General features: G+C 71.0%; 100 protein-coding genes, 4 tRNA genes, 5 pseudogenes and 1 riboswitch (1 of these 110 running past the window's edge). Of the genes and pseudogenes, 71 read left to right on the top strand and 38 right to left on the bottom strand.

Annotated features, from left to right (window positions below; genetic code table 11):
* The 3 genes from ABZ876_RS22790 to ABZ876_RS22780 all read left to right on the top strand — a co-directional run.
* Positions 1 to 1,169: the 3' portion of a 2Fe-2S iron-sulfur cluster-binding protein gene (locus tag ABZ876_RS22790; RefSeq protein ID WP_361784046.1), read on the top strand. The gene continues 319 nt to the left of window position 1, outside the view; only the last 1,169 of its 1,488 coding nucleotides appear in the window; the start codon falls outside the window, past its left edge; it ends in the stop codon at positions 1,167 to 1,169.
* Entirely contained in the window at positions 1,166 to 3,472 is a 2,307-nt protein-coding gene (locus ABZ876_RS22785) for a molybdopterin cofactor-binding domain-containing protein (RefSeq protein WP_361784043.1), read from the top strand. The genes ABZ876_RS22790 and ABZ876_RS22785 overlap by 4 nt, the downstream gene beginning before the upstream one ends.
* Before the next feature lie 239 nt (positions 3,473 to 3,711).
* Positions 3,712 to 3,963: a hypothetical protein gene (locus ABZ876_RS22780; RefSeq protein ID WP_361784040.1), complete on the top strand. Its 252-nt coding sequence runs from the start codon at positions 3,712 to 3,714 to the stop codon at positions 3,961 to 3,963.
* A 32-nt stretch (positions 3,964 to 3,995) separates the two neighbouring features.
* Here the strand turns inward: ABZ876_RS22780 and ABZ876_RS22775 are convergent.
* Positions 3,996 to 4,070: transfer RNA gene (locus tag ABZ876_RS22775), tRNA-Cys, on the bottom strand.
* A 210-nt stretch (positions 4,071 to 4,280) separates the two neighbouring features.
* Between ABZ876_RS22775 and ABZ876_RS22770 the strand changes: the two genes are divergently transcribed.
* The 5 genes from ABZ876_RS22770 to dapE all read left to right on the top strand — a co-directional run bounded on the left by ABZ876_RS22770 (position 4,281) and on the right by dapE (position 11,479).
* Complete coding sequence (locus ABZ876_RS22770) at positions 4,281 to 5,720, top strand: MFS transporter (RefSeq protein WP_361784037.1); 1,440 nt, start codon at positions 4,281 to 4,283, stop codon at positions 5,718 to 5,720.
* 150 nt (positions 5,721 to 5,870) lie between these two features.
* The gene (locus tag ABZ876_RS22765; RefSeq protein ID WP_361784034.1) at positions 5,871 to 7,673 is read left to right on the top strand and encodes a DEAD/DEAH box helicase; all 1,803 of its coding nucleotides are present in this window, start codon (positions 5,871 to 5,873) and stop codon (positions 7,671 to 7,673) included.
* Positions 7,674 to 7,981: 308 nt separating this feature from the next.
* Positions 7,982 to 8,623, top strand: coding sequence for a helix-turn-helix domain-containing protein (locus tag ABZ876_RS22760; protein ID WP_361784031.1), 642 nt, complete (start codon positions 7,982 to 7,984; stop codon positions 8,621 to 8,623).
* 160 nt (positions 8,624 to 8,783) lie between these two features.
* Positions 8,784 to 10,244 carry an amino acid permease gene (locus ABZ876_RS22755; RefSeq protein ID WP_361784028.1) on the top strand — a complete coding sequence of 487 codons (1,461 nt, stop codon included), beginning with the start codon at positions 8,784 to 8,786 and terminating at the stop codon, positions 10,242 to 10,244.
* The gene (gene dapE, locus ABZ876_RS22750) at positions 10,241 to 11,479 is read left to right on the top strand and encodes a succinyl-diaminopimelate desuccinylase (protein ID WP_361784025.1); all 1,239 of its coding nucleotides are present in this window, start codon (positions 10,241 to 10,243) and stop codon (positions 11,477 to 11,479) included. The genes ABZ876_RS22755 and dapE overlap by 4 nt, the downstream gene beginning before the upstream one ends.
* Here the strand turns inward: dapE and ABZ876_RS22745 are convergent.
* Positions 11,385 to 12,956 carry a helix-turn-helix domain-containing protein gene (locus ABZ876_RS22745; RefSeq protein ID WP_361784022.1) on the bottom strand — a complete coding sequence of 524 codons (1,572 nt, stop codon included), beginning with the start codon at positions 12,954 to 12,956 and terminating at the stop codon, positions 11,385 to 11,387. The genes dapE and ABZ876_RS22745 overlap by 95 nt on opposite strands.
* A 119-nt stretch (positions 12,957 to 13,075) precedes the next feature.
* Here ABZ876_RS22745 and ABZ876_RS22740 point away from each other — a divergent pair, with 119 nt between their 5' ends.
* From ABZ876_RS22740 to ABZ876_RS22725, 4 genes are all read left to right on the top strand, one after another.
* The gene (locus ABZ876_RS22740) at positions 13,076 to 13,912 is read left to right on the top strand and encodes a chorismate synthase (RefSeq protein WP_361784019.1); all 837 of its coding nucleotides are present in this window, start codon (positions 13,076 to 13,078) and stop codon (positions 13,910 to 13,912) included.
* Positions 13,909 to 15,036, top strand: coding sequence for an o-succinylbenzoate synthase (gene menC / locus ABZ876_RS22735; protein WP_361784016.1), 1,128 nt, complete (start codon positions 13,909 to 13,911; stop codon positions 15,034 to 15,036). The genes ABZ876_RS22740 and menC overlap by 4 nt, the downstream gene beginning before the upstream one ends.
* Before the next feature lie 26 nt (positions 15,037 to 15,062).
* Positions 15,063 to 15,854, top strand: coding sequence for a S16 family serine protease (locus ABZ876_RS22730; protein WP_361784013.1), 792 nt, complete (start codon positions 15,063 to 15,065; stop codon positions 15,852 to 15,854).
* A 228-nt stretch (positions 15,855 to 16,082) separates the two neighbouring features.
* Complete coding sequence (locus tag ABZ876_RS22725) at positions 16,083 to 17,363, top strand: MFS transporter (protein ID WP_361784010.1); 1,281 nt, start codon at positions 16,083 to 16,085, stop codon at positions 17,361 to 17,363.
* Between the two features lie 134 nt (positions 17,364 to 17,497).
* Here ABZ876_RS22725 and ABZ876_RS22720 read toward each other — a convergent pair whose 3' ends face one another.
* A complete protein-coding gene (locus tag ABZ876_RS22720; protein WP_361784007.1) occupies positions 17,498 to 17,977 on the bottom strand; it encodes an Lrp/AsnC family transcriptional regulator in 480 nt (159 codons plus the stop codon).
* A 122-nt stretch (positions 17,978 to 18,099) separates the two neighbouring features.
* On the opposite strand from ABZ876_RS22720, the gene hppD reads away from it, so the two are divergent.
* The 4 genes from hppD (at position 18,100) to ABZ876_RS22700 (ending at position 23,201) form a co-directional block, all read left to right on the top strand.
* The gene (gene hppD / locus ABZ876_RS22715) at positions 18,100 to 19,245 is read left to right on the top strand and encodes a 4-hydroxyphenylpyruvate dioxygenase (RefSeq protein WP_361784004.1); all 1,146 of its coding nucleotides are present in this window, start codon (positions 18,100 to 18,102) and stop codon (positions 19,243 to 19,245) included.
* Between the two features lie 101 nt (positions 19,246 to 19,346).
* On the top strand, positions 19,347 to 20,753 hold the full coding sequence (locus tag ABZ876_RS22710; protein WP_361784001.1) for an FAD-linked oxidase C-terminal domain-containing protein: 1,407 nt from the start codon (positions 19,347 to 19,349) through the stop codon (positions 20,751 to 20,753).
* A 195-nt stretch (positions 20,754 to 20,948) separates the two neighbouring features.
* Positions 20,949 to 22,448, top strand: a complete 1,500-nt coding sequence (locus ABZ876_RS22705) for an RDD family protein (protein ID WP_361783998.1) — start codon at positions 20,949 to 20,951, stop codon at positions 22,446 to 22,448.
* A 54-nt stretch (positions 22,449 to 22,502) separates the two neighbouring features.
* Entirely contained in the window at positions 22,503 to 23,201 is a 699-nt protein-coding gene (locus ABZ876_RS22700; RefSeq protein ID WP_361783995.1) for an RDD family protein, read from the top strand.
* Positions 23,202 to 23,253: 52 nt separating this feature from the next.
* On the opposite strand, the gene ABZ876_RS22695 is transcribed toward ABZ876_RS22700, so the two are convergent.
* Entirely contained in the window at positions 23,254 to 23,541 is a 288-nt protein-coding gene (locus ABZ876_RS22695; RefSeq protein WP_361783992.1) for a hypothetical protein, read from the bottom strand.
* Between the two features lie 522 nt (positions 23,542 to 24,063).
* On the opposite strand from ABZ876_RS22695, the gene ABZ876_RS22690 reads away from it, so the two are divergent.
* Both ABZ876_RS22690 and ABZ876_RS22685 read left to right on the top strand, forming a co-directional pair.
* Positions 24,064 to 26,391, top strand: a complete 2,328-nt coding sequence (locus tag ABZ876_RS22690; protein WP_361783989.1) for an immune inhibitor A domain-containing protein — start codon at positions 24,064 to 24,066, stop codon at positions 26,389 to 26,391.
* A gap of 169 nt (positions 26,392 to 26,560) precedes the next feature.
* On the top strand, positions 26,561 to 26,893 hold the full coding sequence (locus ABZ876_RS22685) for a hypothetical protein (RefSeq protein ID WP_361783986.1): 333 nt from the start codon (positions 26,561 to 26,563) through the stop codon (positions 26,891 to 26,893).
* Between the two features lie 10 nt (positions 26,894 to 26,903).
* On the opposite strand, the gene ABZ876_RS22680 is transcribed toward ABZ876_RS22685, so the two are convergent.
* Together ABZ876_RS22680 and ABZ876_RS22675 are read right to left on the bottom strand one after the other, a co-directional pair.
* On the bottom strand, positions 26,904 to 27,488 hold the full coding sequence (locus ABZ876_RS22680; protein ID WP_361783983.1) for an isochorismatase family protein: 585 nt from the start codon (positions 27,486 to 27,488) through the stop codon (positions 26,904 to 26,906).
* Between the two features lie 167 nt (positions 27,489 to 27,655).
* Positions 27,656 to 28,984 (bottom strand): nicotinate phosphoribosyltransferase, encoded by a 1,329-nt coding sequence (locus ABZ876_RS22675; protein ID WP_361783980.1) that lies wholly within the window; start codon positions 28,982 to 28,984, stop codon positions 27,656 to 27,658.
* Positions 28,985 to 29,076: 92 nt separating this feature from the next.
* On the opposite strand from ABZ876_RS22675, the gene clpS reads away from it, so the two are divergent.
* The 9 genes from clpS to ABZ876_RS22630 all read left to right on the top strand — a co-directional run bounded on the left by clpS (position 29,077) and on the right by ABZ876_RS22630 (position 37,033).
* Positions 29,077 to 29,394: an ATP-dependent Clp protease adapter ClpS gene (gene clpS, locus ABZ876_RS22670; protein ID WP_361783977.1), complete on the top strand. Its 318-nt coding sequence runs from the start codon at positions 29,077 to 29,079 to the stop codon at positions 29,392 to 29,394.
* Between the two features lie 36 nt (positions 29,395 to 29,430).
* On the top strand, positions 29,431 to 30,036 hold the full coding sequence (locus tag ABZ876_RS22665) for a DUF2017 domain-containing protein (RefSeq protein WP_361783974.1): 606 nt from the start codon (positions 29,431 to 29,433) through the stop codon (positions 30,034 to 30,036).
* 364 nt (positions 30,037 to 30,400) lie between these two features.
* Positions 30,401 to 31,852, top strand: a complete 1,452-nt coding sequence (locus tag ABZ876_RS22660; RefSeq protein WP_361783971.1) for an amino acid permease — start codon at positions 30,401 to 30,403, stop codon at positions 31,850 to 31,852.
* Positions 31,853 to 31,926: 74 nt separating this feature from the next.
* Positions 31,927 to 32,349 carry a M67 family metallopeptidase gene (locus ABZ876_RS22655; RefSeq protein WP_361783968.1) on the top strand — a complete coding sequence of 141 codons (423 nt, stop codon included), beginning with the start codon at positions 31,927 to 31,929 and terminating at the stop codon, positions 32,347 to 32,349.
* Positions 32,350 to 32,428: 79 nt separating this feature from the next.
* Positions 32,429 to 32,524 carry a putative leader peptide gene (locus ABZ876_RS22650; RefSeq protein ID WP_361783965.1) on the top strand — a complete coding sequence of 32 codons (96 nt, stop codon included), beginning with the start codon at positions 32,429 to 32,431 and terminating at the stop codon, positions 32,522 to 32,524.
* A gap of 115 nt (positions 32,525 to 32,639) precedes the next feature.
* Positions 32,640 to 32,927, top strand: coding sequence for a MoaD/ThiS family protein (locus ABZ876_RS22645; RefSeq protein WP_361783962.1), 288 nt, complete (start codon positions 32,640 to 32,642; stop codon positions 32,925 to 32,927).
* 16 nt (positions 32,928 to 32,943) lie between these two features.
* Complete coding sequence (locus ABZ876_RS22640) at positions 32,944 to 33,894, top strand: cysteine synthase (protein WP_361783959.1); 951 nt, start codon at positions 32,944 to 32,946, stop codon at positions 33,892 to 33,894.
* 326 nt (positions 33,895 to 34,220) lie between these two features.
* Positions 34,221 to 36,293, top strand: a complete 2,073-nt coding sequence (locus ABZ876_RS22635; RefSeq protein ID WP_361783956.1) for a putative Ig domain-containing protein — start codon at positions 34,221 to 34,223, stop codon at positions 36,291 to 36,293.
* Positions 36,294 to 36,469: 176 nt separating this feature from the next.
* Complete coding sequence (locus tag ABZ876_RS22630; protein ID WP_361783953.1) at positions 36,470 to 37,033, top strand: hypothetical protein; 564 nt, start codon at positions 36,470 to 36,472, stop codon at positions 37,031 to 37,033.
* 120 nt (positions 37,034 to 37,153) lie between these two features.
* Here the strand turns inward: ABZ876_RS22630 and ABZ876_RS22625 are convergent, their stop codons facing one another.
* Positions 37,154 to 37,594, bottom strand: a complete 441-nt coding sequence (locus ABZ876_RS22625) for a type II toxin-antitoxin system PemK/MazF family toxin (RefSeq protein WP_361783950.1) — start codon at positions 37,592 to 37,594, stop codon at positions 37,154 to 37,156.
* A gap of 246 nt (positions 37,595 to 37,840) precedes the next feature.
* Between ABZ876_RS22625 and ABZ876_RS22620 the strand changes: the two genes are divergently transcribed.
* Positions 37,841 to 38,593 (top strand): MBL fold metallo-hydrolase, encoded by a 753-nt coding sequence (locus tag ABZ876_RS22620; RefSeq protein ID WP_361783947.1) that lies wholly within the window; start codon positions 37,841 to 37,843, stop codon positions 38,591 to 38,593.
* An 89-nt stretch (positions 38,594 to 38,682) separates the two neighbouring features.
* Here the strand turns inward: ABZ876_RS22620 and ABZ876_RS22615 are convergent, their stop codons facing one another.
* Entirely contained in the window at positions 38,683 to 39,936 is a 1,254-nt protein-coding gene (locus tag ABZ876_RS22615; protein WP_361783944.1) for a PTS transporter subunit EIIC, read from the bottom strand.
* A gap of 292 nt (positions 39,937 to 40,228) precedes the next feature.
* Between ABZ876_RS22615 and ABZ876_RS22610 the strand changes: the two genes are divergently transcribed.
* The 4 genes from ABZ876_RS22610 to rdgB all read left to right on the top strand — a co-directional run bounded on the left by ABZ876_RS22610 (position 40,229) and on the right by rdgB (position 42,496).
* On the top strand, positions 40,229 to 40,462 hold the full coding sequence (locus ABZ876_RS22610; RefSeq protein WP_234518547.1) for a PTS glucose/sucrose transporter subunit IIB: 234 nt from the start codon (positions 40,229 to 40,231) through the stop codon (positions 40,460 to 40,462).
* Positions 40,463 to 40,556: 94 nt separating this feature from the next.
* The gene (rph, locus tag ABZ876_RS22605; protein WP_361783940.1) at positions 40,557 to 41,288 is read left to right on the top strand and encodes a ribonuclease PH; all 732 of its coding nucleotides are present in this window, start codon (positions 40,557 to 40,559) and stop codon (positions 41,286 to 41,288) included.
* Positions 41,289 to 41,456: 168 nt separating this feature from the next.
* Positions 41,457 to 41,852: a hypothetical protein gene (locus ABZ876_RS22600; RefSeq protein ID WP_361783937.1), complete on the top strand. Its 396-nt coding sequence runs from the start codon at positions 41,457 to 41,459 to the stop codon at positions 41,850 to 41,852.
* A gap of 41 nt (positions 41,853 to 41,893) precedes the next feature.
* A complete protein-coding gene (rdgB, locus tag ABZ876_RS22595; protein ID WP_361783934.1) occupies positions 41,894 to 42,496 on the top strand; it encodes an RdgB/HAM1 family non-canonical purine NTP pyrophosphatase in 603 nt (200 codons plus the stop codon).
* Between the two features lie 71 nt (positions 42,497 to 42,567).
* Here rdgB and ABZ876_RS22590 read toward each other — a convergent pair.
* The 3 genes from ABZ876_RS22590 to bcp all read right to left on the bottom strand — a co-directional run bounded on the left by ABZ876_RS22590 (position 42,568) and on the right by bcp (position 44,323).
* Positions 42,568 to 42,652 (bottom strand) — tRNA-Leu (locus ABZ876_RS22590).
* 42 nt (positions 42,653 to 42,694) lie between these two features.
* Positions 42,695 to 43,714, bottom strand: a complete 1,020-nt coding sequence (locus tag ABZ876_RS22585) for an HNH endonuclease signature motif containing protein (protein WP_361783931.1) — start codon at positions 43,712 to 43,714, stop codon at positions 42,695 to 42,697.
* Positions 43,715 to 43,855: 141 nt separating this feature from the next.
* Positions 43,856 to 44,323 (bottom strand): thioredoxin-dependent thiol peroxidase, encoded by a 468-nt coding sequence (gene bcp / locus ABZ876_RS22580; protein ID WP_361783929.1) that lies wholly within the window; start codon positions 44,321 to 44,323, stop codon positions 43,856 to 43,858.
* A 162-nt stretch (positions 44,324 to 44,485) separates the two neighbouring features.
* On the opposite strand from bcp, the gene ABZ876_RS22575 reads away from it, so the two are divergent.
* The 3 genes from ABZ876_RS22575 to ABZ876_RS22565 all read left to right on the top strand — a co-directional run bounded on the left by ABZ876_RS22575 (position 44,486) and on the right by ABZ876_RS22565 (position 45,724).
* Positions 44,486 to 44,824, top strand: coding sequence for a DUF3618 domain-containing protein (locus tag ABZ876_RS22575; protein ID WP_361783926.1), 339 nt, complete (start codon positions 44,486 to 44,488; stop codon positions 44,822 to 44,824).
* A gap of 82 nt (positions 44,825 to 44,906) precedes the next feature.
* Entirely contained in the window at positions 44,907 to 45,209 is a 303-nt protein-coding gene (locus ABZ876_RS22570; RefSeq protein ID WP_361784267.1) for a co-chaperone GroES, read from the top strand.
* 91 nt (positions 45,210 to 45,300) lie between these two features.
* Positions 45,301 to 45,359: riboswitch (guanidine-III (ykkC-III) riboswitch) on the top strand.
* Positions 45,360 to 45,403: 44 nt separating this feature from the next.
* The gene (locus tag ABZ876_RS22565; protein ID WP_234518534.1) at positions 45,404 to 45,724 is read left to right on the top strand and encodes a multidrug efflux SMR transporter; all 321 of its coding nucleotides are present in this window, start codon (positions 45,404 to 45,406) and stop codon (positions 45,722 to 45,724) included.
* A 37-nt stretch (positions 45,725 to 45,761) separates the two neighbouring features.
* Here ABZ876_RS22565 and ABZ876_RS22560 read toward each other — a convergent pair whose 3' ends face one another.
* Positions 45,762 to 48,188, bottom strand: coding sequence for a transglycosylase domain-containing protein (locus ABZ876_RS22560; RefSeq protein ID WP_361783923.1), 2,427 nt, complete (start codon positions 48,186 to 48,188; stop codon positions 45,762 to 45,764).
* A gap of 203 nt (positions 48,189 to 48,391) precedes the next feature.
* Here ABZ876_RS22560 and ABZ876_RS22555 point away from each other — a divergent pair, with 203 nt between their 5' ends.
* The 4 genes from ABZ876_RS22555 (at position 48,392) to ABZ876_RS22540 (ending at position 52,092) form a co-directional block, all read left to right on the top strand.
* On the top strand, positions 48,392 to 49,192 hold the full coding sequence (locus ABZ876_RS22555) for an ABC-2 family transporter protein (RefSeq protein WP_361783920.1): 801 nt from the start codon (positions 48,392 to 48,394) through the stop codon (positions 49,190 to 49,192).
* A 136-nt stretch (positions 49,193 to 49,328) separates the two neighbouring features.
* On the top strand, positions 49,329 to 50,132 hold the full coding sequence (locus ABZ876_RS22550; protein ID WP_361784264.1) for an ABC transporter permease: 804 nt from the start codon (positions 49,329 to 49,331) through the stop codon (positions 50,130 to 50,132).
* 7 nt (positions 50,133 to 50,139) lie between these two features.
* Positions 50,140 to 51,141 (top strand): ATP-binding cassette domain-containing protein, encoded by a 1,002-nt coding sequence (locus ABZ876_RS22545; RefSeq protein ID WP_361783917.1) that lies wholly within the window; start codon positions 50,140 to 50,142, stop codon positions 51,139 to 51,141.
* A gap of 33 nt (positions 51,142 to 51,174) precedes the next feature.
* Complete coding sequence (locus tag ABZ876_RS22540; RefSeq protein ID WP_361783914.1) at positions 51,175 to 52,092, top strand: DUF1707 domain-containing protein; 918 nt, start codon at positions 51,175 to 51,177, stop codon at positions 52,090 to 52,092.
* 4 nt (positions 52,093 to 52,096) lie between these two features.
* On the opposite strand, the gene ABZ876_RS22535 is transcribed toward ABZ876_RS22540, so the two are convergent.
* Positions 52,097 to 53,425 carry an SGNH/GDSL hydrolase family protein gene (locus ABZ876_RS22535; RefSeq protein WP_361783911.1) on the bottom strand — a complete coding sequence of 443 codons (1,329 nt, stop codon included), beginning with the start codon at positions 53,423 to 53,425 and terminating at the stop codon, positions 52,097 to 52,099.
* A gap of 205 nt (positions 53,426 to 53,630) precedes the next feature.
* Here ABZ876_RS22535 and ABZ876_RS22530 point away from each other — a divergent pair, with 205 nt between their 5' ends.
* The 4 genes and pseudogenes from ABZ876_RS22530 to ABZ876_RS22515 all read left to right on the top strand — a co-directional run.
* Positions 53,631 to 55,055: a DUF445 domain-containing protein gene (locus ABZ876_RS22530; RefSeq protein WP_361783908.1), complete on the top strand. Its 1,425-nt coding sequence runs from the start codon at positions 53,631 to 53,633 to the stop codon at positions 55,053 to 55,055.
* A gap of 137 nt (positions 55,056 to 55,192) precedes the next feature.
* Positions 55,193 to 56,668: an MFS transporter gene (locus ABZ876_RS22525; protein WP_361783905.1), complete on the top strand. Its 1,476-nt coding sequence runs from the start codon at positions 55,193 to 55,195 to the stop codon at positions 56,666 to 56,668.
* A gap of 138 nt (positions 56,669 to 56,806) precedes the next feature.
* Positions 56,807 to 57,262, top strand: a complete 456-nt coding sequence (locus ABZ876_RS22520) for a hypothetical protein (protein ID WP_361783902.1) — start codon at positions 56,807 to 56,809, stop codon at positions 57,260 to 57,262.
* A 37-nt stretch (positions 57,263 to 57,299) separates the two neighbouring features.
* Positions 57,300 to 57,467: pseudogene (locus tag ABZ876_RS22515) on the top strand (AraC family transcriptional regulator); the annotation flags it as partial.
* 15 nt (positions 57,468 to 57,482) lie between these two features.
* On the opposite strand, the gene ABZ876_RS22510 reads toward ABZ876_RS22515, so the two are convergent.
* Positions 57,483 to 57,785, bottom strand: a complete 303-nt coding sequence (locus ABZ876_RS22510; protein WP_361783899.1) for a hypothetical protein — start codon at positions 57,783 to 57,785, stop codon at positions 57,483 to 57,485.
* Positions 57,786 to 57,930: 145 nt separating this feature from the next.
* Here ABZ876_RS22510 and ABZ876_RS22505 point away from each other — a divergent pair.
* The 3 genes and pseudogenes from ABZ876_RS22505 to ABZ876_RS22495 form a co-directional block, all read left to right on the top strand.
* Positions 57,931 to 58,281: pseudogene (locus tag ABZ876_RS22505) on the top strand (Hsp20/alpha crystallin family protein); the annotation flags it as partial.
* Positions 58,282 to 58,395: 114 nt separating this feature from the next.
* Positions 58,396 to 58,983, top strand: coding sequence for a DUF2267 domain-containing protein (locus tag ABZ876_RS22500; RefSeq protein ID WP_361783896.1), 588 nt, complete (start codon positions 58,396 to 58,398; stop codon positions 58,981 to 58,983).
* Positions 58,984 to 59,184: 201 nt separating this feature from the next.
* Positions 59,185 to 59,658: a carboxymuconolactone decarboxylase family protein gene (locus ABZ876_RS22495; protein ID WP_361783893.1), complete on the top strand. Its 474-nt coding sequence runs from the start codon at positions 59,185 to 59,187 to the stop codon at positions 59,656 to 59,658.
* Between the two features lie 80 nt (positions 59,659 to 59,738).
* Here the strand turns inward: ABZ876_RS22495 and ABZ876_RS22490 are convergent, their stop codons facing one another.
* The 5 genes from ABZ876_RS22490 to ABZ876_RS22470 form a co-directional block, all read right to left on the bottom strand.
* Positions 59,739 to 60,314 carry a type 1 glutamine amidotransferase domain-containing protein gene (locus ABZ876_RS22490; RefSeq protein WP_361783890.1) on the bottom strand — a complete coding sequence of 192 codons (576 nt, stop codon included), beginning with the start codon at positions 60,312 to 60,314 and terminating at the stop codon, positions 59,739 to 59,741.
* Positions 60,315 to 60,812: 498 nt separating this feature from the next.
* Positions 60,813 to 62,678, bottom strand: a complete 1,866-nt coding sequence (locus ABZ876_RS22485; protein ID WP_361783887.1) for a DUF1998 domain-containing protein — start codon at positions 62,676 to 62,678, stop codon at positions 60,813 to 60,815.
* The gene (locus tag ABZ876_RS22480) at positions 62,675 to 65,923 is read right to left on the bottom strand and encodes a helicase-related protein (protein ID WP_361783884.1); all 3,249 of its coding nucleotides are present in this window, start codon (positions 65,921 to 65,923) and stop codon (positions 62,675 to 62,677) included. The genes ABZ876_RS22485 and ABZ876_RS22480 overlap by 4 nt, the downstream gene beginning before the upstream one ends.
* Entirely contained in the window at positions 65,920 to 67,833 is a 1,914-nt protein-coding gene (locus ABZ876_RS22475) for a UvrD-helicase domain-containing protein (protein WP_361783881.1), read from the bottom strand. Before ABZ876_RS22475 ends, ABZ876_RS22480 begins: the two co-directional genes overlap by 4 nt.
* The gene (locus ABZ876_RS22470; RefSeq protein WP_361783878.1) at positions 67,830 to 72,590 is read right to left on the bottom strand and encodes a DEAD/DEAH box helicase family protein; all 4,761 of its coding nucleotides are present in this window, start codon (positions 72,588 to 72,590) and stop codon (positions 67,830 to 67,832) included. The genes ABZ876_RS22475 and ABZ876_RS22470 overlap by 4 nt, the downstream gene beginning before the upstream one ends.
* Before the next feature lie 597 nt (positions 72,591 to 73,187).
* On the opposite strand from ABZ876_RS22470, the gene ABZ876_RS22465 reads away from it, so the two are divergent.
* Genes ABZ876_RS22465 through ABZ876_RS22455 form a run of 3 tightly spaced genes read left to right on the top strand, consistent with a single transcriptional unit; the run spans position 73,188 to position 77,181 of the window.
* On the top strand, positions 73,188 to 75,314 hold the full coding sequence (locus tag ABZ876_RS22465; RefSeq protein WP_361784261.1) for a helix-turn-helix transcriptional regulator: 2,127 nt from the start codon (positions 73,188 to 73,190) through the stop codon (positions 75,312 to 75,314).
* Positions 75,311 to 76,303 carry a hypothetical protein gene (locus tag ABZ876_RS22460; RefSeq protein ID WP_361783875.1) on the top strand — a complete coding sequence of 331 codons (993 nt, stop codon included), beginning with the start codon at positions 75,311 to 75,313 and terminating at the stop codon, positions 76,301 to 76,303. Before ABZ876_RS22465 ends, ABZ876_RS22460 begins: the two co-directional genes overlap by 4 nt.
* Positions 76,300 to 77,181 (top strand): DUF6339 family protein, encoded by an 882-nt coding sequence (locus tag ABZ876_RS22455; RefSeq protein ID WP_361783872.1) that lies wholly within the window; start codon positions 76,300 to 76,302, stop codon positions 77,179 to 77,181. Before ABZ876_RS22460 ends, ABZ876_RS22455 begins: the two co-directional genes overlap by 4 nt.
* Before the next feature lie 15 nt (positions 77,182 to 77,196).
* On the opposite strand, the gene ABZ876_RS22450 is transcribed toward ABZ876_RS22455, so the two are convergent.
* From ABZ876_RS22450 to ABZ876_RS22435, 4 genes are all read right to left on the bottom strand, one after another.
* Complete coding sequence (locus ABZ876_RS22450; RefSeq protein ID WP_361783870.1) at positions 77,197 to 78,426, bottom strand: DNA cytosine methyltransferase; 1,230 nt, start codon at positions 78,424 to 78,426, stop codon at positions 77,197 to 77,199.
* An 87-nt stretch (positions 78,427 to 78,513) separates the two neighbouring features.
* Positions 78,514 to 79,485, bottom strand: coding sequence for a DNA cytosine methyltransferase (locus ABZ876_RS22445; RefSeq protein ID WP_361783867.1), 972 nt, complete (start codon positions 79,483 to 79,485; stop codon positions 78,514 to 78,516).
* Positions 79,482 to 79,883: a very short patch repair endonuclease gene (locus ABZ876_RS22440; protein WP_361783864.1), complete on the bottom strand. Its 402-nt coding sequence runs from the start codon at positions 79,881 to 79,883 to the stop codon at positions 79,482 to 79,484. The genes ABZ876_RS22445 and ABZ876_RS22440 overlap by 4 nt, the downstream gene beginning before the upstream one ends.
* A gap of 323 nt (positions 79,884 to 80,206) precedes the next feature.
* Positions 80,207 to 81,226 carry a hypothetical protein gene (locus ABZ876_RS22435; protein ID WP_361783861.1) on the bottom strand — a complete coding sequence of 340 codons (1,020 nt, stop codon included), beginning with the start codon at positions 81,224 to 81,226 and terminating at the stop codon, positions 80,207 to 80,209.
* Positions 81,227 to 81,515: 289 nt separating this feature from the next.
* Here ABZ876_RS22435 and ABZ876_RS22430 point away from each other — a divergent pair, with 289 nt between their 5' ends.
* On the top strand, positions 81,516 to 82,031 hold the full coding sequence (locus ABZ876_RS22430; RefSeq protein WP_361783859.1) for a hypothetical protein: 516 nt from the start codon (positions 81,516 to 81,518) through the stop codon (positions 82,029 to 82,031).
* A gap of 1 nt (position 82,032) precedes the next feature.
* Positions 82,033 to 82,584, top strand: a complete 552-nt coding sequence (locus tag ABZ876_RS22425; protein ID WP_361783856.1) for a hypothetical protein — start codon at positions 82,033 to 82,035, stop codon at positions 82,582 to 82,584.
* Between the two features lie 12 nt (positions 82,585 to 82,596).
* On the opposite strand, the gene ABZ876_RS22420 is transcribed toward ABZ876_RS22425, so the two are convergent.
* Positions 82,597 to 83,994, bottom strand: a complete 1,398-nt coding sequence (locus tag ABZ876_RS22420) for an MFS transporter (RefSeq protein ID WP_361783853.1) — start codon at positions 83,992 to 83,994, stop codon at positions 82,597 to 82,599.
* 166 nt (positions 83,995 to 84,160) lie between these two features.
* On the opposite strand from ABZ876_RS22420, the gene ABZ876_RS22415 reads away from it, so the two are divergent.
* The 4 genes from ABZ876_RS22415 (at position 84,161) to ABZ876_RS22400 (ending at position 87,248) form a co-directional block, all read left to right on the top strand.
* Positions 84,161 to 84,688 carry a helix-turn-helix domain-containing protein gene (locus ABZ876_RS22415; protein WP_361783850.1) on the top strand — a complete coding sequence of 176 codons (528 nt, stop codon included), beginning with the start codon at positions 84,161 to 84,163 and terminating at the stop codon, positions 84,686 to 84,688.
* Between the two features lie 219 nt (positions 84,689 to 84,907).
* Positions 84,908 to 85,225 (top strand): DUF6412 domain-containing protein, encoded by a 318-nt coding sequence (locus tag ABZ876_RS22410; protein WP_361783847.1) that lies wholly within the window; start codon positions 84,908 to 84,910, stop codon positions 85,223 to 85,225.
* Between the two features lie 134 nt (positions 85,226 to 85,359).
* Entirely contained in the window at positions 85,360 to 86,070 is a 711-nt protein-coding gene (gene yidC, locus ABZ876_RS22405) for a membrane protein insertase YidC (protein ID WP_361784258.1), read from the top strand.
* A 320-nt stretch (positions 86,071 to 86,390) separates the two neighbouring features.
* Entirely contained in the window at positions 86,391 to 87,248 is an 858-nt protein-coding gene (locus ABZ876_RS22400) for a fumarylacetoacetate hydrolase family protein (RefSeq protein WP_361783844.1), read from the top strand.
* 83 nt (positions 87,249 to 87,331) lie between these two features.
* Here ABZ876_RS22400 and ABZ876_RS22395 read toward each other — a convergent pair whose 3' ends face one another.
* Entirely contained in the window at positions 87,332 to 87,805 is a 474-nt protein-coding gene (locus ABZ876_RS22395) for a heme-degrading domain-containing protein (RefSeq protein ID WP_361783841.1), read from the bottom strand.
* Positions 87,802 to 88,887: a Gfo/Idh/MocA family oxidoreductase gene (locus ABZ876_RS22390; RefSeq protein WP_361783838.1), complete on the bottom strand. Its 1,086-nt coding sequence runs from the start codon at positions 88,885 to 88,887 to the stop codon at positions 87,802 to 87,804. Before ABZ876_RS22390 ends, ABZ876_RS22395 begins: the two co-directional genes overlap by 4 nt.
* A gap of 109 nt (positions 88,888 to 88,996) precedes the next feature.
* Between ABZ876_RS22390 and ABZ876_RS22385 the strand changes: the two genes are divergently transcribed.
* The 8 genes and pseudogenes from ABZ876_RS22385 to ABZ876_RS22350 all read left to right on the top strand — a co-directional run.
* Positions 88,997 to 90,277, top strand: coding sequence for an ROK family transcriptional regulator (locus ABZ876_RS22385; protein WP_361783835.1), 1,281 nt, complete (start codon positions 88,997 to 88,999; stop codon positions 90,275 to 90,277).
* Between the two features lie 406 nt (positions 90,278 to 90,683).
* Entirely contained in the window at positions 90,684 to 91,634 is a 951-nt protein-coding gene (locus ABZ876_RS22380) for a hypothetical protein (protein ID WP_361783832.1), read from the top strand.
* Positions 91,635 to 91,692: 58 nt separating this feature from the next.
* Positions 91,693 to 92,448 carry a GntR family transcriptional regulator gene (locus ABZ876_RS22375; RefSeq protein ID WP_361783829.1) on the top strand — a complete coding sequence of 252 codons (756 nt, stop codon included), beginning with the start codon at positions 91,693 to 91,695 and terminating at the stop codon, positions 92,446 to 92,448.
* Positions 92,449 to 92,593: 145 nt separating this feature from the next.
* Positions 92,594 to 92,725 (top strand): hypothetical protein, encoded by a 132-nt coding sequence (locus tag ABZ876_RS22370; RefSeq protein ID WP_361784282.1) that lies wholly within the window; start codon positions 92,594 to 92,596, stop codon positions 92,723 to 92,725.
* Between the two features lie 48 nt (positions 92,726 to 92,773).
* Entirely contained in the window at positions 92,774 to 93,553 is a 780-nt protein-coding gene (locus tag ABZ876_RS22365; RefSeq protein ID WP_361783826.1) for an HAD-IIA family hydrolase, read from the top strand.
* Between the two features lie 159 nt (positions 93,554 to 93,712).
* The gene (locus tag ABZ876_RS22360) at positions 93,713 to 94,342 is read left to right on the top strand and encodes a hypothetical protein (protein ID WP_361783823.1); all 630 of its coding nucleotides are present in this window, start codon (positions 93,713 to 93,715) and stop codon (positions 94,340 to 94,342) included.
* 3 nt (positions 94,343 to 94,345) lie between these two features.
* On the top strand, positions 94,346 to 95,011 hold the full coding sequence (locus ABZ876_RS22355) for a class F sortase (protein ID WP_361783820.1): 666 nt from the start codon (positions 94,346 to 94,348) through the stop codon (positions 95,009 to 95,011).
* Positions 95,012 to 95,086: 75 nt separating this feature from the next.
* Positions 95,087 to 95,466, top strand: a pseudogene (locus ABZ876_RS22350) (hypothetical protein); the annotation flags it as partial.
* Between the two features lie 17 nt (positions 95,467 to 95,483).
* On the opposite strand, the gene ABZ876_RS22345 reads toward ABZ876_RS22350, so the two are convergent.
* Entirely contained in the window at positions 95,484 to 95,657 is a 174-nt protein-coding gene (locus tag ABZ876_RS22345; protein ID WP_361783817.1) for a hypothetical protein, read from the bottom strand.
* A 261-nt stretch (positions 95,658 to 95,918) separates the two neighbouring features.
* Here ABZ876_RS22345 and ABZ876_RS22340 point away from each other — a divergent pair, with 261 nt between their 5' ends.
* On the top strand, positions 95,919 to 96,113 hold the full coding sequence (locus ABZ876_RS22340) for a hypothetical protein (protein WP_361784279.1): 195 nt from the start codon (positions 95,919 to 95,921) through the stop codon (positions 96,111 to 96,113).
* Here the strand turns inward: ABZ876_RS22340 and ABZ876_RS22335 are convergent.
* From ABZ876_RS22335 to ABZ876_RS22325, 3 genes and pseudogenes are all read right to left on the bottom strand, one after another.
* Positions 96,068 to 96,414, bottom strand: a pseudogene (locus tag ABZ876_RS22335) (DoxX family protein); the annotation flags it as partial. The gene ABZ876_RS22340 and the pseudogene ABZ876_RS22335 sit on opposite strands and share 46 nt — an antisense overlap.
* 48 nt (positions 96,415 to 96,462) lie before the next feature.
* Positions 96,463 to 96,603, bottom strand: a pseudogene (locus ABZ876_RS22330) (galactose oxidase-like domain-containing protein); the annotation flags it as partial.
* Between the two features lie 322 nt (positions 96,604 to 96,925).
* A tRNA-Lys gene (locus tag ABZ876_RS22325) sits at positions 96,926 to 96,999 on the bottom strand.
* A 221-nt stretch (positions 97,000 to 97,220) separates the two neighbouring features.
* Between ABZ876_RS22325 and ABZ876_RS22320 the strand changes: the two genes are divergently transcribed.
* The 4 genes from ABZ876_RS22320 to ABZ876_RS22305 all read left to right on the top strand — a co-directional run bounded on the left by ABZ876_RS22320 (position 97,221) and on the right by ABZ876_RS22305 (position 101,111).
* On the top strand, positions 97,221 to 98,405 hold the full coding sequence (locus ABZ876_RS22320) for a peptidoglycan-binding protein (RefSeq protein WP_361783814.1): 1,185 nt from the start codon (positions 97,221 to 97,223) through the stop codon (positions 98,403 to 98,405).
* Between the two features lie 122 nt (positions 98,406 to 98,527).
* Positions 98,528 to 99,673, top strand: a complete 1,146-nt coding sequence (locus tag ABZ876_RS22315) for an SPFH domain-containing protein (RefSeq protein WP_361783811.1) — start codon at positions 98,528 to 98,530, stop codon at positions 99,671 to 99,673.
* 214 nt (positions 99,674 to 99,887) lie between these two features.
* Positions 99,888 to 100,511: a lytic polysaccharide monooxygenase gene (locus tag ABZ876_RS22310; protein WP_361783808.1), complete on the top strand. Its 624-nt coding sequence runs from the start codon at positions 99,888 to 99,890 to the stop codon at positions 100,509 to 100,511.
* A 135-nt stretch (positions 100,512 to 100,646) separates the two neighbouring features.
* Complete coding sequence (locus ABZ876_RS22305) at positions 100,647 to 101,111, top strand: DUF3592 domain-containing protein (RefSeq protein ID WP_361784255.1); 465 nt, start codon at positions 100,647 to 100,649, stop codon at positions 101,109 to 101,111.
* Between the two features lie 142 nt (positions 101,112 to 101,253).
* On the opposite strand, the gene ABZ876_RS22300 is transcribed toward ABZ876_RS22305, so the two are convergent.
* From ABZ876_RS22300 to ABZ876_RS22270, 7 genes are all read right to left on the bottom strand, one after another.
* Positions 101,254 to 101,330: transfer RNA gene (locus tag ABZ876_RS22300), tRNA-Lys, on the bottom strand.
* A gap of 77 nt (positions 101,331 to 101,407) precedes the next feature.
* Positions 101,408 to 102,166, bottom strand: coding sequence for an IclR family transcriptional regulator C-terminal domain-containing protein (locus ABZ876_RS22295; RefSeq protein WP_361783805.1), 759 nt, complete (start codon positions 102,164 to 102,166; stop codon positions 101,408 to 101,410).
* Positions 102,167 to 102,358: 192 nt separating this feature from the next.
* Entirely contained in the window at positions 102,359 to 103,135 is a 777-nt protein-coding gene (gene ehuA / locus ABZ876_RS22290; protein ID WP_361784252.1) for an ectoine/hydroxyectoine ABC transporter ATP-binding protein EhuA, read from the bottom strand.
* A 10-nt stretch (positions 103,136 to 103,145) separates the two neighbouring features.
* Complete coding sequence (ehuD, locus tag ABZ876_RS22285; RefSeq protein ID WP_361783802.1) at positions 103,146 to 103,796, bottom strand: ectoine/hydroxyectoine ABC transporter permease subunit EhuD; 651 nt, start codon at positions 103,794 to 103,796, stop codon at positions 103,146 to 103,148.
* Positions 103,793 to 104,491: an ectoine/hydroxyectoine ABC transporter permease subunit EhuC gene (gene ehuC / locus ABZ876_RS22280; protein ID WP_361783799.1), complete on the bottom strand. Its 699-nt coding sequence runs from the start codon at positions 104,489 to 104,491 to the stop codon at positions 103,793 to 103,795. Before ehuC ends, ehuD begins: the two co-directional genes overlap by 4 nt.
* Positions 104,488 to 105,393 (bottom strand): ectoine/hydroxyectoine ABC transporter substrate-binding protein EhuB, encoded by a 906-nt coding sequence (gene ehuB, locus ABZ876_RS22275; protein ID WP_361783796.1) that lies wholly within the window; start codon positions 105,391 to 105,393, stop codon positions 104,488 to 104,490. The genes ehuC and ehuB overlap by 4 nt, the downstream gene beginning before the upstream one ends.
* Before the next feature lie 121 nt (positions 105,394 to 105,514).
* Positions 105,515 to 106,474, bottom strand: a complete 960-nt coding sequence (locus tag ABZ876_RS22270; RefSeq protein ID WP_361783793.1) for a D-2-hydroxyacid dehydrogenase — start codon at positions 106,472 to 106,474, stop codon at positions 105,515 to 105,517.
* 322 nt (positions 106,475 to 106,796) lie between these two features.
* Between ABZ876_RS22270 and ABZ876_RS22265 the strand changes: the two genes are divergently transcribed.
* Together ABZ876_RS22265 and ABZ876_RS22260 are read left to right on the top strand one after the other, a co-directional pair.
* Positions 106,797 to 107,558 carry a decarboxylase gene (locus ABZ876_RS22265; protein WP_361783790.1) on the top strand — a complete coding sequence of 254 codons (762 nt, stop codon included), beginning with the start codon at positions 106,797 to 106,799 and terminating at the stop codon, positions 107,556 to 107,558.
* Positions 107,559 to 107,666: 108 nt separating this feature from the next.
* Entirely contained in the window at positions 107,667 to 108,749 is a 1,083-nt protein-coding gene (locus tag ABZ876_RS22260; RefSeq protein WP_361783787.1) for an LLM class flavin-dependent oxidoreductase, read from the top strand.
* A 42-nt stretch (positions 108,750 to 108,791) separates the two neighbouring features.
* Here the strand turns inward: ABZ876_RS22260 and ABZ876_RS22255 are convergent, their stop codons facing one another.
* Positions 108,792 to 110,693 (bottom strand): EAL domain-containing protein, encoded by a 1,902-nt coding sequence (locus ABZ876_RS22255; protein WP_361783784.1) that lies wholly within the window; start codon positions 110,691 to 110,693, stop codon positions 108,792 to 108,794.
* Positions 110,694 to 111,158: 465 nt separating this feature from the next.
* Between ABZ876_RS22255 and ABZ876_RS22250 the strand changes: the two genes are divergently transcribed.
* Positions 111,159 to 112,529, top strand: a complete 1,371-nt coding sequence (locus tag ABZ876_RS22250) for a M6 family metalloprotease domain-containing protein (protein ID WP_361783782.1) — start codon at positions 111,159 to 111,161, stop codon at positions 112,527 to 112,529.
* Positions 112,530 to 112,781 lie beyond the last annotated feature (252 nt).

The raw sequence follows: 112,781 nt of genomic DNA, 5'->3' as shown, positions 1-112,781 counted from the left end.
ACCCCGGAGCCACCGGCCAGTGGGCCTTCGAGGAGGCCGCGGCCGCCCGGGAGCCCGCACCCGGGCACGACGTCACCGGTGAGTGGTCGATCCCGGTGGCGGGCGGCGATCTGCCGGACGAATCGGGCGAGTTCTCCACGTCCGCCCTGGTCGAGCAGTGGGGCGGTACCCCGCCCGCAACCCTGCCGGGTGGCGCGGCCGCGCCCTGGGCGACGGGTGCTGACGGGCAGCCCTGGTCCGACCCGGCCCAGCAGGTCCCCGACGAGCCGGCCGAGCCGGTCGGGCGGATGCCCGGCGAAGCCCCTGGGGGGCCGTCCGGCGGGCCGTACGAGGGCCGGAGGGCCGGCGGTGCCCCCGAGGCGCCCGAGGCCGCCCATGAGCCCTCAGGCGCCGTCGCCGGCCCCGCCGCCGAGGAGGTCCCCGCCGCGGATGCCGTACCGGCCGGGGATCCCGCCGCGGCCGGCCACGAACCGGCACCGGCACCGGAGGCCGACGCAGCCGACGCCGGAGAGCAGGACCACGGACCCCCGCCGTCCCCGCACGACGAGCACCCGCTCGTCTCGTACGTCCTGCGGGTGAACAGCTCCGACCGGCCCGTCACCGACGCCTGGATCGGGGAGTCGCTGCTGTACGTGCTGCGCGAGCGGCTCGGTCTCGCCGGCGCCAAGGACGGCTGCTCGCAGGGCGAGTGCGGCGCCTGCACCGTCCAGGTCGACGGGCGGCTCGTCGCCTCCTGCCTGGTGCCCGCCGTCACCGCCGCAGGCAGCGAGGTCCGTACGGTCGAGGGCCTCGCCGCCGACGGACAGCCCTCGGACGTGCAGCGGGCGCTCGCCCGGTGCGGGGCGGTGCAGTGCGGCTTCTGCATCCCCGGCATGGCGATGACCGTGCACGACCTGCTGGAGGGCAACCCCGCGCCGACCGAACTGGAGGCCCGCCAGGCTCTGTGCGGCAACCTGTGCCGCTGCTCCGGCTACCGGGGCGTCCTGGAGGCCGTCAAGGAGGTCGCCGCCGAAAGGCGGGCGCACGCCGAGGCCGAGTCGGCACCGGAGGCGGACGAGCCCCGCATCCCGCACCAGGCGGGCCCCGGCGCGGGCGGCGTGCACGCCTCCGCGTTCGACGGTACGGCCCCGCACGAGCACCCGTACGGCCAGGACGGAGGCCAGGCGTGAGCAACGAAGCCGCCACCGCGACCACCGCGGCGGCCGCACCCACCCCCGAGCCGCTGCCGCACGGCCTGGGCGCCTCCCTGCCGTCGGCCGACGCCGGCGCCAAGACCGAGGGCACCTTCCCGTACGCGGCCGACCTGTGGGCCGAGGGCCTGCTGTGGGCCGCAGTGCTGCGCTCGCCGCACCCGCACGCGCGCATCGTGTCCATCGACGTGAGCCACGCGCGCGAGATGCCCGGCGTGCGGGCCGTCGTCACCCACGAGGACGTGCCCGGCGGCGCGTTCCACGGCCGAGGCACGTCCGACCGCCCGGTGTTCGCCTCCGAGGTCGTGCGCCACCACGGGGAGCCCATCGCGGCCGTCGCGGCCGACCACCCCGACACCGCCCGTATGGCCGCCGCCGCGGTCATCGTCGAGTACGAGGTGCTCGACCCGGTGACCGACCCCGAACAGGCCTTCGAGGCGGAGCCGCTGCACCCCGACGGCAACCTGATCCGGCACATCCCGCTGCGCCACGGCGACCCGGACGCGCTCGGCGAGGTCGTCGTCGAGGGCCTCTACCGCATCGGCCGCCAGGACCCCGCTCCGATCGGTGCGGAGGCCGGGCTCGCGGTGCCCCGGCCCGACGGCGGGGTCGAGCTGTACCTCGCCTCCACCGACCCGCACGCCGACCGCGACCGGGCCGCGGAGGTCTACGGCCTGGAGCCGGAGCGGGTGAAGGTCGTCGTCACCGGGGTGCCCGGAGCCACCGCCGACCGCGAGGACCCCGGCTTTCAGCTCCCGCTGGGCCTGCTCGCGCTGACAACGGGCTGCCCGGTGAAGCTGACCGCGACACGCGAAGAGTCGTTCCTGGGCCACTCCCACCGCCACCCCACCCTGCTGCGCTACCGCCACCACGCGGACGCCGAGGGCCGGCTGGTGAAGGTCGAGGCGCAGATCCTGCTGGACGCGGGCGCCTACGCGGACACCTCCTCGGACGCGCTCGCCGCCGCCGTGTCCTTCGCCTGCGGCCCCTACGTCGTCCCGAACGCCTTCATCGAGGGCTGGGCCGTCCGCACCAACAACCCGCCCTCGGGCCATGTCCGCGGCGAGGGCGCCATGCAGGTGTGCGCGGCCTACGAGGCGCAGATGGACAAACTCGCCAGGAAACTCGGCCTCGACCCGGCGGAGCTGCGGCTGCGCAACGTCCTGGCGACGGGCGACGTCCTGCCGACGGGCCAGACCGTGACCTGCCCGGCGCCGGTGGCCGAACTGCTCGAAGCGGTACGGGACCACCCGCTGCCGCCGCTCCCCAAGGACACCCCCGAGGAGGAGTGGCTGCTGCCGGGCGGCCCCGAGGGCGCCGGAGAACCCGGTGCGGTGCGCCGCGGTGTCGGCTACAGCCTCGGCATGGTGCACATGCTCGGCGCGGAGGGCGCGGACGAGGTGTCCACGGCGACGGTGAAGGTTCACGACGGCGTGGCGACGGTGCTGTGCGCGGCCGTCGAGACCGGCCAGGGATTCGCCACGCTGGCCCGGCAGATCGTCCAGGAGACCCTCGGCATCGACGAGGTCCACGTGGCACCGGTCGACACCGACCAGCCGCCGGCCGGTGCGGGCTGCCGGGGCCGCCACACCTGGGTGTCGGGCGGAGCGGTGGAACGTGCCGCCAAGATGGTCCGCACCCAGCTGCTGCAACCCCTGGCGCACAAGTTCGGCATGTCCACCGAGCTGCTCCAGATCACCGACGGCAAGATCACCTCGTATGACGGTGTGCTGTCGACCACCGTCGCCGAGGCGCTGGACGGCAAGGAGCTGTGGGCCACGGCGCAGTGCCGCCCGCATCCGACGGAACCGCTGAACGAGACCGGCCAGGGCGACGCCTTCGTGGGGCTCGCGTTCTGCGCGGTCCGGGCCGTGGTGGACGTGGACATCGAGACCGGCTCGGTACGCGTGGTGGAAATGGCGCTCGCCCAGGACGTGGGCCGGGTGCTGAACCCGGCGCAGCTCGCCGCGCGTGTGGAGGCCGGCGTCACCCAGGGCGTGGGCATCGCGCTCACCGAGAACCTGCGCACGGCGCGCGGCCTGATCCGCCACCCCGACCTGACGGGCTACTGCCTTGCCACGGCCCTGGACGCCCCCGACATCCGGATCGTCAAGCTGGTCGAGGAGCGGGACGTGGTTGCCCCCTTCGGGGCGAAGTCCGTCAGTGCGGTGCCGGTGGTGACGTCCCCGGCGGCGATCGCCTCGGCGGTACGCGCGGCGACGGGCCGCCCGGTCAACCGCCTGCCGATCCGTCCGCAGGCGGCGGTGGTGACGAACCAGTGAACGGCGCCGGGTCCGTCACCTGACGTCCTCGAAGGCTCGCGGCGGCGACGGGCCAACGCGCCGAATCCCGCGCCCGGTTCGTGTCGCCTCCTGGCCGGATCGCCCGCGCGCCCGGGAGCAACCGGGCATATTCCCTCGGATTCCAATCCGAGATGTCTTCTTCGGGAGCTTTTGTGGTGCGAGTGCGCAGCGCCCTTCTCGCCGGTTCGGCCGCCGCTGGGCCGGCCCTTACGGTGCCGATGGGCACCGCGAACGCCGCCACCGGGTTCTTCCTGTACACCGCACGGCCCGGCAATGTCCGGACCGTGCTGTACAACCCGGTCGACGACGAGTGCTGCAACATCAGCGGACAGGGTCACGCGCTCAACGAAACCAACCGCAATGCCGAGCTGTACGCCTACTCCGACTGCCGAGGAGACGTCGGGAGGCTGCTCCCGCCCGACACCTCGGCCGCGGACGCCACCCTCACGAGCGTGAGGTTCGTCCACTGACCCGAGGCGTGTGTTCTGCCTGGTCAAGGCCTTGGAGGCCGTGGCGGGAATCGAACCCGCGTAACCCGCTTTGCAGGCGAGTCCCTCAACCACTCGGGCACACGGCCGGGATCAAGTGCGGTACCGCTTGCGTGCGTTGTGACCCGACACAGGGAGCGTAGGGTCCGGGGGCCGGCGGGCTCAAGGGACGCGTGGGCGTTGCAACGGGACTGCCATACGGCGTTCATGAACCGGGCTCGAGTCCTAGGACCAAGGGCCCACGCGATCACCGGCTTCGGACAGGAGCCAGTCCCCTTTGTGCCCCTTACTCTGGCCGCATGGCAGTCCTGGAACCCCGCGACACCGACGTCGTTCCCTCCGTCCCGCCGGACGGTCCCACCGGCGTCCTGAGCCGGCCGTACCGGGCGCTCAGTATCGGCGTCGTCTCGGTCGTCCTGGTGATCGCCTTCGAGGCGACTGCCGTCGGCACCGCGATGCCGGTCGCGGCCCGGGAGCTGGACGGGCTGTCCCTGTACGCCTTCGCGTTCTCCGGGTACTTCACCACCAGCCTGTTCGGCATGGTGCTCTCAGGCCAGTGGTCGGACCGCAGGGGCCCCCTCGCGTCGCTGACCTGCGGCATCGTCGCGTTTGCCGCCGGGTTGCTGCTGTCCGGGACGGCCGGGGCGATGTGGCTGTTCATCCTCGGCAGAGCCGTGCAGGGGCTCGGCGGCGGCCTGGTGATCGTCGCCCTGTACGTCGTCGTCAGCCGCGCCTACCCCGAACGCCTGCGGCCGGCGATCATGGCGGCGTTCGCGGCGGGCTGGGTGGTCCCGTCGGTGGTCGGCCCGCTGGCCGCGGGCGCGGTGACCGAGCACCTCGGCTGGCGCTGGGTGTTCATCGGTATCCCGGCGCTGGTGGTGTTCCCTCTGGCCCTCGCGCTGCCGCAGATACGGCGCCGGGCGGGCGGCCCCGCCGAGGAGGCCGTCGCCGCACCCTTCGACACCCGCCGCATCCGGCTCGCCCTCGGTATCTCGCTCGGCGCCGGGCTCCTTCAGTACGCCGCCCAGGACGTGCGCTGGGCCTCCCTCGCGCCCGCCGTAGCGGGTGCCGCACTGCTGGTCCCGGCGGTCCTCCGGCTGCTGCCCCGCGGCACCTACCGGGCGGCGCGCGGGCTGCCGTCCGTGGTGCTGCTGAGGGGAGTGGCGGCGGGCGCCTTCGTCTCGGCGGAGAGCTTCGTCCCGCTCATGCTCGTCACCCAGCGGGGCCTGTCGCCGACGCTGGCCGGCTTCTCCCTCGCGGCGGGCGGCGGGAGCTGGGCGCTCGGGTCGTATCTCCAGACCAGGCCGCGCCTGGAGCCGTACCGGAACCGGCTGATGACGCTCGGCATGATCGTGGTCGCGGCCGCGATCGCCACCGCGCCGAGTGTGCTGGTGCACGCGGTGCCCGTGTGGATCGTCGCCGTCGCCTGGGGGTTCGGCTGCTTCGGCATGGGCCTGGTGATCTCCTCGACCAGCGTCCTGCTCCTGAAGCTGTCGGCCCCCGGGGAGGCGGGTGCCAACTCGGCAGCCCTGCAGATCTCCGACGGCCTGGCGAACGTCGTCCTGCTCGCCGCGGGCGGTGCCGCGTTCGCCGCGCTCGGCGGCGGCACGGTCGCGCCCACGGCCGTCGGCGCGACCGCCGGAGGCTCTCACCCGGCCGCCTTCGCCGCGGTCTTCCTGCCGATGGCGGCGGTGGCGCTGGCGGGGGCGTGGGTGACCACGCGGCTGCGCGAGCGGTGACGCGCGGGGGCCCGGCCCGGTGATCTGTGAGCCGTGTCGCACCGGGGCCGGATGCGGTGGTGTTGACCCAAGTGGCGGGCGAGCTCACCGGTAGGGTGGCCCGGTTGTCATACGTAGCCGAGCCATCCCAGCCCCAGCGAACCGGAGACCGTGACTACCACCGCCGCCAGCAGTTCCTCGTACTCGCACCACCTGTCTCCGGCCTTCCCCGGCCGCGCTCCCTGGGGCACCGCCGGCAAGCTGCGTGCCTGGCAGCAGGGGGCGATGGAGAAGTACATCCAGGAGCAGCCGCGTGACTTCCTCGCCGTCGCCACGCCCGGCGCCGGCAAGACGACCTTCGCGCTGACGCTCGCGTCCTGGCTGCTGCACCACCATGTGGTGCAGCAGGTGACCGTGGTCGCGCCGACCGAGCATCTGAAGAAGCAGTGGGCGGAGGCGGCCGCGCGGGTCGGGATCAAGCTCGACCCCGAGTACAGCGCGGGACCGCTCGGCCGGGAGTACCAAGGGGTCGCGGTCACCTACGCGGGCGTCGGCGTACGGCCCATGCTGCACCGCAACCGCGTCGAGCAGCGCAAGACCCTCGTCATCCTCGACGAGATCCACCACGCCGGCGACTCCAAGTCCTGGGGCGAGGCGTGCCTGGAGGCGTTCGAGCCCGCGACCCGCCGCCTCGCCCTCACCGGTACGCCGTTCCGGTCCGACACCAACCCCATCCCCTTCGTGACGTACGAGGAGGGCAACGACGGGATCCGGCGGTCCGCCGCCGACTACACCTACGGATACGGGTCCGCGCTCGCCGACGGGGTCGTGCGGCCGGTCATCTTCCTCTCCTACAGCGGCAACATGCGCTGGCGCACCAAGGCGGGCGACGAGATCGCCGCCCGGCTCGGCGAGCCCATGACCAAGGACGCCGTCAGCCAGGCCTGGCGCACCGCCCTCGATCCGCGCGGCGACTGGATGCCGAGCGTGCTGCGCGCCGCCGACCAGCGGCTGACCGAGGTCCGCAAGGCCATCCCGGACGCCGGCGCCCTTGTCATCGCCTCCGACCAGGAGGCGGCCCGCGCCTACGCCAAGCTCATCCGTGAGATCACCGGGCACAAGGCGACCCTCGTGCTGTCCGACGACGCCGGCGCCTCCGACCGCATCGACGAGTTCAGCGGCAACGACGACCGCTGGATGGTCGCGGTCCGTATGGTGTCCGAGGGTGTCGACGTGCCGCGGCTCGCGGTCGGGGTGTATGCGACCACCATCTCCACCCCGCTCTTCTTCGCCCAGGCCGTCGGCCGTTTCGTACGGTCCCGGCGCCGCGGCGAGACCGCCTCCGTCTTCCTTCCGACGGTCCCCGACCTCCTCACCTTCGCCAACGAGATGGAGCGGGAACGGGACCACGTCCTCGACAAGCCGAAGAAGGACGGCGAGGAGGACCCGTACGCCGAGTCCGAGAAGGAGATGGAGGAGGCCAACCGGGAGCAGGACGAGGACACCGGCGAGCAGGACATGCTGCCGTTCGAGGCGCTGGAGTCCGACGCCGTCTTCGACCGGGTCATGTACAACGGCGCCGAGTTCGGCATGCAGGCCCATCCGGGCAGCGAGGAGGAGCAGGACTACCTCGGCATCCCGGGTCTTCTGGAGCCGGAGCAGGTGCAGTTGCTGCTCCAGAAGCGGCAGGCCCGGCAGATCGCGCACAGCCGCAAGAAGCCGGACACCGAGGCCGATCTGCTCGAACTGCCCGCCGACCGGCGGCCCGTGGTCACCCACAAGGAGCTGCTGGAACTGCGCAAGCAGCTGAACACGATGGTCGGCGCGTACGTCCACCAGAGCGGCAAGCCGCACGGCGTGATCCACACCGAGCTGCGCCGGGTGTGCGGCGGCCCGCCGAGCGCCGAGTGCACCGCGGGCCAGCTACGGCAGCGGATCGCCAAGGTCCAGGAGTGGGCGACGCGGATGCGGTGACGCCGACGCGTTACGCGCATGTTTCGCCGAAACCTGCGCACATATCGACGTAAAAGCGACCTACGTGTACCGGTCATTGACCGGATTCTGGACGGAGCCTTCCGCTGAGCGAACCGGATCGCTACTGTCCCGCTACGCACACGCCCCGTGGCAGCGCCGCCGCGGAGCGCAGCCGTGAAAGCGACCGTGCCCGGGAGCCGCCCCGGGCCGCCGGCCGAACGGCGGCCTCTGAGGCGCGTCGCCGACGGGACTCGGTGCCGCATCCGCCGTGAGGTGGCCGCCGTCCTCACCACTAAGGAGTGGGCGTCGTGACCGCGGAGACCTCTCAGACGCTGGACCGGGGCCTCAGGGTCCTCAAACTGCTCGCCGACACGGACCACGGACTGACGGTCACCGAGCTGTCCAACAAACTGGGCGTCAACCGGACCGTGGTGTACCGGTTGCTGGCCACGCTCGAACAGCACTCCCTCGTCCGCCGCGACCTGGGCGGCCGCGCCCGGGTCGGCCTCGGCGTGCTGCGCCTCGGCCGCCAGGTGCATCCGCTGGTACGGGAGGCTGCGCTGCCCGCCCTGCGGGCGCTCGCCGAGGACATAGGCGCGACCGCGCACCTCACGCTCGTCGACGGCGCGGAGGCGCTGGCCGTCGCCGTGGTCGAGCCGTCGTGGACCGACTACCACGTGGCGTACCGGGCCGGGTTCCGCCATCCGCTCGACAGGGGAGCCGCCGGCCGGGCCATACTCGCCGCCCGTCACCAGCCGATCGCCGAGCCCGGCTACACCCTCACCCACGGGGAGCTGGAGACGGGCGCGTGCGGGGCGGCCGCACCGCTGCTCGGAGTGAACGGGATCGAGGGCAGCGTGGGGGTCGTCATGCTGTCGGACTCGGTGCCGGAGCGGGTGGGGCCCCGGGTGCTCGAGGCCGCCCGGGAGGTCGCCGAAGCGCTGCGCTGACCGCCGCCCGGCCCGGCCCCGGCCATTCCGGCCGCACCTGGCATTAGCCGACCGGCCAAACGCCCGTCCTCCCCTCTGGCCGATCCTCTCATCGCAGCGCGCTCCCGCCTCCGCATCATCAGGGGCCATACCAGCCCCAGTGGTGGAGGGAGCAAGCGCGGTGGAGACAGTACGGACACGGCCGGGAGCCGGCCGACAGGATGGTCCCGGACGGCGGTTGACCAGGCGGCAGGCCGTCGGCGCACTCGTCGCCGAGGCCGGCGGCAGCCCGCTGCGGCGGACCATGGGCGTCGGACAGCTCACGTTGCTCAGCGTGGGCGCGACCCTGGGCACCGGCATCTTCGTCGTCCTGGGCCAGGCCGTTCCCCAGGCCGGCCCCGCGATCGTCGTGTCCTTCGTGCTCGCCGGAGTGACCGCCCTGTTCTCGGCGCTGTCGTACGCCGAACTGGCCGGCATGATCCCCGGCTCCGGCTCCTCCTACAGCTACGCCTACGCCACGATGGGCGAGCTGATCGCCTGGGTGTGCGGCTGGTGCCTGATCCTGGAGTACGGGGTGTCCGTCGCGGCGGTGGCCGTCGGCTGGGGCCAGTACGTCAACGAACTGCTCCGGCTCACCGTGGGCGTCACCCTGCCCGACGCGCTCAGCGCCCCGCCCGGCGCCGGAGGCACTCTCAACGTCCCGGCGGCCCTCATCGTCGTCCTCGCCATGACCGTGCTGCTGCGCGGGGCCAAGGAGAGCGCCGTCGCCAACACCGTCATGGTCGCCGTGAAGATCGCCGCCCTCGTGATGTTCTGCGCGGTCGCCTTCACCGCGTTCCGCGCGGGCAACTTCCAGCCGCTCTTCCCGCTGGGCACCGCCGGGATGAGCGCGGGCGCGGCCTCGCTGTTCTTCTCCTACATCGGGTTCGACGCGGCCTCGACCGCCGGTGAGGAGGCGCGCAACCCGCAGCGCGACCTGCCCCGCGCGATCATCCTCTCCCTCGTCCTGGTCACGGCGCTGTACGTGCTCGTCGCGGTGGCCGCGCTCGGTGCCATGCCGTGGCAGCAGTTCGCGGGGACGGAAGCCACGCTCAGCGAGGTGCTCGTGCGGTCCGTCGGCGGCGGCAGCCTCTGGCCGGTGCTGCTGTCGGTCGGCGCGGTCGTCGCCACCACCAGCGTGGTGCTCACCGTGCAGTACGGGCAGATCCGCATCCTGTTCGCCATGTCCCGGGACGGCCTGGTGCCGCCGCTGTTCTCCAAGGTCCATCCCGCCACGGGCGTGCCCCGCGCCAACACGGTGATCGTCTCGGCGTTCATCGCCGTGCTCGCCGCCCTCGTCCCGCTGGGCAGCCTCGCCGACGCCACCAGCATCGGCACGCTGTTCGCCTTCCTGCTGGTCAACCTGGCCGTCGTCCTGCTGCGCCGGCGCAACCCCGACGCACCCCGCTCCTTCCGGGTCCCCTTCTCCCCGGTGACCCCGGTCCTCGGCATGGGCTTCTGCGTCTACATGCTGTTCAGCCTCGGCACGGACACCTGGATCGCGTTCGCCGCCTGGATGGCGGCCGGCCTGGTGGTCTACGGGCTGTACGGGATCCGCCACTCCAAGCTCGACCAGGCGCCCGAACTCCAGGAGCGCGCATGACCTCTCTCGACCTCACCGCGGACGTCGCCACCCTCACCCGGGACCTCGTCGACATCCCCTCCGAGAGCGGCGACGAGACACGGATCGCGGACGCCGTCGAAGCGGCTCTCCAGGGCCGTGCGCACCTTGTCGTCGAACGCGTCGGCAACTCCGTCGTCGCACGAACCGCCCCGCGAACTCCGGCCGGCCCCCGGGCGGGTGGGACCCCCGCCGACCGCCCCGAACGGGTCGTCGTCGCCGGCCACCTGGACACCGTGCCCGCGGCGGGGAACCTGCCCTCCACGACGGACCAGGACCGCATCCACGGCCTCGGCGCCTGCGATATGAAGGGCGGCGTCGCCGTGGCCCTGCGCCTCGCCGCCACCGTCACGGCGCCGGTGCGCGACATCACCTACGTCTTCTACGAGTGCGAGGAGGTGGAGGGGGACCGCAACGGTCTGCGCCGTATCGCCGCGGAACGGCCCGACCTGCTCGAGGCCGACCTGGCGATCCTGATGGAGCCCTCGGACGCCGGAGTCGAGGCGGGATGCCAAGGGGTCCTGACCGCCGACATCACGGTCCGCGGCGAGCGGGCGCACACGGCACGGCCGTGGAAGGGCGCCAACGCCGCCCACCGCGCGGCCCGCGTGCTGCAACGGCTCGCCGACCACACCGCGGAGCGCGTCGTCATCGACGGACTGGAGTACCGGGAGAGCCTGAGCGCCGTCGCCGTACGGGCCGGGGTCGCAGGCAACGTCGTACCCGACGAGTGTGTCGTCACCGTCAACCACCGGTTCGCCCCCAGCCGTTCGCCCGAGGAGGCGGAGGCGTCCATCCGGAGCCTGTTCCCGGAGTACGACGTCCATGTCACCGAGGTCGTCCCGGGCGCGCTTCCCGGCCTCGGCCGGGAAGCGGTCGCCTCGCTCGTCCGCGCCCTCGCCGTCACGCCCCGCCCCAAACTCGGCTGGACGGACGTCGCCCGCTTCGCCGGGCTCGGTACGCCCGCGGTCAACTACGGACCCGGGGACCCGGCGTTGGCGCACACGGCGGGGGAGTATGTGCCCGTGGCGCAGCTTCGGGAGTGCGAGATTCGGCTCAGGGACTGGCTCACCGCGCCGACGTCCGCCCAGCTCTTCGACGACAGGACCCAGCGCCCCGGCACTAGAGCTGCGCCAGCAGCCTCAACTGGAGCCACAGCACCAGCCGTTCGTCGGGATCGTCCAGGGCGATCCCGACGTGCTGCTGGGCCTGTCTGAGGCGGTAGCGGCAGGTGTTCGGATGCACCGCGAGCAGCTTCGCCGCGCCCGCCATGTCGCAGCCCGACTCGAACCAGGCGAGCAGGGTGCGCGCGTAGTCGGTGCCGTGCTCGGCGTCGTGTGCGAGGACGTCCTGCCAGGCGCCCGCGCCCAGCTCCCGCCGCTCGCGGAGCACCTCGGACAGCCGCATCAGGGTGAGCCGGGGCCGTACCCCGGCCGCCGACGCCACCGGGAGCTCCGGCCCGAGCACCCGCAGGACGAGGTCCGCGTCGTCCCGGGACGCCGGCACCCCGGCGAGAGAGGGAACGACCTCGCCGAGTCCGGCCCGGACCGGCACCCGCAGTGCCTGACCGGCCCGCCGCACGATGTCGTCGGCCAGCCGCAGATGGCGCTGCTCATGAGTGCGCCTCGCGCCCGCCGCCGCGGCCGCCGGAAGACCGGGCGCGGGCAGCAGCGCGTAGACCACCCCGTCGACGAGCACACACGCGTGCCGCCCGTAGCGTGCCTCGCACTGGAGCCGTACGAGGTCCAGCAGCCGCAGCGCGGTCTGCTCGCCGTCCGGGGCGGGAACCGTCGAGTCCAGGGCGAACGCGGCCACCCGCACGGCCTGCAGACCGAGCCTGAGCGCGGCGGACTCCGGGTCGGCGGCGCCCTCCAGCAGACGGCGCAGCAGGTCGCCGTCCTGGTGCCGGGCCAGCTCCTGCGCGGCACGCGCCCGCAGCAGCAGCAGCGCCGCCGTGGACGCGCCCTGCGCCAGCGCCTCCTCGGCGTCGGGCGCGAGCCGTCCGCCGTCCACGACCCAGAGTGAGCCCAGGGTCTCGCCGCCGGCGCGCACGGCGACGGCGAGCCGCGGCAGGGCGCCCGCGAGCGCGGGCAGCCGCACCGGGCCCCGGGCCGCGAAGACCGTCCGGTACTGCTCGGTGTTCTCCGGGCTGCCCGGCACCCGCAGTCCGAGGATCCCCTGGCGGCGGTCCTCGTCGGTCGCCTGCCCCGGCACGGTCGAGTACGCGAGGATCCGCTGCCTGGGGTCCTCGATCGCGGTGGCCCCGCCGACCGCCGCCGCCACCGCGTCGGCCAGCGCGAACAGCTCCCCTCGCGTGTCCCCGCCGCCCGCGGCCGCCGGGCGCGCCCCGATCGCGGACGCCAGCAGCAGATGCACCTGGTGCCAGGCCGCGTCCTCGTCCACGGACAGCAGCGCCACCCCCGCCGACTCCGCCTCGGCGACGGGCCCGCCCGCGCCGCGTACGACGACGCCCGTCATCCCGGCTTCCGCGGCCGCCCTGGTCAGTGGTCCGGCGGCCGGGGCCCGCACGCCCACCGCCAGCAGCAGCGCTCCCGGCGCCCGGGGCGGCAGAGCGCCGGCGTCGTACAGCAGCGCCTCGGTGACGGGCGCGCCGAGGCCGGCGGGCGCGGTGAGCAGCCGGACGGAGGGCTCACCGACGACATCCAGCAGGTCACCGAGGGTGCGGGCGTCCATTGGCGTCCTCGCTCCGGTCGATTGCGGTTCTGGCGATTGGAGAATCTCATCAGGAAGCTAGGCCGGATTTGGCCTCCCGCACAACGTGGGGTGCGCCACGAGCTGGCCAGACTCGACTCATGACAGCAGCACCGGAACAGTCGGCGGCCCGTGAGCGGGCGGCGCGGCTCGCCGACGCCGCGGCGCGCAGCGCCGGCGTCCATCTGCGGACCGTGGACGACGTGGCGGGCCTCGCCGCCGTGGCCGACTTCTTCAGCGATGTGTGGCGGACACCCCGGAGCACCCCGCCGTACCCGGCGGAGGTGCTGCACAGCCTGGTGCACGCGGGCGGGGCCGTGCACGCCGCGTTCGCCGGCGACCGGCTGGCCGGGGCCTCGGTCGCCGTGTTCGGGCGGCCCGCCGACACATGCGCCTACTCCCTCGTGGCGGCCGCCGACCGCGGCCTCGGCTATGCGGTGAAGCAGGCCCAGCGCGCCTGGCTACTGGAGCGCGGGGCCCGCACCCTGCGCTGGACCTTCGACCCGCTGGTCGGCCGCAACGCCCGATTCAACCTGGTGAAGCTGGGCGCGACCGGCAGCGAGTACCTCGTGGACTTCTACGGTCCGATGACCGACGGCGTGAACGACGGCGACGAGAGCGACCGGCTGACGGTGACCTGGGATCTGGCGGCACCCCGTAAGCCGGACGAGATCGCCGGCCGTGCCGCCGCACCCGTCGCCGGCACCGCCCCGGACGGCGGCCCGCTCGCCCACCGCTCTCGCGACGGACGCCGTGTGTGGTGCCGTGTACCCGACGACATCCTCGCCCTGCGCGCCGCCGACCCGGCCCTCGCCCTGCGCTGGCGGCATGCCGTCCGCGACGTGTTCGTGGCGGCCTTCGCCGAGGGGCGCACGGCGACGGGCATGTCCCGGGACGGCTGGTACACGCTCACCCGCGAGGAGGACTCCCCGGCATGAAGCTCGAACGCGTCGAGATCGTCCATGTGGCGATCCCCCTGGTCACCCCGTTCCGCACCTCGTTCGGGACCATGACCACGAAGGACACCTTCCTGCTGCACGTCGTCACCGACGCCGCCGAGGGCTGGTCGGAGTTCGCGGCCGACCCCGAGCCCCTGTACTGCTCGGAGTTCGTGGCGGGCGCCGAGATCGTCCTGCGCGACTTCCTGCTGCCGCGTGTCGCCGCGCTGCCGCACCTCACCACGGTCGCGGTCGCCCCGGCCATGGCGAAGATCAAGGGGCACGAGCTGGCCAAGGCGGCCCTGGAGACGGCGGTCCTGGACGCGGAGCTGCGCGCGCACGGCATGCCCCTGGCCACCTACCTGGGGGCCGTAAGGGACCGGGTGCCGGCCGGCGTGTCCGTCGGCATCAAGGGCTCGCTCCCCGAACTGCTGGACGACGTCGAGCGATATCTCGCCGAGGGCTATGTCCGGATCAAGCTGAAGATCGAGCCCGGCTGGGACGTGGAGCCCGTACGGGCCGTCCGCGAGCGCTTCGGGGACGCACTTCCGCTCCAGGTCGACGCGAACACGGCGTACACGCTCGCCGACGCCGAACACCTCGGGAAGCTGGACGAGTTCGGGCTGCTGCTCATCGAGGAGCCGCTGGAGGAGAACAATCTCCACGCCCACGCACGGCTCCAGCAGCGCATCGCGACCCCCGTCTGTCTGGACGAGTCCCTGCACAACGCCCGCGACACCGCCTCCGCGATCGCCATGGACGCCTGCCGTGTCGTCAACGTGAAGCCCGCACGGGTCGGCGGCTACCTGGAAGCCCGCCGCGTGCACGACGTGGCACACGCGCACGGGGTGCCGGTGTGGTGCGGCGGCATGCTGGAGACGGGCATCGGGCGGGCGCCCAACCTCGCGCTGGCCGCCCTGCCCGGCTTCACGCTCCCCGGTGACACCTCGGCGTCCGCCCGCTACTTCGCCGAGGACATCACCGAGCCGTTCGTGCTCCAGGACGGCCATCTGCCGGTGCCGTCGGCGCCCGGCATCGGCATCGCGCCGCTCCCGGGGGCGCTGCGGCGTTTCACCGTCGGGCGCAGAGACCTGTTCGGGCCCGGCGACCTGTACGGGGGCTGAAGTCCTTGTCACGTTAGATTGATCCCGTGCTCTCTCGCCTCTCCCGCCCCAAGGCCGTCGCCGTCTGCGCTCTGCCCGTCGTGGCCCTGTTCGCCACGGCGGTGTTCGTGCCGCTGCCGTTCTCCGTGGCGCAGCCCGGCATCACGGCCAACGTCCTCGGCGAGAACAAGGGCACACCCGTGATCACGGTGAGCGGGGCGCCCATGCGCACGACCACGGGCCAGCTGCGGATGACGACGATCGAGGCGACCGGCCCCGACGCGGACGTCGCGCTCGGCGATGTGATCGACGGCTGGTTCCGCACGGACCGCGCGGTGATGCCGCGCGACGCGGTCTACCCGAGCGGCAACACCGTCAAGGAGATCGAGCGGCACAACGCCGAGCAGATGCAGCAGTCGCAGGACGCGGCGAGCCGGGCGGCCCTGAGGTACCTGCACATCAGCGAGAAGGACGTCAAGGTCACGCTGAAGCTCGCGGACGTCGGCGGCCCCAGCGCGGGCCTGCTGTTCTCCCTCGGGATCATCGACAAGCTGGAGGGCGACGGCGGCGGCGGTGACCTCACGGGCGGCCGCACCATCGCCGGTACGGGCACGATCGACGCGGCGGGCAACGTGGGCGCGGTCGGCGGGGTCGCCCTCAAGTCGCAGGCAGCCCGCCGTGACGGCGCGACGGTGTTCCTGGTTCCGAAGGAGGAGTGCGCCGACGCGCGCGCGGACCTCCCGAAGGGTCTGCGGCTGGTCCCGGTGACCACACTGAACGGCGCGGTCGACGCACTGGTGGCCCTGGAGAAGGGCAAGGGCTCGGTACCGAGCTGCTGAAGCCGACCGACGGCCCGGCGGCGTTCCGCCGGGCCGTGGCGCGGTCGGCAACTGCGGAGCGCCGGGGGGCTCTTCAGGAGCGGCTCGTTCCGCTATGTTGTTACCGCTGCGTAGTTCACACCTCAACCAGGCATATGGACTACTGGTGCTGTCATGCGCATGACCGCGACGCCCTGACGCCGCTTCGCGCCCCTTTCGCGCCCCCGCTCACCGAAAGCCCCCCAGTTCGTGACCGTCTCCCTCTACGAGGCCCGACCGGCCGGTCGGCATGCGGCAGTGCCCACGGGCAGTCTGTTCCGGCGGGTCTACGCACCGCGCGCCTGCGACGCACTCGCCTACTCCATGGCGACCTATGCCATGCCCCTCGTGGTGCTGGCGACCACCGGATCCGCCTCCCTGACGGGCCTGGCCTTCGCGCTGGAGTGGCTACCGCGGGTGGCCGCGTTCAGCTTCGCCGGTGGCCTGGTGGACCGCAGCGGCGCGGCCATCGTGTGCTTCATCGCCTCGCTGGTCCGGGCCCTGGTGGTGGCGGGCGCCGGTGTCGCGCTGACCGTGCTGCCCGGGGGGACGGCCGAGACCGTCACCGTCATGGCGCTGGCCGCGGTGACCGGTGCCCTCACACAGTTCAGCTTCATCGCCAACGAGGCGGTCGGAGCCATCGTCAGCCGCCGGACCGAAGGGCAGTCCCACAAGGTGCAGTCGGTGCTGATCGGCATCGACCAGACGGCCACCCTCGTCGGCCCGGCCCTGGGCGGCGTCCTGCTCCTGACCGGTCCGACCCGTATGCTCGCCTGCCTGAGTGTGCTGTCCTTCCTGTCGGCCGGGCTCGCCCTCCAGACCCCGCCCACTCCGCTGCGCGCCGGGCGCCCGGGCGGACAGGGCACGGGCGGGGGCATGCGGGAAGGCTGGAAGACCCTGCGCTCACTACCGTCCCTGCGGCGGCTGGTCGCCGGGCTGGCCTGCTCCAACCTCGCGCTCGGGCTGCTCCAGTCGGCCAGCCCCGTCCTCGTGGAGGGCCGCTTCGGCCGGTCCCCGGCCGCCGTCGGCACGCTCTGGTCGGTCGCCGCCGCCGCCACCCTGGTCGCCGTCACCTGCTGCCGGTTCGCGCTCAACCGGCTGGGCCTGTGGGGGGTCGGCGTCATCAGCGCGACGATCGCGGCCGCCGCCTGTCTCGCCGTGCCCGCGGCCCCCTCCTACGCCGGCTACACGGCCCTCGTGGCCCTGTTCATGGCCGCCGACGGCGGGCTCACCGTGGTCCTGCGCACCCTGCGCTCGCTGATCATCCCGCCCGCGGCCTTCGGCACCACCCTCTCCCTGACCATCCTGCTTCTGCTGCTGCCCTTCCCCGTGGCCGGCGTCGTGCTCGCCCTCACCCCGCCGCCGTATCTCACCGACGCCATGGGAGCGTGCGCACTGGTGCAGGCCCTGACCCTGCTCGTCACCTTCGTACGGCTGCGCAAGGACCCCGTGCTGCGCGCCACCGCGGATCCGGCCCGCCGCGGGTCCTGAGCCGGCCGCCCGGCGGGAGCCGCCGGATGCCCACGGGCCGGTGCACCCAGGTCCGATCCCGGGTCCTGCGACGCTAGTGCCCCAACAGGCGACGTTCGCCCCGTCGCGACGGGCAAAAAGTGCGTGCCGGGGCACTAGGCCCGCTCCTGGTCCTGCGCCGCCTGTTCCACCAGCGGGATGATCCGCAGCGGAACCGGGTTTTCCATGACGATCGCCGTCGAGGCGCGGACGATGCCCTCGAAACCGACCACCCGGTCGATCACCCGCTGGAGATCGGCGTTGGAGCGGGCCACCAGACGGCACAGCATGTCCCCGCTGCCGGTGGTGGTGTGCAGTTCCAGGACCTCGGGCACGGTCGCCAGGTGGGCGCGCACGTCCGGGCCCTGGCCCTGGCGGATCTGGAGCGTGGCGAACGCCGTGACGGGGTAGCCCAGCGCGGCCGGTTCCACCTGGGGCCCGAAGCCGCGGATCACCCCGTGCGCCTGGAGGCGGTCCAGGCGAGCCTGGGCCGTACCGCGGGCCACCCCGAGCCGCCGGGACATCTCCAGCACGCCGATCCGAGGCTCGCGAGCCAGCAGCACGATGAGCCGGGCGTCCAGATGATCGATCGCCATACCGCACTCCCCGATGGTCATCCTGTACAGAACGCCCGGCACTCCGGGCGCCTTGCTGGGCAGATTGCCCAGCCGATACACAAACTATTGCGCACCTTGCGGAGACGGGTGAGGCTGCGGACATGACGCAGACCACACACCACACTCCTGACACCGCGCGCGAGGCAGACCCCTTCCCGGTCAAGGGAATGGACGCGGTCGTCTTCGCCGTGGGCAACGCCAAGCAGGCCGCGCACTACTACTCCACCGCCTTCGGGATGCGGCTCGTGGCCTACTCCGGACCGGAGACCGGCAACCGCGAGACCGCCTCGTACGTCCTGGAGAACGGCTCCGCCCGTTTCGTCCTCACCTCGGTCGTCAAGCCCGCCACCGACTGGGGCACCTTCCTGGCCCGGCACGTGGCCGAGCACGGTGACGGTGTGGTCGACCTCGCCATCGAGGTTCCGGACGCGCGCGCGGCGTACGCGTACGCGATCGAGCACGGCGCCCGCTCGGTCGCCGAGCCCTACGAGCTGAAGGACGAGCACGGCGTCGTCGTCCTGGCCGCGATCGCCACCTACGGCGAGACCCGCCACACCCTGGTGGAACGCACCGGCTACGACGGCCCCTACCTCCCCGGCTACGTCGCCGCCGACCCCATCGTCGAGCCGCCCGCGCACCGCACCTTCCAGGCGATCGACCACTGCGTCGGCAACGTCGAACTCGGCCATATGGACGAGTGGGTCGGGTTCTACAACAAGGTCATGGGCTTCACGAACATGAAGGAGTTCGTGGGCGACGACATCGCGACCGAGTACAGCGCGCTGATGTCCAAGGTCGTCGCCGACGGGACGCTCAAGGTCAAGTTCCCGATCAACGAGCCCGCCATCGCCAAGAAGAAGTCCCAGATCGACGAGTACCTGGAGTTCTACGGCGGCCCCGGCGTGCAGCACATCGCGCTCAACACCAACGACATCGTGCGCACGGTCCGTACGATGCGCGCGGCCGGTGTGCGGTTCCTCGACACCCCGGACTCGTACTACGACACCCTCGGCGAGTGGGTCGGCGACACCCGCGTCCCCGTGGAGACCCTGCGCGAGCTGAAGATCCTCGCCGACCGCGACGAGGACGGCTATCTGCTCCAGATCTTCACCAAGCCGGTCCAGGACCGCCCGACGGTCTTCTTCGAGATCATCGAGCGCCACGGCTCCATGGGGTTCGGCAAGGGCAACTTCAAGGCGCTGTTCGAGGCGATCGAGCGCGAGCAGGCCAAGCGCGGAAACCTGTGACCCGCCCGCCCGTGCCTCCGGGGCCCTGACACCAGGGTCCCGGAGGGGGGCCACGGCGGTCGCCCCGTGGGCTTCCCACCGCAGTCCCCGGGTGCGACGCTGTGATCATGAGCCGTATCGAAGCCCCGCGCGACGAAGTCACCGGCAACCTCCTCGACCGTCTCCGGGCGGGCCTGCCCCCCGAGGCCGTCCTGGCCGACCCCGACGTCACGGCCTCGTACGCGAACGACATGGCGAGCTTCTGCGCGGCCGGCACCCCGGCCGTGGTCGTGCTGCCGCGCACCGTCGAGCAGGTCCAGCACGTCATGCGGACCGCCACCGAACTGCGGGTCCCGGTCGTCCCGCAGGGCGCCCGCACCGGCCTTTCGGGCGGGGCGAACGCCTCCGACGGCTGCATCGTGCTCTCGCTCACGAAGATGGACCGGATCCTGGAGATCAGTCCGGTCGACCGCATCGCCGTAGTCGAGCCGGGCGTCGTCAACGCCACGCTCTCCCGCGCGGTGGGCGAACACGGCCTGTTCTACCCGCCGGACCCCTCCAGTTGGGAGATGTGCACGATCGGCGGGAACATCGGCACGGCCTCCGGCGGCCTGTGCTGCGTCAAGTACGGGGTCACCGCCGAGTACATCCTCGGCCTCGACGTCGTCCTCGCCGACGGCCGCCTGCTGTCCACCGGCCGCCGCACCGCCAAGGGCGTCGCCGGATACGACCTCACCCGGCTCTTCGTCGGCTCCGAGGGCTCGCTCGGCGTCGTCGTCCGCGCGATCCTGGCCCTGCGGCCCAAGCCGCCGCAACCGCTGGTGCTGGCCGCCGAGTTCGCCTCAGCGGCCGCGGCCTGCGACGCCGTGTGCCGCATCATGGCGGGCGGACATGTGCCCTCCCTGCTGGAACTGATGGACCGTACGACCGTCAAGGCCGTCAACGACCTCGCGCACATGGGCCTGCCGGAGACCACCGAGGCGCTGCTGCTCGCCGCCTTCGACACCCCGGACCCGGCCGCCGACCTCGCCGCGGTCGGCACGCTGTGCGAGGCCGCGGGCGCCACCCAGGTCGTCCCGGCCGACGACGCCGCCGAGTCCGAACTCCTGCTCAAGGCCCGCCGGTTGTCGCTCACCGCGCTGGAGGCCGTCAAGGGCACGACGATGATCGACGACGTGTGTGTGCCCCGCTCGCGGCTGGGCGACATGCTCGAAGGGGTCGAGCGGATCGCCGAGAAGTACGGCCTGACGATAGGCGTCTGCGCGCACGCCGGCGACGGCAACACGCACCCGACCGTCTGCTTCGACGCCCAGGACCCCGGCGAGTCGCGGCGCGCCCGTGAGTCCTTCGACGAGATCATGCAGCTCGGCCTGGAACTCGGCGGCACGATCACCGGGGAGCACGGGGTGGGCGTGCTGAAGAAGGAGTGGCTGGCGCGCGAGATCGGCCCGGTGGGCGTGGAGACGCACCGGGCGATCAAACAGGTCTTCGACCCCCTGGGTATCTTGAACCCGGGCAAGGTCTTCTGAGGGTTCTCAGGGGAGCCCGCCGGTGCCAACGCGCGTTTCCGAGAACTTTCTTTCGGGTGTGTCCCGGGTGTGTGAAGGGAGTGCGCGCTGTCGCCCGGAAAGGGGTGGGAACGGGCGGAGCGGCCGTGCCCCCTGCCCGCTTCTGATAGATGTGGATGCCCACACGACCCCCCGAGCAGATACGGGACGACGGACATGAGCGCCCCCACCCCGGCACCCGGTGACGACAGGCCCCGCGAAGGGTACTACCCGGATCCGTCCATTCCCGGATACGTCCGGTACTGGAACGGGGCCGCCTGGGTGCCCGGGACCAGCAGGCCGGCGCCCACCGACGGCACACCGCCGGCCCCGCCGTCCTCGACGGACCCCGCTGGGCCCTCCGTGGAGGAGACGGGCCCGCACTTCTTCGACGAGGACCCGGCCGACGAGCCCGGCCCGGCGAACCCGGCCGGAGACCCGCACGGCAGCCGTCCGCAGCCCGCCTCGGCCTGGGGCGCCGACCGATCCCGGCAGTCGGGGTTCGGTCGAGACCAGGACCGCCGGGTGGCCTGGGGCGGCTCCGGGACCGCCGACCCGCGGATCCCGCTCGCGGGCAAGCCCGACGGCAGGGCGACCAGCACCGACGGCACCGCGACGTTCCCGCCCGCCGCGACCGGATCCGGCCCGGGCGCGGACCCCGCGCCCTCCGAGAGCACCATGGCGTTCCGTGCGCTCTCCCAGCGCACGGGGGAGCAGGGCGACGGCGCGGGGGCGGCCGGTTCCGGCCCGGGGCAGACGGCCGCACGTACGCCGAGCGTCCAGGCCGCGGGCCGCCAGGCGCTCGGCCTGGACCCCAAGGCGCCTCAGGCCGCCCCGCCAGGGAACGCCCAGGCGCCGCAGGCCGCGGCACCGACGGCGCCGGCGGCGGGAACGTCCGTGCAACAGCCGGCCGGGAGCCCGCCGCAGCAGCCGGCCGGTTCGCTCGCCCAGCAGCCCGCAACGAGCCTGCCGCAGCAGCCCACGGGGCCTTCCGCGCCCTCGGCCGCGGGCCCGGGCGCGCCGTCGCCCACGGGCTCCGCCACGCCCATGACCACGGGCCCCGGCGGCGGCCAGCCCTCGTGGGCGCAGCAGGTCCACCGGCTTGCGAGCGCGGCCGGCGACGGTGACCGGCCGCCCGCGCCGTGGAAGCCGCCGGTGGAGGACCCGTTCCTGGCGGCCGCCCGGGAGCAGGCGGCGGCCCGGCCCGCCGGTCTCGGCAAGCGGCTGGCCGCCCGGTTGCTGGACACCCTGATCGTGGGGGCGGTCACGGGCGTGGCCGCGGTACCGCTGGCCACCAAGGCGATCGACCACATCAACGGCAAGATCGACGCGGCCAGGCTGTCCGGGCGGTCCGTCACGGTCTGGCTGCTCGACGGCACGACCTCGGTCTATCTCGCCATCGTGCTCGCCGTGCTCCTCGGTTTCGGCGTGCTCTACGAGGTGCTGCCCACCGTCCGGTGGGGCCGCACGCTCGGCAAGAAGCTGTGCGGCCTGGAGGTGCGGGACATCGAGGGCCATGAGCCGCCGACCTTCGGGCCGGCCCTGCGGCGCTGGCTCGTCTACAGCGTTCCTGGCGTGCTGGGTGTCGGTGTCGTCGGCGTCCTGTGGTGCCTGTTCGACCGTCCCTGGCGCCAGTGCTGGCACGACAAGGCGGCGCACACGTTCGTGGCGGGCTGACCCGGACGGACCTCTACGGATGCGGAGCCGCGGGGTTCGCGGTCGACTCGGGCCATGAGCACCGAACCGCCGCCCCCCGGCTCCGGGGACTCTCCGGAGGACGACCCGTTCAGGAAGAAGCAGCCCCCGTCGTCCGAGGGCGGCGGTCCCGCGTACGGCAGCGAGCCCCCGCCCGGCGGGGGCCCCTACGGGGAGGGAGGCCCCTACGGGCCGCCGCCGGGGGGTGGGGGCCCGTACGGCGGCGGCGCCCCGTACGGGGAGGGAGGCCCCTACGGTCCCTACGGCGACACGGATCCCCTCGCCGGAATGCCCCCGCTGGCCGACAGCGGCAAACGTGTGCTCGCCCGGATCATCGACATGATCATCGTGGGGGTGGTGGTCTGGCTGCTGTCCTGGGTGTTCCGCACCACCGAGTACAACGTGGAGGCGGGCAGGATCGAGTACGGCAAGTCCGTCGGCCAGTCCGTGATCGCCGCCGTGCTCTACATCGCGTACGACACCGTGATGATCTCCCGGTCGGGCCAGACGATCGGCAAGATGCTGCTGAACATGCGGGTGGCCAACCTGGAGAACGGTTCCACCCCCTCGGTGCAGGCCGCGCTGATCCGCGCGGCCGTGCTGTGGCTGCCGTTCGCGTTCTGCTGCGCCTGTGTCTGGACCGCCATCTGCGGCGGCTGGAGCTTCTTCGACCGGCCCTACAAGCAGGGACTGCACGACAAGGCGGCCAGGACCGTGGAGGTCAGCACGGTGTGACCGGTCCGGGGCGCAGGGGACGGCCCGGAGAGCAGCGGGCGGGATGCCCGATTCAGCGGTTGGCCGTCTCGTGCACGGACTCGGCGGGTGTGGCGGAGCCGACGGATGCCGTCGGGCGTCCGTCCTGGGCGGACGGCCGGCCGGCGGACCGCGCGCCGGACGACGCGGGCCGCGGCAGGGGAACCGTCACGGCGACCAGGAGCCCGAGGGCGAGCGCCGCGAGGGCGATCACGGTGATCCCCAGGCCCGAACTCGTCTGGGACAGCAACAGCATGGCGAGGGTCGAGAAGATCACGGTGCAGGAACCGTAGGCGAGCTGTGCGGCGTTCGGACGAGGCATGGCGATTCCTCGGGGTGGGGGTCTCCCCCCGTGCCTCTCGCGATGGGGGAGGATGCGGACAACTGCGGACGACTATGGGGCACTTGGGGCGTAGCTGAGAATCGTGGCCTGACAACGGTGTCGACAGCGCAATCCGTCGTCGTTTCGACGCTCCGCCTATCGACTCTATTCGCCTCCATGCCCGAGGGGAACGGCCGGTAAGCGTGACCTAACCCACGGTGCCGATGCATTGGGGGCGCACGGAGTCATGCAGTCCACCAACTGGACGGACATGCGCGCCGGTTGACAGGGGACTATGCCGTCTGCAAGCCGTCCGTGTGCCGTGCGTCCGCCGTTCGCATGGGGTTCGTATACCGAACATCTCGTCCTCCTAATGCATTTGACCTGTCCAAGTCAAGGTCTGTCTTTTCTCGTAAACCTCCGGTCAAATGTCGTCACTTGACACACGCGTACCCCGCGCGCGGACCTCCCTACGACCAGGACCCCCTTCCGCGCGCACGGACGCGTCGGGGAGGACTTCAAGTGACCAGTAGACCCTGGACGTTCAGAGCAGCCGCGACCGTCGTCGCGCTCGCGGCGGCCACCGCCACTCTCTCGACGTCCGCCATAGCCCAGGGCAGCGGAAACGCCTCCGCGGCCCACGTCGACCGGCACGACCCGCAGCCGGTCGCGACCAGGGAGCACAACTTCGACGGACCGCTGAGCAAGACCCAGGAGGCTCAGCGGGAAGAAGCGCTCAACCGGGTCATATCCGGAAAGGCGACGGTCGCCGACCGTGGCGCCTCCAAGGTGGTGAAGCTCAGCAGCGGCAAGTACGTCGAACTCGCCCGCGAGCGTACCGACAAGATCTTCACCATCCTCGCGGAGTTCGGCACGAAGACGTCGCCGGAGTACGGCGGCACGGCCGGCCCCAAGCACAACCGGATAGCCGCGCCGAACCGCGCCACGGACAACAGCACCGAGTGGCAGTCGGACTACAACCGGCAGCACTACCAGGACCTCTACTTCTCCACGGACCCGAAGAAGAAGTCCCTGAAGCAGTTCTACGAGAAGGCGTCCTCCGGCCGCTACTCGGTCGACGGCCAGGTTCAGGACTGGGTCAAGGTCGACTACAACGAGGCCCGGTACGGCAGCAACAAGTGCGACACCTGCGCGTGGAACCTGGTTGCCGACGCCCTGACGAAGTGGGTCGCCCAGCGCAAGGCCGCCGGTGACACCGACGCCCAGATCAAGGCCAAGGCCGCCCAGTACGACAAGTGGGACCGCTACGACTACGACGGCGACGGCAACTTCAACGAGCCCGACGGGTACATCGACCACTTCCAGGTCGTGCACGCCGGTGAGGACGAGTCCGCGGGTGGCGGAGCCCAGGGCGAGGACGCGATCTGGGCCCACCGCTGGTACGCGTTCGGCACGGACTCCGGCAGGACCGGCCCCGAGGGCAACAGGCTCGGCGGCACGCAGATCGGTGACACCGGTATCTGGGTCGGCGACTACACCATCCAGCCGGAGAACGGCGGACTCGGCGTCTTCGCCCACGAGTACGGCCACGACCTGGGCCTGCCCGACAACTACGACACCACCGGCAACGCCGACAACTCCACCGGGTTCTGGGACCTGATGTCCTCCGGCTCCTGGCTCGGCACCGGCAAGAACAGCATCGGCGACACCCCCGGCGACTTCACCGCCTGGGACAAGCTCCAGCTGGGCTGGCTGAAGTACCGGACCGTCACCTCCCGCGCCACATCGGTGACGAAGATCGGGTACACGGAGTACAACACCAAGGACCCGCAGGCGCTGGTCGTCGCGCTGCCGAAGAAGACCGTCACCACGGATCTGATTCCCCCGGCGAGCGGCTCGTACCAGTGGTGGAGCGGCAGCGGCAACGGGCTCAACAACACGCTGACCCGCGATGTCGACCTCACCGGCAAGTCGTCGGCCACGCTGTCCCTCAAGGGCTACTACGACATCGAGCAGAACTACGACTTCCTGTACACGGAGGTCTCCGCCGACGACGGCGCCACCTGGACGCCGGTGGACGGCACGGTGAACGGCGCCGCGATCCCGCGTGACGCCAGCCACCAGCCCGCGCTGACCGGCACCCTCGACAAGTACGGCGCCCTGGTCTACCCGCTGGACGCCTACGCCGGAAAGAAGATCAAGCTGCGCTTCCGCTACACCACCGACACCGGTGTGGCCAAGAAGGGCTTCGCGGCGGACGACATCGCCATCACCGCCGACGGCTCCTCCCTCTTCACCGACGGCGCCGAGAACGGCAACGGTGACTGGGCGGTGAACGGCTTCTCGGTCAAGGGCGCGTCCTACAGCGGCGACTACGCCCAGTACTACATCGCCGAGAACCGCCAGTACGTGTCGTACGACACGACCCTGAAGACCGGCCCGTACAACTTCGGCTTCCAGAACACCAAGCCGAACTGGGTGGAGCACTACCCGTACCAGAACGGTCTGCTGGTCTGGTACTGGGACACCTCGCAGGCGGACAACAACGTCAGCGAGCACCCGGGCCAGGGCCTCATCCTGCCCGTCGACGCCCACGCCAAGCCGCTGAAGTGGACGGACGGCACCTACCTGCGCACGCGCATGCAGGGCTACGACTCCCCGTTCACCCTGGAGTCCACGGACGCGATCACGCTGCACAACAACGGCGTGGCCACCAAGATCAAGAGCCAGCGGGGCGTCGGGGTCTTCGACGACCACAAGGGCACCTACTACTACTCCGCGACTCCGTTCGCGAGCGTGAAGGTGCCGGACACCCACACGAAGATCAGGCTGCTGCGGCAGACGAAGAACGGCAGCGTACTGACAGTGGCGGTGCAGCCGTCCCGGTGACACCCGCCGGATGATCTCGTCCGGAGTGGAACCGCTCACAAACTGAACAGCGTTTGCGCAGGTCAGAGCATGATCGGCCGCGACCCTCTGGCGGGTCGCGGCCGTTCGTGTTTAGGTGCGTCCTGTGGCTCTCTTATTGACATCAGGTCTCACGGGGGTGTGAACGCGCATGGCCGCAGGAGGTTTCTGCAAGCTGCCGAGCGGCAGTGTGGTGGTGGCGCTGAACCTGCCCAGCCCGGGTTCGGCGGGCGGTTTCGTCCGCGTGCTGGTGCTCGCCCAGAACCGCGCCCGGGCGCTGACGCGCCTGCGCAATCTGGGCCTGCGCGCGGTGTATCTGCGTGGCAACGCGGCCCCGCCGACCCCCGACGAGATCACCGCGGTCCTGCACCATCCCGACGGCCTGATATGGCGCACGGCCCCCGACAGCGCGGCCCAGGAACTGTCGCAGGAGCTGTGGCATCCGATCAGGGCCCTGCTGCGCCAGAAGGCGCCGCAGGCCTGAGCTGCACGGGCTACACCACCGGCTTGCCGGACAGCTCCACCCCGGCTTCCCGGAGCTCCTCGAGCGCCCGCTGCGTGGTCTGCTCGGACACCCCGGCGGTCAGGTCCAGCAGCACGTGGGTGCGGAAACCGTTCCGTACGGCGTCCAGGGCGGTGGCGCGCACACAGTGGTCCGTGGCGATGCCCACCACATCCACCTCGTCGATCTCCCGCTCCCGCAGCCAGTCGGCCAGCGGCACCCCGTTCTCGTCGACCCCCTCGAACCCGCTGTACGCCGCCGAGTACGCCCCCTTGTCGAAGACGGCGTCGATCGCCCCGGAGGCGACCGCCGGGGCGAAGTTGGGGTGGAAGCCCACGCCCTCGGTGCCGGCCACACAGTGCGCGGGCCACGAGTGCACATAGTCGGGGTTGTCGGCGAAGTGCCCGCCCGGCGCGATGTGGTGGTCCCGGGTGGCCGCGACATGGCGGTACCCGGCGGGAGCCTGCCCGATCAGCTCGGTGATCGCGGCGGCCACATCGGCACCTCCGGCCACCGCGAGGCTGCCGCCTTCACAGAAGTCGTTCTGTACGTCTACGACGATCAAGGCGCGGCGCATGGTCGGTGTCCTTCGGCTCGGCAGCGGTTCGACAGGGGAGGGGTACGGGGCCCGGCCGTCTGTACGAACTACCGAGCCTAGAGACTTCGCGGGGCGGACGGGAGGGGGCACGAGGGGGTCGGTCCGGTGCGTGGGTGCGCTGCCGTCGCATTCCCCCAGTCACCCGGTCAGAGGTACTCGGTCGGAATGACCGGTTCCCCGCGCGAGAGCTGGGTCGCCGACAGCGGCAGATTGGCGCGTGCGGCCACGTGCCGGTCGCGTGCGGCGTCCAGCGGCTCGCGGGCGACGACCTCTCCGCCCTTGATCAACTGGACCAGCAGCTGCCGGTCCGCCAGCTCGTCCGGTACCGGCCCGGTGCCCAGGACCTCGGCCTCGGCCACCCCGTCCTCGTCGAGTCGCCGCGCCGCCCACTTGCGTCCGCCGATGGACGTCTTGCCGCCGGTCGACTTCTTCGCGACCGGCACCAGCGGGGACTTCGGATCCGCCGACTCGGACCGGGCGACCAGCTTGTAGACCATCGAGCAGGTGGGGTGCCCGGAGCCCGTGACCAGCTGGGTGCCGACGCCGTACGCGTCCACCGGGGCCGCCCGCAGCGAGGCGATCGCGTACTCGTCCAGGTCCGAGGTCACGATGATCTTCGTCTTGGTGGCGCCCAGCGCGTCGAGCTGATGCCGGACCCGGTGCGCGATCAGCAGCAGATCGCCGGAGTCGATGCGGACGGCGCCCAGCTCGGGCCCGGCCACCTCGACGGCCAGCCGCACGGCCTCGGCGACGTCGTAGGTGTCCACCAGCAGCGTGGTGCCCCGGCCCAGCGACTCCACCTGGGCCCGGAAGGCGTCCCGCTCGCTGTCGTGCAGCAGCGTGAAGGCGTGCGCGGACGTCCCGACCGTGGGAATCCCGTACCGGAAGCCGGCCGCCAGGTCCGAGGTGGTGCTGAAGCCGCCGATGTACGCGGCGCGCGAGGCGGCGACGGCGGCCAGCTCGTGGGTGCGGCGGGCGCCCATCTCGATCAGCGGCCGGCCGTCGGCGGCGGAGGACATGCGGGAGGCGGCGGCCGCCACGGCGGAGTCGTGGTTGAGGATCGAAAGGATCACGGTCTCCATGAGCACGCACTCGGCGAAGGAGCCCTCGACCCGCAGGATCGGCGAGCCCGGGAAGTACACCTGCCCCTCCGGGTAGCCCCATATGTCGCCGCCGAAGCGGTATGCGGCGAGCCACTGGAGCGTCTCCTCGTCGACGATCCCGCGCTCCCGCAGGAATCCGATGACGCCCGCGTCGAAGCGGAAGTTCTCCACCGCGTCCAGGACGCGTCCGGTGCCGGCGACGACGCCGTAGCGGCGCCCTTCCGGCAGCCGCCGGGTGAAGACCTCGAAGACGGAGCGCCGCTCGGCGGTACCCGCGGCGAGAGCGGCCTGCAGCATCGTCAGTTCGTAGTGGTCGGTGAAGAGCGCTGTCGAGGGAACGTCCACCGGCAGCCCAAGGTCCGCAGTGTTCATGGGCGCTGATCGTACTCCCATCTCGTCAGTCTGACGATTTGTGCCGGTGGCGGGGGTGTCCGTTTGTGCGAGCCCCCCCTGTAGATGGCAGCATGGGCCGTGTGACGGCTCCCGCACCCCTTGAGATCGAGAAGACCGAGTCGGCGGAGGAAGAGTTCGCCGTCCCGGAACCGGACGTCCCCTGGGTGACGATCGTCCACAACGACCCGGTCAACCTGATGAGCTATGTGACGTATGTCTTTCAGATGTACTTCGGGTACACCAAGGACAAGGCCACGAAGCTGATGCTCGACGTCCACCACAAGGGCCGGGCGGTCGTCTCCAGCGGGACGCGCGAGGAGATGGAGCGCGACGTGCAGGCCATGCACGGCTACGGTCTGTGGGCCACCCTTCAGCAGGACCGCAAGTAGCGCCAGCCGTAGATCCGTCAAGCAGCGAAAAGACCCATGCCAGGACACTTCGAACCGCTCCCCGGCGGCGGCGCGGCCGTCGCGCTCGACGACGTCGAGATCTCCATCATCCGGTCGCTGGCCGTTCAGCTGCTGGAACTCATCGGGCCCGGCCCGGCCGAGGACACCCCCGACGACCCGCTGGCCGAGCTGTTCGCGGAGGGTCCGAGCGAACCGCCCTCCGACCCGGTGCTGCGCCGCCTGTTCCCGGACGCCTACGGCGGCCCCGGCGGCGGGCCGGTCTCGCCCGAGGAGGCCGACGAGCGACGCGTTTACTCCGCGGAGTTCCGCCGTTTCACCGAGAACGACCTGCGTGCGCGCAAGCGCGAGAACGCCCTCGCGGTGATCCGCTCACTGGACGGCCTGACCTCGGTGAGCGGGGAGGGCGGGGTGCTGAAGCTGGCACGCGGGGACTGTGAGCAGTGGCTGAGCGCCCTCAACGATCTGCGTCTGGCGATCGGTTCCCGGCTGGAGATCGCCGACGAGGACGACACCGACCACCTCTACGAGCTGCCGGACGACGATCCGCGCAAGCCGATGGTGATGGCGTACCTGTGGCTCGGCGGCCTCCAGGAAACCCTCGTCACAACCCTTCTGCCCTGACGGCGTCCGGACGTATGCCCTGAAGTGCGGACATCGTCCCGCGCCGGGCCCTGCTCCGGTGTTCGCTCAGAGGACGCTCAAATCCGGATAACGATCGCGTCACCGTTGCGGCCGTGTTTGTCCCATCCGGTAGTTCTTTGTCCGCTTCTTCCGGTGCGGTGCGTCACATGTCGCGCCGCCGATCAATGTTGCGGCCGTGATAAATCTTCACGACCGCCCGAGGGACACCACCCATGTCCGCTCGGGTGCGCCACCGAGTCGGCGGACCGCCGGCCAGGCACAACTCCATTACATCCGGGGGGATCGGAACCCGGTCCGAAGCCATGGGACTGGCTCGGGTCGGCGTGGAGAAAGGCGCACCAACATGACCTCATCGCAGGTCGGCAAGCAGTACGACGGCAGTGAGGCCGTGGGCGGCGACGCCCCCGAGGAGGGGTACGAGCGCGGGCTCGGCAGCCGCCAGGTCCAGATGATCGCGATCGGCGGCGCCATCGGCGTCGGCCTCTTTCTGGGTGCCGGGGCGAACATCGCCAAGGCCGGGCCCAGCCTGATCCTGATGTACGCCCTCGCGGGCGTGATCATCTTCTTCATCATGCGGGCACTCGGCGAGCTGCTCCTCTACCGCCCGGTCTCGGGCTCCTTCGCGGAGTACTCCCGCGAGTTCATCGGCCCGTTCTTCGGCTACTTCACCGGCTGGACGTACTGGCTGATGTGGGTGGTGACCGGCATGGCCGAGCTGACGGCCGCCGCGATCTACGTCCACTACTGGTTCCCGCACATCCCGCAGTGGGTGACGGCACTGGTCTTCCTGGTGGTCCTGTTCGTGGCCAACCTGATCTCGGTGAAGCTGTTCGGCGAGATCGAGTTCTGGTTCTCGATGGTCAAGGTCACCGCGCTCATCGGCATGATCGTGATCGGTCTCGGTGTGCTCACCTTCGGCTTCAGCGCGGCCGGTGACACCGCCTCGGTCGCCAACCTCTGGCAGTTCGACGGCTTCTTCCCCAAGGGCATCGGCTCCTCGCTGATGACTCTTCAGGGCGTCATGTTCGCCTACCTGGCCGTCGAGCTCGTCGGTGTGACGGCCGGTGAGTCGGAGGACCCGGAGAAGACCCTCCCCAAGGCGATCAACACCCTGCCCTGGCGCATCGCCCTGTTCTACGTCGGCGCCCTCACCGTCATCCTGTGCGTGGTGAAGTGGACCTCGTTCGCGGAGGGCGTCAGCCCCTTCGTGAAGGCCTTCGCCGTCATCGGCATCCCGGCCGGCGCGGGCATCGTCAACTTCGTGGTGCTCACCGCCGCCCTGTCGTCCTGCAACTCCGGCATGTACTCCACGGGCCGCATGCTGCGCACCCTGGCGGACAACGGCGAGGCCCCCCGGGTCTTCAGCAAGCTGTCGGCCTCCAAGACCCCGGCCCTCGGCATCACCGTCTCGGTCGCCTTCATGGGCATCGGCGTGGTCCTGAACTACGTCGTCCCGGAGAAGGCCTTCGGCTACGTCACCTCGGTGGCCACCGCGGCCGGCATCTGGACCTGGCTGATGATCCTGGTCAGCCACGTCCTGTACCGCCGTGCGGTCGACGCCGGCCGGCTGCCCGCCTCCTCCTTCCCGGCACCGGGCGGCGCGGTGTGCAGCTGGATCGCCATCGCGTTCCTGCTCTTCGTCACCTGCCTGATCGCGTACGACGCCGACTCCCGCGTCTGCCTGTACGTCATGGCCGTGTGGGCGGCCGCCCTGGCCATCGGCTGGGCCGTGCTGAAGGCCCGCAACCCGGAGGTCGCCCAGCGCCGCGAGTCGGAGCTGGAGAAGGTCGGCTGAGCGCACCGCTCACCATGTGGGCCGTTCCGTACCACCTCTCGGTACGGAACGGCCCTTCTCTTATCCTGACCCTCATGCTGACCATCACCCAGGCTCTGTACGACCGGATCATCGCCCACGCCCGCGAGGACCACCCCGACGAGGCGTGCGGCGTGGTCGCGGGTCCGGCGGGCTCCGGCCGCCCCGAGCGCTTCATCCCGATGCTGAACGCGGCCCGCTCCCCGACGTTCTACGAGTTCGACTCCGGCGACCTGCTCAAGCTGTACCGGGAAATGGACGACCTCGACGAGGATCCGGTGGTCATCTACCACTCCCACACCGCGACCGAGGCCTACCCCTCCCGCACGGACATCAGCTACGCCAACGAGCCGGGCGCCCACTACGTCCTGGTGTCCACCGCCGACACGGACGGCGCGGGCCCCTTCCAGTTCCGCTCGTTCCGGATCGTGGAGGGCGAGGTGACGGAGGAGGAGGTCACCGTGGTGGAGAGCTACTGATCCCGAGATTCGGTCAGAATTCATCCACCATGCGAGATCACACTCCGGGCACCGGCGGGGGAATCGATACGATGACCCCATGGTTTCCCACGACGTGAGCAAGAAGACGCCGGGCACGCTGCTCGTGGCGCGGCTGCACGTCGACCTGTGCAGGCTGAACAGCGCCATCTGTTGACGCAACCCTGCCGCCGTACGGCCGTGGGCCGCGGCGCCGCAACCGGCGTAGCCGGTGTTTCCTCGCGCTGCCGCGCGCCCACCGACCTGATCTCTTCCGACAGGAGCCCAAAGCCATGGCCATCGAGGTCCGCATCCCCACCATCCTCCGCCAGTACACCGACGGCCAGAAGGCCGTCGAAGGCAACGGGGAGACCCTCGCCGAGCTGTTCGCCGACCTCGAGACCCGCCACGCGGGCATCCAGGCCCGTATCGTCGACGAGGCCGCCGGCGGCGAACTGCGCCGCTTCGTGAACGTCTACCTGAACGACGAGGACGTCCGTTTCCTCGACGGCATCAACACCAAGGTCGCCGACGGCGACAATGTGACGATCCTGCCGGCGGTCGCCGGCGGCATGGCCTGACGGTCGCTGATCACCGATGCGCTACGACTCCCCGCTGGCCGCGGTGGGCAACACTCCTCTGGTGTGCCTGCCGCGGCTGTCGCCGTCCCCCGACGTCCGTATCTGGGCCAAGCTGGAGGACCGCAACCCGACCGGATCGGTCAAGGACCGGCCCGCACTCCACATGATCGAGCAGGCGGAGAAGGACGGCCGGCTGACCCCCGGCTGCACGATCCTGGAGCCCACGTCGGGCAACACGGGCATCTCCCTGGCCATGTCGGCCAAGCTCAAGGGCTACCGCATGGTGTGCGTGATGCCGGAGAACACCTCCCAGGAGCGCCGTGACCTGCTGGGCATGTGGGGCGCCGAGATCATCTCCAGCCCGGCCGCGGGCGGTTCCAACACCGCCGTGCGCGTCGCCAAGGAGCTGGCGGCCGAGCATCCGGACTGGGTGATGCTCTACCAGTACGGCAACCCGGACAACGCGGGCGCGCACTACGCGACGACCGGCCCCGAGATCCTCGCCGACCTGCCCTCCGTCACCCACTTCGTGGCCGGCCTCGGCACCACGGGAACGCTGATGGGCGTGGGCCGCTTTCTGCGCGAGCACAAGCCGGACGTGAAGATCGTCGCGGCGGAGCCCCGCTACGACGACCTGGTGTACGGGCTGCGCAACCTCGACGAGGGCTTCGTACCGGAGCTGTACGACGCGTCCGTGCTGACCACGCGCTTCTCGGTCGGCTCGGCGGACGCGGTGGCCCGTACCCGTGAACTCCTCCAGCAGGAGGGCATCTTCGCGGGCATCTCCACCGGTGCGGCCCTGCACGCCGCCCTCGGGGTCGGAAAGAAGGCCGTCCAGGCGGGCGAGAGCGCCGACATCGTCTTCGTGGTGGCCGACGGCGGCTGGAAGTACCTCTCGACCGGCGTCTACACGGCCGCCACGACGGAAGAGGCGATCGAGACACTCCAGGGCCAGCTCTGGGCCTAGGCCGCCTGCCTCTCATCAACGCGCCAACCCCCTCCTATGAGGGGGCTAAGCGCTGCTCATGGCGCGGCAAAGATCTCCCTTTGGCTATGCCCATCCTTTCGCGGTCCGGGTTACGTTCTCGCCGCGCCCTGTCATGTCACGCTCACTCGTGATCGCGGGGTGCTCAAGGTGTTCGAAGTGTCATGCCCATGATCGCGCGTCACCGCCGCTACGCGCGTCACGGCCTGTCACTCAGCTCGTGAATCCCCACTTCCGGCTGTGGCTCCGCGTACGGCCCCACCCAGGTCTGCGCGGCGCCGGCCTCAAACCGAGAGAGGCAGCACCTCATGCGTGAGTCACGCCCGAGCAAGCGGCGACGGAGCCTGCGAAGACTCCTGACCGCCGCCGTCCCCGTTCTGTCCCTCACCGTCGCCGGTCTCATGGCGGCACCGGCCGCCGGCGCCCACGGCGCCCCCGGCACCGCGCACTCCTCCCACTCCGGCCGCGTCACCCAGAACGCCAAGGCGCTGACGGACCCCAAGGCACAGACCGTCCACGCCACCGGCAAGGCGGGCCAGAAGGTGCCGACCGAGCACCTGTGCGGCAAGCCGAGCGCGGGCCACGCGTCCTGCTTCGCCCAGCGGCGCACCGACATCAGGCAGCGGCTCGCCGCGGCGGTGGCCGCCGCGCCCTCCGGCCTGAGCCCCGCCAACCTGCACAGCGCCTACAGCCTGCCCTCGACGGGCGGCTCCGGCCTCACGGTCGCGGTGGTCGACGCGTACAACGACCCCAACGCCGAATCCGACCTGGCCACCTACCGCTCGACCTACGGCCTCTCGGCGTGCACGAAGGCCAACGGCTGCTTCAAGCAGGTCGGCCAGACCGGCTCCACCACCTCGCTCCCGGCGAACGACACCGGCTGGGCCGGCGAGGAAGCGCTCGACATCGACATGGTCAGCGCCGTCTGCCCCAACTGCAACATCATCCTCGTCGAGGCCGACTCGGCGACGGACACCGACCTCGGCACCGCGGAGAACGAGGCCGTGGCGCTCGGCGCGAAGTTCGTCTCCAACAGCTGGGGCGGCTCCGAGTCCTCCTCGCAGACCAGCGAGGACACCTCGTACTTCAAGCACCCGGGTGTCGCCATCACCGTCTCCTCGGGTGACGAGGCCTACGGCGCCGAGTACCCGGCGACCTCCCAGTACGTGACCGCCGTCGGCGGAACCGCGCTGACCACCGCCTCCAACTCACGCGGCTGGAGCGAGTCGGTCTGGAAGACCAGCAGCACCGAGGGCACCGGCTCCGGCTGCTCCGCCTACGACACCAAGCCGTCCTGGCAGACCGACACCGGCTGCACCAAGCGCATGGAGGCCGACGTCTCCGCGGTCGCCGACCCGGCCACCGGCGTCGCGGTCTACGACACCTACGGCGGCTCCGGCTGGGCGGTCTACGGCGGCACCAGCGCCTCGGCGCCGATCATCGCGGGCGTCTACGCGCTCGCCGGCACCCCGGGCTCGAGCGACTACCCGGCGAAGTACCCCTACTCCCACACCTCGAACCTGTACGACGTAACGAGCGGCAGCAACGGCTCCTGCTCCACCTCGTACTTCTGCACCGCGGGCACCGGCTACGACGGCCCGACCGGCTGGGGCACCCCCAACGGCACGGCCGCCTTCTCCTCCGGCGGCGGCAGCGGCAACACGGTGACCGTCACCAACCCGGGCAGCCAGTCCACCACGGCCGGCAGCCCGGTCAGCCTCCAGATCTCGGCCACCGACAGCGCGGGAGCGACCCTCGCCTACAGTGCCACCGGTCTGCCGACCGGCCTGTCGATCAACAGCTCGACCGGCCTGATCTCCGGCACCGCCTCCACGGCGGGCACCTACAACGTGACCGTCACCGCCCAGGACTCCACCGGCGCCTCCGGCTCGGCGTCCTTCACCTGGACGGTCGGCTCCTCCGGCGGCACCTGCACGGGCGCCCAGCTGCTCGGCAACCCCGGCTTCGAGTCCGGCAACACCACCTGGACCGCCACCAGCGGCGTCATCACCGACGACAGCGGTGAGGTGGCGCACAGCGGCTCCTACAAGGCCTGGCTCGACGGCTACGGCTCCCGCCACACGGACACCCTGTCCCAGTCGGTGACCATCCCGTCCGGCTGCAAGGCCACCCTCACCTTCTCTCTGCACATCGACACGTCCGAGTCCGGCAGCACCGCCTACGACAAGCTGACGGTGACCGCCGGCTCCCAGACCCTGGCGACGTACTCGAACGTCAACGCCGCCTCGGGCTACGCCCAGAAGACCTTCGACCTGTCCTCGCTGGCCGGTTCCACGGTCACCGTGAAGTTCAGCGGGGTCGAGGACTCCTCCCTTCAGACCAGCTTCGTCGTCGACGACACGGCGCTGACGACCGGCTGACCCATCCCGCGCACCTCGGTACGAAGGGCCCCGGCCGTACATACGGCCGGGGCCCGGTGGCGGTCGGGCGGGGAAGCTGATGCGCTGGAGACAGGGATCCCGATGCACTGGAGAAACGTCACAGCAGCGCAAGGACCAGAACACCGGGCACGGGCTTGAGGAAAGGCGGCCGCCCCATGCGCCGTACGACCCCCCACGGGACCATCACCACCACCCTCGTCGCCGCTGCGGTGCTGCTGCTCGCGGGATGCGGCGGCCGGCACGGCGGGGCGGCAGACGCCGGGGGAACCCCGTCGCGGCAGACGGCCGCACCCTCGGCCTCCCCGTCGGCCTCGCCCTCCGTGTCCCCCTCGATGTCCCCCTCCGTCCCACCCTCGGCATCCACTCCGGTTCCGCCGTCCCCCACGGCGACCGGAAGGGGCTGCACGCCCGAGGTCCGGCTCACCGCCGCGGACACGGGCCGCACCGTGTGCCTGACGGCGGGCGGGCGGATCCGCCTCACCCTGGACGGCAGCGAGGACCGGCCCTGGAGCCCGGTCACCGCCACGGGCGGCGCGCTGAAGGCCGCCAATGCCGGCATCGGCAGCCGGTCCGGTGACACCGTCGCCGCCTTCGAGGCGGTCGCTCCCGGAACGGCACGGCTTGCCGCGACCCGCCCTCTGTGTGCCAAGCGCCCGGGCCAGACGTCGTGCCTGGGCATCGAGCAGTGGACGGTCACGGTGACGGTGACCAAGCCATGAGACCGCCGGGCCATGAGACCGCCGGGCCGTGAAGCCCGCAGACCATGAAGCCCAACGCCATGAAGCGCCAAGTGCTGAAACCCCAAGCCCTGAAGCCGCTCACTCCGTACCGCCGCCGGCTCACCCGGCGAGGTAGCGCACCTGGTCCCACAACGCGGGGTCCACCACGCCCAGCCGCCGCCGGAAGTCCCACAGCGGCACGTCCCGCAGTTCGTCCGTCTCCAGGAAGCTGGGCCGGCCGTGGGCGTCGGCCACCGTGCCCGGCGGCAGCGGGATCACCCCCGCGCGCTCGTCGTGGAACCTGCTGGTGATCTCGGCGACCGTGGCGCTGTCCCCGTGCACCGTGAGCACCAGACACGGCCGCTCCCGGCCGTCGGCCCGGCCCTGGGAGGGCACGTCCGCCCACCAGATCTCGGCGGGCCGCGGATGCGCCCGGGCACGGCCGGCCGGACGCGCGGCCGCACGGCGGCGCCGCCCGCCGCGCCCCCACCCGTCCACCAGCGTCGCGACCAGCGCGAGCAGCACCACCGCCGCCAGCGCCAGCCACCAGGAGGTGTCCATATGGATGACGGTACCGGCGCGTGTACCAGGACGCCCGCCCTTCCCAACTCCCGCGCGCTCTTTGGTAAGCCCGCTGCGCCCCGGGTCCAGCCGAACCGGTGACACCGCAGGTGAGTTCGCCCACAACGGCCCCTGGTGGAGGAGCGACCCGCCGTTTTGCGCCTTACGCTCGACGGACCGCACGACCCCCGTCACCGTCCCCGTCCCTGCCTTCTGCACTTATCGCCATGCGGAGGTTCCAGCTTTATGAAGCTCACCGTCGTCGGCTGCTCGGGGTCGTTTCCGTCCGCGGACTCGGCCTGCTCGAGCTACCTCGTCGAGGCCGACGGCTTCCGGTTGCTCCTCGACATGGGCAATGGCGCCCTGGGCGAGCTGCAGCGCCACTGCGGTCTCTACGACCTCGACGCGATCTTCCTCAGTCATCTCCACGCCGACCACTGCATCGACATGCTCGGGTACTTCGTCGCGCGCTACTACCGCCATGACGGCGGCCGCGCGGACCCCATCCCGGTCTACGGCCCCGAAGGCACCGAGCAGCGCCTGACCACCGCCTATGCCGACACCCCCTCGGCCTCCTCGATGAGCGAGGTCTTCGACTTCCACACGGTGAAGCCGGGCACGTTCGAGATCGGGCCCTTCACCGTCCACACGGAACGCGTGCGCCACCCCGTGGAGGCGTACGCCATCCGCCTCGAGTACGGCGGCAGGTCGCTCACGTACTCCGGCGACACGGGCCCGAGCGAGCTCCTGGAGAGCCTCGCCCGCGACACGGATCTCTTTCTGTGCGAGGCCGCCTTCACCCACGGCAAGGAGGACATCCCGGACCTCCACCTCAACGGCCGAGAGGCCGGCGAGACGGCCGCCCGCGCCGGCGCCCGCCGTCTGGTCCTCACGCACATCCCCCCGTGGACCGACCCACAGGTCAACCTGGCGGACGCCCGCGCCGTCTACTCGGGGCCGGTGGAGCTGGCGGCGCCACGGGTCTCGTACGAGGTCTAGCCCGCCGTACCGGAACCCGCACCCCTGAACGCCCGAAGGCCCCGGAACCTCATCACGGTTCCGGGGCCTTCGAGTCGCTCGGGACGTGCTCACGCCTTTGTGAGGTCCTCGACCTCCTCCTCGGGCTCGCGGCCCGGGGTGGGGAGATTGAACTTGGTGATCGCGAAGCGGAAGACGAAGTAGTAGATCGCCGCGAACACCAGGCCGATCGGGATGATCAGCCAGGGTTTGGTCGCCAGGTTCCAGTTGAGCGCGTAGTCGATGAAGCCCGCGGAGAAGTTGAAGCCGGCGTGGACACCCAGCCCCCAGGTGACGGCCATCGACACCGCGGTCAGTACCGCGTGCAGGGCGTACAGCAGGGGCGCGATGAACATGAACGAGAACTCGATCGGCTCGGTGACACCGGTGACGAACGAGGTCAGCGCCAGGGAGATCATCATGCCCATCACGGCCTTGCGGCGCTCGGGGCGGGCGGTGTGCGCGATGGCGAGGGCCGCGGCCGGCAGGCCGAACATCATGATCGGGAAGAAGCCGGACATGAACATTCCGGCGCTCGGGTCGCCGTGCAGGAAGCGCTGGTAGTCACCGGTGAAGACCTGACCCGCGCCGTCCTTGAACGTGCCGAGCTGGAACCACGCCACGGTGTTCACGAACTGGTGCATACCGATCGGGATGAGGGCACGGTTGACCAGGCCGAAGAGGGCCGAGCCCGTGGCGCCGAGCCCGGTCATCCACTCGCCGAAGCTGGTGATGCCATCGCCGATCGGCTCCCAGACGAGGCTGAAGAAGACGCCCACGAGCGCGCCGACGAAGGCCATCAGGATCGGCACCAGCCGGCGGCCGTTGAAGAAGCCGAGCCAGTCGACGAGCTTGGTGCGGTGGAACCGCTGCCACATCACGGCCGAGAGCAGACCCATGATGATGCCGCCGAGCACACCGGGGTTGTTGTACGTCGCCGCGACGATCGAGCCCTTTTCGATGTGCTCAGGCGTCAGCGGGAACGCCTCGAGCACCTTGCTGTACACAAGGAAGCCGACCAGCGCGGCGAGCGCGGTGGAGCCGTCCGACTTCTTGGCGAAGCCGATCGCGACGCCTATGCAGAACAGCATCGGCAGGCTGCCGGTGATGGCACCGCCGGCCGCGTTGAACACGGCGGCGACCTTGTCCCAGCCGAGGCCGTCCTTGCCGAAGATGTCGTCCTGGCCGAGCCGGACCATGATGCCCGCCGCCGGCAGTACGGCGATCGGGAGCTGAAGACTGCGGCCGACCTTCTGCAGGCCCTGGAACAGACCGGATCCCCGCTTCTTTGCGGGGGCCGCCGTGGTTGCGGTGGCGGTGCTCATAGTTCCTCCATGTGGCGGGTGCTGCCGGGGGACGGGAAGGGGGATGAAAGGGGCGAACAGCACCCACGTGGTCTACACCACTCACTGGTGTAGACCTGTTGTAGCACGGTCAAGGCGAGATAAGGAACCCATGAATTCTGCGACCAAGCGCATAACGGCAGCAATGCTCATAGAAGGAGAAATAGGACACATCGCGGCTTCGTCGCGAGCGGAACCGTGCTTGGCGGCCCTTCCACCAGTGGTGTAGACCAGGATTACCGCGACACAGCGGCTCGGATCAGGGAGAGAAGACATGGCCAGCAAGGCTGAGAAGATCGTTGCCGGGCTCGGCGGCATCGACAACATCGAAGAGGTCGAGGGCTGCATCACCCGGCTCCGCACCGAGGTCAACGACCCCTCGCTGGTCGACGAGGCCGCCCTCAAGGCCGCGGGCGCCCACGGCGTCGTCAAGATGGGAAGCGCCATCCAGGTCGTCATCGGCACCGACGCCGACCCGATCGCCGCGGAGATCGAAGACATGATGTGACCGCCCAGGACCGAAAAGGTCCGGCGCTCACCCGCGAGGGGCCCGTTCCACCGGGGGACGGGCCCCTCGCGCGCGTACGGATAGGCTCGGACCCATGTCTCGAATCGACGGCCGCACCCCCGACCAGCTCCGCCCCATCACCATCGAGCGCGGCTGGAGCAAGCATGCCGAGGGCTCCGTCCTCGTCTCCTTCGGTGACACGAAGGTCCTCTGCACCGCCTCCCTCACCGAGGGCGTCCCCCGCTGGCGCAAGGGCAGCGGCGAGGGCTGGGTCACCGCCGAGTACGCCATGCTGCCCCGCGCCACCAACACCCGCGGCGACCGCGAGTCGGTCAAGGGCAAGATCGGCGGCCGTACGCACGAGATCAGCCGCCTCATCGGCCGCTCCCTGCGCGCCGTCGTCGACTACAAGGCGCTCGGCGAGAACACCGTCGTCCTCGACTGCGACGTCCTCCAGGCGGACGGCGGCACCCGCACCGCGGCGATCACCGGCGCCTATGTGGCCCTCGCCGACGCCGTGGCATTCGCCCAGCGCAAGAAGCTGGTCAAGCCCGGCCGGAAGCCGCTCACCGGCACCGTCTCGGCCGTCTCCGTGGGCATCGTCGGCGGCGTACCCCTCCTCGACCTCTGCTACGAGGAGGACGTCAAGGCCGAGACCGACATGAACGTCGTCTGCACCGGCGACGGCCGCTTCGTCGAAGTCCAGGGCACGGCCGAGGCGACACCCTTCGACCGCAAGGAACTGACCGCCCTCCTCGACCTCGCCGTCGCGGGGTGCGACCGACTGGCGGCGCTCCAGTGCACGGCACTCGAGGCAACCGTGTAGCGCTCTCCCGCGTTTTCACGGGTAGCCGCACAGCCGACGCGGCGGGGCGCCGGGGACTACCGCGCGCCCTGCCCGCGGCCCCGTACGCCTGGCCAGGCGTCGCAGGCACCGGACCGGCCGGTGCCTCCACGGGAGACCGCGGCACCGTCAACGGGGAGGAACCGTTCCATGGCCGCGCGCCATCGCCGCACCACCGCCGCAGCGTTCGCCGTCGTCGCCGTACTCGCCGCCGCGGGCGCGAGCACCGGCTGCGACGCCGTCGGCAAGGCGATCGACTGTGTACAGACCGCCGACGCGATAGCCGACAGCGTCACCGACCTCCAGCAGGCCGTCGAGAACGCGGCGAACGACCCGACCCAGGCGGACGCCTCCCTGAACTCCATCGAGAACGACCTCGACAAGATCGGCGACAAGACGGACGACGTCGACGTCAACAAGGCGGTCGACCACCTCCGCAAGGCCGTCGCGAACGTCCGCGACGCCATCAAGAACGGCGACAAGACCCCCGACGTCGGCCCCGTGACGGACGCGGCCGGCGAACTGACGAAGGTCTGCACCTCCTAGGCCCTCTCACCGGCACCGGCGGCGCACGGATACTGGAGGGCATGACCCGCCTGATCCTCGCCACTCGCAACGCCGGAAAGATCACCGAACTCAGGGCGATCCTCGCCGAAGCGGGGCTCCCGCACGACCTCGTCGGCGCGGACGCCTACCCCGACATCCCCGACGTCAAGGAAACCGGAGTCTCCTTCGCCGAGAACGCCCTGCTCAAGGCTCACGCCCTGGCCCAGGCGACGGGGCTGCCGGCCGTGGCCGACGACTCCGGCATCTGCGTGGACGTCCTGGGCGGCGCCCCCGGCATCTTCTCGGCACGCTGGGCGGGCCGGCACGGCGACGACCGGGCGAACCTGGAGCTGCTTCTGGCCCAGCTCGCCGACATCGACGACCCCCACCGGGGCGCCCACTTCGCCTGCGCGGCCGCCCTGGCCCTCCCGGACGGCACCGAGCGCGTGGTCGAGGGCCGGCTCAGGGGAATCCTCCGGCACGCCCCGTCCGGCGCCAACGGCTTCGGCTACGACCCGATCCTCCAGCCGGAGGCCGAGACACGCACCTGCGCGGAACTGACCCCCGCGGAGAAAAACGCGATCAGCCACCGGGGAAGGGCGTTCCGGGCACTGGTGCCGGTGGTGCGGGAGCTGCTGGGCTGAGGGGCCGGTCTGCCGCAGGGCACTGAAAGGCCCGGTCCGCTTGCGTGGACCGGGCCTTGATCATGTCTTTGTGCGGTCGGTGGGACTCGAACCCACACGGGATTTCTCCCACGGGCACCTAAAACCCGCGCGTATCGCCTATTTCGCCACGACCGCACTAAAACGGACATTCAGCCTGGCTGTGCCGCTTCGTGCCGTTCAGTGTACGGGGGAGTCCGTCCGCCTCGCGGGGCGCCCGCCCTTCTGGCGGCACCATGTTGCGGTCAGCGAATGGCAGTTCGGGCATAAGTACCTCAGGTTCTCGATGCGGTTGTCCAGCCAGTCACCGTTGATGTGGTCGATCTGGAGCGTGATCGGCTGCGCCAGCCACTGACCCTCGTTCCCGCACGACGTGCACCGGTAAGGGACGCCTGCCGCCTGGAGGGCCGTATGCAGGCGTGCCCGGTTGGGGCGCGCGGAGCCCACGGGCAGGATCACCAGCACACGTTCGGGCGCGCAGGTGCGGGGAGCCGTCCGCGTGCCGCCCCACGGGCGCCGTACGAAGTGACTGGTGTCCAAGCCGAGTTGGGCCGCCTGACGGCGGACGCGTCGATGATTGGTGTCGTTCACCTCGAGTCCCAGCGCACGCATGACATCGGCGTAGCTCGTGGCCCTGGCCACGGCCGCGCGCAGAGCGTCCGCGGGGATGGTCAGGCGGGCGTTGCGGAAGTGGGCGGTGTCGATGTCCCGCTCCCGGAGCATCCGCCCCAGTGCCGCGCGCGACCGGCTGTCGTCGGGGATTCCGAGGATCCGGGCCGCTCCGCGCACGCTTCGGGCGGACGTGGCGGCGGCTCGAAGTTCGTCGTCGGTGAACGGAAGGTCCACGTGCGGGCGGTCGATGCCCGGGAAGTGGCTGATGTCGATGCCGGCTGCGGCTATGCGGCGCCGGATGTGCGCGAGGGTGCCGGTCGCCGGTGTGGCGCCGAGCTTCAGTGCGACCTCGCGCAATGTCGTGGACGACGCCGCCGCTGCGGCGATCGCGGCGTCCGGATATCTGTGCCACGGGCTGCGCTGCTTGAAGTGGCCGGTGTCGATGCCGTGGGCGGCGACTCGTTCCTGCAGTACGCGCCGCTGTCCTCCGCTCGGCTTGAGGCCGAGGTGGCGCATGAGGTCGTTCCACGTGTGGGACCGGGCGACGGCCGCTGCCAGCGTGCCTCGGTCGTATGTGCCGGTGGCCATCGGACTCCCTCCGTCTTCGGCCGCGTGTTCGTCGTCTCGCACCGAGTAACGAACCGTTTATCGGACAGTCACGGCCGTAATGCGGAACGGCTCGTACCGACGTGTTCGGTGCGAGCCGTTCCGGGAGGCGGGAGTGGGGGTCTAGAGGGCCAGGTCCTTGATGATCTTCGCCACATGCCCCGTCGCCTTCACGTTGTACAGGGCCCGCTCGACCTTGCCCTCCTCGTCCACGATCACCGTGGAGCGGATCACACCGACGACGGTCTTGCCGTACAGCTTCTTCTCGCCGAACGCGCCGTACGCCTCCAGCACCTTCTTGTCCGGGTCGGCGACGAGGGTGACCTTCAGGTCCTCCTTCTCACGGAACCTGGCGAGCTTCTCCGGCTTGTCGGGCGAGACGCCGATGACGTCGTAGCCGGCGCCCGCGAGCAGCTGAAGGTTGTCCGTGAAGTCGCACGCCTGCTTGGTGCAGCCGGGGGTAAGCGCAGCGGGGTAGAAGTACACGATGACCTTGCGGCCCTTGTGGTCGGCCAGGGAGACCTCGTTGCCGTCGGCGTCCGGCAGGGTGAAGGCGGGGGCGGTGTCGCCGGGCTGGAGTCGCTCGCTCATCGTTACCTCGCAGGCAGGGGGCGGTTACCCGACGAGCCTAATCCGCTTCCGGCCGCTCCGGAGGGGTGCCGATGGGTGCGCCCGGCGCGAAGCTGACAGACTGTCGACCACAGATGCAGGAATTGCGCGGAACACGTCGCAAACGACCACGGAGGATGCGCGGTGGCGGACACGTCGAGCACACCGGACACCAGAACTCCGGCGCAGATCGAGGCGGACATCAAGCGCCGCCGCGAAACGCTGGCCGAGACGCTCGACGAGATCGGCGTCCGGGTGCACCCGAAGACGATCGTCGGGGACGCCAAGGCCAAGGTCGTCTCCCATGTCGACAACACGCTCGGGAGGGCGTACGTCGGTGCGAACCGGGTCGTCAGCCAGGTGAAGGGACAGCTGGTCACGGAGGAGGGCGCGCCTCGGCTGGAGCGCATCGTGCCCGTGGCCCTGGTCGTGGTGGGGGTCGTGGGCCTGCTCGCCCTCGGCTCCCGGCGGCGCAAGGGCTGACCCGGCCGCGCGCGAAGCCGTCGGAGACAGGTAGGTTCGGGGCGTGAGCGAGAAGAACCACCACGACAAGTTGCCCATCCGGATGCTGCACGACCGCGTGCTGGTGCGGCAGGACGCCGCCGAGGGCGAGCGCCGGTCCGGCGGCGGCATCCTGATCCCCGCGACCGCGGCCGTCGGCCGGCGCCTCGCCTGGGCCGAGGTCGTCGCGGTCGGGCAGAACGTGCGGACCGTGGAGCCGGGCGACCGGGTGTTGTTCGACCCCGAGGACCGGGCCGAGGTCGAGGTGCGCGGGGTTCCGTACGCCCTGATGCGCGAACGGGACCTGCACGCCGTGGCGGCGGACCGCTTCGAGGGGTCGGAGGACTCCACGGGGCTGTATCTGTAGAACCCTGTCCTCGAGCCCGCGGAGAATCGGCGGGTGCAAGGAGCCGGTGACCCAGGTCACCGGCTCCTTTTCCGTTCCGTTGCTAAGTTGGACGGGCCCACGAGGGACCCGACGAGACGCGCCGTACCGGGACCGCAAAGACGACGCACCCCTGTTGATCACCGGAACACGTCACCGGAACGCGGAGGTGCCCCATGGCCTGGGTCCTGCTCGTCCTCGCCGGCCTGCTCGAGGTCGGCTGGTCGGTCGGCATGAAGTACACCGACGGATTCACCCGCCCGTGGCCGAGCCTCGCCACCGGCGCGGGCATCGTGGCCAGCATGCTTCTGCTGTCGTACGCCGCGAGGTCCCTGCCCATCGGGACGGCGTACGGCGTGTGGGTGGGCATCGGCGCGGCCGGTGCGGCGGTGCTGGGCATGACCGTGCTCGGGGAGCCCGCGACCGCCGCGCGGATCTTCTTCGTGGGGCTGCTGCTGGTGGCCGTGGTGGGGCTGAAGGCGACCTCGGGTCACTGACCCCGCGGACCGCGCCACGGCCGCCCGGCCACCTCGCTCAGAACCCGACTCCGCCCGTGGCCCCGCCCGTCCCGTCCGCCCCGCCGTCGCCGGTGGTGCCGCCGCTTGTGGGGGTGCCCGTGGTTCCGCCTGTGCCGGTGGTGCCTCCCGCGCCGGTGGTGCCGCCCGTGCCCGTGGCACCGCCGTCACCGGTGGTGCCTCCGGCGCCGGTGGTGCCACCGGTGTCCGTGGTGCCACCGGTCCCGGTGGCACCGCCGGTGTCGGTCGGGCCGCCCGTGCCGGGAGTGCCGCCGTCGGTCTGGCCCTGGTTCTGGCCCTGGTCCTGGCCCGGGGTGCTCGGGCCGCCCGTCGTGCCGCCGTTGTCCTGGGTGCCGGTGGTGCCCGGCTGCCGGCCCGTGGGGCCCGTGGAGGGCTCCAGGGTCTGGTCGGCGCCGGCCTGGAGCTGGAGGTCGAAGTCCTTCACCGGCTTGTCCTTCAGGGCGGCCTTGGTGAACTGCGCCCAGATCTGCGCGGGCGCGCCGCCGCCGTTGATGCGGGGCAGGCCCATCGCGCCGTACAGCGACTTGTGGGCGGCCGTGACCGGGTCCTGGCCCATCACGGAGACCACCGTGGCGAGGTCGGGGGTGTAGCCCGCGAACCAGGCCGCCGTGTCCTCCTCCGCGGTGCCGGTCTTGCCGGCGGCGGGGCGGCCGGCGGCCAGGGCGTTGGTCGCCGTGCCGTTCTCGACGACGCTCCGCAGGACCGAGGTGGTGGTGTCGGCGGCCTCGCGGCTGACGGCCTGGACGGTCTTGCGCTCGGGCAGCCGGACCACGTCCGTGCCGTCCTTGGTGATCTTGCGGATCAGTGTGTACGTGCTGTGCTCGCCGTGGTTGGCGAGTGTCGCGTAGGCCTCCGACATGTCCAGGACGCTGGCGGTGGCCGTGCCGAGCGCGATGGACGGGTAGGGGTTCAGGTCCCTGGTGCCGGACGGGATACCGAGGCCGACCGCGGTCTGCTTGACCTTCTCCGGACCGACGTCGACGGCCATCTGCGCGTACACGGAGTTGACCGACTTGTCGGTGGCGGTGCGTACGGTGATGTCGCCGTAGGAGCGGCTGTCCTCGTTCTCGGGGGCGTAGCTGCCGCCGTTCCAGCCCTGGACGGGGCGCTGGTTGGTGCCGTCGTAGACGGTGTTGGGCGTGATGGGGCGGCCGTCCTGGGTCTGGGAGCGGTTCTCCACGGCCGAGGTGAACACGAACGGCTTGAAGGTGGAGCCCACCTGGAAGTCGCCGCGCGTGGCGTTGTTCGTGTACTGCTGCACATAGTCCATGCCGCCGTACAGGGCGACGACCTCGCCGGTGCGGGGGTCGACGGCGGCGCCGCCCGCGCGGACATAGGTGTCGACCTTGCGGTTCTTCTTGTCGAGCTTGGACATCAGCTGGTCGTCGACCGCGCTGACGAAGGCGTCCTGCCTGCTCTTCTGAAGCGTGGTGGTGATGCGGTAGCCGCCGGCGGCGAGCTCGTCCGGGTCGACGATCTTGTTCTCGAGGACATAGTCCTTGATCGCGTCGAGGAGGTAGCCGCGCTGGCCGGACAGGCCGGTGGAGAGGGTGGCCTCCCTGGGCATGGGGAACTTCATGCCGGTGCGTTCGGAGGCGCTGAGCCAGCCCTTCTTGACCATGCCGTCGAGGACGTAGTTCCAGCGGGCTTCGGCGGCGCTCTTGTTCTCCGGGTGCGCGACGACGTCGTACTCGCTGGGCGCGTTGAGCAGCGCGGCGAGGTAGGCGCCCTTGGCCGCGTCGAGGTCCACGGCGTCGACGCCGTAGTAGGCCCGGGCCGCGGCCTGGATGCCGTAGGCGTTGCGGCCGAAGAAGCTGGTGTTGAGGTAGCCCTCGAGGATGTCGTTCTTGCTCTTCTCGCGATCCAGCTTGATCGAGATGAAGAACTCCTTCACCTTGCGGGTGACGGTCTGCTCCTGGCCGAGGTAGTAGTTCTTGACGTACTGCTGGGTGATCGTGGAGCCGGACTGCCTGCCCTTGCCGGTGGCGGTGTTCCAGCCGGCGCGGATCATCGCCTTGGGGTCGACGGCGGACTCGGTGTAGAAGTCGCGGTCCTCGGCGGCCAGTACGGCGTGCTGGGCGGTCTTGGAGATCTGGGCGAGGCCGACGTTCTCGCGGTTGACCTTGCCGTCGCGGGCGATCTCGGTGCCGTCCGCGTACAGGTAGACATTGCTCTGCTTGGTCGCCAGCGCGTTGGCCGGCGGGATCCTGACCATGGAGTAGCCCAGGGCGAACAGGCCGACGAGCAGCAGGATCCCGACGACGCAGGTGCCGAGCACCGTCTGCCAGGTCGGGATCAGCCGGCGCCATCCGGTGCGCCCCCGCTTCGGCTTCCCGCCGGGCTGCGGGTCCAGGGCCGCGGGTGCCGGCGGCTCTGTGGACGCCACGCCCTTGCTGCTCTGCTGCGGCTGCGGCTCGTCGCTCATCGTGGTGCCGGACTCCCGTTTCGCGTCGTACGTTCCCGTACGCCCTCATACGCCATGTGCGCCCCCTGATGAAGACTGTCGCACCAACCGTTCCGTTCCCGGTACGGCGGACCTGCTTTACCGGGAAAACGTGTGGTACGCCACTTCGTCCGCGCGCTAGGCTCCTGCGCTTCGCTCCGGCATGCGTCGAAGGAGGTGATCCCGTGGGGACAGGGCGGCTGTACGCCGCTGTCGCCGCCGGTGGTTTCCGGCGGTACGCGACCTACCGGACCGCGACCGCGGCAGGGGTGTTCACCAACACGGTCTTCGGATTGATCTTGGCATACACCTATCTCGCCCTGTGGCACGAACGGCCTCATCTGGGGGGGTACGACGAGGCGCAGGCGTTGACGTACGTATGGGTCGGGCAGGCGCTGCTGATGACCGTCTCGGTGATGGGCGGCGGCTTCGAGGACGAGCTGGTGGAGCGCATCCGAACCGGTGACATCGCGATCGACCTGTACCGGCCCGCCGACCTCCAGCTGTGGTGGCTGGCCGGGGACCTGGGCAGGGCCCTGTTCCATCTGCTGGCGAGGGGTGTGCTCCCGATGGTGGTCGGCGCGTTCCTCTTCCCGCTCGCCCTGCCCTCCCGCCCGCTGGTCTGGGCGGCCTTCCTGGCGGCCGTCACGCTGGGCGCGGTGGTCAGCTTCGCGATCCGCTTCCTGGTCGCGCTCACCGCGTTCTGGCTGATGGACGGGGCGGGCGTGACGCAGATCTGCTGGATCACGGCGATGTTCTGCTCGGGGATGCTGCTGCCGCTGAACGTCTTTCCGGGCGTGCTCGGCGAGATCGTGCGCGCCCTGCCCTGGGCGTCGCTGATCCAGGCGCCCGCGGACGTGCTGCTGGGCGCGGCGGACCCGCTGGCCGTCTACGCCCGCCAGCTGGCCTGGGCCGTGGTGCTGCTGGCGGCCGGGCGGATGCTCCAGTCGGCGGCGACGCGCAGGGTGGTGGTGCAGGGTGGCTGAGGAGACGTACGGGGGCGTGTACGCGGACGCGGAGACGGCCCGGGTCCGGCGTTCCCCCGCCCACCGGGAACGGCCCTCTCCGGCCCGCCGGGACGGGCCTTCTCCGGCCCACCCGGCCGAGGGGACGTACGGCCGGGTGCGCGAGGGCCTGCGCGCCTACCGGTTGATCACCGCGATGTGGATCCGCTCCACGATGGCCTACCGGGCCTCGTTCGTGATGAACACGTTCGGCAACCTCGTGGCGACCGCGCTGGACTTCGTCGCGATCCTGCTGATGTTCTCGCGGGTCGACGTCCTCGGCGGGTACCGGCTGCCCGAGGTCGCCTTCCTGTACGGCCTCTCGGCGACCGCGTTCGGGCTCGCGGACCTCGCGATCGGCTCCATGGACCGGCTGGGACGCCGGGTGCGCGACGGCACGCTGGACACCCTGCTGGTGCGCCCCGCTCCGGTGCTGGCGCAGGTCGCCGCGGATCGCTTCGGCCTGCGCCGGCTCGGCCGGGTGACCCAGGGGGCAGGCGTCCTCGGGTACGCGCTCTGCGCGGTCGATGTCACCTGGACCCCGCTCAAGGTGGTGCTGGTCCCGCTGACGCTGCTGAGCGGCGGCCTGATCTTCTGCGCGCTGTTCGTGGCGGGCGCGGCCTTCCAGTTCGTCGCGCAGGACGCCTCCGAGGTGCAGAACTCCTTCACCTACGGCGGTCAGACGCTGTTGCAGTATCCGCCCACCGTCTTCGCGAAGGAACTGGTGCGCGGGGTGACCTTCGTGCTGCCGCTCGCCTTCGTCAACTGGCTGCCCGCGCTGTACGTACTGGGCCGGCCCTACCCGCTCCACCTGCCGGCCTGGGTCGCCTTCGCCCCGCCGCTGGTGGCGGCGGGCTGCTGCGCGGCGTCGGGGCTGGCCTGGCGCGCGGGACTGCGTTCGTACCGGAGCACGGGGAGCTGAGGGACTCATGGACGGTGGTTTCCTGCACGACGGCGGTTCGCCGCAGGAGGATGGCTTCATCGCACTGGACCGCGTGGAGAAGGTCTTCCATGTGCGCAAGCGGACCGGTTTTCTCAGGAGCGAGCGGCGGCAGGTGCGGGCCGTCGACGCGCTCTCCTTCACCGTGGCGCGCGGCGAGATGGTCGGCTACATCGGTCCGAACGGCGCCGGGAAGTCCACCACGATCAAGATGCTGACGGGGATCCTCACCCCGAGCGGCGGCCGGCTGCGGGTGGCCGGCATCGACCCCGCCCGCGAGCGGGCACGGCTCGCCCGGCGCATCGGGGTGGTGTTCGGCCAGCGGACGACCCTGTGGTGGGATCTGCCGCTGATCGACTCCTACCGGCTGATGCACCGGATGTACCGCATCCCGGACGGGCGTTACCGCGAGAACCTGGACCGCCTCGTCGAACTGCTGGAGCTGGGCGTTCTGCTGGACGTGCCGGTGCGGCAGCTGTCGCTGGGGCAGCGGATGCGCGGCGACATCGCGGCGGCGCTGCTGCACGACCCCGAGGTGCTCTACCTCGACGAGCCGACGATCGGCCTCGACGTGGTCTCCAAGGCCAAGGTCCGCGCATTCCTGCGGGAGTTGAACACCGAGCGTGGCACGACGGTGCTGCTGACCACGCACGACCTCCAGGACATCGAGCAGCTGTGCTCCCGTGTGATGGTCATCGACCACGGGCGCCTGGTCTACGACGGTGCCCTGGCCGGGCTGCACGAGGTGGGCGACAGCGAGCGCACCCTCGTGGTGGACCTGGAACGGGAGCTGCCGCCGATCGAGGCGCCGCCCGCGCGCGTGGTGCGGGTCGAGGGGCCGCGGCAGTGGCTCGCCTTTCCGGCGTCCCGGTCGGCGGCCCCGCTGGTGGCGCGAATCGCCGCGGAGTATCCGCTGGTGGACCTGTCGGTGCGGGAGCCGGACATCGAGGCGGTGATCGCGCGGATGTACGCCGAGAGGACTTCGGCGTAGTCCGGCGCGCGGGGAACTCGTAGGCTGAGGCCCATGACCGACGCCGTGTCTTCCGGGGGACGTGACGATCAGCGGGTGACGCCGCCGGATTCCGCATCCCCCGCCCAGGATCTCCGTGCCTCCGACGCCGACCGTGAGCGGGTCGCCGAGGTCCTGCGGGACGCTCTCGCCGAAGGCCGTCTCGACATGGGGGAGTTCGAGGAGCGGCTGGAGGCGACGTACCAGGCGCGGACGTACGGCGAACTGGCGCCGATCACCCGGGATCTGCCGGCCGCGGGCGTCGGCGCCCCTGCGGTGTCGCTGGTCAAGGAGCCCGAGGTGAGCGGGAGTTGGCGGGAGCGGATCGTCGGCGGCGAGGGGTCGTCCTCGTGGGCGGTCGCCGTCATGTCCGGTTTCCAGCGCAAGGGGCGCTGGACGGCGCCCCGGCGGTTCAACTGCTTCGCCTTCTGGGGCGGCGGTGAGATCGATCTGCGGGAGGCGTATTTCGCGGACCGTGAGATCGAGATCAACTGCGTGGCGATCATGGGCGGGATGAATGTGATCGTGCCGCCGGGCGTCGAGGTCGTCGTGCGCGGCATCGGGATCATGGGCGGCTTCGACCATCGCGAGGAGGGCACGCCCGGTGAGCCCGGCGCGCCGCGCGTGATCGTCACCGGGTTCGCGTTCTGGGGCGGGGTCGGCATCGAGCGCAAGCTGACCCGGGCCGAGCGGCAGCGGCTGAAGGAGGAGCGGCGCCGGGAGAAGCTGGACCGCAAGGCCGCGCGCAAGGAGCTGGACGCCTCCCGCCGTGAGGGTCCGGACGGCCTCCAGGGCCTGCTCGACGCCCGCGAGGCCCTGGAGGAGCACCGCGAGCTGCTGCGCGAGCGCCGCGAGGAGCGCCGGGGGCTGCACCGGGAGCGCCGGGAGTCCCGCCGCGAGGAGCGGGACCGGCGCCGGTACGGGGATTACTGAAGCGCTACAGCTGTGCCGGTGCCGCGCCCCTCAGTGAGGTGAGGTCGAAGACCTCCGCCATCCTGGCGAAACCCCTGTCGCTGGGGTGGAGGTGGTCGCCCGAGTCGCAGTCGGCGCGCAGCCGGCGCGGGTCGTACGGGTCCCGCAGCGCCTCGTCGAAGTCGACGACCGCGTCGTACACCGTGCCCGACCGGATCCGCGCGTTGACTTCCTGCCGCACCTGTTCGCGGTCGGGCCGGTAGCCGCGGTGGCCCCCGAACGGCATGAGCGTCGCCCCGACGACCTTCAGCCCGCGGGCGTGTGCCTCGCGGACGAGGGTGCGCAGGCCCGCCGTGATCCGGTCGGGGTCGGCCCGGCCGGGGTCGCGCAGGATGTCGTTGACGCCGAGGTCGACGACGACGGCCCTGACGTTGGTACGGCCCAGCACATCGCGCTCGAAGCGGCTGAGGGCGCTCGGGTTGCCGGCGGGCCGTCCGGGGCCGTCGGCCAGCACCCGGTTGCCGCTGATGCCCTGGTTGACCACGCTGTAGCGCGGCACGTCACCGGACCCGGCCGCCCGGCGCAGCCGATCGGCGAGGACGTCCGTCCAGCGGTGGTTGGCGCCCTCGGTGGAGGTGATGCCGTCGGTGATCGAGTCGCCGAGTGCGACCACGGTCCCGGCCGCCTCGTCGCCGAGCACGTCGAGCGCGGTCAGATAGCGCCAGTACGGGCTCTGTTCGGTGTACCCGGCGCCACTCACGTCCTCCGTGAGATCGCCCCGCGCGACGTACGAGATCTGGCGGGCGTGCCGGTGGTAGGTGACCGGGCCCGACGGGGTGGGGGAGTACGTGGTCACGAGCGCGTCCGAGTCGCCCGGGACGGCGATGCGGACGGCGTCGCTGACCACCTGCCGGCCGGCGGGCACGACGACCGAGGCGGCGCCGCCGAAGGTGAGCCGGCGCATGGTGTCGGCGGCCGCGGCCGGGCCGCCCGACGCGGCGACCGCGATCGAGGCGTGGGTGACGGTCAGAGGCTGCCGTCCGTAGAGATTGGACAGGGTGATACGGGCACTCGTACCGCCGACGTCGGTGTGCACGACATTGCGCACGGACCGTCCCGCCAGCCCGTCCGCGGCGGTGCCGGGCTCGGCGCCGGAGGGCGAGGCCGACCAGGTGCTCACCCAGGCCCCGACCGAGGCGGGGGCGGCGGAGCCCCGCGGGGCCGGGTGGCCGGCGGCGAGGGTGCCGCGGCCGTTGCCGTCGTCGGCCGCGGCGGCGAGATATATGGCGGCGGACAGGGCCACGATCACGGTGACGATCGCGGACAGCAGGGCATAACCGTGACGCCTGGTCATGCGGCGCGTGTCTCCTCGGGCGAGGGAGCCCGAGGCTCCGATGTCGATCAGCTTCATGATGCGCCATGAGGCGGGAGGGAGAGAGAGGGCCCCACTGATCCCCGGCAGGAACCCTGACGCGACCCTGAAAAGCCCCCGAGACTCCTCCAACCGGAGAGACGCCGGGAACTCCCGTTCCGTTCCAGGAGTCGGTCAGGAAGGGACAATGTGTAACGAGGGACACGATCGGGTGGAGCGGATGGAACGCATAAAACCGGATGAACCGGCGGCCGTCGGGCGGTCCGCGGGCGGCCCGTCCGCGGGCGCCGGGCAGTCCGCCGGCACGGACGCCGCCGCCACGGGCCGAGCGGCCGTCGTGAGCCGTGCGATGACCTCCTTCAGCCCCGCCGACGAGGAGAAGCGCCGGGGCGTGCGCCGTATGAAGTCCACGGCCACGGGACTGCTGCTGCTCGTCGCGCTCGTGTACGTCCTCGCCACCTGGGCGCGGCACGCCGGCGCGGGCCCCTGGACCGGTTATCTGGCGGCGGCCGCCGAGGCCGGCATGGTCGGCGCGCTCGCCGACTGGTTCGCGGTCACCGCACTCTTCCGCCACCCCCTCGGCCTGCCCATCCCGCACACGGCGATCATCCCGAACAAGAAGGACCAGCTCGGTGTGTCCCTGGGCGAGTTCGTCGGGGAGAACTTCCTCTCCCAGGAGGTCGTACGGCAGCGACTGCGCGCCGTCGGCATCAGCAGCCGTCTGGGCGCCTGGCTCGCCCGGCCGGAGAACGCCGACCGGGTGACGGCGGAGCTGGCGACCGCTCTGCGCGGGGCCCTCACCGTGCTGCGCGACTCCGACGTCCAGGCGGTGGTCGGCGAGGCCATCACCCGTCGCGCCGACGCCCAGGAGATCGCGCCCGGCCTCGGCAAGATGCTGGAGAGGGTCGTCGCGGACGGCGGCCACAAACGGATAGTCGACCTGGTCTGCATCCGCGCCCACGACTGGCTCGTCCTGCACGACGACCAGGTCATGGCCGCCGTGCAGGGCGGCGCCCCCGGCTGGACGCCCCGGTTCGTCGACAAGAAGGTCGGCGAGCGCGTCTACAAGGAGTTGCTGCGGTTCGTCACCGAGATGCGCGACTCGCCTTCGCATCCGGCGCGCGGCGCCCTCGACCGGTTCCTCTCCGACTTCGCCACCGATCTTCAGTCCGACACGGACACCCGGGCGCGCGTGGAGCGGCTCAAGGGCGAGGTGCTGGGCCGCGGCGAGGTCCAGGACCTGATCGCCTCCGCCTGGACCGCCGTCCGCTCCATGATCGTCTCCGCCGCGCAGGACGAGCGGAGCGAGCTGCGGGTGCGGGTGCGGGCGTCGCTGCTGTCGCTGGGCAGCCGTATGGCGAACGAACCGGGGACCCAGGCCAAGGTGGACCGCTGGGTGGAGGGCGCGGCGGTGCACGTCGTGACGACGTACCGCAAGGAGATCACCTCCCTCATCACGGACACGGTCGCGAGCTGGGACGCCGGCCACACCACGCGCAAGATCGAGGCGCACATCGGCCGTGACCTCCAGTTCATCCGGATCAACGGCACGGTGGTGGGTTCGCTCGCGGGACTGCTGATCTACTCGGTGTCGCGGCTCCTCGGGGCGTGAGCCGCCCGCGGGTGCGGGATCCGGCGGGGTTTTTCGCGCGGGAGCCGCCGGCCGGTGCGGGGTGCCCGGGGCGTAAGGCGCTGGTGAGCGGGCACTCGGGCCCCGTGCCGCGTCGCCGGCGTCCCAAGGAGGCAACCATGTCCATCACCGCGCCACAGCCTGGCACGGTCACCACCGCGATACCCGCTCGACTCGATCGTCTGCCCTGGTCGCGCTGGCACTGGACGATCGTGATCGGACTCGGCACGGTATGGATCCTCGACGGCCTGGAAGTCACGGTCGTCGGCAACATCGCCAGCCGGCTGTCGGAACCCGGCAGCGGACTGCCGATCAGCTCCAGCCAGGTCACCGGCATGGCCGCGGCGCTGTATGTCGCGGGCGCCTGCTGCGGCGCCCTTTTCTGGGGCCGCCTCACCGACCGCCACGGCCGCAAGAAGCTGTTCATGATCACCCTGGCGGTCTACCTCGGGGCCACCGCGCTGACCGCGGTCTCCTTCCAGCCCTGGTGGTTCTTCCTCTTCCGCTTTCTCACCGGCTTCGGTATCGGCGGTGAGTACGCGGCCATCAACTCCGCGATCGACGAACTGATCCCGGCGTACTACCGCGGCCGTGTCGACCTGGTCATCAACGGCAGCTTCTGGGTGGGCGCGGTCGCCGGCTCCCTGCTGTCGATCCTCGCGCTGAACACGGACATCCTGGCGACGGACGTGGGCTGGCGGCTGACCTTCGCGCTGGGCGTCGTCTTCGGCCTGGTCATCCTTCTGGTGCGGCGGCACGTGCCGGAGAGTCCCCGCTGGCTGCTGATCCACGGCAGGGAGCAGGAGGCGGAAGAGGTGGTGTCCGCCATCGAACGGCGGGTCGAGGAGGAGAAGGGCGAGCCGCTGCCGCGGCCCCAGGGCGAGATCACCATCCACCAGCGCCAGAGCATCGGCTTCCTCACCATCGCCCGCACGGTCTTCTCCCGGTACCGCAAGCGCGCCGTCCTGGGCTTCGCCCTCTTCATCGGCCAGGCGTTCCTCTACAACGCGATCACCTTCGGCTTCGGCGCGATCCTGACCAAGTTCTTCGACGTACCGGCCGACCGCACCGGCTACTACTTCGCCGTCATCGCGGTCGGCAACTTCCTCGGCCCGCTGCTGCTCGGGAAGCTCTTCGACACGGTCGGCCGCCGGGTGATGATCTCCTCGACGTATCTGCTGTCCGGACTGCTCCTGTTCGGCACGGCCTGGCTCTTCGACCGCGGCTCGCTGAGCGCGGGCACTCTGACGGCCTGCTGGTGCGCGGTGCTGTTCTTCGCCTCGGCGGGCGCCTCCAGCGCCTATCTGACCGTCTCCGAGGTGTTCCCGATGGAGACCCGGGCCATGTCCATCGCCTTCTTCTACGCCATCGGCACCGCGGCCGGCGGCATCAGCGGACCTCTGCTGTTCGCGGACCTCACCGGCACCGGCAAGGTCGGCGACACGGTCCTCGCCTTCCAGATCGGCGCGGCCCTGATGTGCGCGGCCGGCCTGGTCGCGGCCCTGCTCGCGGTCCGCGCGGAACGCCGCTCCCTGGAGGACATCGCCCAGCCGCTGACGGCGGTGACGGGCGGCCCGGCGAGCGCGACCCCGTAGAGGCCCCCCGGAGACGCCCCCGCGTGTCCGTACGGCCTCCGGTGTCCGTACGCCATCCGCACGCCGAGCCGAATGAGTACGGGTACTTGAGTACCCGTACTCTCCCGGCTCCGCCGCTCCACCGGGACCCTCGTACACATGACCGAGAAGCTGCTCCGCCCCATGCGAACGCGCCCCTGGCCCGAGCGCTGGCTGATCCGCCTGCTCGGCGCGGCCCTCTCCGCCGCGTCCTACCTGCTGTGTCTGCCCTGGGATCTGCGCAACCGGCCCGCGGCCCCGGGAACCACAGAGGAGACGACCCCCGTGACAGCGGTCGGCGTCATCCTCCTCGGACTGGCCCTGCTGCTCCTCGCGGCCTATTTCGGCCACTGGGACCGGCTCGGCTGGCCGCTGCTGCTGGTGGCGGCACCCCCCGTCACACTGATGCACGTCTCCTTCCGCGCCCACCCGGAACTCGACGCCTCGCTCTGGCCGCTGGCCTGGGGCTTCTTCACCCTGCTGATCGCGGCCGGGGTGTTGGTGGCGGCCGGGGTGGCGCGGTCCCTCCGGGGGGAGTGGGCCCGGGAGGACCTGACCCTGACGAACCCGCTGTGAACCGGTTGTGACCCCCGAGATCCCGGAGATCCCGGAGACCCCTAAACGCATCGCGACCCAGGCCGGCTTCGGCTCCCCGACGGCCTTCCGGGACCGCTTCAGACGAGTGGTGGGCACGAGCCCGTACGCGTACCGGAGGGCGTTTCAGGGAGGACGGGCGGCGAGCGGCGCCGCGGCCCGGCGCCCCGCCGGCGCCATTTCGTAGCGGCCGGCCGTGGGGCTAGCCCCGCCGGTCCGCCACGGCCCACGAAGCGAGGGCGACGGCACCCGAAACCCCGAACACGGCCGGCCAGGCGCCCACCTTCTTGGCCAGCGGGTGCGACCCGGCGAACGCGGCCACGTACGCCGCCGTCAGCGCCCCGGCCGCCGCGCCTCCGGCCTGCCGCCGCCACCGCTGCGCCGCCGCGGCTCCCGCGACGGCAAGTACGGCCCCGCCGAGCTGCCGCTTCTTGCTCCAGCGGGCGACTCCGTACCCGCCGACGAGCCCACTCGCGGCCACCAGAGCCGTAGGAACCTTCGCCATCGCTGTCTCCGTCTTCCGCCGATACGTCCTCGGACCGGGCCCGGCGGCCATGTTCGCGACCGCGGGCCCCGGCGTAATGAGGCTAACTCCGCGTACGGGCTCAACGGACACCGGACCCGCCCGCCCCGGCCTTGTCCGCGTCGCGCCCGCGGCGATGCGGATGGACGCCTACCGCGTCGGTGACGAGTTCGTCGTCCACTTCGACCTCCCCGGCGTCGACCCCGAGACGATCGAGCTGGACGTCGAGCACCACGTCCGCGACGTCCGCGCAGAACGGCGCTCCCCGGCCCCCGAAGACGCCGAGACGGTCGTGGCCGAGCGTCCCGCCGGAACCTTCAGCCGCCGGCTGTTTCCGGGCGGCACCCTGGAGACGGAGCGCATCGACGCCCCGCACGACGCCGGCGTCCCGACCCCCCACATCCCCGTGGCCGAGGAGGCCGGGCCGCGCCGCACCCGGAGCACGCGCGGCGACCGGCCCCGGCGGATCAGCAGCTGACAGCCGCCGAGACCGCGCCCGTCCCCTGCGCGAAATCTCGTGGGACGGGCGCGGCGATCGGGGTACCCGGGAGGCGACCGGGTGGGGAATGGCAGACGGAGGAGTACCCGCACGATGAGCATGACCACGACGAGCGCGGCGGCGACGAGCACGATCGACGGGACGGGGGCGACCGACGACGTGGCCACGGCAAAGGAACCGGCCGCGTACGACGAACTCGAGGCGGCGGCAGAAGAACGGACGACGGCGGCGAACGACCTGCTGCCGCCCGCCGACCAGCCGGCCACGACCCCGCCCGGCGTGGACTGGCCCCGGCTGGTCGAGGCGGTCAAGGAGTCCGGCCAGTACACGACCACGAACGAGGCCGAGCGCATCACGCGCCTCGTGCTCTTGGCCCTGGGCGGCCACGTGGTCGGCGACGAGCGGGTGGAACTGGCCCGTCGGCTGCCCGAGGAGGCGGCGCGCCTGATCGCGTCGCAGATTCCGGTGACGTGCCCGCTGACCGCCCCCGACTTCGTGGACGCGGTCGCGGCCCGCATCGAGGGAGCCACGCGCGCGACAGCACGCTGGGATGTGGGCGCGGTTCTCACCACCCTGCCCGCCCTGATCGGTGACGACCTGACGTCCCGTCTCCTCGCCCGACTCCCCACCGGTTACGCCCTGCTGTTCGGCAAGGCGGACCTTCTGACACGAGCGGCCTGACCTCGATCCATGCCGACGGAGTGAGGGGCCGGACCCGAAGCAGCGTCCCGGAAGGGCCGGTCCCTCCGCGCACAGGGGAGGACGAACGAGCCCCATGAGACGTACGTCACACGCTTTCGTCTGCCCGGGCTGTCACATCCCGCCGAACCGCTCCGTCAGTGCTGTGTAACGGTCGACACGGCAAGGATCGAGGAGATCACCATGGAAGCCCGTCTCAACTTCTTCACAAACCCGGTCGCGGCCAAGTTCGCCAGGTACATCAACTCGGCCGGGAAGGTCATCAGCGACTCGACCCTGCCGGCGGCGACCCAGGAGCTTGTGAAGATCCGCGCCAGCCAGATCAACGGCTGCGGCTTCTGCACCGACATGCACACCAAGGACGCCGCGGCCGCCGGGGAGACCCACCAGCGCCTCCACCTCATCGCCGCCTGGCGAGAGGCCACGGTCTTCACGGACGCCGAGCGCGCCGCCCTGGAACTGGTCGAGCAGGGCACCCGGATCGCCGACGCGGCAGGTGGCGTCCCCGACGAGGTCTGGGCGAACGCCACGAAGCACTACGACGAGGACCAACTCGCCGCGCTGGTCTCCCTCATCGCCCTGATCAACGCGTACAACCGCATGAACGTCATCGTCCAGCAGCCGGCGGGCGACTACCAGCCGGGTCAGTTCGGCTGAGGCTGAGAGCGCGCCAGGGCCTGGAGGCTGCGCACCGCACCAAGGTGCCGCCCATAACCGGCACCACCCTCCGGGCCCCGTCAGGCGGGCGTGGTCTCCAGCTTCCTCACGCCCGCCTCGGCGACGGGGGCGGCGCTGCCCGGGTTCCGCCCCGTGATCAGATTGCCGTCCTCGACAACGAACGACACGAACGGCTCGTCCGCCGTACGGTAGTCGGCCCCGAGTTTTCTGAGTTCTTCCTGCAGGCTGTAGGGCACGGCGTCCGCCCGCTGCGCCAGCTCCTCCTCACGCCAGGAGAACCCGGTGACCCTCTTCCCCTGGACCAGGGGCTCACCGCCGCTCAGCTGCACATTGAGCAGCCCGGTCGCACCGTGGCACACGGTGGCGACCACCTTGTCCGACTCGTAGAACCGGGCCATGAGCGCCTCAAGGTTCTCACTCTGGGGAAAGTCGAACATGACGCCGTGCCCCCCGGTGGGGTAAATGGCGTCGTAGTCGTCGAGGTTCACTTCCGAGATCCTCTCGGTGTCCTCGAGGAGATCCATGAATTCCCGGTCCACGTAATGCCTGCCGGTGCCGAGCTCCGCCAGGACTTCATGGGACAGGCTCTCCGGATCCAGCGGGATCCGCCCACCCGACGGACTCGCGATCTCCATCGAGAACCCGGCCTCCTCCGCCCGCGCTGATGTGTGCTTTCTTGTACTTTTTCAGGCCATGTCTCGAGATCGTCGGTAGTAACGCGTGGTCGGCCCACCCGACTTCCCACTCAAAACGTCCGGCGCAAAAGAACGGCCACCCATCGTGGAGGTAGAGCACCCGGCCCGCGGTGAGAGCTTCAAGAGCCGCGTCAAGACGTCGCGCCATACGCCCCCGCACCCTCGACCGAGTGGATGCGGCGATGTCCGCGGCCAACGCCGTGTCACCGGAAGCGCGGGCAAGGAGTAGCGCGCGAGTGAAGTGAGCTTGGGCAACTTGATCGCGCCCTGAATCGTGAGCCATCCAGCCGGCCATGTCCGTCAGGACCGCTGCAGCAGCCAACGCCTGGCCGCCACCGAGCTCGACGAGCCGCGGTGCCACATGTGTGCGGAGGTGGGTGACGACAGCGGAGTAAAGGCGACCGCCGCCTGTGTCGGCTCCCTACGGCCGGCCGGAGGTCAATGGTCGAGTACGTTGGCGAAGAAGCCCAGATGGGGATCGTCCGGGGTGCCGACGAGCAGCGCGCGATCGAGCAGGATGTTGTTGTGCTCGCAGCTCGTCTCGGGGAGCATCGCGCAGGCATGGCACGCGGCAAGGTTCGCGCCGCCGGTGCCGGAGGACCGCGCCTCGATGCACAGCGGGTCGGCGGAGCACCAGGTGGCACGCCGCAGTGCCGAGCGGAGCGCGTCGGCGAGGCGGTCGGGCTCTCCCTGGGCCACCACACCGCCGAGGCTGCCGGCGGAGTCGCTGGTCGCCGTGTAGATGAGGAAGCCGGCCATGCCGGCGTCCGTGTACAGGCGCTCGCGCAGTGACGCCGCCGGGTAACCGGCGTCCAGACTCCACTCGTTGATGAGCACGTGCGCGAGCGTGTGCAGCAGCACCGTGCGGGGCGTGGCGGGCGAGGGAGGCACCTCCGTGGGGTCCGTGGCGCGTTCCCTCAGCATGCGGTCGTGGTTCGTGCGCATGCGCTCCACACGGGCGGCCACCGCGACCGACTCGGCCCAGTCGTCGAGCCGGCCCTCGTCGAGGCGTACGAAGACGCCCTCACCGTGCACCTCCATCGCCGGGAGCCAGTCGGTGGGCGTCAGGGAGAGAGCGGCCTCGTGGCCGTCGGAACTCGACTCCGGATCCGCGATGCGGGTGAACGCCTTCAACGCCCGCACCTCACGCAGGCGCTTGACCAGCATCGGCCGGCCGACGCCGAGCGGGGCGAGGACCGCGGGGTCGGAGATCGGCGGCTCACAGATGAACTGCTCGTCGCGCCCCTTGTCCCGCAGAGCGTTGCCGGCGCAGAGCCGCTCGTACTCCTGGCGGCGCAGCGCCTGGTAGCGGCTCACCACACCGGCGTCCGCGTCGCTTTCCTGGGCCGGGTCCTCCTCCTGTTCGGCCTCCAGCAGCTCCATGACGGCGTCGACCGAGACCGAGTCGTCGCCCCGGAACGCTCCCTTGAGGTAGATCTCGATCTCCATGCGGGAGGAGTACGCACGCAGGTTCTCCCAGTGTTCCGAGAGTTTGTCCGCAAGACCGTCGCTCCAGGGTGGGATCGAGAGGGCGGACTTCAGCACCGGCTGCCAGACCGCCGACGAACCGCGCTGGAGCGTGCGCGGCGCCTGGGTGCAGAACTCGGCGGGTGCGTCATTCAGCCAGGGCCGCCTGCCCTCGCAGCGCACCCCGAGGTCGCTCAGGGCCGAGCGGCGGAAGGCACCCTCCATCGACACCTCCGGCACGCCGCACGTGCACGAGATGAGGATGGAACGGAGCGAAGCGCTCTGGCCGGAGAAGCGCATGCTCATCCGACCGCGGCAGCTCCCGGTCACGCCTTCTTCGCGGTTCTTGCGGTGGAGCCACTTCCAGTAGGGGAAGTCGTCGAGGTGCCCGTCCTCGCAGGCCATGACGAATCGGGACGGCACGAGCGGCTCGTCGTCGCAATCCGAGCAGACGTTCTTTCCGGCGGGTGGGTTGAAGTCCCGCACATGCTGCAGGGCCTGGCACTGCGGGCACGAGTGCCACAGCGGGAATCGCCGGACGCGTACTCCGTCCTTGCTCGTGTCGTCGGAGCCCGGGGGCAGCCGGAAGTGGCTCACGTCGAGGACGCGGGCGAGCCGGTGCTCGTGGATGATCGGTGCCTCGTCGAGGGACCAGCTCCGGTGCGCGTCGTCGAGGCCGGACACGATGAACGATTCGTTGTCGACGGCGATCAGCGATCCGACGCCGTAGGTGGTGATCATCTGGGAGCGGCGGACCGAACCGCGCCGGGGGAGGGCGAGGCGGGGCGCGGCCGAGGCACCGCCGGTGCGGCGACGCCGTGCGGGGGGCGGGGTCATCGGGAAGCCTCCAGGAAGAGAGCGGACTCGGCGTCGACGTCGCGCAGGCTCCACAGGGTGGACCATGCGCCTGTGCCCTCGGCCTCGTCGTCGAACGGTTTGAGCAGGGAGGGGACGGGGTTGCCGCGACGGGGCTCGTACAGCAGGCCGCCGTGCCCGTTCGCCATCTCCGTCCACCACTCGACGAACTCGTCGAAGGCGTCTGAGGTGTCCTGCAGCTCCTCCTCGGCGACCTGCGAGACGCGGCTCGTCAGCAACGGCTTGATCTCGGTGTACAGGCGATCCCTGTATGTGTCGATCCGACCGGCGGCGTCGTTCGCTCGGGCCTCGTGGATGAGGATGCGGGCCAGGGCCACGACCACGGCGTGCAGACCGCGGTCGCGCGACCGGGCCGAGAACGGCGTCACAGACGTCGACTCCACCTCGCGATAGAGCGCCGAATGGAAGAGCAGGAAGTTCTCGTAGTGCGAACGGTCACGGGGGCGGGTCGAGTTGAGCATCACGGCGACGAGGCCCGGATGGGCACGGCCCACGCGGCTCGTGGCCTGGATGTACTCGGCCGTGGTCTGCGGCTGGCCCATCACCGCCATCAGGCCGAGTCGGTCCACGTCGACGCCGACGGCGATCATATTGGTGGCCAGGAGGACGTCCCGGACGTCGGGATCCGGGTAGCGCTTCTCGATCTCCTTGAGCCGGGCGGGGATCAGACTCGCGTCTACCCGACTGGTCAGCTCCGAGTAGCGGTTGGAGACGCGCACCTCGGTGCCGTCGCGCTCGGCGAGGAGCCGCAGATAGTCCTCGACGTCGTCGTTCACCTGCAACTCGGCGGCCGACAACAGGCGGAGGCTGTTGAAGTAGCCGACCAACGTCCAATACGCGTCCCGGACGTCGTCGCTCGTCTCCGCGGACATGGCCTGGTGGAGCAGGGCCGCATACGTGCGGATGAGCAGGGTCGACTGGCTGGTGCCAGGCGCGAGCAGACCCACGTAGCGGCGACTGGCCTTGGTCCTGCGGTCGGTCTCCACGGCGAACCAGGAGTCCCGGGCGTCCAGACCGGCCGGGGGGAATTGGCGCACGTCCCGATCGAAGAGACGCCGCCCCTGATCGGACGCACGACGGATGGTCGCCGTGGAGGCGATCACCTTCGGCTCGTCGGCGAGGGCGTCGACGGCCGTCTCGTACAGGCCGGTCAGCGTGCCCAGCGGTCCGGAGATGAGGTGGAGTTCGTCCTGGACGATCAGCTCGGGGGGTGGAGTCGTGTCGCCGTCCCGGTCGCGGTTGAACAGTGCGGCCGTCCGCTCGCGCCACGGCATGGAGGCGAACTTGTCGACCGTGGCGATGACGAGTGTCGGTCGGGCCGCGTAGACGGTCTGGTCCACCAGGTGCACCGGCAGACCGGAGGCAAAGTCGCAGTCGGCACCGGGACAGCGCACGTCCATACGGACGTCGTCCTCGTCCACCGAGTAGTTGCGGGCGTCCAGGGCCGTGCCGCACCAGGGGCAGGCGTGGAGCTGCACCGGGTTCTCCGTCTGCAGGCTCTGCCCTCCGCGGAGCTTGAGCAGCTTCTCGCCGGCCGTCTTCAGGTCGTTCGGCGTGGCCGACTTGCCGACCCACATGCCGATCGAGATGCCCTCGTCGCCCAGGCGGTCGGGGGCCGCGCGCCGCATCCGCTCCATCGCGCAGATGAGGATCGTGGCGCGCTCGAACTGCTGCAGGGTGAGAAGGCGCAGTGTGTAGCGCATGAGCACGGTGACGCCGCCGCCGTCGGCCCCGCGGCGCAGCCGGCGCAGGAACGTGGAGAAGGCGATCAGACCGAGGTAGGCCTCGGTCTTGCCGCCACCGGTCGGGAACCACAGCAGATCGGAGATCTTGCGGTCGGGGTGGTTCGGATCTTCGATGCCACACAGACAGAGGAGCATGAACGCGATCTGGAACGGCCGCCAGCGCTGGGCCGACAGGTCGGGCGTGCCCGCACCTCCGGCCTTCACCCAGGCGCTGCGCGCACGCTGCTCCGCCATCGCCCGGTTGGCGAGCCGGAAGGCCTCCATGACCTCCGGTTTGTCCGCCAGGATCCGGATGCCTTCGTGCATCCGTCCGAGGGCCTCGCGGCAGGCGTCGAGCTGTGCGTGCGCGGCCTCCTCGTGGGGGGTTCCGGCGAGGGCGGCGGCCTCCGCGGCCTTGGCCTCTATCCACTGCTCGTAGCCGCGGGCCAGCCCGTGCAACGCGGCCAGCACCTCGACGTCGGCGTGCTCGGCGAGGCCGAGCATGCCGAGCGCCGAGCTGTCGATCTCCGGGTTGGAGTCGGTCAGCAACACCTCGTGGGTGGGCAGGAACTCGGAGCGGATCTCGTTGATCGCGGCACGCTCTATGTCGGTCACACCGACCGGCGGCGGCGTCCAGTCCCAGTGAGCGGAGCAGCCGTGTCCGACCGCGAAGGTGGGGGCATGGCGATACAGCAGGCGACTAGTGGCCAGCTCCGAGTCGACGGCGGACAGGGCGGCAGGCCGTTCGACGAACGCGGAGGCGCCGTTGGCCGCCCGGACCCGGAGGCCGGGCTGGAACAGGGCGAACGCGTCCTGGAGTTCCCGCTCGCCCACGACGTGTCCGTTGATCAGGGTGACCGTCACCGTGACCGTGCCGGTCGGCACGCCGGCCGGTCGTACGAGGACATGCAGCTTCACCTCCCCGTCGGGGACGAGGTCCACATCGAGGACCCCGGGCAGAGTGACGTCGACCCGAGTGTCCGGCAGCGCCAGTTCCCGGCGCCGCCAGTGCTCGCGCTGATGGCCCGTGGCCCTGGCCTCCGCGCGCTTGGCGGACACCGGCCGACCCTCCGTGTCCACAGGGTCGTACACGGCGGCTCGTGTGGAGATCACGATCTCGGAGTCGACCTCCGGCGCCACGGCGAAGGTGAGTCCCATGGCCGACGGTCGTCGGTCGCCGGAGACCGGCGGCTCGACGGAGCCGGCGGCCTCCTCGGGGCTGTCGTTGCTGAGCAGCGGGGCCTCGTCCAGACCCTCCTCCGCCGCGGCGTCCTCCTCAATGCGCCTGCGGGCCGTGCGGTCGGCGGCCCTCGGGAACAGCACACCGACGGGGTAGCGGGTGATCGGAGCGTCCTGGGTGAGGACCTCGACCGGGTCGTCGCCCGCCACGACGTCCGGTCCGAGAAGTTCGCGGCGCAGCCGTGCCACCAGCTCCTCGCGGACCCGGTAGTGCTCGGCGTGCGGGCCTTCCCCGTGCGTCATCCCTGTTCCTCCCCGGCGTGTCCGCCGCGTCGATACCTTCCGATTCCGGTGATCCGGGGGGCGATCCACACCCCGTTGCCGCCGAGCCCCGCATTGGCCCCGGCCGCCGTGCTGCCCGCGACCGTCTCCAGCGTGTCCACCCGCAGGCCGACGATCTCGGCGGGCCAGATCACATCCCACGAGCGTGAGATCATTTCCACCGCGTACAGGTCCCGACGGAAGCGCTCGGAGGCCTCGCCGATCACTCGGTCGCGGTGGACCAGGTCGTAAGGCGGGCTCTGGTCCGGCCCCACGGGGAGCGGGTGACGCATCCGTAGCGTCACCGTGTCACCCGGGCGCGTCTGCTCCAGCAGGTAGGTCTGCGTCTCGACCGCGGACGTGCCCGTGGCGTGCCGGCCGGGAGGCTCCTCGCGGTGGACGTCTCCGGGCAGGACCTGGATGCCGTAGCGTTCGTACTTCTTCCAACCGCCCAGGTACCAGCGGCTGGTAGGGCGGTGGCGCCGTATGCGGGAGGTGTCCGGGCCCGTCACGTGGTACAGGTCCTCGCGGGCCCGCGTCATGGCCACGTAGAGCGCCCGTGCCTCGGCCGGCACGTCGAGATCCAGGTGTGCCTTGCGCAGCTCGGCGATGGAGGGCGGGGACAGCAGCAGCACCCGGTCGTACTCCAGGCCTTTGGCCCGGTGCACCGTCGAGACGATCAACCGAGCCGTTTCCGGGTCGCCCAACTCGTCGGGGAAACGCCCCTCGGCCACCAGACGCCCTACGGCGGCGACATCGACGAGGCCGCGGCCCGTGCGCCGGGTCGCGGCACGCAGCGACCGCCAGCACCTCTGGGGCTCCACGCCCGAAGGCAACGGTATCTGTGCGAGCAGCTCCAGGAAGCGAGCCTCGGTGAGCGTCAAGGACGCGGCGCGGCGCAGGAGTTCGGCCACCCAGTACGGCACCGGCCGGTCTTGCAGGGAACGCTTCAGCGCGTGTTCCACCCCCTGCTCGTGCAAGAGTTCCGAGACGGCGAGCGCCTGACGGTTGTCCCGGGTCAGGATCGCGCAGGTGTCGGGGAACGCCTTCAGCGAGTCCAGCGCGAATCCGTCGGCCAGCTCGCCGAGGTTCGGCAGGTCGAGGAGCCGGTCGCGCAGCTCGGTGTGGAGTGATGCGGCCGCGGCCTCCTGGCCGTCTGGGTAGACGACCAGGTTCTGCAGCCGGGGGCCGAGAGCGAGGGCGGTGCGGGCCTCCGGGCTCCTCCCCCGGAAGTTCTCGGTCAGGCCCAGCTCGACGAGGTCATCGTAGGACGCTCGCAGCCAGGCGAAGAACCGATCCGTCTCCCCGGCTCGCTCCGTCGGGTCGTCGACCTGGAAGCCGTAGATGCCCTGGGCGGAGTCGCCGACCACGGTGAATCCGCACGAACGCCGGAAGCGGTCGAGCAACGTCTCCACCAGGTCCCGTCGGTCACCCACCAGGTCCTGTGCCTCGTCGATGACCACATGCGAGGGAGCCCCGAGCTCACCGGCTTCCACGGCGCCTTTCTCGATCGCGTCCGTGGCCGCGCGGATGCGCTCGTCGAAGCTGTGGGCCGCCCACTCCTCGTCGGGGTAGGCCTGCACAAGCAACTGGTACGCCCACGAGTCGAAGGTCTGGACCCGCACCCTACGGGCCCGGTCGCCGTGCCGGGCGATCCGGTCCCGCAGTTCACGGACGGCGGCCCGGGAGAAGCTCAGGACGAGTATCTCGCCCGCCCTCAACGCCTCCTCGGGATCCTCGTGCCCGACCAGGGCGTCGAGGCGCCGGACGACCGTGTGCGTCTTGCCGGACCCTGCCCCCGCGGTGACCAGGAGGCGGGTGTCCCAGGGGAGGTCGACGACGGCCCGCTGCTCGTCGGTGAGCGGAGGGCTGTCGCCGTAGGCGTCGGTCACTTGCTGCTCCACAGGTGCTCGAACTGGGTGAAGGCGAGAGCGGTGTCGAAGTTCTGGATGTTGTCGCGGACGTTGAGGATCAGGCAGGTCTCCTTGCCTCCGTTGAGGGGGCCGCGCAGACCACGCCCGATCATCTGCTGGTACACGTTGGGGCTGTAGACGGGGCGGGCGACGACGACGGCTCGGGTGGCGGGGGCGTCGAAGCCCTGGGTCAGGACGCCGTAGTTGGTGAGCACACGGGTGCGGCCTGCGCGGAAGTCGTCGATGCGTCGGCGCCGGTCGCTGGGCGACGTGTTGGAGTCGACGGCGGAGGCCGTGATCGTCAGGTCGCGGAGCTTCGCCGCCAGGTACTTGGCGTGGTCGACCGAGGTGGCGAACACCAGCACCGGCCAGTCCTTCTGCATGTTCGAGATCTCGGCCAGGATGCGGTTGTTGCGGTCGTGGTCGTCGGCCAGCCGCTGCTCAGCCGCCCTGGACAGGACACTCAACTGCTCGGCGTGCTGCTTCTCCTCACGGTTCAGGGTGATCGTGCCACCTTGCAGGAGACGATGCTCGACCTGCGCCAGCATGCCGAGGCTCTGCAGCTCGGCGTACGCGTCGCCGCTCGCGAAGACACCGTCGTCCAGACGTCGGCCACCGAAGCGATTGATCAGGCGGCGCGTCTCGTCCTGGTTGGTGTTGCGAAACGGCGTCGCGGTGAGCCCCAGCAGGTGACGGTCGGTGCGGGAGGACGTCAGGCCGAGGTGCGCCAGGATGTCGGTGTAGCGAGGCGTGATGGCGGTGTGTGCCTCATCGACGATCACGAGAGCGGCGTCACGCAACCAGGCGTAGGCGTCGGCGGCCAGACAGCTCGGCTGCTGGAGCTTGGCGTCCGTTGCGACGACCAACTGCGGTCGGTCGGTAACCGGACCCGCCTCGTTCGAAGACCAGAGCCGATTGATCGCCAGCGGCGTCTCGGCGCCCACCTTCTCCCAGACGAACTTCCAGCTCTGTACCGCTTGTTCGCACAACTCCTCGGTCTGGGCGATCCACAGGATCGGCCCATCCAGGCTGCCCACCTGTTTCACCCAGCGGATCACCGCCTCCGCCGTGACACGCGTCTTGCCCGCGCCGGTCGGCAGGGACAGCATGCCCCGCTGCGGGACGATCCGGTCCAGCATGGTGAAGACGTTGGCGGCCAGCCGCTCCTGGTAGTCGTGCAGGCGCGGGAAATGCCGGGGTCCGTCCACGTCGATCCTGGGTTCCAACGACGGCGCCCGGAACCCGGCGAAGGCGTCGGGGAAGCGGAGATCCGACACGAACGCCACCGCGTTGGAGGCGCCCCTGAACGACGACGGAGCGTGACTCGGGTAGAGGTTCTGCAGGTCACGGGCATGTTCGTGCAGGATGCTGTCTCCGTGCGCGTTGAACGCCATCTGGGCGATGCGATAGTCGTCGGGCTCGATCCCGCCGTTCTCCGCGCGCTCGCCCTCCATCAGGCCGGCGGGAAGACGGTCCCGCAGGGTCTCGGCGCCCAGCAGCAACAGAAGCTTGGTCACCACGTCGTCGGCCTCACGTACGGCCTTCAGCGCGCTCTTGACCTTCTGGTCCTCCTCCTGGCGCTGCTGGGCCTCGAGCACCTGCCTGCATCCGGACTCTCCCATGCGCCAACGGAGCTCACGGTCCACGGCGATCAGGACTTCGAGCGCGGTGGCGGGTTCGAGCACGAGGATCGTGGATCCCTGCAGGTTGCTGTTCAGTGGCGTGGGACGCATGCCATTGGGCGTTCGCGTCACTTCTTCGAGGACCTTGCACCGCTGCAGCGTGTACTGGTCCACCTGCGAACCGCGCATCTGCCGCAGCGTGGGGTACGCCTCCTTGAGTGGGACCGGCTCACCGGCGGGCTCATGCCGGGTCTCGCGGCTGATCACATCGGCGTACGGCAGCATCCCCCACTGCTTGACGAGCAGCGCGGCGTCCTCGGCCGACGCGGCCAGCAGAGCCGGCAGTCCCTCGGAGCGCAGCGCCCGATACTCACCCTGTGACGAAGCGACGGCGATTTCGCCATCGGGGCGCGTGCCCCACTTGTCGCCGATGCGACACCGTGTGAGCGAGTCGTCGGGGAACGGCACCTCCAGCCGCGTCAGAAGCACGTAGGTGTTGCCGACGAACACGTCGTCCTCGCTGTGCTGAAGCTTTTCCAAGAGCTGGTCCCAGAAAGAACTGGGCACGTCTTCGACGCTCGTGGCCAGACGTAGCTTGCGGGCCTTCTCGGGGCTGATCTGGGCGACCGGCAAAACATCGCTGTACGCGACGAGTTGAGGGCCGACCGCCTCGTCGACAGGGCGGGCTCCCTGCGAGGTCGGGACGAGACCGTGACGCTTGAGCATCCAGCGTATCGGCGAGGCCACCGCTCGACGGGTGCTGACCTGCGCTCCGACCTGCAGTGTCCAGTTGTCGACCAGGGCTTCCTCCGGGAGCATCTTCAGGAAGTTGGCCCGGGCCTCGTTCGAGAGTTCTGGCAGGAGGTGCAACGGTCCGCCGACCGCGGCGCCCTCCAACTTGATTCGGGCGAGGGTCGGGCGGGACGCCTGGTCGGGCAGGGTCGCGCAGTACTCCTTGTGCGCGACCTCGCGGTACTGCTCGAACCACGGCTCCTCCTCGGGGCGGTGTCCCGCCGTGGGCCGGTCGCGCAACCCCACCTCGCGGAAGAAGGCCATGTCGTCGGAGTGGAAACGGGTGTCGACGGCGACGGAAGGGTCGGACTCTGCCGTCACGACGGGGCCGGGCAGCAGGCACTCACGCATGGGGCGGAAGCCGTCGCCCGCGGTGCGCACGTACAGCGTCGACCCCGGATGGGGCACACGTCGGACCACCTCGTGCGACAGCTGGCTGCTGCCGGCCTGGTGGAACAGCTCCCAGAACCGGGTCCACTCCTGCGAGCCGTACGAGGCGAAGCCCTGCTCCAGGACGCTGACGAAGCGGCCTCGGACATCGGCGTCACGAATGCCGAGCACGGCGAGGGCACTCGCGAGCGACGGCTCGTCGGACAGAGCGGTGTCGACGTACACGAGGGACTCGCGCAGCCCGTCCTGGTCGGTGCGGCGGAACACCTTGCCGACGACCGGGGCCACCATGCCGTCCTCCTCGGTCAACACGATCCGGGCGGTGCGGGCCTCGTTCGCGTACGGCGAGGACGACTGGACCATGTCGGCGACGATGCGAACGGCGGTGGCGGACGCCCCGGCGGTGCCGTCGGCGACCAGAGCTTCCAACCACTCCCTCACCGAGGCACGTTCGCGCTTGGCGGCCTTGAGAATGTGCTCCACCTTGCCGGCGCGGATGTCGGTGGCCTCCACGGACGGGTGCAGCCAGTTCGTGGGCCGGCCGGGGTAGGAGTTCCACATGGTCAGCCAGCGGAGCAGCGACTTGTTGTCCTTGCCGAGCGGCGGGTGGATGTTCAGGTCGCGTGGCACCCGCAGCCGGCCGTCCTGGTCCGGCAGCGACGGGCGATGGGCGGTGGCCTCCCAGATCCGTTCGGTGAGGTAGCGGTCGGCCCAGCTGACGGTCTCCGACTCACGGGACCGCCCGGGAAGGAGCGGAAGGTACGCGGCCGGGTCCTCAGCGGGGGCCAGCTTGGGCAGCGACTCGACCACCAGCCGGGCGGCCACCCGGATCATCTCCTGGTTGAACGGGGAGGAGTCCAGCAGGTTCTGCCTGTCCTCGTTGGTCTTCCAGGCTCCATTGAGGATTCCGCTCAGCGTCATCTCGTACTTGGTCGGGAAGAACGACCAGAACCTGCCCCGCCCCTTGGGAGAGGACATGAGCCCGGCGGCGGAGTCCTTCTCGTACTCGCGCACGGCCCACGAGATGTCGAGGGAGACACGGTCGTGCAACTCTCCCGCGCTGGAACGGGCGGCGTCGGTCGGCTCGTGGGTGAGCGTGAATACCCGCCACCGGGTGGCCGAAGGATGCCGGCCGGGGCGCTCCTCACGTACGGTGTGCAGTTCCTTGTCACGTTCGACGGTGAGGGTGCGTCGCACGACAGGGCGCGGACGACGGTCCTCCAGGATCACCTTGGCCACATGCGGTGAGAAGAGTTGGAACCCGACGGGGAACTCCTCACGGCTGCCGGCCGACTGCCCACCGTGCATGTCCTGACCGAGCCGTTCGGCGGCGCCGTCGAGCAACGGGAGGCGGACGACGGTGGTGGCCCATCTCAAGAGTTCGTCGAGCACGGGGTCGGCGGCCCGTTCGGCGGTTTCGTCCAGCGGGCGTGCCATGCGCAGCACCGGAGCCTCGAACTCCTCGCCCAGCCGTGCCGTGACCTCGGGAACGGAACGGATCTGGGCGTGGGCCCACTCACGATCGAAGCCGAAGCAGCCGGAACTGCTGAAGAACTGCGGGGCGTCGGTCACGACCAGCACGGATTTCACACCGACACCGAAACGTCCGATCTGGCCACCGCGTTTCCGGGACATGCTCATCCGCAGAATCGTCTCGGCGCCTTCGGGGGTGACCGGTGTCCCCTCGTTCGCGCAGTAGAGATGGGCGTCCGTGAGAACGACATGGGTGGAACCGCCGGGCTCGGCGGCGATTTCGTCCGCGGCGTTCTGGACGAGCTCGAAAAGTTGCCGGTCACCGTATCCGCCCTGGGTGATCCGTCTTTCTCCGTTTGCGTGTTCCGGAATGAGTCCGGGATCGACGGCGTACGTCCTGAGCACACGGGAGGACTGATCGACCACGGTCTTGAGCACAGGGTTCAGTTCAGGAGACACAGAAAACTCCGATCCTGGGGGAAAGACCTGGTGGCAAGGAGATGAGGCAGCGGGCTGACATGCGATCAGGCGATTTGACGCCTATAGGCGATGCATGCGCGCGGTTGAGGTGAGGGCGGCTCCGAATAGGGGTGCAGCGCCCCTCAGGGGGAAACTAGAATTCGACCTCGTTCGGGGCATGAAAAACACGGGTGGGACGGTGTGTTTCTTTGCGGGTGAGGAAACGGAAAAACTGAATCAGGTGCGCAGAAAGCGACGTCGCATCGCTGCCTGTGTACCGTCGGAAAACTCAAAGAGGAGAAAACGGCACACTTCTACCAGGGCGTCGGAGAATTGTCTCTTCCGAGGCGTGTGGGGCCGCTGGTCAAGGACCGTACCCGGTCGTGTGGGGGTGCGCAAGGGGGTTTGAAAAGGCATCTACCGAAGGGAAGAATGGGGCAATCAGGAGGAAAGTTTGGCGTATCTCCCTGGGTGGTCATGCTGCGGTGATCGGGATGTCTGTCAAAGGTCGTTTGACAGTGGGCGCAGTGTCAAAGGCGCAGGTATGGTGGCCTCCTTGTCCGACGCACGTGGCGCAGGATCCGAGAGCAGGTGACCGTGGAAGCAGGCGAGGACTTCGGTCCATGGCTGGCGCGGCAGTTGAAGCTCGCCGACATGACACAGACCGAGCTGGCCCAGGCCGTGGAGGTGACGCGCGCGGCGGTCTCGGCGTGGATCACCGGACGGGCCACTCCGCGCCCCGAGACGATCGAACGTATCGCCCGGGCCTTGAACACCGATCTGGCCACGGTGCACACCCGCACAACCGACACTCAGGCCGGCCTGCCTGTCGGCTGGTACCACCGTCCCGGACATGCGGACGGCGGGCGGGAGTTGGGCAACGCCGCCGCGTTCGCCTTCGACGCCGACGTGTCGGTGCTGGCTCGAGAGACCTGTCAGAACAGTCTCGACGAGCGGCTCACCGAGAACGGGCGACCCGTACGCGTGCGTTACACCCTGCACGAGCTCAACGGTGAAGCTCTCGCGAGATTCCGAGAGGCCATCCAGTGGGACGACCTCTTCCCGCACTACGAGGCCGCCGCCGCGCAGGAGCAGAAGGTCGGCCGGGTCATCGACGCGGGGCTGCGCGACATGTACGAGCACGACCGCCTCGTTCTGCTGCGGGTGGACGACTACAACGCCGCGGGCCTGACCGGCGACGACTACGACGACGGCCGCTTCGCGGCGGTGGTGAGGCGTCAGCTCGACAGCCACAAGTCGGGAACGTCGGCGGGTGGTTCGTACGGCTTGGGCAAGGCCACGCTGTGGGCCACCAGTCGACTGGGTCTCGTGCTCATGAACTCCACGCTGTCCGAACCGCACGAGGGCCGCACCGAGCGTCGCCTGATCGGGCGCCTCGACCTTCCGTGGCGTCGGGTTCACGGCAAGCCGTGGGCAGGGCCGGCGTGGCTGGGACGACCCGACCCCGAGTCCCCGGGAGCTGCGGTGGCGCGCTCCTGGTGGGCGGACGAGGAGACCGTCGAGTCCCTGTATCTGAAGCGCGAAAGCGGTGAACCCGGTACGTCGTTCCTGATCGTGGGAGCTCACGACGTGGCGAGCCTTGTGGACGACAATCCCGCCCCCGACGGTGACGAGGGCGAGGACGACGACAGCATCCAGCGGATGCATCGCAGACTCGTGCGGGCCTTGGGCAAGAATTTCTGGGCCGCCATGACGGGCGGCGGTGACCAACTGCCCCTGCTCGAGGCCTCCGTTCGTACCCTGCGCAACGGTGAGGTGGTCCTGGCGGAGGAGCGCGTGGACCCCGCGGTCACCCAGCCGTCCCGTACGCGCGCCCTGAAGGCGTTTCTCGACGGTACGACCGTGGAGCAGCTCACGGAATCGGGACAGGTGGCCGCGGTCACCGTGCCGCTCAACCTGCCGGCTCGAGGGAGCGGACGTGCCTCTCTGGGCGAGCATCGCGCCGTGCTCCTGGTGACGGACGCCGAGGACGCGGACGGCAAACCCAATCGTGTCGCGGCGATGCGCGGCAACCGTATGACGGTGCGGGACGCCCCTGTCCCCGGGCTGCCGTTGTCCGTCAACCCGTTCCAGGCCGTCCTGCTGGCCGGCGACGCCGCGGGCCCACGGGCCCCGTTCGCCACCGAGGCCGAGGAGTTCCTGCGTGCGGCCGAGCCCCCTGAGCACAACAAGTGGGGACAGACGGAGGAGTTGACACTCACCTACTCGCCGTCGGCCTATCGGCGGATCACCTCCCTCACCCGGGAGACCAACGCGGCGATCAAGGCGCTGGTGGCCCGTCCCAAGAAGAGGCCCAAGGCCGGGGGAGGGCGCCTGGCCCCCAAGCTGACCGTCGGCGCCGGGAAGAAGACGCGTCGACTCTCGACGGCGACGCTGCCGGTGCTGGAGGAGTTGGACGCCCAGGTGCTCGACAGCGGCGCCTGGCAGGTGATCGGTGAGATCAGGATTCCCGCCGGAGGCCACATGTGGCCGCTCGTCCCGGTGGCCAAGTTCGATGTTCGCTCCGGTCCACGTCCCACCATCGCGTGGGCGGAGCTCGTGGGAGTGGACAACTGTCGGGTGGTGGACGGCACTCTGCGCTTCGACGAGGCGCGCGCCGCGACGTTCCGTGGGGTGACCGATCCCACGACGCACGCCGTAAGGACGAGCCTGAGCGGTCTCGTCGTCGAACTGCGCACCGGTGAAGGGGAGCCGCTGTCATGAAGGTGTTCCCATACCCGCGCCTGCGCGGCACGGTCTCCCTGCGGGTGGACGCGGCGAGAGTCAAGGCACCCGAGCAGCCACGCGAACAGCTCGACTCCCGTGCTCGCTCCGTGGTCGAGCGCGCCGTCGCGCTCGGCCTGGCGGAGACGGAGGACTGGGAGACCGCCACGTTGACCGTCTCGGCGACGATTCCGGCGAAGGCCACCGAGCCGGGAGGCCCGTGGTCCGATGTCGTGGTCGTCGCGGTGCTGACGGACAGGGCGACCAACGCCCGTGTCACATCAAGGCTCCTTCCCGAGGCGGAGGGCGGCCGTGAATGGCGTGGCGAACTGCAGGTGCTGCGTGCCGACCTGTTCGACCGCGCCACGCTGACGGTTCAGGTGGTCGCGACGGTCGACGGAGTGCCAGGACGGATCATCGCGGAAGCGGCCGCCGACTGGATCATCGACGCGAGGAGCGACACCCCGGCACGGGAGCAGAGCTTCGACATCAAGGAAGGCGGATTCGCCAAGGGCCCCGGCTGGCTGCGAAAGTTCACCGACGCCCCGTGGATCGTCAACGCTTCGGGGACGTTGCCCACCGTGCACATCAACACCGACTTCGAGGGATTGACGGACATCCTCGGCGCCGAGGGACGAGGGCCTGAAGGACTGGTCAACGAACTGATGGTGTCCCAGATGGCCGCTGACGTGTGGATGGCCGTGTTCCACTCGGCCATCGGCGACCTGGAGATCGAGGACGACGGCACACCCCTGTTCCCGCATGGTTGGCAGGGTGAGGTGCTCAGGGAGATGCTTCCTGATGTCGTGCCCGAGCGGACTCTCGAGGACGCCTTGCGCGAGGTGCATCGGCGGCGTGTGGGCGCGACGGGATGGACCGAGCTGCAGCCGCGTATCCAGTACGCGGCGATGCGAAGGGCCGAGGTGCCCAGGGCGCTCTCGGAGACCGTACGCGGTCTGGCCAAGCTCAAGCGTGAGGACGAGGCATGACGGAGAGTCCCGACCACCTGCCCGAGTACCTGGCTCGACTCGCCGACGAGGAAGCGGTGCGGTTCATCACGGACGGGTTGCTGTCCGGGAAGGACAACGTCCCGGCGATCGCCCTCAACCAGGCCGCAGAGGCGCTGCCTGAAGGTCCACGGTGGCGACTTCGCGCGATACGAGACCTGATCGACGACGCGATGTACACGTATCGGGACGACAAGCCGACGCAGGTGGATGCCTGGCTCGCTCCGCGGCTGCACGCGGTTCTTCGCCTCACGCGTGCGGAGGCCGCCGACCCCGCACTGTGGAACTACCTGGCCCTCGGCGTCGCTCCCGACTTCGTGGTCTGGCGGCACCTTTCGGAGTCGAAGAAGACCGTCAACGCTCGTTACTTCAAAGGCCCGTATCACAAGCAGGCCTTCGCCCGGCTCTGGTGGGCGGCTGAACTGTTCCGAAACGGGCCCGATTACGAACCGGTCGTCATCGCGTGCGGCAGTCAGGAGATGATGAACGGACCGCTGAGGTACGACGTGATCGACCATCGGCCCACGGCGCAGGCATTGGTCCGGCTGCTGCGACGGGAAGTAGTGCGGACGGGTCGTGAGGCGAACGCCCTGTTCAAGGCTGTCAATGTAGCGGCGGCGACCCTCATGTACGACGTGATCGCGCCGGACACGGAGCGGGATGCCAGGGCGGTGCGGAGATGGATCGACGAGGGAGAGGAAGGCCGTGCCGTGCACCATCGCCCTCTTCCGGTCGGGCCTGCCGAGGAGCGCACCCCCGAAGACTCGGTGGAGCGCCTGACGGACCACTTCGCGGAGCTGTTCGCGGACGCTCCCGTGCGGGGGAGGGAAGACGGCGAGGAGGGCTCCGAGGAGGACTGATCCGAGCCCTTCGTGCTACGAGCGGGGCGGAAGCCAGGACTTCAGCGCCGCGATGGCTCGCTCCTTGCGGCTGTCGTCCAGTTCCAGTGCTGTGCACAGGACGTGCACAGCGAGGAGCGGCGGGATCGCGTTGCCGATCTGCTGCGCGACATCGGCGCCCCGCCAGGGGTACTCGGCCGGAAAGGTCTGCAGCAGGCCGGCCTCACGCAATGTGAAACGGTCCTGTTCCGGGCCCAGTTCGGGCTCACCATCCGCGTTGTAGCCCTTCAGGTCGAACACCGTGTTGCGACGCACCTTACCGGTGACGGTGGCAGCCGGCGCTTCGGAGGTGCGCAGTCCTCGTTTCTTGGGGTCACCGCCCGATCCGTAGTTGGAGCGGACGACGAAGGCCGTGGAACGCGAGTCCTTGAGCGCGTCGCCCATGGAGACCCATGGCTTCACCGACCGCGGTGCCTGCACCGGGGCGTCGAAGAGCGGGCTCTGCTGGAGGTCACGTGGCCGCACGTCGGGTTCCCGCACCGCGGTGAGGCGCTTCGCCCCCTTGCGATAGCGCTGATGCGTGATCGGCGGGAACTCGACACCTCGACCTCTGCCGTCCCCCCGGCGACGAGCGATCAGCACCGCACGGCGACGTGTCTGTGGCACCCCGTACTCCTCGGTGTGCAAAATGTCGCATTCCGCGTCGTATCCGAGGTCGCGAAGGATCTCGCGGTACTTCTTCCATACGGGGAGGACGGTGGGCACCTGCTCCAGTACCACCACCTCGTAGGGAACGGACTTGAGCTTCTTCTCGACGATCCACCGAAGGGGTTGGAGCACGAGCCCGGTGCGCTCGTCGGCCCATTCCAGTTCGACGGCTCTCCGCTCGACCTCCGCCCAGGCCTTCTCGAGCTCCTCGACGGTCTTGCTGTCCCCCACGAGTTCGGCCAGGTCCGTCACCTCGTCGAGGGCTTTGTGCCCCTCCCGGTTGCCCGCCACCGAGTAGGTCTGACAGGGCGGCCCTCCGGTGAGGACGCGTGCCGAGCTGACCTCGGGGTCGAGCGGGTTCAGCTTCGCCACGTCGCCCTCCTCGGTGGTGAGCAGATCGGCGGCGTGCCGGGTCTCGCGGGTCGACTTCTCCCACTCCACCCCGATGGTGGGTACTCCGAGCACCTCGGCCGCGATGTCCAGGCCCCCCGGTCCCGCGAAGAGATCGACGATGACGGGCGGATCCTGGTTCGCGGCCGGGTGAGGTGCTCGGGTCATGAGGCGCAAGTGTAGCCAGCGTGCACCACCTGTATCAGGAGGCCGGTCGAAAACCCGCGATGCCGCTCTGACCAGGAAAGACTTCGTTCAGGAACAGAGCGCGTGGGCGATGGCCAAGCCGAGCGCCTCGCCAACCGGTGGCGGGGAGGCGTGGCCGATCTGCCGGTAGCGGGCCGTCTTCCTTCCGGTGATCACCCAGTCCTTCGGGAAGCTCTGGAGCAGGGCTGTCTGGTCCACCGTGAGCCGCACCGTGCCGTCCTTGCCGAGTTCCGGTGCCCACACGAAGTCCGGTCCGGGGATCTCGTCGCCCAGCGAGTGGGCGTTCACCCCCAGCTTCTCCCACTTCCGTTTGCTTCCGGCAGGCCCCAGGTCGGCACCACCGCGATTCTTCGACCCGCCGACCAGCGTGGGGGCGACGGCCGCCGCTTGGGCTGCCCACCGGTCGGCATCCTTCCAACCGAGCGATCGCATGGAGGGCACCAGTGCTTCGCCGACCGACACATGGTCCGTCGTGGTGGGGGAGGGCGACCGAAAGGAGGAGAACCGCCGCTTCTCGAGTGCCACCAGAACCCCCTGCTTGCGGTCCTGCGGCACTCCGAAGTCGGCGGCGTTGAGGACGAACCAGCTGAACTCGTAACCGAGATGCTCCAGTTCCGCGCGGGCGAACTCGCGGAAGTCGCGGAACCTGTCCGAGTGTGCGAGGGCGGGCACGTTCTCGACGAGCAGCGCCCGAGGCCTGACCGCGTGGGTCAGGTAGACAGCGGCCTTCAGCAGCCGTTCCTCCTCGCCCGACTCGGCCCGAGCGGCCGTGGCGTTGGACCTCACCCGCGGCAGTCCCGCGGACAACAGGTCCACGTCGTAGCTCTCCGGGTGCTCGCTCGGGTCGAGGTCGAGAAGGTCCGCCTGAAGCACGTTCCAATGCGGTCGGTTGGCCCGCAGGGTCCGGCAGGCATCAGCGTCCTCGTCCAGCAGCAGTCTCGGCTCGAAGCCGGCCCGCTCCAGTCCCAGGGCGAGCCCACCTGCCCCCGAGCACACGTCGACAAAGGTCAGCCCGCTCATCGATCGGCCCCCCGCCTTCGTTGGCCCCTTCGTCGCTGCACAGCCGCCGCGATACGCGGTGCCACGTCCTCCGCCGCTTCATGCTCCCAGAACCGCAGGACTTCCCACCCGGCTGCCACAAGATGCTCAGTGGTCTCCGCGTCCCGCGCCATGTTGCGGTCCAGCTTCTGCCGCCACCACTCCGCATTCGACTTCGGCTGCGTCGCGTGTACGGGGCAGCCGTGCCAGAAGCAGCCGTCGATCAAAACGGCCACCTTGACCGAGGTGAAGGCCACGTCGATCCGGCGCCGGGCCATGCCCGGCACCGGGTACTCCACGCGGAAGCGCAGCCCGGCCGCGTGCAGCAGGCGACGGACCGCCAGCTCGGCTGCCGTGTCCTTGCTTACTTGTCTGCTCATACGTGCCGAGACGGCCGGCGACGACGGCTTCATCGTGCTCAAAGCTGCTGTGCCTCACGATCGTGGCTCGGTCCGTTCGATGACCGCCGAGTCCGCCCGGCCCGAGTCGATCGCCTGGAGCCGCACCCGGGCTGCCCCGGACTGGACGAGGTGGTCGTGACGAGACCGGACGTCGTCACGAGCCCGCGTGGATCGATCGAGCCGTGTGACTACGGCTGCGGTGTCGATTCCATCACGGGGTCGAGTGCAACCGCACCAGGTTCCGGTGGCCGGGGCCGGAAGCTGGTCCCCGCCATTCCCGGTATCGCGCTGCCGGCCGGCCTTCAGGCCTCCGGGTCGCCGTGGCAGCCCGAGTACGAGCGCCCCGCCCCGCACCAGCACACCCCACCCCGCTCCGGCGGCCAAGCCTCCGCCCGCCCCCGTGCCGCCAGTGTCGTGGCGTACTGGGGGAGCAGGGACGTGTCCTCCGGGGTCGTGCCCTCCGACGCTGCGAAGGCCTCGTAGGAGGGGACCGTGCCGGTCACGATGCCCAGGTTCGGGGTGCCGGAGGCGGCCAGTTCCCTCAGGGAGGCCTCTATCGTCGACAGGTGCTCCTCGTGGGAGGAGTACTCGGTGGCCAGTGACGGGTACGCCGACACCAGCTCGTGCAGTTCGGGCGCCGGCCAGTGCAGGACCGCGACCGGGAACGGGCGGGACAGGGCCTCCCGGTACGCGCCCAGCTCCGCCCGAAGGCGGCTGATCTCGGCCTGGAGTTCCGCCGGGTTGTCCGAGCCCAGGGACCAGATCCGCTTGGGGTCGTGGAGTTCGTCCAGGGAGACCGAGGAGGAGTGGAGGGTGTCGGCCAAGGTGTCCCACTCGTCATGGGCCGCGCCCAGCATGCGGCGGACCCGGTGGCGGCCGTAGAGGAGCGGGTGCGTGGACTGCGGGGGCTCCGCGGTGTCGCCGAGCAGGAGCCGCAGCCCCTGTGTGAACGTCTCCTCCGCCGCCTCCAGCTCGTCGTGCGACTCCAGCGACTCCGCGACGATCAGCCAGGGCGCCGGGTGGCGAGTGGCGGATGCGCGGACTCCGTCGATGATCGCCCGGGCTTCCGCCTCGTGGTCGTACTCCCACAGGTTCGATGCCTTCAGGGCCCGTACGAGGTGGGGGTTCTCCAGCGGTTCGGAGGACGACAGCAGGCGGTCGTACAGCGCGGTCGCGCCGGGGCGGTCACCGGCCAGTTCCCGGTGGGCCGCGGCCTGGAGCAGCAGATGTTCCGCGTCCTCGGGGTACAGGCCGGCAGTCCGCTCCAGGCGTGCTGCTTCGGCGTTGTGGTCGACGTTCTCGGCAGGCGTGTCGGGGCGCATGGGGGACACCGTACTGCCGCCGACCGACAAACGAGAGAGATTCGCAGGCCAGGGCCAGGGGGTGGACGTCTCGGTCGGGAACCTCACGTCTTGCTCAGAAGCTCCGGCGGCGAGGCGGAGAGGCAGTACGGTGCCGGCAGAAACGGGCGCACCGGGAGACGGTGCCGGGAGACCACCGGTAGACGTTCGCTCGGAGACCACCGGTAGACGTTCGTCCGGAGAGCACCGGGAGGTGTTCGCCCGGAGGGCACCGGGATCGAGTACGGCTGGAAGACGGGGGAGACCAGTCATGACCTCTACGCGTACGGGCGCCGCCGCGCGCCCGTGGATCTGGATCGCCGGTGGTGTCGTGCCGGCGGCGGTGCTGCTGCTCGGGGCGTGCACCGCGTCCGAGCGGCACGAGACCCCAGCGGGTGCCTCGGCTCCGCCGGGTTCCCGTACGGCGGCCCCGCGCTCCGGGAGGACGCCGACCGAGCAGGCTGAGGCGGCCCTTGCCGCCGTCGGCAGCGGGGCGTTGGTCGAGGCGGGTACGGAGCGCGTCGCAGACGGCATCCACCCCAAGCCCGTGTTGAGTGCGGGCAGGAGATACCGGCTCGACCTGGTGTGCGTCGGCCGGGGCGGTGCGCGGGTGGCGTTCACGCCGGCGGGCGCGGGTACGAAGGCCACCGTGCCGTGCGATCGGTCGGTGGTGTGGCAGCGGATCACCCCGCACGGGCACAGCCGGAACAGCCCCGTCCATATCGATGTCGACGGAGCCAAGGGGTCGACGGGTGTGATCTCCTGGGCCGTTCGGGAGGTGGTCTGAGGTGTTCTCGAGAACGCCTGCGGGCTGGGGCACCGCCTGTGCCGTGCTGCTGCTTTCGCTCGCCGCCTGCACGACGGGCCACTCCGACGCCGGGCCATCTCGCGCGGTACCCGAGCGGTCAAGCGACTCCGCCGTGCCCGGCGAGGCCACCGCGAGGGTCACCGCCACCGCCACCGCCACCGCCACCGCCGCCGCCGAACGGCCCTCGTTCCGGGCGCCGGAGCTCGGTGACGGTGAGACCCTCGCCGGCCGCCAGGAGCCGACCCGCGGCAATGCGAGCTTCGAGTTGGGTACGGGCAGGAAGGGGGACGCTCTGCTCGTCGGTGTGCGGTGCGAGGGCCGGGGACGGATGTACGTCGCGGTGCGGTCGGTGGATGCCTCCTTCTCCGTGGACTGCCGGGCCGGCCGGGTCGGCTCCTACGAGAACGAGTTGGCGCTGACCGGCGCGGACCGCCGCGGCACCGTGGCCGTCGAGGCGCCCCCGGCCGTGCGATGGTCCGTGACGGTCGGGCGGGGCGCACCGGCCCCCAAGGGCCCGGCCGGGCCCGGGTGACCGGCCGATGCCTCAGGCGCCCCGCTCCCGCAGTGCCAGGACACCGGCCGCACCCACCAGGGCCAGGCCCGCCGAGACGACCAGGGCGATGTTCGCGCCGTGCGCCGGTGCGCCGCCGCCCGAGGTGACCAGGGCGATGGTGAGGGCCACGCCCGCGCAGGAGCCGATGTAGCGGAACGTCTGCTGGGCGCCCGAGCCCATCGCCGCCCGTGCCATGGGAACCGACTCCACGGCGACCAGCGGGAGCGCGGCGTTGAGCAGACCGCTGCCCACGCCGCCGATCAGCAGGCCCGGCAGCAGCCGCGTCCATGAGTGGGCGCCTATGGCGCCGAGCATGGTCAGGACGGCGACGGCGTGCAGCGCGAAGCCGAGGGCCAGTTGGTGGCGGGGCGAGACGCGGCCGGCGAGCCGCTTCGCCTGGAGGGCGACCGCGAAGGACAGCCCGGACCAGAGCAGGAACAGCCATGCCGTGTCCATGGCGGAGAGGCCCAGCGTCCGCTGGAGCAGAGCGGGCAGGAAGCTGAACAGGCCGATCACCCCGAGGCCCGTGAACAGTCCGGCCGCCGAGGAGCCGAGGAAGCGTGGGTGGCGCAGCAGGGTGAGGTCGATCATCGGGGTCCGGGTGCGGTGCTCGACCATGGCGAAGAGCAGGATCAGGAGCACGGCCGCGGCGAACAGCAGAAGCACCGGCGCTCTCAGCCAGCCGTCCCGGCCCAGGGTGAGGGCGGCCACCAGGGAGACGAGGGCGAGGCTGAAGACGGTTGCCCCCACGAGGTCGGGCCGGCCGGCGCGGGGAGCGCGGGACTCCGCCAGGGTGCGTGCCGACAGGGCCGCGATCACGAGCGCGGCGGCGCCGAGGACGCCGTAGGCGGCCCGCCAGGTGGGCATCGCCCCGGCGATCAGGGGGCCCGCCGCGATACCGCCGCTGACGAACGCGCCCCACACGCCGGTCGCGTGCAGCCGGCCGCGCGGGCTCGGGTAGGCGTGCACCAGCAGGCCGAGGCTGCTGGCGAGGATGGCCGCGCTCGCCGCGCCCTGGGTGATGCGGGCCAGCGTGAACAGCCAGGTCGAGGTGGTGAAGGCGCCGAGCGCGGCGGTGACTCCGAGGGCGACCGTGCCGGCCACGAAGATCCGGCGGCGGCCGTAGTCGTCGGCGAGGCTGCCGGCCACCAGGAGCAGCGCGGCCAGGCCCAGCGGGGTGCCGTTGAGGAGCCAGGCCTGGGCGGAGGCCGGGGTGTGCAGGGCGGCGACGGTGTCGGGGAGCGTGACCACCGGGGCGGTGTAGTTCATCAGGGCCACGGTGGTGGCCGCGCTGGTCAGGGCGAGGGTGTGGGTGGACCGTGCGGCCTTGGGTGCCGCGGGCGCGGTGGCGGTGCTTGCGGTGGTCGCGGTGGTTTCCAGCTGGGGCATGGCCTGCGCTTCCGGAGCGGATGGGAGGGGCGGGAACCGGTGAGTTCGTTCATTGAACTGACTTGGGTCCCGACCGTAGCAGCGTCGGTTCGGTCATTGAATCAACGGCAGGCAAAGTCGGTTCGGTCAATGAACCGGTGGGCCGAAAAGTGGTTACAGTGGGGTCATGGCTCTCGGTAAGGACTACGCGGCACAGGAGTGCTCGATCGCCCGGGCGCTGGAGGTCGTGGGCGAGCGCTGGACGCTGCTCGTCGTGCGTGACGCGTTCTACGGCGTACGGCGCTACAACGATTTCCTCGTCCACCTCGGCATCCCGCGCGCCGTTCTCGCGGCCCGTCTCCAGACCCTCACCGCCGAGGGCATCCTCGAGAAGCGCCGCTACCAGGACTCGCCGCCCCGGGACGAGTACGTCCTCACCGACCGCGGCATCGCCCTGTGGCCCGTCCTGCGCGCGCTGGGCCTGTGGGGGCGTGAGCACTTCACCGAGAAGCAGCTGCGTATCTACCGGCACGCGCCCTGCGGGACGGAACTGGGCTCGTACGGCGAATGTCCCGCCTGCGGAACCGTCGTACCCCCCTCGGACGTCGAAGTAGAGCCGGGACCCGGGCTCGACCCGAGCCCGGCCGATCCGGTCAGCCGAGCGATCCTCAAGCCGAGGAGGCTGTTGCAGCCGATCGAGATCGAGCCCGTTTGACGGGAGCGAGCCCGTATGGCGGGGGCGAGCCCGTATGGCGGGGGCGAGCCCGTGTGGCGGGGGCGAGCCCGTGTGGCGGGGGCGAGCCCGTATGGCGGGGGCGAGCCCGTGTGGCGGGGGCGAGCCCGTATGGCGGGATCGGCCTGTGTGGTACCGAGCCTGTGTGACGGGGCCAGGCTCGTAGGAGGGTGGGACGTGTGTGTGGGGGGAGGGCAGTCCATGATCCGTAGCCGGGTGAACCTGTGCCCCGCCGCCGTGCTGCTCGTCCTGCTCCTCGAGGTCGCCGTCCTCGGCACCGGCAGCCTGCCCGCCGCCGTGGCCGTCGCCTTCGCCGCGACCGCCGCGGCCGGCTCCGCACTCGCCGTCTGCGCGCTGATCAGCGCCCGCAGCGTGCCCGCCGTACCGCCGACGCGGGTGCGCACGGCCCTGCGCGACCGCGAGCACCGCACCGCCTTCCTGCCGCAGCGGGACCCCGACGCCCCGGGCCGCAGCCGGCCCCGCGCACCGGGGCGGGCCCTTCCGGCGACCACCGTGTAGGGCCCACACCTCTTCGCTTCCATGCGCTCGCCGCACGAGTGCCAGACGTGTGACCCCGCGCGGGTCGTCATGCCGACACCTTCTCTCTTCCCGGCACGACGAGACCCCCGGAGGGCTCACCCATGTCCACGTTCATGTCCGTGTTCGCCGGCCTGGTCGAGTGGCTCGCAGACCTGCTCCAGCCGCTCTTCCACGCCTCCGCGACGGCCGCCGCGATCGTCCTGTTCACCGCACTCGTACGACTTCTCGTCCACCCCCTGTCCCGGGCCGCGGCGCGCGGGCAGCAGGCCCGCGCCAGGCTGCAACCCGAGATCGCCGAGCTGCGCAGGAAGCACGCGAAGGACCCGGTGAAACTCCGGCGGGCCGTTCTCGATCTGCATGCCCGGGAACGCGTCACCCCGTTCGCGGGCCTGCTGCCGAGCCTGCTCCAGGCGCCCGCCTTCTTCCTCCTCTACCACCTGTTCTCGAGCACCACGATCGGCGGCGAGGGCAACGATCTGCTCACCCACACGCTGTTCTCCGCGCCGCTCGGTGACCGCTGGGCGGACGCGCTCGGTCACGGCGGACTCCTCGGACCGGCCGGGCTCGTCTACCTCGGACTGTTCGCGTTCGTCGCGGCCGTCGCCGCCTTCACCTTCCACCGCGCGCGGCGGACGACGGCCGAGAGCGTGGCCCTGGCGGGGGAGGGGGAGCAGGTGCCCGGGCTCGGCGCGGTCGCCAAGGTGATGCCGTTCCTGTCCTTCCTCACCCTGGTCACCGTGGCGGTGGTGCCGCTGGCCGCCGCGCTGTACATGGTCACCAGTACGACGTGGAGCGCGGTCGAGCGGGCGGTGCTCTACCGCTGAGCGCGGCGGCGATCCGGCGGTCGCCGGTCCGCCGGGCCGGTCCGCCGGGCCGTGTCACCGGGCGGGCCGGTCACCGAGCGAGCCGCCGGGCCGGTCACCGGGCGAGCCGCCGGGCCGGTCACCGGGCGGGCCGCCGGGCCGGTCACCGGGCGGGCCGCCGGGCCGGTGGCCGGATCGATTCGGGCGGTCCAGTCCGTGAACGGGGTGTTGCGGGCTGGACATCGACCTTGGAGGATCGACCAGTCCTCCGATGGCTGCGACCCGGCCGCGCTCCGGCCGCACCTGCCGGCGGGCTGCCACGATCGAGGGAGATTGTGATCATGAAGCTGCTGCGCGTCGGTACCGCGGGAGAGGAGCGGCCCGCGCTGCTCGACGCCGAGGGGGCCCTGCGTGATCTGTCGGGTCTCGTCGCGGACATCGACGGGCCGCTGCTCGCCGACGACGCGGCGCTCGGCCGGATCCGCACCGCCGCCGCGTCGGGCGAGCTGCCGGAGCTGGACGCGGAGGGACTGCGCGTCGGACCGCCGCTCACCCGTATCGGCAAGATCGTCTGCATCGGTCTCAACTACCACGACCACGCCCGCGAGACCGGCGCGGAACCGCCCACCGAACCGGTGATCTTCCTCAAGGCGCCGGACACGGTGGTCGGGCCCCATGACACCGTGCTGGTGCCGCGTGGGTCCGCCAAGACCGACTGGGAGGTCGAACTCGCCGTCGTCATCGGGCGTACGGCCCGCTATCTGGAGTCGCGCGAGGAGGCGCTCGCGCACATCGCCGGGTACGCGGTGGCGCACGACGTCTCCGAGCGCGAGTTCCAGATCGAGCGCGGCGGGACGTGGGACAAGGGCAAGAACTGTGAGACGTTCAATCCGCTGGGACCGTGGCTGGTGACCGCGGACGAGGTACCCGATCCCCAGAACCTCGGTCTGAGGCTCTGGGTCAACGGGGAGCTGAAGCAGAACGGGACCACCGCGGAGCAGATCTTCCCCGTCGCCGAAGTGGTGCGGTACGTCAGCCGGTTCATGACGCTGTATCCCGGTGACGTCATCAACACCGGGACGCCGGCGGGGGTGGCCTTGGGGCGGCCCGAGCCCAAGCCGTATCTTCGGGCCGGGGACGTGGTGGAGTTGGAGATCGAGGGGCTCGGCCGGCAGCGGCAGGAGTTCCACGACGCGTAGGCCCTCCGCCGGGACGACCGGGGAACCGCGGGAGTTGGGCGGCTGCGGGCCGTCCGTGGCCGCTCGCGCGGTTCCCCGCGCCCCTAACGGACCTCGGTGAACCGCTCCAGGGCTTCGACCACCAACGCGTGGTCCTCCAGCTGCGGCAGACCCGACACCACCACCGTGCCGATCACGCCCGCGCCCTCCACCGCGATCGGGAACGCGCCGCCGTGGGCCGCGTACACATCGGGGTCCAGACGGGAGGACTCCTCGAACGTCGTCCCCTTGGCGCGGAAGCGGGTGCCGACCAGCAGGGAGGAGCAGCCGTAGCGCTCGACCACGCGGCGCTTGCGGTCGATCCAGGCGTCGTTGTCCGGCGTGGAGCCCGGCAGCGCCGCATGGAAGAGCTGCTGGCCACCGCGCCGGATGTCGATCGCGACGGGCGCGCTTCGGGCCCGCGCCAGCTCCACCAGCAGGGTGCCGAGGGCCCACGCGTCGTCGCAGAAGAAATGAGGGAGCGTCAGACGCCGCTCCTGGGCTTCGAGTTCGGGTATTTCCGGAGCGGTCGTCGTCACAGTGCCACCGCCACACCCTCGCGGGCCGAGCGCCGGGCCGCCTCGAGGACATCGAGGGCCGCGGCGGCCTCGTGCGCGGTGACCGGGTTCGGACCGCCCTCGCGCAGGGCCCTGGCGACGGCCGCGTAGTAGGCCGGGTAGTCGCCGGGCAGGGTCGGTACGGGGCGGCCGCCGCCGGTCAGCGGGGACTCTCCGGCACCGATGCGGCCCCACAGGGACTCGGGCTCCCGGCCCCAGTCCGGCCCGGGGCGCAGGCCCTCGCGCAGGGCCGCCTCCTGCGGGTCCAGGCCGTGCTTCACATAGCCCGCTTCGGAGCCGAGGACGCGGAAGCGGGGGCCGAGTTGGGCCGCCGTCGCGGAGACGTAAAGGTGGGAGCGGACGCCGTTGGTGTGCGTGAGGGCGATGAACGTGTCGTCGTCCGTCCGCGCGCCCGGGCGGCGGACGTCCGTCTCGGCGTACACGGAGGCGGCGGGGCCGAAGAGGACGAGCGCCTGGTCGACGACATGGCTGCCCAGGTCGTAGAGCAGGCCCCCGATCTCCGCGGGGTCGCCGGACTCGCGCCAGCCGCCCTTGGGTTGCGGGCGCCAGCGCTCGAAGCGGGACTCGAAGCGCCGGACGTCGCCCAGGCCGCCTTCGGCCATCAGCTTGCGGAGGGTCAGGAAGTCGTTGTCCCAGCGGCGGTTCTGGAAGACGGAGAGCAGCAGGCCGCGTTCCTCGGCGAGGGCCGCCAGCCCGCGCGCCTCGGCCGCCGTCCCCGCGATCGGCTTGTCGACCACGACCGGCAGACCCGCCTCCAGGGCGGCCGTCGCGATCGGGACGTGCGTCCTGTTCGGGGATGCGATGACGATCAGGTCCAGTTCCCCGGCCCGGGGCCACAGCTCGTCCGCGGTGGCGGCGATGCGCACGTCCGGGTACTCGGCGCGGGCCTCTTCCTGCCGCTCGGGGTTCGAGGTGACCACCGTGTCGAGGGCCAGGCCCTCGGCGGCGGCGATCAGCGGGGCGTGGAAGACGGAGCCCGCGAGGCCGAAGCCGACGAGGCCCACGCGCAGGGGGGTGTCAGTACCAGGGGCTGTGGCAGTCATGGCTCTACTTTCGCAACGCTGTTGCCAAAGTGCAAGCGCGGGGGAGAATGGGGGTGTGGACAGGACGAATGCGGGACCGGGTGCAGGCAGGCGTGGGGTCGGGGGAGCCGTGGCGGGGGGAGTGAACCTGCTGGGTCTGCGCAGCCACAACACCGCGCTCGTGCTGGACCTGCTGCGCACGGCGGGGGAGGCCGGGATCAGCCGGCTGGAACTGGCGGAGCGGACCGGGCTGACCCCGCAGGCCGTCAGCAAGATCACCGCCCGGCTGCGCGCGGACGGCCTCGCGGCGGAGGCGGGCCGCCGCGCCTCCACCGGCGGGAAACCGCGGACGGTGCTGCGGCTGGTGCCGGAGGCGGGGTACGCGGTGGGACTCCACCTGGACCGGGACGAACTGCGGGCCGTGCTCTGCGACTTGACGGGTGCGGTGGTCGCGGAACGGCGAGCGCCGCTGGACCTGGGCGCCGGCGCGGAGGCCGTGGTGGAGGGGGCCGCCCGGGAAGTGGAGGCACTGCTGGCCGGAGCGGCGGGAACGCCGGGGGTGGACGGGAGGGGCCCGGCGGCGGTGGCGGACGGGAGGGGTCCGGAGGCGGTGACGGACGGGAGGAGACCGGGGTCGTGGGCGGACGCGGAGGTGCGGGATGTCCCGTCGGCACCCCCCGCCCCGAATCTCCGCCTCCCCAGCCCCCACCCCAGCGCCATCCCCAGCCCCATCCCCCTCCCCGTCCTCGGCGTCGGCGTGGCGCTCCCCGGCCCCCTGGACCATCTGCACGGTGTGCTGCACCGGGTCACCGGGTTCCCCGAGTGGGACGGGTTCCCGCTGCGGGACGCGCTCGCGCGGCGGCTCGGGATGCCCGTGGTGGTCGACAAGGACACGAATGCCGCGGCGCTCGGGTTCGCCCTGGACGGGGCGGTCGGGGGCGAGTACGCGTCGTTCGCCTATCTGCACCTCGGGACCGGACTCGGTGCCGGACTGGTCATCGGCGGGGCCGTGCACCGGGGCGCGCGGACCGGAGCCGGGGAGTTCGGGCATCAGGTCGTCCAACTGGACGGGCCGCCCTGCGGCTGCGGTGACCGGGGCTGCATCGAGGCGCTGTGCCTGGCCGCCGTCGCACGCGGTGACGTGGCCGAGGCGGCGCGGATTCTCGGCGCGGGCGCCGCGAACCTGGCCGGGCTGCTCGACATCGACCTGGTGCTCCTCGGAGGCCGTACCGTCGCCGCGCACCCCGAGTCGTTCGTGCACGGAGTGGGCGCCGTCCTCGACGCGCGTGCCCGGCGCGAGGGCTCGACCGCGGGTGTTCCGGTGGGCGTCGCCCCCGGCGGGGCGCGCGGGGTGGCGGAGGGCGCGGCCCAACTCCTGCTCGCGCCGCTGTTCGGGCGGGCGGAGGGCTGACACCTGGGCAGGGCGCGGAGTGGCATCCGCAGGGCTCGGAGTGGCACCCGGGCGGGGCGTCGAGTGGCATCCGCAGGGCTCGGAGTAGCACCTGGGCAGGGCGTCGAGTGGCATCCGCAGGGCTCGGAGTGGCACCCGGGCGGGGCGTCGAGTGGCACTCCGCAGGGCTCGGAGTGGCACCTGGGCAGGGCGTCGAGTGGCACTCCGCAGGGCTCGGAGTGGCACCTGGGCAGGGCGTCGAGTGGCACCCGGGCGGGGCGCAAAGTGACACCTGGGCGAGGCGCACGTCGACACCCGCCACAAGGGTGGGCCCACTGCGCTGATCGGGGGGACTTGCCCCTGCCGAGCGCCGTTCTCCAGGCGTGGCGCGCCCCGGAGGCCGCCCCCTGTGGAAGCTCATATGTTCATGCGACTGTCTCGACCTTCTCGACTGTCTCTTTTCCTGCCCTGCGCGCTCGCCGCCGTCCTCCTCCTCAGGCAGGCGCCCGCCGCCGCGCTCGTCGCCGACGCGCGGCCCAGCTGCTCCGGTGCGTCCGGTCACGACTTCCCCCTCACCACCCGCATCCATGGCGGCCCCGGCAGCTACAAGCCCGGCGGCGCCGACCACACCTGGTTCATCGACCTCAACAACCCGACCGAACAGTCCTGCGAGAACATCCACCCGGTGGTCGTCCTGGCCGACCGGCAGCGCATGCTGAGGGACGCCGAGACCAAGCTGGAGTTCTTCTGGGACGGCCGCTGGCGTCCGGTCACGTTCACCCACACCGACCGGCAGGAGCTGGCCGGCCCCTTCGACGACGGTTTCCCCGGCTTCACGGTGGCCCCACACCGGAAGGTCACCGTGAAGGTGCGGCTCGCGGTCACCGCCAAGGCCCGGCCCAACGACGTCATGCTGAAGGCCGCGATCGTGCGGAAGGACGGCAACGACGGCGACTGGGTCGGGGAGTCGAACGGCTACTGGTTCCAGATCGAGTCGGGCCCCAGTCCCGCCGCCGGACACACGGACAAGGCGGCTGAACCGGACAAGGCGGCCGAGGAGTCGGGCAAGGGCCAGTCCGCCCGGCCGGCGGGCGACGATCAGTCGGCCAAGCCTGCGAGCAAGGATCAGTCGGCCAAGCCGGCGGCCAAGGTGCAGTCGGCCCGGCCCGCGGGCAGGGACCGGTCGGCCGAACCGGCGCACAAGAGCGCCGCGGCCAAACCCCCTGCCCCGGAGCTGACCCCCACCGCCCAGACGCTGGCCGTCAGCACGCCGCAACCGCCGCGCGACCTGATCAAGTTCGTGAGCGGACTGATGATGGCCGCGGCCGGCCTGCTCGTCGCGGGCGGGTCCCTCGTGATGGCCCGCAGACGCCAGTGATACCCGCCGCCCGCCGCCCGCCCCCGGTGCCGTAGGCCCGGTCTGCGACGATCACCTCGTGGCCTACCCGAACGACCAGGATCCCGGCGCCCCCGTCCGCTCCGGCATTCCCGAGCACGGCCGCATTCCCAAGTACTACGCGGTGAAGGCGCAGATCGCCGCACTCGTGAAGGAGCTGGGCGAGGGCGGGCCGCTGCCCACCGAACGCGATCTCTCCGAGCGGTACGACGTGGCCCGCGAGACCGTGCGGCAGGCACTGCGTGATCTGCTTCTCGAGGGCAGGCTGCGGCGGCAGGGGCGGGGCACGGTGGTCGCCGGCCCCAAGCTGGAGCAGCCGCTGTCTCTGGCCAGCTACACCGAAGGTGTGCGCAGGCAGGGCCGCACCCCTGGCCGCGGCCTGATCACCCTGGACCGATTCCCCTGCAACGACGCCCTGGCTGCCGAGACCGGTCTCACCCGCGGTGAACCGGTCTGGCACATGGAGCGCGTGCTCCTCGCCGACGACGAGCGGGTCGGCCTGGAGAGCACCTATGTGGCGGTGGCACGGGTCCCGCGGCTCGGCACCGACTTCGACCCCGACTCCTCCTTCTACGGCTACCTCAACGAGCAGGGCATCACCTTCGGCGACGCCGACGAGCGCATCGAGACCGTGCTCGCCGCCCCGCGGGAGGCGCTGCTCATCGGTACGCCGCCGGCCCTGCCGATGCTGCTGATCCACCGCGTCTCCCGGGACACGGAGGGGCGGCCGCTGGAGCGGGTGCGGACGCTGTACCGGGGGGACCGGTTCTCCTTCACCGCCCGGCTGGGCGGCTGAGCGCCGGAATGGGCGGGCCACTCGGGCCCGCCCTCTTTTTTAGTCAGGAAAAGATAACGGGTCTAGCTCAAACTCGAAGGGCGGTTCACCATCTGGATGCCGACCGGGCCTTTCCGGTTTCCCCGTCCCAAGGAGCGTGGCCGTTGTGAGAGTTCCGGGGGCCTGTGTCGTCGCCGTCGTCAACGTCCTCGTCTCCGTGGGTCTCCACGGTCTCTACCGGGTGGTGAGCCGCCGTGCCACGTACGTCGATGACTGGAAAACCGCTACGAACAGCTGATCGCTAGGCTGGGACTCACGCAGCACGACGCACGGCAGGAGATCGCACATGGCAGAGCGCAGGCCCATCGAGTCGTGGCTCACCGACATGGACGGTGTACTCATCCACGAGGGCGTTCCGATCCCTGGTGCCGATGCCTTCCTGAAGAGGTTGCGTGAGTCCGGCAAGCCCTTCCTCGTGCTCACCAACAATTCCATCTACACCCCGCGCGATCTGCACGCCCGGCTGAGCCGCATGGGTCTGGATGTGCCGGTGGAGAACATCTGGACCTCGGCGCTCGCGACCGCCCAGTTCCTGGACGACCAGCGGCCCGGCGGCTCGGCGTACGTCCTCGGCGAGGCGGGGCTGACCACGGCGCTCCACGACATCGGCTACATCCTGACCGACCAGGAGCCCGACTACGTCGTGCTCGGCGAGACCCGTACGTATTCCTTCGAGGCCATGACCAAGGCGGTCCGGCTGATCCGGGGCGGGGCCCGCTTCATCTGCACCAACCCGGACGAGACGGGCCCGTCCCCCGAGGGGCCGCTGCCCGCCACGGGCGCGGTCGCCGCGCTGATCACCAAGGCCACCGGAAAGAAGCCGTACTTCGCGGGCAAGCCGAACCCGCTGATGATGCGGACCGGACTGAACACGCTGGGGGCGCACTCCGAGACCAGCGCCATGATCGGCGACCGGATGGACACCGACGTGCTGGCCGGCATGGAGGCCGGGATGCAGACGTTCCTGGTGCTCACCGGGCTGACCACGTCGCAGGACATCGACCGGTACCCCTACCGGCCCTCCCACGTGGCGGACTCCATCGCGGACCTCGTCGACCTCGTCTGACGCCTCGGCCCGCCCCGCCCGCCCGCGCCCGGCGGGCGGGCGGGGCGGGCATTTCTGGGCCGGGACGGCCCTGGAAACCCCCGTACGGAGTAGCCGAGGTCCCGTCCGGATGCGCCGGACTGTCCGAGATGTGAGCCTCCTGGTATCGGGAGGTTCACGATGGGTTCACTACGGCTCACTCTGTGTGCGGGGGCCGTCGTCGCGGCCGCCCTCGCGCCCACGGCATCCGCGGCGGACGCGCAGGGCGTCTTCCTGACCCCCGCCTTCCCCTCGCCCGGCACCGATGTCCGGCTGTCCGTGCGGGGCTGTGCCGGGGCGACCGGCAGCGCGGCTTCCGAAGCGTTCGCCGCCGACGCGCGGCTCGTGGGGAGGGGCGGCATCCTGACCGGAAACACCCGGGTGCGCTCCACGGTGCGTCCGGGCCTGTATCCGGTCACCGTCGGCTGCGACGGCCGGGAGGTCAAGGGCGTGCTCACCGTCGGCGGAGCGGTGCCGCTCGCGCCGTCCACCCCGTCCGCCGTCCCAACCGCCTCCGCTTCCCCCGCCGCCTCCCGCTCCGGCGGCCCCGCGTCCCCGGCCGCCCGCGCCTCCTCACGTGCCCCCGCCGCGCCCTCCTCGCCGGTCGCGCCGGTGCACGCGGGCGGCGGCGCCACCGCCTACCGGTCGTCCGCCGACGCCCGCAACGCCGGGCCGGACGCCCGGCAGGCGATCATCGGAATCGTCCTGGTGAGTGTCGCCGCCATCGTGATCATCGCGCGGAGCTTCCGCCGGGGCCGTGGCCGGGAGTGAACCGTGACCAGAGACGAACATTCCTCCGGCACCGGCCGTCTGCTGATCGGCGTCGCCTGGGTGGTCCTGCTGCTCGGTCTGTGGGTGTGGGGGCGCGAGGTCACCGATGTCCACCCGGGGGTCTCCGCGCCGGCGACCGGGGACATGGCCGCCGCCGGCCGGCCCCCGGACACCGAACTGCCGCCCGCGGCCAAGCCGTTGGGGAAGGCCATGCCGTTGCGCGTGGACATCCCCGCCCTGGGTGTGCAGGCCCCCGTCGTGGCACGAGGCCTGGACCCGCAGGGGGCGATCGACCCGCCGCCCTTCGACCGGCCCGGCGTGGCCGGGTGGTACGGGGCAGGGGTGACACCGGGTGCGGTCGGGACGGCGCTGTTCGTCGGACACGTCGACACCGAGACCGGGCCCGCCGTCTTCTACAAGCTGAGCAGCCTGCGGCAGGGCGCGAAGGTGCGGGTGGCGCGCGGCGACGGCCGGGTCGCCGAGTTCACCGTCGAGGGTGTCCAGGTACTCGCCCGCGACCGGTTCGACGCCCATGAGGCGTACGGGACACGGCGGTCGGGCCGGGCGGAGCTGCGGCTGATCACCTGCGGCGGCTCCTTCGACCGGGAGAGCCGTACCTACACGGCGAACGTGGTGGTGTCGGCTTATCTGACGGGCGTGACGCGATGAGGACCGGCGGGCCGTGACAGCCGCCGGGCACGAATCCGGCGATCTCGTGGGGGCCGCGACGGGTATGTCGCGATTCCCTTCCGGGCCAACCCGGACGGCAACGCGACACGCCAGGCCGCCGCGTACCGCAAGACCGGGAAGAGGGCCGAGGCGGACCGCCGTTCTCGCAGGGCGGCGCGACGGACGGTGTCGCGTACCGGGCCCGGATGGACGGGGTGGCCCGGGGCCTCGGGGATCGGCGCGCGACGGTGATCCTGGAGCCGGACGCCGTGTGCACATGGTGGAGGGCTGCACCCCGGACCGGTTCCACGGGGAGCGATACGTGATCGACACGAGCCGCAGCGGCAACGGCCGGTACGGGGCCGGGCGAGTCCGACGGCACCTGCAAGGGCGGCCCGAAGGCGGGGGACTGGTGGGCGGAGTACGCGCTGAAGCTCACCGAGAACGCAGAGTAGCGCCCCGTCTGCCGCCGTTATTCAGCGGATCCCTGGTTGACGTCGCGCACTTCACGCATCGCCTCGGTGAGGACGCGGAATCCGTGGTGTCCGAGGGGTGTGAGCATTCGGGAGCGGAGGATCTCCGTCGCCGCCAGGGAGATCGCCTGGGCTGTGTCCTTTCCACCGGTCGTCAGTTCGAGGTACGTCATGCGCCGGTCGGCCGCGCACGACACACGCCGGGCCAGGTCGGCGGCGCATGCGGTCGGCGAGCTTGGTGAACCCGCTGCTGGACATGCCGGCCTCCTGCGCCAGGTTGGTCATCGGCATCCGTTGCCCGGGGCGATGTGGAGGCGCATCAGTACGTTGGCGGTGCCCCTGCCGAGGCCGAAGCGCTCGCCCAGCTCGCTCGCGAGGAACTCGTGTGTGGCCTGGAAGCCGTCCTCGGCCAGTCTCCACCCGTAGAGCAGTTCATGATCGATGCTGTCGTCGTCGTTCCGGTCATCGTCACCGTCGACCGGGGACGGCGGTGCCGCGCCCTGCGGGCCCGTCGCTTCGTTCTCCAGGGCTGTCTCAACGCCTGCGCGGCGCGGATGTTCCCCGGTTCTCGGCAGGAAGAGAGCGTCAGCGCGACGGGCACGAGCACCAGGACGATCGGGTACTCGTAGCCGTTGTTCTGCACCCACACCCCGTTCGACCACTTCACGGTGATCGCGACGGTCATGACTCCCCACGCGATGACGGCGGCCAGGGGGGTGAGCGCTCCCGCACTGAGCAGCAGACCCGCGGCGATCTGCCCGAGGCCCGGGGTGGCCGCGGTGAGCCGGCCGCCGCGGAACCCGTCTGCCGGAACTCCGCCGCTCCGCCCCCGATCCCCGCTCCTCCGGGGCGGTGGCTGACCTTCTGGACGCCGTGTCCGGCGAGCAGCAGGCCGACGGCCGGCCTCAGGACGAGCAGTGCGGTGTCCATCACATTCTCCTCGTACAGGGGCAGGGGGAGCGGCGGTGTGCCCGTGCGTCACAGCAGGAGGCAGGTTTCGAAGATCTCGGTTCCCTGGTCGTCGTCCACGAAGAGCCTGTACGGGCCCGACGGCACCAGGTCCCGGTTCTTCGGCACCGTCACCGTGACCCTGTTCCCGGACGTCGTGAAGTCCACGGCCCGCCGGGCAGCGAGGGCCGTGAGCGAGCGCGCGCGTAGACCGGGGCGGAGGCATTGTGCCGCCGGTTGGTTGACGAGCCTGCCGGGCGGCAGCGAGAAGAAGCCCTTCCGGCACTGCTTGAGGATCGTCTCGGAGGTGCCCCGCGACCGGCGCAGTTGCTGCCCTCGGGCGGGTCTCCCGTCCCCGCGTGGCGCAACCGGTCCGATCCCCCAACCGCCGTTCCACGGCAGCCACTTCACGTTGTTTACCGGTCATACCCGCCCATGGGGATACTGCATGCGAAGGGGCCCCCTCGCCGTGGCGAGGAGGCCCCTTCGGTCGTGCGCCGCCAGGGACTCGAACCCCGGACCCGCTGATTAAGAGTCAGCTGCTCTAACCAACTGAGCTAGCGGCGCCTGCTGACCTGGAGAACTCTACCCGATCCCGAAGGGTGCTCCCGGTCCGGCCACCCGGTGGGGGCCTCCGTCCTGGCGTGCCCGTACCCCCGGCTGATGGTCCCCTGTGCATCTTTCTGGGCGTCACCAGGCGATTCGAGTGGACAGTTGGAAAGCTGACGGATTTACATAATTTACGACAAATCGGCCAGGGTTCGGACAGGGAGCGTGAGGGGAATCGCATGAAGACTCCGGTATGCGAGGACATCGAGCCCGCAAACGACTGCGACTGCCCCCGATGCACCCGCGAACGCCGTGCCCCCCGACGCGCCCGCGGACGCCGTGCCGTCCTTCCTCACCGCCCCTGCGGACGGACCCTGCGTCCGGCGGTCCGGGGGGTCCTCGCGCTGGCCGCCGCGGGTGCGGTGCTCGTCGGCTCCGGCCAGGCGGTGCCCGCCGTGGCGGCCACCCAGGACACCCCCTGGCCGATCGTTCCCACCGGTGAGGAGCCGCAGTCCACCCCGCAGGGGCACATCTCACCGCTGCACGGCACGGGCGTGATGCCGAGCGGGGAGTCGATGCCCACGACGACCCGGGCCGAGATCATCAAACGGGCCAAGAAGTGGGTCGCGGCCAAGGTGCCGTACAGCATGGACGACTACTGGACGGACGGCTACCGGCAGGACTGCTCCGGCTTCGTCTCCATGGCCTGGAACCTCGGCAGCAACGAGTGGACGGGCAGCCTCGACCAGTTCGCGGTCCGCATCCCCAAGGACGAGCTGCAACCCGGCGACATCCTCCTCTTCCACAACGTCGACAATCCGGAGAAGGGCTCGCACGTCGTCATCTTCGGCGGCTGGACCAACTACACGCACCGGTACTACATCGCCTACGAGGAGACGCCGCCGCGCGCCCGCCGCAGGACCACCCCCTACGCGTACTGGACCAACTCCGGCCGCTATGTGCCCTACCGCTACAAGGGCGTCGTGGCCGGGAAGGCCGCCGAGGAAGGCAAGGACACACCGCTCCCGGCGGGTGGCGCGCACCTGCCGACGGTCGGCATCCCGGGGCTCGCCTCAGTCGGCGGGGGCCCCGGCGACACATATGTCGCCGAGCTCGGTGGCCTGCTCGCCGTGCGCGGCCGGTCCCTTCTCCCGAGGGCCCTTGCGGGTGCCCTCCCGTCAGGGGCGCCCGCCTACCCGGGCCGGGACGCGTTCCGGCCGGGCGTCGCCGGCCCCCACGTCGCCCGGCTGGGACGGCAGTTGGTCGAGAAGGGGTTCGGCAGGTACTACACCGACGGGCCGGGTCCGCGGTGGCACGAGGCCGACCGGCGCAACGTCCAGGCGTTCCAGCGTGCCCTGGGCTGGCGCGGCAGCGCGGCCGACGGCTACCCGGGGCCCGAGACGTGGCGGCACCTGTTCTCCTGACCCTCCGGCTCGGCCCGGAGACCCTGTCCCTATTTCCAGGCCCGGCCTCCCGGCCCGGCCCCGGCCCGCTGTCCGGCACATCCCGGCACGACACCTCCTGGCGCGGAGGGTGGAGGCAAGTTATGAGCACGACGTCATCGCCGGTCCCGGAGCCCGAGGGGGCGCCGCAGGACATCGGCCCCTCGTCCGCCCGGCTCATCCACGGTGAGTCGACCACCGAGATCCCGGTCCATCTGCTGTTCCGGGACATCCCCGAATCGGCATCCGTGCCGCTCGCCCCGACCGTGGTGCGGCGCCGGCTAGGCACCGGTGAGCAGCCGTGCGTGCGCGGCGCCGCCGAGCCGGCGCGGCGGTCGCCGGTCTCGGATCCCGAACTGTCCGAGCGGCCGGCCCGGGTGCTGCCCGGGTGGGTGGGTGTGCTGGCCGGGCTCGGCGGCCTGTGCGGCTGCGGGGTCGTCTCGTGGTGGGCGGGCGTTCTGTCCCCGGCCGCGATGCGGGTGCTGGAGCTTCCGGCGAGCGCGGGCACCGGGATCGGGCTCGAGCAGCTGGCCGCGTACGCCGGGGCGGGGGCGCTCGGCCTGCTCGGCTTCAGCGGGCTCATGCGGGGGCGCACCGGGTACGCCTGGGTGCTCGGTGTGTTCGGCCGCTACCGGGGCACGGCCCGCCGCACCGGACTGATGTGGGTGAATCCGCTGGTGGTGCGCCACCGGGCCGATGTGCGGCTGCGGCACTGGCACAGCGAGCCGATCGCGGTGGTCGACGCCAACGGGGTCGCGTTGCGGGTGGTCGTGCTGGTGACCTGGCGGGTCAGGGACACCGCGCGCGCCGTGCTCGGCATCGACGACCACCAGACCTATCTGCGGGAGTGCGTGGAGTCGGCGCTCGCGCGGCTGGTGCCTCAGGTGCCGGCGGACGCGTCCGCGACGAAGGACGTGGTGAGTCTGCGCAATTTCGAGGCGATCGGTGAGGCGCTGACCCGGCTGGTGGCGGCGGACGTGGAGTCTGCCGGGCTGGAGGTGTTCGCGGCGCAGCCGACCCGGATCGAGTACGCGCCCGAGGTCGCCGAGCGGCTCCAGCGCCGCCGTATCGCAGCGCTCGACGCCGAGCACCGGGACACGGTGCTCAGCACGGTGGTGGACTCGGTGGAGGACACGGTGACCCGGCTGACCATGCGGGGCCTGGTCGAACTCGACGACTACGAGCGCAAGGCACTGGTGAAGGACCTGACGGTCGCGTTCTACACGGGGCGCCCGGCCGACGGAGGGTGAAGGGGAAGACGCGGGCGAAGACAAGGGACGAGGACCAAGGACGAGGACCAAGGACGAGGACCGAGGACGAAGACCTAGGACGAAGACGAAGGGCGAAGACGGGTCGCGATTGGTATGGACATGTTCAACTCGCGACCATAATCTGGGACTTGGTCTAGACCTGAATGCGCGCGCATGGCTCGAGGAACTCCCCACATCCTTCAGGAGCGGCAGCATGCGCATCCGTACGACCAGAAAGGCGAAGTGGTACGCGGCCGTGGTCGGCCTGGCCACCGCGGGCACGTTCGTGCTCTCCACCGGCGGCGCCAGCGCCCACGGCTACACCGACCAGCCGCTCAGCCGGCAGAAGATGTGCGCCGCCAACGGCGGCATCGTCACCGGCTGCGGCGACATCCAGTGGGAGCCGCAGAGCGTCGAGGGCCCGAAGGGCTTCCCGGCGGCTGGGCCGAGCGACGGTCGGATCTGTTCGGCGAACCACGCCAACTTCGGCGCACTCGACCAGCCCAGAACCCCCTCGGGCACGGCGTGGCCGACGACCAGGGTCAGCGGCGGGCAGAGCTACACCTTCCGCTGGCAGTTCACCGCCGCACACGCGACGACCGACTTCAGGTACTACGTCACCAAACCGGGCTGGAATCAGAACCACGCCCTGACCAGGGCGGACCTGAACACCACCCCGTTCCTGACGGTCCCGTACAACGGTCAGCGCCCGCCCTCCACGCTCACCCACACCGGCACCCTGCCGACCGGGCTGAGCGGACACCACCTCATCCTCGGGGTGTGGACGATCGCGGACACCGGCAACGCGTTCTACTCGTGCGCGGACGTCACGTTCTGAGCACCACCCCTGTCCCGAGTCCGTCCCGGGGCCGGATTCTGAGCTTCGCTTGAGGGGCCACGGCGATCCGGGCGGGTACGTTCCACGCACGTCGACATGACCATGACGGCGTGCGTGGAGTCGTACGGGGGGACCATGGACTTCTTCTTCTATGCGGTGCCGGGCCTGATCATGGCCGGGGTACTGTCCATGGCGGCGAGGGTGGTCCGCCGCTCGCTCCAGTTGCGGAGCAACTGGAGCAGTGGGCTGACCGCCGAGGCGCGCTGTCTGCGGACGTATTCGACCACCAGCGGTGGCGGTGAAACGTCCGTCACCACGACGCTGCACCATGTCTACGAGTTCACCACCCACGAGGGCCGCACCGTCCGCTTCGAGGAGGCGAACGGCCCCTCGACGACGGTGGAGGGCGACATCGTGCCCGTCCACTACACGCGGGCCCACCCCGAACGCGCCACCGCACACTCCCCGGCTCCGGGGAAGGCCCTCGCGGGCACGGTGGGCATCCTCGTCTTCCTCTCGGTGATCGTCGCCTTCTGCGTCGGCTTCATGGTGACGTACCACGCCTTCACGACGGACGACCTGTTCGCGGGCATGCCCTAGGACCGGAGCCCGGCCAATCGGCACAGCGCCCGACCAGGCCGCGCATCATGCGGCGATGGCGAACAGCGGCCGGCCAAACAAGCCGCGGATACGACGATGGCGAGCTTCTCGCGCTTTCACGCGAACAAGCTCGCCATCGTCATGGTGCGCCGCCAGGGACTCGAACCCCGGACCCGCTGATTAAGAGTCAGCTGCTCTAACCAACTGAGCTAGCGGCGCAGACTCCGTCGCTTCACGCTCTCGCGCCCGGCGACATAAGAAATACTACCTGGTCCATCGGGGTGCTTGTGACCACCTCAGATGGCGAGGGAGAGCAGCACCGGGGCCGCCCCCTTGTTCAGCCGGTCCGCCGCCTGCCGCAGCCGGTGCGCGTGCTCCACCGGCAGGGACAGTGCCAGGCAGCCGACCGAGGAGCCGGCGGTGATCGGGACGGCCGCGCACACCGTGCCCACCGCGTACTCCTGGAGGTCGAGCACCGGGACCGTCGGCGGGTGGGCGTCGAGCCGGGACAGCAGCACCTTCTCGTTGGTGATCGTCCGCGAGGTGAGCCGTGCCATCTTGTGCCGGGCGAGGTGGTCCCGCCGGCCGTTGACGTCGAGCTGCCCGAGCAGGCTCTTGCCGACCGCGCTCGCATGTGCGGAAGAGCGGAAGTCCACCCACTCGTGCACCGCGGGCGTCGCCGGGCCCTCCGCGAGCTGAGTCACCTGCACCTCCCCGTCGATGTACCGGCTGATGTAGACCGCTGCGCCCACCGAGTCCCGCAGCTCGTCGAGGGTCTGCTGGAGCTTCTGCCGCAGCGCCTCCTCGTGGCCCTGCGCGGACCCCAGCCGGCTGAGGGTGGCTCCGGTGACGTACGCGCCGTCGGCGGTCTGCTCCACGTAGCCCTCCCGGCGCAGCATCCGCAGGAGGGAGGTCAGCCGTTCGGAGCCGAGTCCGGTCCGGCGGGCCAGGACGGCGTCGGTGACGCCCTCGGAGTGCCGCGCCACCGTCTCCAGGACGCGCAGCGCGTCCTGGGCCGAGTGGTACGGGGCGGTCGGCTCATGGGTCAGCGCCACGGTCTCCCCCTGCGCTTTTGGGCCGTTCTCGGGACAGCTTGGCTGCCTCCACGATAAGGCTCAAGGGTGCGCCGGGGAGCGGGTGTTGACGAACTTTGTGCCGCTCAACAGGAACGCGCCAACCCGGCATATGCCAAGGTCATGCCGTCTTTGGGCCGGGCATGGCCGGATCGCCGTGTTCACCTGCCGTAGTCACAGGACCGCGCTGAGGAACTCCCGCGTTCGTGTGTGCTCGGGATCGTTGAAGATCTTCTCCGGGGCTCCCGCCTCGACCACATGTCCGGAATCAAACATCAGGACACGGTCCGAGATGTCGCGCGCGAAGTTCATCTCGTGGGTGACGCACAGCATGGTGATGTCCGTGCTGCGGGCGATGTCACGGAGGACGTCGAGGACCCCGGCGACCAGCTCCGGGTCGAGCGCCGACGTCACCTCGTCCAGCAGCAGCACCTGCGGGCGCATGGCCAGCGCCCGGGCGATCGCCACACGCTGCTGCTGGCCGCCGGAGAGCTGGCTCGGGTACTTGTCGAGATGGTCGGCGAGTCCCACCAGGTCCAGCAGCTCACGCGCCCGCTGCTCGACCTCGTCCCTCGACAGGCCGAGCACGGTGACCGGCGCCTCGGTGACGTTCCGCAGCACCTTCATGTTCGGGAACAGGTTGAACTGCTGGAAGACCATCCCGATGTTCTTGCGGATCTCCCGGACCTGCTTCTCGCCGGCCGGGAACAGCCGCTGACCGCCGACCGTGATCGTGCCCTCGTCGGGCTGGTCCAGGGTCATCAGCAGCCGCAGGATCGTGGTCTTCCCGGAGCCGGAGGGGCCGATCAGCGTGACGTGCCTGCCCGCCTCGACCGAGAAGTCGAGCCCGTCGAGGACCGTGTGGTCGCCGAAGCGCTTGGCGACCTTCTCGAAGCGGATCAGCTCGCGGGTGGCCGCCGGCGGACGGGCGTGGGCGTCGGGTTCCTTCATCAGGGGGATGTCAGCGGACAAGACGTCGCTCCAGGGCTCGCAGAAGGAGGGAGGCGGGGTAGGAGATCAGGACGAAGGCCACACCGATGACGGTGAGCGGCTCGGTGAACTGGAAGTGCTGCTGGGAGAAGAGCCGCGCCTCGCCGAGCATGTCGAGGACGGTGATCGTCATCAGCATCGGAGTGTCCTTGAGCATCGCGATCACGTAGTTGCCGAGCGCCGGCACGACCCGGCGGATCGCCTGCGGCAGGATCACCGCCGTCCAGGTGCGCCGCGGCGGCAGGCTCAGCGCGGTGGCGGCCTCCCACTGCCCGGCGGGCACGGCCTCGATGCCGGCCCGGTAGACCTGCATCGTGTACGTCGAGTAGTGCAGGCCGATCGCGACGACCCCGGTGGTCAGTGCGGAGAAGGCGAGCCCCCACTCGGGCAGCACGTAGAACAGGAAGAACAGCTGTACCAGCAGCGGGGTGTCCCGGATGAACTCGGTCACGCCCCCCACCGGCCAGCGAACCCACCGGGTGGAAGTGCGCATCAGCAGCGCCCACACCAGCCCCAGAGCGAACGAGATCACCGATCCGAGAGCCAGCGCCTCGAGGGTGACGAGCAGGCCGTCCCAGAAGTGCGGCATGAAGGCGCGGACGGCGCCCCAGTCCCAGGTCACGAGACACCACCTCCGACGGGCACCGGAACGGAGACACCCAACCGCGGCGCCTTCCCCACCCTGGCCTTGAGACGGCGCTCCAGGCTCCGCATCAGCCGGGTGAGCAGGAAGGCGATCAGGAAGTAGATGATCAGGACGTACGCGTAGATCTGGGCGCTCTCCTGGAGCGCGAGCCGTACCAGATTGCCGCTGAACGCCAGGTCTCCCATGCCCATCACGGAGACCAGCGCGGTGCCCTTGAGCAGCTCCGCCAGCAGGTTGCAGAACGGCGGGATGGTCTCCGGCACCGCCTGTGGCAGCAGGATCTTGCGCATCCGCTGCCACGGGGTGAAGCTCAGCGCGATCCCGCCCTCGCGCTGCGCCGGGTCGACGGAGTTCAGGGCGCCGCGCACGATCTCGGCGCCGTAGGCCCCGTAGGTCAGTCCCAGTGCGAGGGTGCCCGCCCACATCGGCACCAGCTGCCAGCCGAAGGCCAGCGGCAGCACGAAGAACACCCAGAAGATCATGATCAGGGCGGAGGTGCCGCGGAACACCTCGGTGTAGAAGCCGGAGAGGAAGCGGACGATCCACCGGCGATGGACGCGTGCGATGCCGACGGCGAAGGAGACGGCCGTCGCGAGCAGCGCGCTGAACACGAGGAGCTGGAGCGTGGTCCAGACGCCTTTCAGTACGAGTTCCCACAGGCCGGAAGTCATCCGCGGCACAGCTCCTTCGCGGTCATGTCGGTCATCTCGGCCCGGGTGAAGCCGAACGGCCGCAGGGTGCGGAAGAGTTCGCCGTTCGCCCGCATCTTCTTCAGCTCGGCGTTGAAGGCGTCCCGCAGCGCGGTCTCGGTGCGCCGGAAGGCGAAGGCGCCGCCGTCGACGTGCGGTCTGCCCTTCACCAGGGGCGCGAAGGGCTTGGTGGCCTCGGCGGAACCGGACTTCTTGACGACCTCGCGGGTGGTGAGGGCGGTTCCGGCGAACGCGTCGACGCGGCCGGCCTCCACCGCGTTCAGGCCCGCGACCTGGTCCGGGACGATGAGGAGGTCGCTCTCCCGGTAGCCGGCCTCGACGGCGTACTGGATCTCCGCGTATCCCGTCCCGGTGGCGAGTTTCGCCTTCTTCTCGACGATGTCCCGGTAGCTGTGCAGACCCTTCGGGTTGCCCTTGCGCACGATGAAGGAGTCGAGCATCTGGTAGTCGGGGTCGGCGAAGACGACCTGCTGGCAGCGGTCCGGAGTGATGTACATCCCGGCGGAGACGACGTCGAACTGCTGTGAGTCGAGGCCGGGTATGAGCGAGCCGAACTCGGTCGGCACGGGCTGGACCCGGTCGACGCCGAGGCGTTTGAAGACGACCCTCGCCAGTTCCGGGGCCTCGCCGGTGAGCTTGCCGTTCTTGTCGATGTAGCCGAAGGGGATCTCCCCGGCGATGCCGAGGCGGACGACGCCCTGGGCCCTGAGCCGGCCCAGCAGATCTCCGCCGCGGCTGCCCGACGCCTCGGCCACACGACTGCAGCCGACGGCGCCCAGCGCGCCGGACGCGGCGATTCCGGCGAGCAGCGACCGTCTGGTGAATGCGGGTTTCCCTGTGTGATGCGTCCGTGGTGCGGCCATGGGCGCGCGGCTACCCGGGACCAAGCGAGGTATGCCGACGAATTCTTCCGGCGCGGCCCGGGCCGCACCGCATCCGTGTGGCCCGGTGCCGGGTCCGCGGGTGCGGACGTGCCGTGTGGGCTCAGTAGCCGGGGACGTAACCGCGTTGCTTGTCGACCACGTTCGGCAGGGGCTTGCCGGCCTCCCAGCGGTCGTACAACTCGACGAACTGGCGGCCGAGTTCGTCGGACCGGCCGACCGTGCTGCCGGCCATGCGCGGGGACAGCAGCAGCCCGGGGACCTGCCACAACGGGCTGTCGGGGGTGGGAGGTTCATGCCGGAGCACATCCAGGGCCGCCCCGGCTATCCATCGCTTCGACAGTGCCCCGGCGAGCGCCTCCTCGTCCACCAGCGCGCCATGGGCGACGTTGATGAAACGGGCCGAGGGCTGCATGATCCCGAAGCGGCGGGTGTCGAACATGCCGTCCGTCCGCTCGGTGAGCGGCGCCGCGGCGATCACCCAGTCGGCGCGGGCGATCAGCCGGTCGAGATCGGCCGGACCGTGGATGCCGGTACGCGGGACGCGTCCCACGATCGACGCCGTGACGTCGAGCGTCTTGAGCGTACGGGCTATCGCGCGCCCGACCGGCCCGGAACCCACCACGCACGCGCGCGTGCCCCCGACCCGCGTCACCTCGCGCGGCCGCCACTGCCTCCCCCGTTGCAGGTCCCAGGTGCGCGGCAGGTCCTTGGCCATCGCGAGGACGAGCCCGGCCACGTACTCCGCCACGGGCTGGTCGAAGACTCCGCGCGCGTTCGTCACCACGGTGTCGGACGCGGTGAGTTCGGGGCACATCAGATGGTCCACGCCCGTGCTCGCCGTGTGCACCCAGCGCGGCCGCGGTCCGTCACCGGGCCAGGCCGCGCGCACCGCGTCCGTGGGGAAGTCCCACACCAGCAGAACGTCGGCGTGCGGCAGCCGGTCGGCCAGCGCGGAGGCGTCCACGTGCTCGATCCGCGCCCGCCCCATGAGCCGGCCGAGCCGGGGGAGCGGTTCGGCGTCCAGGACGAGCAGTGTGGGGCCCGGCGGGGGAGCGGTCATACGGGAACCGTTCCTCCCTTCGGCGACGGGCGCCCGAGCGGCCGACCGGGCGTCTGACATGCACGGATTGACACACTCGCACCCGATCCCGGCGCCGTCAACACGGTCGGGACGCGCCGCCCGGCACCCCGTGCCCGGGCTCGGTCGGCACCGGCGGACGGTGTGCGACCCGGCGCCTGAAGCCGTCCGGGTTCGGCCAACCGGGTGAGGAAGGGAAGGCCCCCGCCCTACCTGGGTACCCGGCCCGTGGGTCCGCTTCGGGCTCTGCCGAAGTCGGCGGCACACCGGTACCCGTACCGCCGGAACAACAGGAAGGTTGGGCATGACCGCACTCGGATTCCTCTACCCGGGCCACCACGCCGAGGACGACTATCCGCGCATGGAGCAGTTGCTGGGCAGCGACATCCGGGTGGACCTCGTACACACCGGCGATGTCGAGGAAGCACGACTGGCGCAGGCTCCGACGAAGGGGCTCCTCCCCGGAGCGGGCGAGCGCCCGGAGGACGGCGTATCGCGGCGGCTCGCGGCGGGTGTCGACGAGCTGCGGCTCGCGGGCGCCGAGACGGTGGTGTTGGCGTCGACCAGCGGCAGCTTCGTCCACGGCTGGGAGGGCGCCCACGAACAGGTGCGCGCCCTGGCGCTCGCCGCCGGAATGCCGGCCTCCGCCACATCCTTCGCGTTTGTGCACGCGGTGCGCGAGATCGGGGTGCGGCGGGTGGCGGTCGCGGCGACGTACCCGGACGACGTGGCGGAACTGTTCGCCGGGTTCCTGCGGGCGGCGGGCGTGGAGGTGGTCTCGGTGCACTGCGCGGGCGCCGCCCCGGACGAGGTGAGCAGGTGGGGCGCGCAGGAGGTGCTGGCGCTGGCCCGCCAGGGCGACCATGCCGACGCCCACGCGGTGCTGCTCCCCGACACCGCCCTGCACACCGCCGCGTATCTCACGGAGCTGGAGAAGGGGCTGGTCAAGCCGGTCCTCACGGCGAACCAGGTCACCATGTGGGAGGCCCTGCGCCTGGTGGACCGCCGGGTGAACGCACCGACCCTCGGGTCGCTGTTCACCAAGGAGCCGGTGGTCCAGGTGTGACGGGCATCCCGATGCCGGGCCGGGAGCCGTCCCGCCGCCCGGGAATAACCGGGGACTGCCTCCTGTTCTGCACCGCAAGACGCGCCGCACAACACAGGAGGCACCCCGGTGGACGAGATCCGAGGCACGGCACAGGGCACCGCTCCCGTCCCCCTCTCGGTACTGGACCTGGTCACGGTCGGGGCGGGCCGCACCGCCTCCGACGCCCTGCGCACCAGCGTCCACCTCTCGCGCCTCGCGGAGTCCCGCGGCTTCCATCGCTACTGGGTCGCCGAACACCACTCCATGCCGGGCGTGGCCTCCTCCTCGCCCGCCGTGATCCTCGCCCACCTCGCCGCTCACACGGACCGTATCCGTCTGGGCTCCGGCGGCGTGATGCTGCCCAACCACGCCCCGCTGGCCATCGCCGAGCAGTTCGGCACGCTGGAGGCCATGGCCCCCGGCCGCGTCGACCTCGGTCTGGGCCGCGCCCCGGGCACCGACGGCGCCACCGCCGCCGCCCTGCGCCGCACGGACCGGCTGAACGAGGGCGCCGACGATTTCCCCCAGCAGCTCGCCGAAGTGACCCGCTTCCTCGACGACGACTTCCCGGACGGCCACCCCTACGCCCGTATCCACGCTGTCCCGGGCCCGGTGCAGGCCACCTCCCCGGGCGGGGTCCAGTCCCCGCACCGTCCCCCGATCTGGCTGCTGGGCTCCTCGGGCTTCAGCGCCCGCCTGTCCGGCATGCTCGGCCTGCCCTTCGCCTTCGCCCACCACTTCTCGGCACAGAACACCGTCCCGGCGCTCGATCTGTACCGCGAGTCCTTCCGCCCCTCCGAGGTCCTCGACGCCCCCTACGCCCTCATCGGCGTCAGCGCGCTGGCCACCGACGAGGAGAAGGAGGCACGCCGCCAGGTGCGGGCGGGTGCGCTGAGCATGCTGCGGCTGCGCAGCGGCCGGCCCGGTCTCTTCCCCTCCCCGGAGGAGGCCGAGGGGGACCCGCTCGGCCCGCTGGAGGAGGAGTTCATCCGGTCCTGGTCCGCCAACGTCGTCCACGGCACGGCGGACGAGGTGCGCACGGGCCTGGACGACCTCCAGAAGCGCACGGGCGCGGACGAGTTGATGATCACCACCCACGCCCACCGGGGTGAGCTGCGCGTGCGCTCGTACGAACTGATCGCGGACGCCTACGGGTTGCCGGTTTCCTGAGCGCGGCGGGGTGTCGTCGCTCGGGGGACGGCACCCCGCCGGTCAGGGGTGGCCGCAGGTCTCCGCGTCCACCAGCTCGGAGATGCGGTCGGGCGGCACGGGCCGCGAGTACAGCCAGCCCTGACCGGTGTCGCAGCCGATCCGGCGCAGCCGGCTGGCCTGCGCGGAGGTCTCCACGCACTCCGCGGTGACCGTCAGACCCAGCCGGTGGGCAAGCCGGATCATGGCCTCGACGACGACCTCGTCGGCGGGGTTGGGATGGGCGTCCGTGCCCTCGTACTGGAAGCCGCGGACGAACGAGCCGTCCAGCTTCAGCACGGACACCGGCAGCCGGCTGAGGTAGGCCAGGTTCGAATAGCCGGTGCCGAAGTCGTCGATGGCGATGCGCACCCCCATGTCGCTGAGCGCCTGGAGCGCCTGGAGCGGCCGGCCTGACGAGCCCATGACGGCGGACTCGGTCAGCTCCAACTGGAGCAGATACGGAGCGAGTCCGGTCTCCGCGAGCGTTCCCGCCACGTCCGCCACCAGGTCGGAATCCCAGACCTGGCGCACCGCCACATTCACGCTGACGAAGATCGGCGGTTCGTCCGGGCGTTCCAGCTGCCAGCGGCGGGCCTGACGGCAGGCGGTCTTCAGCACCCAGCGCCCGAGCTGCACGATCGAGCCGTCCTCCTCCGCCAATCCGATGAACCGATTCGGCGTCAGCGTGCCGAGCTGGGGGTGATGCCAGCGCACCAGCGCCTCCACCCCGCGCACCCGGCCGTCCTCCATGCCCACGAGCGGCTGGTACTCCAGGGCGAACTCGCCCCGCTCGATGGCCGGACGCAGACCGGAGGAGAGGGCCTGGCGGGTCATGCGATGGGCGTTGCGCTCGGGGTCGAAGAGGGTCCAGCGGGACTTTCCGTCGGCCTTCGCCCAGTACAGCGTCGTATCGGCCGCCTGCATCAGACCGGTTGCCGTGGTCCCGGTCGCGTGCCGCTCCACCACCCCGATGGACGCGGAGACCGACAGCCGCTGCCCGGCCAGGTCGAAGGGCGCCTGGAGCGCCTTGAGCACCGACTCGGCCAGCTCGGCGAGTTGGTCGGTACCCGTCGAGTCCTCGACGAGCAGGGCGAATTCGTCGCCGCCGAGCCGGGCCACCAGAGGAGTGGTGGCCCGTCCGTGTCCCGCCTCGTCCGCGCACTGCGTCAGGCGCTCCGCCACGGCCGCGAGCAGCCGGTCGCCGACGCGGTGGCCGAGGGTGTCGTTGACCGCCTTGAAGCCGTCGAGATCCAGATAGCACAGCCCGATCCGGCCGGTGCCGCTCTCCTCGTACGACTCCGCCTCCAGCGCGGCAGACAGACGTTCGAAGAAAAGGGTGCGGTTGGGCAGCCGGGTCACCGGGTCGTGCATCTGCAAATGGCGTAGCCGGGACTGGAGTTCACGCTGGGCGCCGATGTCGGTGACCGAGAGCAGGACGGCCTTCTCGGCCTCGGGCAGCGGGGTGACGGTCACCTGCACCCACAGCGAGTGTCCGTCGGGGTGCTTGAGGCGGCGCGTGCAGCGCAGCCGGGCCTGGCGGCCGCGGAGCACCTCGCGGTAGGCGTGCCAGGTGCGGGTGTCGGAGGACAGGTCGAGCAGGTCGGCGGCGGCCTTGCCGGCCGGCCCGTTCGTGCCGGTGCCGAGCAGCTCTCCCAGCGCCTGGTTGGCGGTGACCACCTGGCCGTCCCGGGCGACGACCGCCATGGCGAGCGGCGCGGCGGCGAACACCGCGTCGAAGGAGGTGGATCGAGGGCCCGGGCAGGGGGAGAGAGGTGGCGGCGCGTCCACGGGGGGCGAAAGCGGATACGCGCCGAGGAGGGACGGTGGTGCAGGCGTACCAGATGACGTGCTGTCGTGACTTTCTGTGACGACCGGGCCGACGAGGTCTGCCGCGGGCGTCGGCCCTTCGGACATTCCGCTCACCGCTCGCTCCCGCAGTGCACTCGTTCTTCGTACGGATCTCGTGGGTCTCGTCGGGGTCGACGGCCGCGTGGTGAACGGCCGTACAAGCCGTGTTCGTGCAGGAAAGTGTGCCGATCATAGAGGCTGACCCAGGGGCCTTCCAGCCGCTGTCCAGTCTTCCGGAACGAGCACATGTTCTGACAGATCGTTTCTGCTCGCACCTCACGCGGGTCCATCAGGTCGCCTTCGGCTGTGACGTTCCGTGAGTCTTGGGGGCGTCGGCCCATGTCGGCCGCCCCCTCGGTGCTCGTGCGCCCTCGCGTGCTCCCGCCCCGCACTGCCCCTCCCCCGGCCGTCGCGGTTCCCTTCTGGGCTTTCCCCCGACTGACGGCCTCTCACCCTTCTGGGGCAGACAAACAGGACGTAGTAATACAAGTACGACAAGGCTGGGTGCGTAGTTGCCAAAAACCGCACCCGGAGGTCGACGTGCCGTGTCCGCTCCCCAGCAGGGGCCTCAGCCACGAGGCCCCGCGGCGACGTGTCCGGAGCCGGGCGCCCATTCTGCGCAAGACGGTGGCCGCGGCCACCTCGATGACGGCGCTGGCCGCGACCTCGCTCGTCGCGGGCCCCGCGCTGGTCGGCTCTCTGGAGGCGGCCTGCCAGCTGACCCGCAGCCAGGCGCACCACTCGGAGGGCGTCGACACCTGGAACGCCGCCTACACGCGCCCCACCCGGCCGCTGGACGCGGTCCTGATCTTCCTGTCCTTCCCGGACTCCACGCCGACGACCACGCCGGCCGAACTGACCTCCGACTACTTCCCGGCGACCAGCCGCTTCTTCGACCGCGCCTCCTACGGCCGGTTCACGGTGCGTCCGCATCCGCTGGACCACTGGATCCGGATGCCCCGCCCGTCGCCCTCGTACGCCGTACGGCGCGACTGGGACCCCGAGCACCGGAGCATGTACCTGCACGACGCGCTCGCGGTGGCCGACCGGGAGGTCGACTTCTCGCGGTACGACGTCGTGTACTTCGTGGCCGATCCCGACGCGCCCGGCATCGACTCCGACGCCACGAAGGTGGTCAACCTGGAGACGCCCTTGCACGCCGACGGCGCGGACGTCCGCCGGGTGGTCACGGTCTTCGAGAAGCATCCGCCGGACCGCCTGGTGCTCGCCCACGAGACGGGGCATGTCTTCGATCTGCCCGACCTCTACCACCGTCCCGTGGACGGCAAGGGCGACTGGGACACCTATGTCGGCGACTGGGACCTCATGGGCAGCCAGTTCGGACTGGCTCCGGATCTCTTCGCCTGGCACAAGTGGAAGCTGGGCTGGCTGGACGACCGGCAGGTGGTGTGCGTACAGGGCAGGGGGAGCAAGCGGCTGACCCTGGAGCCGCTGGGGTCGGGGGCGCAGGGTGTGCCGGAGGTGGCGGTGAACGCGGGCGCGCCCCCGGCTTCCGGGACGGCGGGGGCCCCGGGGGCGCCGCCCCTGGGGCCCGGCGTGGAGGCGTTCGGGTCGGGGCACGGCACCAAGCTGGCGGTCGTCCGCACCGGGATCGACAGCGTGCTCGCCCTCGAGGCCCGCGATGCCATGGGGAACGACAGCGCGACCTGCACCCAGGGTGTCCTCGTCTACCGCGTCCACGGGGACACGGCCTCGGGCGGCGGCCCGATCGAGGTCCTCGACGCCCATCCGCACTCGGCTGCCTGCTGGAACACCTCGGTGTACCCGTCCCTCGCGGACGCTCCCGTGGACGTGGGGGAGAGCTTCACCGTGCCCGACGACAGGGTGCGGGTGGATGTGGAGGACCGAACACCCACGGGCGCGTGGACGGTACGTGTGACCAGGGAGTGAGCCGGGGGGCGGGGCGGTTCGTGTGCGGTCTTGGGGGGTGTGGGTGGCGGAGCCCCCGCCGTGCGCGGCGGAGTCGCGCGGATACGACGATGGCGAGCCGGTTCGCGCTTTCCGTGAACGCGGGTGCCGGGGGCGGGGCGGTTCGTGCGCGGTTTTCGGGGGTGTGGGTGGCGGAGCCCCCGCCGTGCGCGGCGGAGTCGCGCGGATACGACGATGGCGAGCCGGTTCGCGCTTTCCGTGAACGCGGGTGCC

It is taken from the genome of Streptomyces sp. NPDC046931, from assembly GCF_040644655.1.
GTDB lineage: Bacteria > Actinomycetota > Actinomycetes > Streptomycetales > Streptomycetaceae > Streptomyces.
This window is presented reverse-complemented; position numbering and strand designations above follow the sequence as displayed.

Bases quoted from the DNA above. Each gene is read 5' to 3' on its own strand.
- ABZ876_RS22780 (WP_361784040.1), top strand. From the start codon at position 3,712: ATGGGCACCGCGAACGCCGCCACCGGGTTCTTCCTGTACACCGCACGG.
- ABZ876_RS22770 (WP_361784037.1), top strand. From the start codon at position 4,281: ATGGCAGTCCTGGAACCCCGCGACACCGACGTCGTTCCCTCCGTCCCG.
- dapE (WP_361784025.1), top strand. From the start codon at position 10,241: ATGACCTCTCTCGACCTCACCGCGGACGTCGCCACCCTCACCCGGGAC.
- ABZ876_RS22745 (WP_361784022.1), bottom strand. From the start codon at position 12,956: ATGGACGCCCGCACCCTCGGTGACCTGCTGGATGTCGTCGGTGAGCCC.
- ABZ876_RS22740 (WP_361784019.1), top strand. From the start codon at position 13,076: ATGACAGCAGCACCGGAACAGTCGGCGGCCCGTGAGCGGGCGGCGCGG.
- menC (WP_361784016.1), top strand. From the start codon at position 13,909: ATGAAGCTCGAACGCGTCGAGATCGTCCATGTGGCGATCCCCCTGGTC.
- ABZ876_RS22720 (WP_361784007.1), bottom strand. From the start codon at position 17,977: ATGGCGATCGATCATCTGGACGCCCGGCTCATCGTGCTGCTGGCTCGC.
- hppD (WP_361784004.1), top strand. From the start codon at position 18,100: ATGACGCAGACCACACACCACACTCCTGACACCGCGCGCGAGGCAGAC.
- ABZ876_RS22705 (WP_361783998.1), top strand. From the start codon at position 20,949: ATGAGCGCCCCCACCCCGGCACCCGGTGACGACAGGCCCCGCGAAGGG.
- ABZ876_RS22700 (WP_361783995.1), top strand. From the start codon at position 22,503: ATGAGCACCGAACCGCCGCCCCCCGGCTCCGGGGACTCTCCGGAGGAC.
- ABZ876_RS22695 (WP_361783992.1), bottom strand. From the start codon at position 23,541: ATGCCTCGTCCGAACGCCGCACAGCTCGCCTACGGTTCCTGCACCGTG.
- ABZ876_RS22685 (WP_361783986.1), top strand. From the start codon at position 26,561: ATGGCCGCAGGAGGTTTCTGCAAGCTGCCGAGCGGCAGTGTGGTGGTG.
- ABZ876_RS22680 (WP_361783983.1), bottom strand. From the start codon at position 27,488: ATGCGCCGCGCCTTGATCGTCGTAGACGTACAGAACGACTTCTGTGAA.
- ABZ876_RS22675 (WP_361783980.1), bottom strand. From the start codon at position 28,984: ATGAACACTGCGGACCTTGGGCTGCCGGTGGACGTTCCCTCGACAGCG.
- clpS (WP_361783977.1), top strand. From the start codon at position 29,077: ATGGGCCGTGTGACGGCTCCCGCACCCCTTGAGATCGAGAAGACCGAG.
- ABZ876_RS22665 (WP_361783974.1), top strand. From the start codon at position 29,431: ATGCCAGGACACTTCGAACCGCTCCCCGGCGGCGGCGCGGCCGTCGCG.
- ABZ876_RS22660 (WP_361783971.1), top strand. From the start codon at position 30,401: ATGACCTCATCGCAGGTCGGCAAGCAGTACGACGGCAGTGAGGCCGTG.
- ABZ876_RS22655 (WP_361783968.1), top strand. From the start codon at position 31,927: ATGCTGACCATCACCCAGGCTCTGTACGACCGGATCATCGCCCACGCC.
- ABZ876_RS22650 (WP_361783965.1), top strand. From the start codon at position 32,429: ATGGTTTCCCACGACGTGAGCAAGAAGACGCCGGGCACGCTGCTCGTG.
- ABZ876_RS22645 (WP_361783962.1), top strand. From the start codon at position 32,640: ATGGCCATCGAGGTCCGCATCCCCACCATCCTCCGCCAGTACACCGAC.
- ABZ876_RS22640 (WP_361783959.1), top strand. From the start codon at position 32,944: ATGCGCTACGACTCCCCGCTGGCCGCGGTGGGCAACACTCCTCTGGTG.
- ABZ876_RS22635 (WP_361783956.1), top strand. From the start codon at position 34,221: ATGCGTGAGTCACGCCCGAGCAAGCGGCGACGGAGCCTGCGAAGACTC.
- ABZ876_RS22630 (WP_361783953.1), top strand. From the start codon at position 36,470: ATGCGCCGTACGACCCCCCACGGGACCATCACCACCACCCTCGTCGCC.
- ABZ876_RS22625 (WP_361783950.1), bottom strand. From the start codon at position 37,594: ATGGACACCTCCTGGTGGCTGGCGCTGGCGGCGGTGGTGCTGCTCGCG.
- ABZ876_RS22620 (WP_361783947.1), top strand. From the start codon at position 37,841: ATGAAGCTCACCGTCGTCGGCTGCTCGGGGTCGTTTCCGTCCGCGGAC.
- ABZ876_RS22615 (WP_361783944.1), bottom strand. From the start codon at position 39,936: ATGAGCACCGCCACCGCAACCACGGCGGCCCCCGCAAAGAAGCGGGGA.
- ABZ876_RS22610 (WP_234518547.1), top strand. From the start codon at position 40,229: ATGGCCAGCAAGGCTGAGAAGATCGTTGCCGGGCTCGGCGGCATCGAC.
- rph (WP_361783940.1), top strand. From the start codon at position 40,557: ATGTCTCGAATCGACGGCCGCACCCCCGACCAGCTCCGCCCCATCACC.
- ABZ876_RS22600 (WP_361783937.1), top strand. From the start codon at position 41,457: ATGGCCGCGCGCCATCGCCGCACCACCGCCGCAGCGTTCGCCGTCGTC.
- rdgB (WP_361783934.1), top strand. From the start codon at position 41,894: ATGACCCGCCTGATCCTCGCCACTCGCAACGCCGGAAAGATCACCGAA.
- ABZ876_RS22585 (WP_361783931.1), bottom strand. From the start codon at position 43,714: ATGGCCACCGGCACATACGACCGAGGCACGCTGGCAGCGGCCGTCGCC.
- bcp (WP_361783929.1), bottom strand. From the start codon at position 44,323: ATGAGCGAGCGACTCCAGCCCGGCGACACCGCCCCCGCCTTCACCCTG.
- ABZ876_RS22570 (WP_361784267.1), top strand. From the start codon at position 44,907: ATGCTGCACGACCGCGTGCTGGTGCGGCAGGACGCCGCCGAGGGCGAG.
- ABZ876_RS22565 (WP_234518534.1), top strand. From the start codon at position 45,404: ATGGCCTGGGTCCTGCTCGTCCTCGCCGGCCTGCTCGAGGTCGGCTGG.
- ABZ876_RS22560 (WP_361783923.1), bottom strand. From the start codon at position 48,188: ATGAGCGACGAGCCGCAGCCGCAGCAGAGCAGCAAGGGCGTGGCGTCC.
- ABZ876_RS22545 (WP_361783917.1), top strand. From the start codon at position 50,140: ATGGACGGTGGTTTCCTGCACGACGGCGGTTCGCCGCAGGAGGATGGC.
- ABZ876_RS22540 (WP_361783914.1), top strand. From the start codon at position 51,175: ATGACCGACGCCGTGTCTTCCGGGGGACGTGACGATCAGCGGGTGACG.
- ABZ876_RS22535 (WP_361783911.1), bottom strand. From the start codon at position 53,425: ATGACCAGGCGTCACGGTTATGCCCTGCTGTCCGCGATCGTCACCGTG.
- ABZ876_RS22530 (WP_361783908.1), top strand. From the start codon at position 53,631: ATGTGTAACGAGGGACACGATCGGGTGGAGCGGATGGAACGCATAAAA.
- ABZ876_RS22525 (WP_361783905.1), top strand. From the start codon at position 55,193: ATGTCCATCACCGCGCCACAGCCTGGCACGGTCACCACCGCGATACCC.
- ABZ876_RS22520 (WP_361783902.1), top strand. From the start codon at position 56,807: ATGACCGAGAAGCTGCTCCGCCCCATGCGAACGCGCCCCTGGCCCGAG.
- ABZ876_RS22510 (WP_361783899.1), bottom strand. From the start codon at position 57,785: ATGGCGAAGGTTCCTACGGCTCTGGTGGCCGCGAGTGGGCTCGTCGGC.
- ABZ876_RS22500 (WP_361783896.1), top strand. From the start codon at position 58,396: ATGAGCATGACCACGACGAGCGCGGCGGCGACGAGCACGATCGACGGG.
- ABZ876_RS22495 (WP_361783893.1), top strand. From the start codon at position 59,185: ATGGAAGCCCGTCTCAACTTCTTCACAAACCCGGTCGCGGCCAAGTTC.
- ABZ876_RS22490 (WP_361783890.1), bottom strand. From the start codon at position 60,314: ATGGAGATCGCGAGTCCGTCGGGTGGGCGGATCCCGCTGGATCCGGAG.
- ABZ876_RS22485 (WP_361783887.1), bottom strand. From the start codon at position 62,678: ATGACCCCGCCCCCCGCACGGCGTCGCCGCACCGGCGGTGCCTCGGCC.
- ABZ876_RS22480 (WP_361783884.1), bottom strand. From the start codon at position 65,923: ATGACGCACGGGGAAGGCCCGCACGCCGAGCACTACCGGGTCCGCGAG.
- ABZ876_RS22460 (WP_361783875.1), top strand. From the start codon at position 75,311: ATGAAGGTGTTCCCATACCCGCGCCTGCGCGGCACGGTCTCCCTGCGG.
- ABZ876_RS22455 (WP_361783872.1), top strand. From the start codon at position 76,300: ATGACGGAGAGTCCCGACCACCTGCCCGAGTACCTGGCTCGACTCGCC.
- ABZ876_RS22450 (WP_361783870.1), bottom strand. From the start codon at position 78,426: ATGACCCGAGCACCTCACCCGGCCGCGAACCAGGATCCGCCCGTCATC.
- ABZ876_RS22445 (WP_361783867.1), bottom strand. From the start codon at position 79,485: ATGAGCGGGCTGACCTTTGTCGACGTGTGCTCGGGGGCAGGTGGGCTC.
- ABZ876_RS22440 (WP_361783864.1), bottom strand. From the start codon at position 79,883: ATGAGCAGACAAGTAAGCAAGGACACGGCAGCCGAGCTGGCGGTCCGT.
- ABZ876_RS22435 (WP_361783861.1), bottom strand. From the start codon at position 81,226: ATGCGCCCCGACACGCCTGCCGAGAACGTCGACCACAACGCCGAAGCA.
- ABZ876_RS22430 (WP_361783859.1), top strand. From the start codon at position 81,516: ATGACCTCTACGCGTACGGGCGCCGCCGCGCGCCCGTGGATCTGGATC.
- ABZ876_RS22420 (WP_361783853.1), bottom strand. From the start codon at position 83,994: ATGCCCCAGCTGGAAACCACCGCGACCACCGCAAGCACCGCCACCGCG.
- ABZ876_RS22415 (WP_361783850.1), top strand. From the start codon at position 84,161: ATGGCTCTCGGTAAGGACTACGCGGCACAGGAGTGCTCGATCGCCCGG.
- ABZ876_RS22410 (WP_361783847.1), top strand. From the start codon at position 84,908: ATGATCCGTAGCCGGGTGAACCTGTGCCCCGCCGCCGTGCTGCTCGTC.
- yidC (WP_361784258.1), top strand. From the start codon at position 85,360: ATGTCCGTGTTCGCCGGCCTGGTCGAGTGGCTCGCAGACCTGCTCCAG.
- ABZ876_RS22400 (WP_361783844.1), top strand. From the start codon at position 86,391: ATGAAGCTGCTGCGCGTCGGTACCGCGGGAGAGGAGCGGCCCGCGCTG.
- ABZ876_RS22390 (WP_361783838.1), bottom strand. From the start codon at position 88,887: ATGACTGCCACAGCCCCTGGTACTGACACCCCCCTGCGCGTGGGCCTC.
- ABZ876_RS22380 (WP_361783832.1), top strand. From the start codon at position 90,684: ATGCGACTGTCTCGACCTTCTCGACTGTCTCTTTTCCTGCCCTGCGCG.
- ABZ876_RS22365 (WP_361783826.1), top strand. From the start codon at position 92,774: ATGGCAGAGCGCAGGCCCATCGAGTCGTGGCTCACCGACATGGACGGT.
- ABZ876_RS22360 (WP_361783823.1), top strand. From the start codon at position 93,713: ATGGGTTCACTACGGCTCACTCTGTGTGCGGGGGCCGTCGTCGCGGCC.
- ABZ876_RS22345 (WP_361783817.1), bottom strand. From the start codon at position 95,657: ATGACGTACCTCGAACTGACGACCGGTGGAAAGGACACAGCCCAGGCG.
- ABZ876_RS22340 (WP_361784279.1), top strand. From the start codon at position 95,919: ATGATCGATGCTGTCGTCGTCGTTCCGGTCATCGTCACCGTCGACCGG.
- ABZ876_RS22320 (WP_361783814.1), top strand. From the start codon at position 97,221: ATGAAGACTCCGGTATGCGAGGACATCGAGCCCGCAAACGACTGCGAC.
- ABZ876_RS22315 (WP_361783811.1), top strand. From the start codon at position 98,528: ATGAGCACGACGTCATCGCCGGTCCCGGAGCCCGAGGGGGCGCCGCAG.
- ABZ876_RS22310 (WP_361783808.1), top strand. From the start codon at position 99,888: ATGCGCATCCGTACGACCAGAAAGGCGAAGTGGTACGCGGCCGTGGTC.
- ABZ876_RS22305 (WP_361784255.1), top strand. From the start codon at position 100,647: ATGGACTTCTTCTTCTATGCGGTGCCGGGCCTGATCATGGCCGGGGTA.
- ehuA (WP_361784252.1), bottom strand. From the start codon at position 103,135: ATGAAGGAACCCGACGCCCACGCCCGTCCGCCGGCGGCCACCCGCGAG.
- ehuC (WP_361783799.1), bottom strand. From the start codon at position 104,491: ATGACTTCCGGCCTGTGGGAACTCGTACTGAAAGGCGTCTGGACCACG.
- ehuB (WP_361783796.1), bottom strand. From the start codon at position 105,393: ATGGCCGCACCACGGACGCATCACACAGGGAAACCCGCATTCACCAGA.
- ABZ876_RS22270 (WP_361783793.1), bottom strand. From the start codon at position 106,474: ATGACCGCTCCCCCGCCGGGCCCCACACTGCTCGTCCTGGACGCCGAA.
- ABZ876_RS22265 (WP_361783790.1), top strand. From the start codon at position 106,797: ATGACCGCACTCGGATTCCTCTACCCGGGCCACCACGCCGAGGACGAC.